This window comes from Lachnospira multipara LB2003 (assembly GCF_000702205.1).
In the GTDB taxonomy this organism is placed as follows: domain Bacteria; phylum Bacillota; class Clostridia; order Lachnospirales; family Lachnospiraceae; genus Lachnospira; species Lachnospira multipara_A.
In genome coordinates, this window is the sequence record NZ_JNKW01000001.1 from 1 (window position 1) to 115,343 (window position 115,343).

Consider the following 115,343-nt stretch of genomic DNA (forward strand, 5'->3'; position numbering starts at 1 on the left):
AAGATAAGGACAATCTACTGGAAACAATGGAAGAAGGCTAAAACAAAATTCAAGGAACTCAAAAAGTTAGGCGTGGAAGAAGGAAAAGCGTGGATATGCGCAAACATGCGAAATGGCAACTGGTATTGCGGTAGTTATTTTGTATTACAGACTGCGTTTAACAACAAGAAACTCCGTGAACTAGGATACCCAACATTCACAGAGTTTTATTTGAAAATATGTGAAAACTAGAGAAGCGCCGTATACGGAACCGTACGTACGGTGCTGTGGGAGGTCGGTAGATAAAATAATTATCTACCTCCTACCCGATTAACTTTTTGTCATTAATATTTATTGCTTATTAAGCTGCTAATTTGCTATCACCAAAGAAATCATTGTACCATACAAGGAAGATGTAAATAGTCCAAATTTTTCTTGAATTATCAGCTTTACCATTTTTGTGATCATCAAGATATTTTACAAGGATATCTGTGTTAAAGAATTCCTTAGCTGCATCACTTGTAAATGCGTTCTTAACGATATTATAGTATTTTTCGTCCTTTAACCAAATTCTAATAGGTACTGGGAAACCAAGTTTCTTCTTCTCAGCAACCATATCTGGAAGGTGCTTATTTGCAGCTTTTCTAAAGGCAACCTTTGTATTCTCATTATTAACCTTAAGGTTAGTAGGAAGTGTTCTTGCAACATTCCAAACTTCCTTATCAAGGAATGGTACTCTAACTTCAAGAGAGTTAGCCATACTCATCTTATCTGCCTTAAGTAAGATATCGCCAATTAACCAGAAATTAATGTCGATGTACTGCATCTTAGTAATATCATCTAAGTTAGAAACCTTGTCATAGAAAGGCTTTGTAAGCTTAGTATGGTTAGTATTATTTCCTGGATTTTTAAGTAATTTAGCTCTTTCTTCTTCGTTAAACATAAAGGCATTACCAATGAATCTTTCTTCAACAGTCTTGCTTGCACGCTGTAAGAAGTTCTTACCCTTAAACTTAAATGGAACAGCCTTAGCAAGCTTAGCAAGGCTCTTTCTTAATCCCTTAGGAAGTTTCTGGAATCCTGCTAAATCAAGAGGTTCCTTGTAAATGTTATATCCACCAAAGAATTCATCTGCACCTTCACCAGACATAGCAACTTTAACATGCTGTGCTGCAGTCTTACTTACAAAATAAAGTGCAATAGCAGCAGGGTCAGCTAAAGGCTCGTCCATATGGTACTGAATCTTAGGAATTTCTGACCAGTATTCTTCACTTGTAACAAGCTTAGAATAGTTATCAATCTGAATCTTATTAGAAAGAGACTTAGCGTAGTCAATTTCATTGTATTTATTGTAATCAAAACCAACTGTAAATGTCTTATCTCCATTAAATGTTGATGCAACATAGCTTGAATCAACACCACTTGAAAGGAATGAACCAACTTCTACATCTGAAATCTTATGATATTCAATTGAATTAGCAATAATATCATCGATTTCTTCAACTGCTTCATCCATTGTCTTAGAATTATCTGGTTCAAAGACTGGCTCCCAGTATCTTTCAATCTTTAACTCGCCATTTTTAAATTCGAAGCAATGACCAGGCATTAATTTAAAGATTCCCTTAAAGAATGTTTCAGGGAGTACTGAATACTGGAATGTAAGATAATTTTCAAGGGCTTCCGGATTAACTTCCTTCTTAACATCTGGATGCATTAAGATACTCTTGATTTCTGAACCATATACGAAGTTTCCATTAGCAACTGTATAATAAAAAGGCTTAATACCAAAATAATCTCTAGCACCAAATAATGTCTTATTTTTACAATCCCAAATTACAAAAGCGAACATACCACGTAATTTGTTAAGTAAATCCTTACCATATTCTTCATAGCCATGAATTAATACTTCTGTATCAGCTTTATTAGCAAAAGTATGACCTTTAGCAATAAGTTCTTCTCTTAATTCTTTAAAGTTATAAATCTCTCCATTAAATGTGATAACCATTGACTTATCTTCGTTGTACATTGGCTGATCACCATTATTTAAATCCTGAATTGAAAGTCTTCTAAAACCTAGATGAACAAGTCCTTCTTCGTTGTGTGCTCCAGCACTATCAGGTCCTCTATGAATGATAGAGTCCATCATTTTTTTAAGAACGACGTTCTCGTCTTTGCAAGCACCAGTAAAACCAGCAATTCCACACATATAAATATCCTCCTGTTGTAATAAATCTATTGTTTGGTTTGATGTCTATATTTAAAAATACAAGCCTTCTAACTATAACACTTAAGGCCAAAACTATCAATAATTCTTTTAATTAGTTCTAGTTGATTCTCTTATTTCTAGTGAGTAATCAAGCTCGTAAGTATCGCTTATTTCTTCATCCTTATTATTGATTTTTCTTAGAAGAAGAGTAGAGGCCTTTTGCCCAGCTTCTTCATAATAAAAATGTACAGTGGTTAGAGAAGGGTATGAAACTCTTGAAAAAGCACTATCTCCAAAGCCGCTTATTTGAACGTCTTCAGGGATTTTTTTGCCAATTTCTCTTAGATATTTAATGGCACCGCTTGCAATAGTATCAGTGGCACAAATTAGTGTATCTAAATCGGGATTGTCAGTAAAAAGCTTCTTACAAGCATCATAACCTGCTTCAAGGGTGAAGGCTGTTTCAATAATTTGCTTTTGATTAATGTTTTTATGGTTAGCCTTAAATGCATCAATAAAGCCCTTTCGTCTATTAAAACCTACAGCTTTATCTTTTTTTGTAACAAAAATCATTCCTGTATTATTAGAGGTCTTTGCAAGTTTTTCTCCAAGGGAATATGCTGCCATATAGTCATTGGAGTATATACAAGAAAAACCCTCAAGACTTTGACCTAAAATTACAATTGGAACTTGATAGGATGATAAGGTCTTTATGTGTTCCTTAGTAAAAACTGTGCCAAGTAGAATAATTCCATCTACTTGATTCTCCTTAAAGAGGTTAAGGTATTTAAGCTCTTCGCTTGCGTTATTATTAGTACAGGCAAGTAAAAGCTGGTAGTTATTATCTGATAAAACATTGGTGATACCTGCAACCATGCGACCTATTGAATCTGAATTTATTTTGGGAATTATAACTCCGATATAGTTGGTTTTTTTACTACGAAGTGTCTGTGCAAAAGTAGAAGGCTTGTAACCTGTTTCGTCTATGACTTTCTTAATACGTTCTTTCTTATCTGCACTTACATAACCGTTGTTTAGATATCTAGATACGGTAGCTCTTGAAACCCCTGCAAGTTGTGCGATTTCATTTATAGTCATATTACCCTCCCATTAATCTCGTTAAATATAATAGATAAAGTATATCATAAAATTGTAATATGATAAGTGGGATTCCTGTTTTAATTTGTTGGAATTTGTTTTGTGTAAACTATACAAAAAATATAAATACATATTGTTACAATTGTGCATTTACAACAAATGACCTTATAGATATAATATAACTACGATGTGAGAACGTTCTCACATGAGGAAGCATTAATTTAACGTAGTGTAATGGAGGTAAGCTATGGATTATGGTAAGGCAGCTAAGCAAGTGCTTGACGGTGTAGGTGGCGCAGGCAATGTTGTTAGTGCAGCACATTGTGCTACAAGACTTCGTCTTGTAATTGCAGACAATAGCAAAGTTAATAAGAAAGCTATTGAAGACGCTGAAGGCGTAAAGGGATGTTTTGAAGCTCAGGGACAGCTTCAGGTAATTTTTGGAACAGGTATTGTTAATGATGTATACGATGAATTCATTAAATTATCTGGTTCTAAGGCTAGTACTAAAGAGGAAGTAAAGGAAGCAGCTTCTAAGAAACAGAATATTTTCTTTAGAGCAATAAAGACATTAGGTGATATTTTTGTACCTATTATTCCTGCAATTGTAGCAAGTGGTTTATTAAACGGTTTACTTGGTGGTTTATCAAGTGCATACCCAGAAATTGCTAATACTAGTGTTTATGAAATTATTAATCTTTTTGCTGGTGCAGCTCTTAGCATGTTACCAATCCTTATTGCAATAAGTGCAGCTAAGAAGTTTGGTGGCAATGAATTCCTTGCAGCAGTTATAGGTTTTATTATGATTCACCCTTCTTTAACTAATGCTTGGTCAGTTGCAAGCATTGAATCAGCAGGTGGTGTAATTCCAAAGTGGTCAGTATGGTTTGGGGCTTATGATATTAACCAGGTTGGTTACCAAGGACATGTAATTCCAGTAATTATTGCAATCCTTATTATGTCATTTATTGAGAAGAAGTTACATAAGATTGTACCCGCAATGTTAGATCTTTTTGTAACTCCACTTGTAACAGTACTTGTTACTGGTTATTTAACACTTACAATTATTGGACCTATCTTCTCAACAGTTGAAGGTTGGGTATTAACAGGTGCTCAGACACTTATTGGTTTACCATTTGGTATTGGTGGTATCTTAATTGGCGGACTTTACGCAATCACAGTAGTTGCTGGTCTTCATCATATGTATAACATGATTGAAGCTGAGATGTGTTCTCTTGCAACTCCTATGAATAAGTGGATGCCAATTGCTACAGCAGCTAACGTAGGTCAGGGTGCAGCAGCTCTTGCTGTTGGTATTAAGTCTAAGAATAAGAAGATTAAGTCAATGGCTATGCCAGCTTCTCTTTCAGCTTTCTTAGGAATTACAGAACCAGCTATCTTTGGTGTTAACGTTAGATTTATGAAGCCATTTATTGCAGGTTGTATCGGTGGTGCAGCAGGTGGATTTGTAGCGGCTGTCTCAGGTATCTATGCAAGTGCTTATGGTATTACAGGTTTATTTGGTTTCTTAATTACAACAAAGTTTGTTGTTGGATATGCATTAACAATGCTTGTATCATTTGTTGTTGCATTTATTTGCTCATGGATTTTATATAAGGATCCTTCAGGGGAAGAGTAAAAAATACTTAATTGATTATAAAAGGGGCTAAATATATGTTTAGTCCCTTATTTTAACTCATTCGGCGCGCAAGACTCGCGAGCGAGTCTTGACATTATTTTGTGGAGGAAAAACTAATATGTATCAACATAAATTTCATATAATGCCACCACAGGGTTGGCTTAACGACCCTAATGGTAGTTGTTATTATAAGGGTTCATATCACATTTTCTTTCAATACAGTAAAGATGATGTAAATGGAGGTCTTAAGACATGGGGTCATTATACATCTAAGGATTTAGTAACTTTTAAATTTGAAGGCGAGGCAGTTTTTCCAGATTCTAAATGGGATAAGGACGGTGCTTATTCAGGTACAGCCTATACAGAAGACGGAAAGTTAGAACTATATTATACAGGCAATGTTAAACACAAAGGAAATTATGATTATATTAATGAGGGCAGGGGACATAATTGCCTTAGGGTGGTAAGTGATGAAGGTTTTGATTTTAAAGACAAGGAATGTCTTTTGGAAAATAAAGATTATCCTTCTAATATGAGTTGTCATGTAAGAGACCCTAAGATTTTTAAAAAGGATAATAAATACTATATGTTGCTTGGTGCAAGAACTAAAGATAGCAAGGCAGCATTTCTTTTGTATGAATCAGACAATAAGGATAGTTGGAATTTAACAAGAAGCTATATTCCAAAGTATGATTATGGATATATGTGGGAGTGTCCAGATTACTTTGAATTAAATGGACATAATATTTTTTCTTTTTGCCCACAGGGCTTAGAATCAATGCCAGATAGATTTGCTAATATCTATCAATCTGGATATATTGATTTGAATAAAATGGACATTATAAATACTGTTGATGAAGAATTAAATCAGATTATAATTAAGGAAAATTTAGTCGAGTGGGACTTAGGATTTGATTTTTATGCTCCACAGACTTTTAAATCTAATGATAATAGTACTTATTTAATTGGCTGGGCTGGCGTGCCTGATGCAGGATATGGAAATACACCGTCAATTAAGGAGGGCTGGCAGCACTCCATGACCCTTATAAGAAAGCTAGAATATAAAAATGGCAAGATATATCAAATGCCAGTAAAGGATATATATAAGCTAAGAAAGGATAAATTATTAGTTGTTGATAATAATATTCAAGCTGATCTTTACTGGAATTTAACAGCGGATATGTTTAACGGTGGATGCCTTTATTTTAATGATGATTTAGAATTAAGACATGAGGATGATAAACTTATTCTTGAATTTAAAAATAACACAGGAGATGGAAGAACTAAAAGGATTGTGCCTCTTAGTGAATTGAAAAAATTAGACATCTTCATGGATGGCTGTATAATGGAAATCTATGTAAATGATGGTGAATATTGTCTTACTACTAGATATTATCCAGTATCGGATTTAGTAAGCATTAAAGTAGAAAAAGGTGTTAATGTAAACGCCTGGTCAATGGATTAAGAAAGTGAGGAAGTAAGAAGTGAAGAAGTTATTAGCAATTGGTGAGGCTTTAATTGATTTTATTCCACAGGAAAATTCTAAGGCAATTAGTGAAGTAGAAGGCTTTAGCCCTAAAGTTGGTGGTGCTCCTGCTAATGTGTGTGGATGCTATAAAAAATTAGGTGGAGATGCTTCTATAATTACACAGTTAGGAGATGATGCCTTTGGAGATAAGATAGTTAATGAGCTTTCTGGATTTGGCATTGATACAAGTACAGTTAGAAGAACTAATGAAGCTAATACAAGTCTTGCTTTTGTAGCACTTAAAGAAGATGGCAATAGAGAATTTGCTTTTTTTAGACGTCCTGGTGCAGATATGCTTTATAGGGAAGAATATTTATCTGAAGTGAATTTTAAGGACATTTTTGGCTTACATTTTTGCTCTGTTTCTTTAGGAAACTTTCCTATGAAGGATGCACATGTAAAGGCTATTAATTTAACTAAAGAGAATGATGGCATTGTAAGTTTTGACCCTAATTTAAGATTTAATTTATGGGACTCAAAGGAAGAACTTTTTAAAGCTGTATGGAAATTTATTCCAAAGGCGGATATTTTAAAGGTTTCTGATGAAGAAATAGAATTTATTACAGGAACAAGTGATATAAATGAGGCGCTTCCTAAATTAATGGTAGGTGAAGTTAAATTAGTTATTTATACAATGGGTTCAAAGGGAGCATATGCTTTTACTAGGAATGCTAAAGCATTTAGCCAGTCTATGGAGGTTAATGCTGTTGATACAACAGGAGCTGGTGATGGTTTTATTGGTGCTATTCTTTGGCAGCTTAATAATTCTAATGTAACTAAGGCTGATTTAGAGAATCTAACTAGTGAACAACTTTCAAAATATCTTGATTATGCTAATGTTTGTTGTGGAATAAGTGTAACAAGAAAGGGAGCAATTTGTTCTTATCCTAATGACGAAGAAATTAGAAAAATGTTAGCTTTATTATATTAGTTCTTAATATAAAGCCCTAGTCTTTTATTTACAAAAAAGTCTGCATAAATTATAATTAACAAGAAATTTAATTAAGATGGGTCTGACAGTAATAGCTTAAACTATTACAAGGCTAATAGTTATTTGGCTTTAACCATTAGCCATTATTTTATGTAGGAGGAATGTGTAACATGGCAAAAATTAAGATGACAACTCCATTAGTTGAAATGGACGGAGATGAAATGACTAGAGTTTTATGGGGATTAATTAAAGAGGAATTACTTAATCCATTTGTAGAACTTAATACAGAATACTATGATTTAGGACTTGTTCATCGTAATGAAACTAATGATCAGGTTACTATAGATTCTGCTAATGCAACTAAGAGATTAGGTGTTGCTGTTAAGTGTGCAACAATTACACCTAATGCTGCTAGAATGACAGAATATGACCTTAAGGAAATGTATAAGAGTCCTAATGGTACAATTAGAGCTATGCTTGATGGTACTGTGTTTAGAGCACCAATTATTGTAAAGGGAATTGAGCCATATGTTAGAACATGGAAAAAACCTATTACAATTGCAAGACATGCATATGGTGATGTTTATAAGGCTTCTGAAATGAAGGTTAGTGGCAAGGGTAAGGCTGAAATTGTATTTACTGATGAGAATGGTAACGAACAAAGAGAGCTTATCCATAACTTTAATGGAGCTGGTATTTTACAGGGCATGCATAACTTAGAAGATTCAATTGAGAATTTTGCTAAGAGCTGTTTTAATTTTGCTCTTGATACAAAGCAGGATTTATGGTTTGCAACTAAGGATACTATTTCTAAGAAGTATGATCATACTTTTAAGGATATTTTCCAGGAAATCTTTGATAAGGAATATGCTGATAAATTTAAAGAAGCAGGAATCGAATATTTCTATACATTAATTGATGATGCAGTAGCTAGAGTAATCAGATCTGAAGGCGGATTTATCTGGGCATGTAAAAACTACGATGGTGATGTTATGTCAGATATGGTAGCTACAGCATTTGGTTCATTATCAATGATGACTAGTGTTCTTGTATCTCCTCATGGATATTATGAATATGAGGCTGCTCATGGTACAGTTCAAAGACATTATTATAAGCATCTTAAGGGCGAAGAAACATCAACTAACCCTATTGCAACAATTTTTGCTTGGACTGGTGCTTTAAGAAAGAGAGGCGAAATCGATAAATTAAATGATTTAGTTGATTTTGCTAACAAGCTTGAAAAAGCATGTATTAAGACTGTTGAAGATGGTAAGATGACTAAGGATTTAGCTCTTATTACAACAGATCCAAATCCAACAACATTAAATACACAGGATTTTATTAAGGCTGTTAGAGAAACACTTGAAGGCTTGATGGCTAATTAAGAAATGTTGCCAATAATGATTGTGTAATGTATTATACTTAGGGCATATTTAATATGCCCTATTTTATTGTTAAAACTTAGAAAATATAGTAGTATATTAGTGTACTAATGATATGGTGAGGAGAGAGTATGTATAACGTGTTATCTAATTTTGTATTTAAGGGTATGAATATTAATCAATTTGTTATTTGGTTTTTTATTTATAGCTTTCTTGGATGGTGCATGGAATGTGTAGTTATTAGGCATCAGCTTGGATATTGGGAAAATAGAGGTTTTGCTAAATTACCATTTTGTGTAATTTATGGATTTGGTGTATTTTTTGCATTTATCCTATTTAAGCCAATTGAGCATAATTTATTTGCCCTTTATATAGCAGGTGCAATTGGAGCTACAGCCTTTGAATTTTTAACTGCACAGGTTATGTTAAAGTTATTTGGTGAAGTTTGGTGGAATTATGACCACTTAAGATTTAATTACAAAGGTATTATTTGTCTCCAGTCAACAATTGGTTGGGGTTTTGTTGCAGTATTGGTTTTTGGTATTGCCAATGACTATATTCAAAAATTGGTTTGTATGATTAATCCTAAGGTTTGCGTTGCATTATCTATGGTGCTTGTGGTTTCATATATAAGCGATTTTGTATATCACTTTACTAATAGACTTCTTGCAACAGATAACGTTAGGGATTTCAATGCAAGAGCTAAAGATAGAATGAAGAGTATATTTAAGATAGGTTAGGGATTATGATTAGTAACATTAGGAATAGTTTAAAGCTCTTAAAATCGAGCGGAGGTAATATTTTACGATTTGAATTGGTGTTTAAATTAGGCGCAATTGCAGTAACGGTGCCGCTTTTGACATTTATTCTTTTGTTAGGAATGAAGTTTGCCAAAATTAGTTATTTGACCAATGGCTATATTATTAAAGCCCTCACTAATCCTTTTGTTATTATTTTAATTCTTTTGTCTATTGGATTATTAATTACATATTGTATTTTTGAAATGTCATATTTGTCTGTGGCATTTGAGACTGGAAGAAGAGGATATGAGGCTTCAATTAAGGATTGTTTATATAACGCATATAAGCGTGTAAAAATGAACTTTAAAATTAAGCATTTTCCTCTTTTTTTTGTGTATTTATTTGCTATTGCATTTATTAATGTGGTGGTATTTATAAATATGGTTTTTACAGAAACTAATAAGACGCTTTTTAGAGTACATATAATTGGAGGAAGTTGGTATATTAAGCTTTTCTTGATTCTTGGAATTGCAATTATTTATGTATTGGTTATAAGCGGAATTTTTACAGCTAACATTCATATTCTAGAGGAGAAAAAGTTTAGAGAAAGCTTTAAGCTTAGTTGTAAATTAGTTAAGAAGAATTTAGGCAAGGTTTTATTAAATATTATAGTCTACAATTTAATTGTGGCCTTGATTTTTGGCTTGGTTTACCTATTTATTACTATTGTATTGGTAGTTGGAGTTAGAATTCTTGATAGGGCATATATTGGAAGTACCCTTTATTTATCTGCACTTAGAACTATTAAAGCGATTTTTAATATTGTATGGACACTTATAGCTGTTCCTCTTTCATATTCGCTTATTTCAACAATGTATTATTCATTAGTTGATACAGATTATATAAGCTTTGATTATGTGGATATTGAAGAGGGGTCAGACAGAAAGAATGAGCTTATTTATAGAATTATTCTTTCTATTTCAACTATACTTTGCGTACTTTATGTGGCATTAAGTTTTAATGATAATCCATTTGAAAGAGTTGCTATTTTTCATAGTACTCAGGTTACAGCACATAGGGGTAATTCAGTGGATGCACCAGAGAATACACTGGCAGCTTTTAGGGCTGCTATTGATGATATGGCAGATTGCATAGAACTTGATATCCAAATGACAAGTGATGGAGTATTAGTTGTTATGCATGATCCGTCCCTTTATAGAACAACTGGATTAGATAAAAAGGTAACGGAAGTGACATATGATGAAATAAGCAAGTTAGATGCTGGTTCTTGGTATTCTGATGAATTTAAGGGAGAAAAAGTCCCTACACTTGAGGAAGTTCTTGAATTAGTTCAGGGAAAAATTGACCTAAACATTGAAATTAAGACTAACAATACACGATATGAAATAGCTAAGGAACTTGTTGATTTACTTGCTAAATATAATATGGAAAATCGTGTGGTAGTTACTTCTTTTGATTATAAGTCCTTAAAGGCAGTAAAGGGATTTAACAGTAACATTCAGGTTGGATATATTTTATCCATGGCATATGGCGATTTTTACAATATGCAGGATGTGGATTTCTTTAGTGTTAATGCATCCTTCCTTTCAAAAAGAACAGTAGATGCGATTCACAACTCAGGAAAAATGGTATATGCTTGGACAGTTAATAGTAGTGAATCTGCTATAAACCTTACAAATAAAGGAGTTGATTGTCTTATTACAGATAATCCGGTTATGATTAAGGAGGCTATTTATTCAAGGGATACATCTAACACGATTTTTAGTATGATTAAATACGTTTTTAATTCTTAGAAGAAAGATAGATTGAGGTATAATATGGGACTATATGATACAGATGAAGAGATTGAAAGAGTAATACTTGTTGGTGTTGAATTAAATCCTAAGGATGATGTGGAGATGTCTTTAAAGGAGCTTGAAGAACTAGTAAAGACAGCAGGTGCAATTACAGTTGGTAAAATGATTCAGCCAAGGGATAGCTTTCATCCAGCAACTTATATTGGTAAGGGTAAATTAGATGAGTTAAGAGCATATATTGCAGAAGCAGATGCTACAGGTATTGTGTGTGATGATGAATTATCACCTGCACAGTTGCGCAATTTAGAGGATGAATTACAGACTAAGGTTATGGATAGAACAATGGTAATTCTTGATATTTTTGCTAAGAGGGCAACTACAAGTGAAGGTAAGATTCAGGTTGAAATGGCACAGCTTAAATATCGTTCCACAAGATTATCAGGACTTGGTGTAAGCCTTTCAAGACTTGGTGGTGGTATTGGTACAAGAGGACCTGGTGAGAAAAAAATCGAAACAGATAGACGATTAATTAGAGACAGAATTACAAAATTATCTAGAGATTTAGATGAGATTAAGGCTCATAGAGAAGTGCAAAGAACAAAAAGAGATAAGGCAACTACCTTGGTTTGTGCAATTGTAGGTTATACAAATGCAGGTAAATCAACACTTCTTAATGATTTAACTAATGCTAATGTTCTATCTGAAGATAAGCTTTTTGCCACACTTGACCCTACAACTAGGGAATTGGAATTACCTAATAAGGAGAAAATCTTACTTACTGATACAGTAGGTTTTATTAGAAAGCTTCCTCATCATTTAATAGAAGCATTTAGAAGTACTCTAGAAGAAGCAAAATACGCAGATATTATCATTCATGTGGTTGATGCTTCTAATGAAGATTATGACAGACATATGCAGACGGTATACAAAACCCTTGAGGAATTAGGAGTTAAAGATAAGAAGATTATTACACTAATTAATAAGGTTGATAAGTTTGAGGAGCCTGTGGTAATAAAGGATACAAAAGCAGATTATTGCATAAATTATTCTAATAAAAGCCATATAGGTCAGGAAGAATTTTTAAATACCCTTCAGGAAATAATTATGGAATCGCGAGTATATATTGAGAGAGTATTTCCTTATAGCGAAGCAGGCAAGATACAGTTAATTAGAGAGTATGGTCAACTTCTAAAGGAAGAGTATGTCCAGGAGGGAGTTAAGGTTTGCGCTTACATTCCTAGAGAATTAGAAGGGAGATTGTAATAATGAATTTAATAGCAGCAGTAGATAAAAATTGGGCAATTGGAAAAAATGGAACATTACTTGTAAATATCCCAGAGGATATGAAGCTTTTTAGAGAAGAAACAACAGGTAAAGTTGTGGTAATGGGACGAAAGACCTTTGATAGCCTACCTAATAATTCAGCATTAATTAATAGAACTAATATAGTTCTTACAAGTGATAGAAGTTTTAATAATAAGGACTGTCTTGTAGCTCATGATATTCCAAGCCTTCTTGAAATGTTAAAGGAATATGATACTAAAGATGTATATATAATTGGTGGTGGTCAAGTTTATAAAGAGATGCTTCCATATTGCGATACTGCACATATTACAAAGATAGATTATAAATATGAAGCAGATACATTTTTTCCAAATTTAGATGAAGATCCAGAATGGAAGATAACAGCAAATAGCGATGAACACACATATTTTGATATTTGCTACGAATTTGTTAGATATTCAAGAATTAAATAAAGTTAGACATATGGTTAAGTAGATGACGATATGTTGATTGAAATAGGGTAAACGTGCAAAATAACATACGTTTACCCTATTTTTAATCAATAATATTAATATTGATAAATTGTTATTTTTTTGATAATATAACAATCGTGATTAAGAAATCGATTTCTGAGATATTTAAGAAACGATTAGTCAAAATATGTTCAAAAGGGAGAGATTTTATGTTTTGTACAAAATGCGGATTTAACGCAGGTGAATCAAAGTTCTGTCCTAAATGTGGCAGCCCTTTGAAGAAGGCACCTAACGCAGAAACTACATCTAATGAAGTAGTTAATAACACAACTGTTGATGCTAGTAGTACAGCTAACTTTGCTAACAATGATTTTAATAATCAGACAGCAACATCTACTAATACAACAAATCAGGAATTTAACAATGGATTTAATCAGGCTAATAACTTTAGCCAGCCTCAGGCTTTTGGCTCAATGGGTGGTTTTGATCAGGCACAGTTTGGTACTGTTAACAATACACCAAAGCCAAAGAAGAAGTGGCCTAAGATTGTTGCTATTGTAGCTGCAATCCTTGTAGTTATTGGTGTGGCTGGATATTTTACATATCCACTTATTGCTAATGCATTATCACCTAAGGCTAAGGCAGTTACAGCATTAAAGAATTTAGGTAAGAACGTAGATTCTTATGTAGATGATTTTACTAAAACAGATTTTTCTAGTGAAACAGAAGTAGATGTTACTTCACAATTAACTCTTAATAAGGCAGAAGTTAATGGTAAGGATTATGCTTCATATCTTGATGCTAAGACTATTAAGTATGATATTCAGTCTAATTTAGAAGACAGCGAATTTGCTGGTACATTATCACTTTGCGATAAAAGTGATAAAGATGTATTAACACTTAAGTTCTATACAGATACTGACAAGATTTATTTTAGTTGCCCAGAATTATTTAGCCAAACACTTTCAGTTGATTATGATGATGTAATTTCTACATATTCTAATTATTCAGCTGAACTTGGTAGCTTAGCATCTTCAGGTTCAATTGATTTAGATTCAATGGATCAGTATTCTGAAGAAATTAAGGCTGTTGTAAGCGATGTATTAAAAGGTTACTATACATTTGTTGATAACCTAAGTTATACAAAGAAGGGTAATGAAACATTCAAGTCAGAAAATGGCGATATTAAGGTTACTAAGTATGAAGTAAGTATTAATAGAGATGCTGTTGTTAAGGGCTTTAATTCAGCAGTAGATGCACTTTATAATGACAAGAAGATTTCTTCATATGTTTCACTTGTATCATCACTTTCAGGCTATTCAAAGGATAAGGTTAAGTCTTCATTTGAAAGTGAACTTGATGACTTTGAGCCAGTAACATTCGAAATGAGTGTTAATAAGAAGAACGAAATTGTTAGACTTGCAATAACAGAAGATGATGCTTCAATATTTGCTGAATTTATCGGTAAGAAAGATACACTAGATTATGTTCATACAGGTATTACATCTGGTTCAGAATCAATGGATTTAGTTGTAAAGAAAGAAGATAAGAAGTATTCAGCTAACTTTACAATGAATATTCCAAGTGAAGATATTAAGACATTAACTGTATTAGCTGAAGTAACAAAGAACAGTGACAAGGAAATTACATTAGATAAATTTAGCATTGTTGGTGAAATTGATTCAGATAAGATTAATTTCGAAGTTAGCGGTAGCGTGAAGGCTAATGATTTTACAGGTCTTGACTATACTAAGTCTGATTTCAAGAATCCAATAGATGTTTCAACAATGACATCAGCTCAGGAGAGTGCTCTTACAACTGAAGTTATTACTCATTTAGGCGTATTTGAAAAGGTACTTTCACCAGAACTTTATAAGCAGTTAATGGGTAGTATGACAGGCTTATCAGGCGTTTCAACACCTGCTATCACAGGAACTACAACAGATCCTTTAACAGGAACAACACTAGGGGCTCCTGCAGCAGCTGATACAAGCTACTTAGGAACATGGTCTTCATCAGAAGGCGTTTCAATTACAATTAATGCTGATGGTACAGGTACACTTACAGCAGCTGGAGATTCACTCTCAGTTTATGTAACAGTTAGCAATGGTTACATTACAGTAACAAACCCAGCTGATGCAACAGATACAATTATGTATGCTGTTTCAGTAAGCGGTAATACAATGACATGGTCTGATTCAGACGGTGTTATTACATTTACAAAAGTAGCATAATTAATGTTAAAAATAATATAAACATATAGAATAAAGAACCTTCTTATGGTATAATTATTACAAATTTTACGAGCGTGATAATTAAATAATAAATAAGGAGGTTCTTTTTTTATGACAGAAGAGCAATATATCAGGGCAAATAGAAGTGCCTTTAGGGTTAATCTTATAATTATTGTTATTGCTGTGGTTCTTATATTGATTAATGGAGTAAAGACAGATCTAAATGCGAAGGTTAATGCTGAAATTTTATTTGCAGCGTTAGGTATTGTAGGAGTTATTATTGGTAATACCAAATATAAGGCTGAGAAAAAGGGCTCAATTGCAATAATGGGCGGTAGTTCTTTGGTTTTTATTAGCGCTCTTTTATTAGAAAATAATTTTTCTTACATTGTATTGGGTCTTGGCGTACTTTTATCATCTATTATTTATTTAAATGTACGTTTAGTAATGGTAGGAGAAGCAGTAATTGTGATTTCAACAGCAGTTGTTTTCTTTAAAAATATAGGAGCTGCTATTGAATCAGAGGGCTTTGATGTAGAATTTGTTATTTTTCCATTAGGATTGCTTTGTGCCTGTATTGCTGCTGTAAGTTCAATTAGAATGTTAGTTACATTTAATAATGAGAATAATGAGACAATTCTAAAGAATGCTAAAAAGCAAGAAAAAGTGGCTAGGTCTATGACAGAAATTGCAGATAATATTACATCTCTTTTTGATAAGGCTAGCGGTTCAGCATCAGAAGTTAAAAATATAATTATTAGCAATTCACGAGGAATGGATGATATTTCATCATCTATAGAGCATACAGCAGAAGCTATTTCTGCACAGTCAGCAAAGTGTCAGGAAATTAAAGCTCAGACGGATATTATGTCTGATATGAGAATCGAATTAAATGAGACCTCTAAGAATACAAAGAATAATGTTAAGGAAGGCAGAAAGATTATTAATGATCTTGATAATAAGTCAAAGCTTGTTGAGAGTGAATCTGAGCAGACTCTTGAATCAACAAAGGCTGTAACTAATAAGGTAGGAGAAGTACAAAATATTGTAGGTACAATTCTTTCTATTTCAAGTCAGACAAACCTTCTTGCATTAAATGCTTCTATTGAAGCAGCACGAGCAGGTGAAGCAGGTAAGGGTTTTGCAGTTGTAGCTGAGGAAATTAGACAGTTATCAGAGCAAACTAGCCTAGCTTCTAACCAGATAACAGCTATAATTCAGGAATTAACAGCAGATGTAGGTGTTGCAATGCAGAGCTGTGAAAAAACTGCTGAATCAGTACATGCACAGACAGATTTAATTACTGAGACAGGAGAAAAATTTAAAATAATAAATGATCAAGTAAATATCCTTATTGATAAGTTTGAAAGTATTGGTGAAAGTATGACCACTATTGAGGTTTCGACAAATGAAATCACAGATAGTATTCAGAATCTATCTGCAATGAGTCAGCAGGTTACATCCCTTGCTAATGAGGGAGCAACTCAGAGTCAGGTAGCAGTAGATATGTTTGAAGACTTTGGTGAAACATTAAAAGGTATATCAAGTGAGGCAAGAAAGCTCTCTAATATTAATTAGTAATTAATACTAAAAAGGATATAAAAAGCTAAAATAAAATATTGTAAAAAATAAATAATCACCGAATTTGAGCGTTTAAATAAACAATCAAAATCGGTGATTGTTTTAGATATTAGAAAAATTTCAGAATCCTTTAGAAGTTTAGTATTTAAGGGCTTTTTCAAGAACTGTTTAAATTGTATCAATTTGATTGACATTATTTTGTAAAAAATGAACTAAAGTATTGACTTAAAGCAAAGAATAATGTACAATATAACCAAGATGTGAGACAGATTGTTACTTTTAGGAAGGCAAGACTGGATTATACGTCGGGGCTATTTAGTTGCTTTATAAAGTAACAGTTGTAGGTTCGTGTATGATGCTGGTCTTTTTTTAGTTATTATGGTTATTGAGAAGGTTATTAACAACAATGTAATAAGTTCTTTTGAGAACGGTGCTGAAGTAATCGTAACTGGTAAGGGCATTGGTTTTGGCAAGAAACACGGCGATGAAATTGATAAGGAAAAGATCGAGAAGATTTTCCACCTGCCGGAGGAAAACGTAAGCCAATACGAAAAATTAGTTAGTAAGATGCCTTATGAACATGTTAGATTAGCTAACCAGATAATCCATAATGCAAAGTTGCAATTGAACAGACATCTTAATCGTAACGTGTATATAACACTTACAGATCATCTCAATTTTGCGATTGAGAGAAGTAAGAAGGGTATCGTTTTTCATAACGAACTGCTGTGGGAAATATCGAAATTTTATAAAGCAGAGTTCGACATTGGGAAACAGGCTGTTAAGTTAGTAAAGGAGGCAACAGGAGTTGCACTGCCGGATGACGAGGCAGGCTTTATAGCACTACATATAGTTAACGCCGAAATGGACGGCGATATGAGGACAACATCAGATTTGCCCGCCATTATCAAAGACGTGGTTAATATCGTTACCTATACTCTGGGTATAAATATTGATGAAGAGTCAATTAGTTATGAACGTTTTATTACCCACCTCAAGTTCTTGACACAAAGAGCTATAGCGGGAACAGTCTATGGAGAAGATGATGAATTATTCCTTGAAGGAGTTCAGAATCATTATAAGAAAGAATATGCATGTGCTAATAAGATAACTGAATATTTAAGTAAGAAGTTAAACTTCACAGCTTCTGAAGAAGAGAGAGTGTACTTAACTGTACACATTGCAAGAATTGTGAAGGAGTCAAAAATTTAATATATTTCCATTGGTAAATTAGAGAACTAATGGATGCAAAAAAGTAATTAATCTTTAGGGATTGTTACGAGTAACGTCGGCAAAACCCGGAAGGCTTAATTTATATCACGGACTGTTTTTCGTGGTGAAATTATGTCCTTTCGGGTTTTTTTATTGGAGAAATCCAATTATATATATTTATATAGTCGAAAAATTTTTTAATGATTTAGGGAATGTTTAAAGGGGTTTTTACATTACCTAGAATGGAGGCAATATGGCAAGTAAGTATGATGGCCTAGCTCGAATTATTATTCAGAACGTAGGCGGAAAGAGTAATATCGCTAATATTACTCATTGTGTAACAAGACTTAGATTTACACTTAAGGATGTATCTAAGGCAAACACAGATATTTTAAAGGAGACAGATGGTATTGTTACTGTACTTAATAGTGGTGGACAGTATCAGGTTGTAATTGGTAACCATGTACCAGATGTTTATAAGACAGTAGTAGAAGTAGGACACTTAGAAAGTCTTGCCACAGCAGAATCGGCAGATTCTGATTCAGGTGAAAAAGTTAAGACAAACCCATTTAATGCCTTTATTGGTATTATTACAGGTTGTTTTACTCCTTTCCTTGGTGTTTTATGTGCAATGGGTATTATTAAGGGTGTATTAGCACTCCTTGTAGCTGTTGGTGTGTTAGCATCAGATGGAACAGATGCAACTTATAATATTCTTTATTCACTTGGTGATTCAGCATTCTATTTCTTACCACCAATCATTGGTTATACAGCAGCTAAGAAATTTAAGATGCCTGAAATCGAAGGTTTATTACTTGGTTGTGCAATTATTTATCCTTATCTTTCAACAACATCAGGATATGCAATTGACAAGTTATTTGGTATTCCAGTAGTAATGCCAAGTTCAGGTAACTACACAAGCTCAATTATTCCTATCATTTGTGGTGTTGCTTTTGCTGCTTGGATTAGAAAGTACATTGCTAAGATTATTCCAGATGTAATTAAGACATTCTTTGTTCCATTAATTACACTCTTTATCGCATTCGTTATGACAATCTATGTTATCGGACCTGTTTCTGCATTACTTGCTGATTGGATCGGTGCAGCATTTAACGCTATTGCAGGATTTAACAATATTGTTTATGGTTTATTTGTTGGTTTCTTCTGGCAGATACTCGTTATGTTTGGTTTACACTGGGCTTTAGTTCCAGTTGCTATGGTTGCTATTAACTCAGGTCAGCCTGATACAATCCTTGCAGCTATGTTTGCTACAACATTTGCTCAGACAGGTGCTTGTATCGGTATCTGGATTAAGACAAAGGATAAGAAGATTAAGGGACTTGCTCCTTCTGCAATCATCTCAGGTGTTTGTGGTGTTACAGAGCCAGCTATTTATGGTTTAACATTACCTAAGAAATCTCCTTTCTTTAGAACTTGTGCAATCGCTGGTGTTGGTGGTGCTGTATTAATCGCTTCAGGCGTTAGAGCATACACAATGGCTGGTATGGGTATCTTTGGATACACAGCATTTATTACACATGACAACTCTACAAAGGGTATGGTAATCGCAGCTATCGTTTCAGTTTGTGCAGTAGTTGCTGGTGTTATTTCAGAACTTCTCTTCTACAAGGATTCAGCTCCTAAGGCAGCTAAGAAGGTAGAAACAGTTGCTTCTTCAAAGGGTGAAATCGTTGTTTCTCCTTTAAAGGGTGAAGTTAAGGATTTAGCTACAGCTCCAGATGAAGCATTTGCTTCAGGCGCTCTTGGTAAGGGTGTAGTAGTAGTTCCTACAGAAGGAAAATTATATGCTCCAGCAGATGGAGAAATCACTGTATTCTTCCCAACAGGACATGCTATTGGAATGAAGACAGATAATGGTGCAGAAATACTTATCCATGTAGGTATGGATACAGTTAAATTAGATGGTAAGTGCTTTACAACAAAGGCAAAGCAGGGCGATAAGGTTAAGAAGGGTGACCTCTTACTTGAATTTGATATCGCAGGTATCAAGGAAGCTGGCTATAAGATTGATACACCAGTTATTATTTCTAACTCAGATGATTACGCAGATGTTATTCCAACAGATGCTAAAAATGCATCAGTAGGTGATGAACTTATCACTTTACTCTAATTGATAATTATATAATTTATTGATGAATTTAAGACCGGCAGGGTTTAAATAATCTTGCCGGTTTTACTTAACAAGAAAGGAGATTAAATTAGTAATGAAGAAATTTAGAGACGATTTTTTATGGGGCGGCGCAACAGCTGCTAACCAGTTTGAAGGTGCTTGGGATGTAGATGGAAAGGGACCATCAATTTCTGATATGTGTACTAATGGATCTCATACTAATCCTAAGAGACTTACAACAACAATTGAACCAAATACTTTATATCCTAGCCATGAGGCTATTGATTTTTATCATCACTACAAAGAAGATATTGCACTTTTTGCAGAGATGGGATTTAAGACATTTAGATTCTCAATTAACTGGACAAGAATCTATCCTACAGGTATGGAAGAAACACCTAATGAGAAGGGTCTAGAATTTTATGATAATGTAATTAATGAATGTGTAAAGTATGGAATTGAACCACTTATTACAATTTCTCATTATGAAATTCCATATGCTTTAGTTGAAAAATATAATGGTTGGTATTCAAGAGAAGTAATTGATTGCTATGTAAGATATGCAAAAACTCTTCTTGACCGTTATTCAGATAGAGTTAAGTATTTCTTAACATTTAACGAGATTAACTCAGGTACAATGCCAATGGGTGCTGTACTTTCACTTGGTTGTGTTAAGGGTTTAAATATTGCAATGAATGAAATTCCAGATGAACCTCAGATTCGTTATCAGGGTCTTCATCATCAATTTGTTGCAAGTGCACTTGCAGTTAAATATGCTCATGATAATTATCCAAATGTTAAGATGGGTGATATGAATATTTTTGCTACAATGTATCCACTTACATGTAATCCAGATGATGTTGTTGGAACACAGAGAGCTATGCAGATGATGAACTGGTTCTGCTCTGATGTTCAGGTACGTGGTGAATATCCTTACTACGCTGATAGATTCTTTGAAGAGAAGGGTATCACAATTAAGAAGGAAGCAGGAGATGATGAAATCCTTAAGGAAGGTACTGTGGACTTCTATACATTTAGTTATTATATGTCAAACTGCTACTCAGCAGATCCAGATAAGCAGGCTGGTAAGGGCAATATCATTATGGGTATTCCTAATCCATATCTTAAGGCTTCTGATTGGGGTTGGCAGATTGATCCTAAGGGACTTAGATATTCTCTTAATGAGATTTATAGCCGTTATCAGATTCCTCTTATGGTTGTTGAAAATGGCCTTGGTGCAAAGGATGTACTTGAAGAAGACGGCTCAGTACACGATAGCTATAGAATTGACTACTTAAGACAGCACATTGAGCAGATGAGAGAAGCAGTTGCTGATGGTGTTGACTTAATGGGTTACACACCTTGGGGTTGTATTGATTTAGTTTCAGCATCAACTGGTGAAATGGCTAAGAGATACGGTTTCATCTATGTTAAGAAATATGATGATGGAACAGGTGATTTATCTAGATCTAAGAAGGATTCTTTTGATTGGTATAAGAAGGTAATCGCAAGCAACGGCGAGGATTTAGACTAATCATTATCTAGAGACACAAATTTTTATACTTTTTTTCTTATATTTTATTGGGTCAGGTAACTGACCCAATTTTTAATTCAGTCGGAGTACGAGCTCCGACTGAGTTAAATGCTTCGCGAGGATGCGCACGGATTCGGACAGGAATTTTTTAATAATATGTTTATTTACCTTGATGTAAATATAAAGTAGAATAAATGTGTGGTCAAATTATACGTAAGAAAAATGAGATAAAAAGAAGAAAGGAAATGAATATGAAAAAGAAAGTAGTTTTTTTAGATATAGATGGAACACTTAGGGACTTTGATGGAACTATTCCTGAATCAACTAAGGAGGCTATAAAATTAGCTCGCGCTAATGGTCATGAAATGGTTGTGTGTTCAGGAAGAAGCCTATATCAGATTGATGAGCAAATTATGAATCTTGGAATAGATGGTGTAATTGGCGGTGCTGGTGCTGTTGTATGTTATAAGGGTAGAGAACTTTACCACAGATATATGACAAGAGCGCAAAAGGAGAAGCTTTTTACATATCTAGATAGTCATGATGTTATCTATACAGTTCAAACAGATAAGGAATCAGTTATTCCATCAGCTATTAAGGATAAGATGATGGCATATTATAAGGAGCTTGAAAGCATTGGAATTCCCCTATCTAAGGTGGCTGGCGAATTAAAGCTTGATGATAATTTAGTTGATAATCCTAAGGTGGAAAAATTGGTTTTTCATAGAGCTAGTATGTCTTTAGAAGAAATCGGACAATATTTAGGAGATGAATTTAGTTTAGTTGGCCTTTCTTTTACACCTGAGGGCGTAGATATTGGCGTAGCTGGTGAGATTGGAATTGGCGGAATCACTAAGGCTAGCGGAATTGAAAGCTATTTAAAGGCAGCAGGAGTTGATAGAGAGGACTCTATAGCTTTTGGTGATGGATATAATGATTTTGAAATGATAGAATATGTTAATTGCGGAGTAGCTATGGGTAATGGCGTTGAAAAATTAAAAGAAATAGCAGACTTTGTAACAGATGATATAGATAAAGATGGTATATATAATGGCTTTAAAAAGCTAGGTTTAATTTAGCTTATGAAAAATAAACTAGGCTTGATTTTATCTAGATAATCATTTAAATGCAGTTTGGGACATTTACAAGTAATGTTCTAGACTGCATTTTTTATGTTAATTATAAAAAAATAATAAATTAGCACTCGACACTTGACAGTGCTAACAACGAATGTTATAACACAATTGGTAGGAAGCAAGACACAATTTATAGTTTTACTGATTACGAAATTATGAAAAGGAGGAGCGCGTATGAATATAAATAAGTTTACTCAAAAGTCAATTGAAAGTATTAATAATTGCGAGAAGTTAGCTTACGAATATTCCAATCAGGAAATTGATCAGGAACATTTACTTTACTGCTTAATGACAGTAGAAGATAGCCTTATTAGTAACTTGATTGAGAAGATGGGAATAGATAAGGCTGGATTTTTATCGGCCATTGAAGATTTGCTTAAAGGAAAGACTAAGGTATCAGGAAATGTTCAGTTATACATGAGTGGTGACCTTAATAAAGCGCTTATAAATGCAGAGGATGAAGCCAAGAAGATGGGGGATTCTTATGTATCTGTAGAGCATATATTTTTATCATTAATTAAACATGCTAATAAGGGATTAAAGGCGCTTTTTAAGACATATGGAATTACTAGAGATTCTTTCCTTTCAGTTCTTGCAAGTGTGCGCGGAAATCAAAGCGTTACAACAGATAATCCAGAGGCAACTTACGATACACTTTCTAAGTATGCTAGGGATTTAGTTCAGGCAGCAGCTGATGGAAAGCTTGATCCAGTTATTGGTAGAGATAATGAAATTAGAAATGTAATTAGAATTCTTAGTAGAAAAACTAAGAATAATCCAGTTCTTATTGGTGAGCCTGGTGTAGGTAAGACAGCGGTTGTTGAAGGACTTGCTCAGCGAATTGTGGCAGGAGATGTGCCAGAGGCTCTAAAGAATAAGAAAATATTTGCTCTTGATATGGGAGCACTTGTTGCAGGTGCTAAGTATAGAGGTGAATTTGAAGAGAGATTAAAGGCTGTACTTGATGAGGTTAAGAACTCAGACGGTGAGATAGTTCTTTTCATTGATGAGATTCACACAATTGTTGGCGCTGGTAAGACGGAAGGGTCAATGGATGCAGGTAACATGTTAAAACCAATGCTTGCTAGAGGCGAGTTGCATTGCATTGGTGCGACAACACTTGATGAACACAGAGAATACATTGAAAAAGATCCTGCTCTAGAGCGTAGATTCCAACCTGTAATGGTAGATGAACCAACAGTAGAAGATACAATTTCAATACTACGTGGACTTAAGGACAGATATGAAGTATTCCACGGAGTTAAGATTACAGATGGTGCCCTAGTATCTGCTGCAGTGCTTTCTAATAGATATATTAGTGAAAGATTCCTACCAGATAAGGCTATTGACCTTGTGGATGAGGCCTGCGCTATGATAAAGACTGAGCTTGATTCAATGCCAGCAGAACTAGATGAACTTAAGCGTAAGGTTATGCAGCTTGAAATTGAGGAGGCTGCCCTTAAGAAGGAAACAGATAGACTTAGTATGGATAGGTTAGCTAGTCTTCAGGAGGAACTTGCAAGTCTTCGTGATGAATTTAATGCTAAGAAGGCTAAATGGGATGCTGAAAAAGTTTCTGTGGATTCTGTAAGCAAGATTAAGGAAGAGTTAGAAGAGGTTAATAAGGAATTACAGGCAGCACAGCGTGATTACGACTTAGAGAGAGCTGCTAAATTACAATATGGTAAATTACCAGAAGTAAAGGCAAGACTTGAAGAAGCCGAAAAGAAGCTATCTGAGAGAGACTTAAGCCTTGTACATGAGTCAGTAACTGAGGAAGAAATTGCTAAGATTATTTCTCGTTGGACAGGAATTCCAGTAGCTAAGTTATCTGAAACAGAAAGAAATAAGACTCTTAATCTTGATAGAGAACTTCATAAGAGAGTTATTGGTCAGGATGAAGGTGTAACTAAGGTAACAGAGGCTATTATTAGATCTAAGGCAGGAATTAAGGATCCATCAAAGCCTATTGGTTCTTTCCTTTTCCTAGGACCTACAGGTGTTGGTAAGACAGAACTTGCTAAAGCTCTAGCAGAAAGTCTTTTTGATGATGAAAGCAATATTGTAAGACTTGATATGTCCGAGTATATGGAGAAGTATTCAGTGTCTAGACTTATTGGTGCGCCTCCAGGATATGTTGGATACGAAGAAGGTGGCCAGCTAACAGAGGCAGTAAGAAGAAAGCCTTATTCAGTTGTATTATTTGATGAAGTTGAGAAGGCACATCCAGATGTATTTAACGTTCTTTTACAGGTACTTGATGATGGCCGTGTAACAGATTCTCTTGGTAGAACAGTAGATTTTAAGAACACAATTATTATTATGACAAGTAATATAGGTTCAGAATATCTACTTGAGGGAATTGATGAAAATGGACAGATAAAGGATGAGGCAAGACAGCTTGCAACAAATGATCTTCATGCACACTTTAGACCTGAGTTTATTAATAGACTTGATGAGATAATTATGTTTAAGCCTTTAACTAAGGATAATATTTCAGGTATTGTTAATCTCTTAATTGATGACCTTAATAAGCGACTTGCAGATAAGGAGCTAAAGATAGAATTAAGAGAGGATGCTAAGGACTTTATTGTAGATAATGGATATGATCCTGCGTTTGGTGCAAGACCATTAAAGAGATATGTTCAAAAGACAGTAGAGACTTTAGTTGCTAAGTTAATTCTTGCAGGAGACTTAAACACAGGAGATACTATTGTTATTGAATGTGATGGAAGTGGCCTTGTAGCTAAAAGAAAAATGTAGTGCTTATTTCCTAGATAAATAGCACTCAATGGGAAAGAGGATTAAGCCGATAGTATATTTAAAGGAAATGTTTTGTGTACGGAATCTTTTAATTTCTTGTACTTAAACCTGGTAGGGTTAGAGGTTGTATCGAAACATTTTAGGGCATAGCCTAGAAAAGCTGAGGTAGACCATGAGTTTGGTAAGTAATTACCTGTACAAAATGGTTAACCTCAGCTTTTTGTCTTAATAAGACTAATAGTCTTTAGATTAGATTTATACGAATTGGTTTGACTTAATGTCATATTCGTAGTCAATAAGCATAAGCTTATATTTTAAATCTGATTCTTTAATATCAAAGGCCTTGCAGAAATCATCAAGGCTTTTATAATTATCTCTTAATTGAGTATTTACATAGCTAAGTAACATTACTGGATCCTTTGGCATCTCTAACATATTCACCACCCTTTTTAATTCTTACTTACTTATATCAAAAATGTGGGACTTTGGCAAATTTTTACATAGGGAAAATAACTTATGAAAAAAAGTAGTCTTATTTTTTCTAAAAAAGATGTATATTATTGCTGAAAGATGTTGAATTTAAGCATATTTTTTGTTAAACTAATGAAAGATAAATTGATTGACAATTTAATAACTATATTTGAAATGAACCCAGAGGAGACTATAAAGATTGGGGAATAGTCGAATTTAGGGGATTTTTTTAATGACTTTTTACGATGGAGGTAAAAAATGAAGAAATGGGTTTATTTATTCACTGAAGGTAGAGCCGACATGAGAAACCTTCTTGGTGGTAAGGGCGCAAATCTTGCTGAAATGACTAATATTGGTCTCCCAGTACCACAGGGCTTTACAATTACTACTGAGGCTTGTACTCAGTACTATGAAGATGGAAGAGAGATTAATGATGAAATCAGAGGCCAGATTGAAGAGTATATCTTAAAGATGGAAGAGATAACTGGCAAGAAATTTGGAGATAAGGAAAATCCGCTTCTTGTTTCTGTTCGTTCTGGTGCTAGAGCTTCAATGCCAGGTATGATGGATACAATACTTAATCTTGGACTTAACGAGGAGGTAGTCGAGGTAATTGCTCGTAAGTCTAACAATCCAAGATGGGCTTGGGACTGTTATAGAAGATTTATTCAAATGTATTCAGATGTTGTAATGGAAGTTGGTAAGAAATATTTCGAAGAGCTTATTGACAAGATGAAGGAAAAGAGAGGGGTTAAGCAAGACGTTGATTTAACAGCCGATGACTTAAAGGAACTTGCTTGTCAATTTAAATCAGAATATAAATCAAAGATAGGTAAGGACTTCCCAGATGATCCAAAAGAACAGTTATTTGGCGCAATTAAGGCTGTGTTTAGATCTTGGGATAATCCTAGAGCAAATGTATATAGAAGGGATAATGATATTCCTTACTCATGGGGTACTGCTGTAAATGTACAGTCCATGGCATTTGGTAATATGGGCGATGACTGTGGTACAGGTGTTGCATTTACAAGGGATCCAGCAACAGGAGCTAAGGGTTTGTTTGGTGAGTTCTTAACTAATGCACAGGGCGAGGATGTAGTTGCTGGTGTTCGTACACCTATGCATATTAGTGAGATGGAAGAAAAATTCCCTGAAGCCTTTAAGCAATTTAAGGAAGTGTGTGAAATCCTTGAAAATCACTACAAGGACATGCAGGATATGGAATTTACAGTAGAGGCTGGAAAGCTCTACATGTTACAGACAAGAAATGGTAAGAGAACAGCACAGGCAGCTTTAAAGATTGCTTGTGATTTAGTAGATGAGGGCATGAGAACTGAGGAAGAGGCTGTTGCTATGATTGATCCTAGAAACCTAGATACGCTTCTTCATCCACAATTTGATAAGGATGCTCTTAAAAATGCAACGCCAATTGGCAAGGGACTTGGAGCTTCTCCAGGCGCTGCTTGTGGTAAGATTGTATTTAATGCTGAAACAGCAATTGAATGGGCAGAAAGAGGAGAAAAGGTTGTATTAGTTAGACTTGAGACAAGTCCAGAGGATATTACAGGAATGAAGGCAGCAGAAGGAATCCTTACAGTTCGTGGCGGTATGACAAGCCATGCAGCTGTTGTAGCTCGTGGAATGGGCGAGTGCTGCGTTTCAGGATGTGGCGATATAACAATGGATGAAGAAAATAAGCGTTTTACCCTTGCAGGTAAAGAATTTATTGAAGGAGATTATATCTCAATTGATGGTAGCACAGGTAATATCTATGATGGTGTTATAAAGACAGTTGATGCTAAGATTGCTGGAGAATTTGGCAGAATTATGAATTGGGCTGATAAATACAGAAGACTTAAGGTTCGTACAAATGCAGATACACCAGCAGATGCAAAGAAAGCTCGTGAACTTGGAGCTGAGGGTATTGGACTTTGTAGAACAGAGCATATGTTTTTTGAAGAAGATAGAATTGCAGCCTTTAGAGAGATGATTGTATCCGATTCTGTAGAGGAAAGAGAAGAGGCACTTGATAAGATTTTGCCATATCAGCAGAATGATTTTGAAGGCTTATTTGAGGCATTGGAGGGTAATCCGGTTACAATTAGATTCCTTGATCCACCTCTTCATGAATTTGTTCCAACAGAAGAAGCAGATATTGAAAAATTAGCTAAGGCTAAGGGAAAGACAGTTGCTGAAATCAAAGCTATGATTGACTCATTACACGAATTTAACCCAATGATGGGTCACAGAGGCTGTAGACTTTCAGTTACATATCCTGAAATCGCTAAGATGCAGACTAAGGCTGTAATTCGTGCAGCAATTAATGTTTCAAAGAAACATCCTGAGTGGAAAATTGTTCCTGAAATTATGATTCCACTTGTTAGTGATATTAAAGAATTTAAGTTCGTAAAGAAGATTGTAGTGAAGGTGGCAGATGAGGAGATTAAGGCAGCAGGCATTGACCTTAATTACGAGGTTGGTACTATGATCGAGATTCCTCGTGCAGCCCTAACAGCAGATGAAATCGCTAAGGAAGCTGACTTCTTCTGCTTTGGTACTAATGACTTAACTCAGATGACATATGGCTTTTCTAGAGATGACGCAGGTAAGTTCTTATCTGCTTATTATGACACTAAGATTTTGGAAAATGATCCGTTTGCTAGACTTGATAGAGATGGCGTTGGTAAGTTGATGGAAATGACACTTAAGCTTGGCCGCCCAGCAAATCCTAAACTTCATGTAGGAATTTGTGGCGAGCATGGTGGTGACCCATCATCAGTAGAGTTCTGTAATGAAATCGGCTTAGACTATGTCAGCTGTTCGCCATTTAGAGTACCAATTGCGAGACTGGCAGCAGCACAGGCAGCTATCAACGACAACAAAAAAATCTAAGTGAAATCAAATTTACAAAAGAAGCCATAGAAAAAGCTATACAATTAGCTGCATTTGATATATTTGTAAAGCTATATAAAAAAGAGTTAATCAATTTAGAAGAGTTAAGGTGTGTTGCAGATAAGCATAATATAGAATTTAATATGTCAATTTTAAATTATACTTGATTGCTATTTTGGGTTAGTAAAAATTAAAATATAAGAAAGCCCCGGTGCGTCATACAGATAAAAATCTGAAGATAGACGCATGGGGGCTTGTTTTGGTGTGTTGGTAAATATGGTAGTAGGACTCATTTGGGGGCTATTGCCTTTATGAAGAAAAATTTCGCTTGTAGGGCAACAAATCTCAAGATTTCTTCTGTGCTTTTCATCTTTTTCGCCAATATTTTACTTATATGGGCAATTCTAATTTTTTTAAACCTCGAAGAGGCAAGAATTTGTTGCCTTTTTGACAGCTTTTTGTGTAATTTGGATTAGTTGTAAAAATATTGAACTTTCCCAAATCAAGAAATCTAATCTTTTTCCAGACTTTTTCCTTGATTCGGGCAATCCGACCAGTAACCTAGAGGCTCAGGAAATGAACCTGGGCAATCAGGCCAGTAACTTAGAGGCTCAGGAAATGAACATGGGCAATCCGGCCAGTAACATAGAGGTTCAGAAAATGAACCTGAGCAACCCGGCCAGCAACCTCATCAGCGAAGCCGATTACAATCCGGTCAGTAGCTTAGAGACAAATTATATTTCAGTATAACGCTCCATCTTCTAGGAATTTAGAGCAGAAAATCGGAAGTTATGATATGTGTGCTTGACAAAAATACTCCTATATCGTAGTATAAAACTACGATATAGGAGTATTAAATTATGAAGACAAATGGTGGATTTCTTGTTACAAAAATAAAACAGCTAGGTGATCGTATATTTGAAAGGATACTGGCAGAAAAAAACATTGATGCATTTAACGGAGCTCAGGGAAGGATTCTTTATGTCTTATGGCAGGAAGATGGTGTTCCTATTAAAATTATTTCCGAGAAAAGCGGACTTGCAATTACTTCACTTACAACCATGCTTGAGCGGATGGAAAAAAACGGACTGATAAGCCGCAAAACTGATGAAGCTGATAAGAGAAAAACTCTTCTGTTCCTCACAGATAAAGCCAAAGAACTTAAAGAAGCTTATGACTCCGTATCCAATGAGATGGGGAATATTTATTATCGTGATTTTACGGATAAAGAGATTCTTCAGTTTGAAGAGTATCTTAACCGCATCAGGGTAAACCTTGAGGAATGGAGTGACAAATGAGTATCTGTATTAAAGATCAGATTCAGAACATGAATCTTGTTATAGGGTGCACTGTTGGATGTCCGTACTGCTATGCCAGAAACAATACGAGGCGTTATCACATCATAGATGATTTTGAAAAGCCACAGTTTTTTCAAGGCAAGCTTCGTATGATGGAAAAGAAAAAACCGCAGAATTTTCTGCTGACCGGCATGAGCGATCTCTCGGGCTGGCATGAGGAATGGAGAGAGGAAGTCTTTAAAAAGATAGCAGAGAATCCTCAGCACCAGTTTCTTTTTCTTACCAAACGACCGGATCTTCTGTCTTTTGAAACAGATCTTGATAATGCATGGTTTGGCGTTACAGTTACGAGAAAGTCTGAGTTATGGCGTATTGATGCACTGCGGAGCAATGTGAAGGCAAAAAAATATCATGTTACCTTTGAGCCTTTGTTCGATGATCCGGGTAAGGTTGATCTTACAGGCATTGACTGGATTGTGGTTGGAACCATGACAGGTGCAAAGAGCAGGACTGTTAAAACAGATCCCGGGTGGGTTTATTCATTGACAGAACAGGCTCATGAACTGAACATTCCTGTATTCTGGAAAGAAGATCTTGTTCCGATTATGGGAGAAAAAATGATACAGGAAATGCCGGATGCTTTTAACAAAGTGTTGGAGGAACAGAGAATATGGAACAAGCAGAAATCAAAGTAAATCATATAGAAACAAAAAGTGTAATGACAAAATCGAATACTCCTATTGGAGGATATTCGGTGAATCCCTATGTGGGGTGTCCCCATGCCTGTAAATACTGTTACGCATCTTTTATGAAACGCTTTACAGGGCATACGGAGGAATGGGGAACTTTCATGGATGTGAAAGACTGGCCTGAAATAAAGAATCCAAAGAAGTATGCCGGCCAGAAGGTGATCATTGGAACAGTTACGGATGGTTATAATCCGCTAGAGGAAACATATAAAAATACAAGAAGACTTCTGGAAGAATTAAAGGACAGTGGTGCGGACATACTTATCTGCACAAAGTCAGACCTTGTACTAAGAGATCTGGAACTGCTAAAAGAGATCAATGAAAATAGCAGACTTACAGTATCATGGTCAATCAATACTCTCGATGAAGAGTTTAAAGATGATATGGATGCGGCAGTAAGCATAGAAAGAAGGCTTGCTGCAATGAAAGAGGTATATGCGGCAGGCATTCGTACAATTTGCTTCATTTCACCCGTGTTCCCGGGGATTACGGATATAGAAGCAATCATAGACAGGACAAAAGATCAGTGTGACCTTGTATGGCTTGAGAATCTGAATCTTCGCGGAGGTTTTAAGGCAGATATCATGAAATACATTTCCGATAAACATCCAGATCTGGTGCCACTGTATGACGAAATCTATAACAAAAAGAATCGCAGCTATTTTGAAGCGCTGGAAAAGAAAGCAGAAGAGCTGGCTAAAAAGTATGATTGCAGGTTTGTTGATAATGAAACTCCGTATGAGAGAGTAGAGAAAGGACATCCAACAATCGTAGATTACTTTTATCACGAAGAAGTTAGAGGAACTGCCAATAGTGGAAAGAGAAATGTAATACATAATCCTTGATGGAAGAATAAACCGGAAGTTAATCGTACAAATTCCTGTTTGTCGACCTAATTGAATATTGTACGTAACATAGAGCAGTTATCTCAAATTGAGATAGCTGCTTTTTTGAATGAAATAAAATGTGATGAATAACCATGAAAGTGCCTCATAAAATGTGATGATACCTATTGAAGTGCCTATTTTTTTGTGATGACTCAGGGGGACGGGGTTAGCGAAATTATTGAGAAAACGGTTACCTTAACCGATAAAATAAATATAACTGATAAAGCCCCGGTGCGTCATACAGATAAAAAATCTGAAGATAGACGCATGGGGGCTTGTTTTGGTGTTAGTAAATATGCTAGTAGGACTCTTTTGGGGAAAGTTTGGGATTAATGTATTTTTATGGAAAGGAAAAATTACATATAGTAGGATATAAAATTTAAGGTGGCATATAAATTGGGGCTATTGCCTTTATGAAGAAAAATTTCCCATGTAGGGCAACAAATCTCAAAATTTCTTCTGTGCTTTTCATCTTTTTCGCTCTTATTTTACTTATATGGGCAATTCAAATTTTTCAAAACCCTGAAAAGGCAAGAATTTGTTGCCTTTTTGGGGCTTTTTTATTTGATTTGGATTAGTTGTAAAAATATTGAACTTTCCCAAATTAAGAAATCTAACCTTTTTCCAGACTTTTTCTTTGATTTGGGCAATCCGGTCAGTAATTTCATCAGCGAAGCTGATTACAATCTGGCCAGTAACCTAGAGGTTCAGGAAATGAATTATGTAATGTAACCTTTCGAAAGTTTCACGGACTTTTACTTTTTCGCTACAAAAATATAATTATATAGCGAGAAAGTATTGACTTTCTCGCTACTAGATTCTAAAATTGTAGCGAAAGGGGTTGATTGCATGGATGAAGAAAATATCCTTGATAAGCTACTTGAAGAACAGAACGGATATATTCGACTAATAGATGCGCAAAATGAAGGAGTATCAAAGTATACTGTTATGGAGTATATTCGTAAAAATGAAATGGAAAAACTAGCACCTGGTGTATATATTTCGTCTGATGCTTGGGAAGATAGAATGTATTTATTGCAGCTTCGTAACAGGAAAATTATTTTTTCACATGAGTCCGCTTTGTACATGCATAATCTTTCTGATAGAGAACCTTTTTCGCCGGTCATTACTGTCGGGAGAGGATATAATGCGAAACATCTAAAAGATAATGGCGTTGTAGTTCATACGGTAAGATCAGAGTGGTTAGAACTTGGATTAACGCATGCACAGACATTCACAGGAAATACAGTACGAATTTATGACAGAGAACGTTGTATTTGCGATATTATCAAGAATAAAAATAAGATGGATATTCAAGTATTTCAAATGGCTTTGACATCTTATTTTACTGATGGTGATAAAAATATTCATAACCTTATGAAATATTCGGAGATTATGGGGATTTCAGATAAGGTGAGACAATATGCAGAGGTATTATTATGATTAAAAGTGCTACAGCCGTAAAGGCAAAGATACTAAGAAAAATGATTGAGTAAAAAATGCTCACATTGGAAGGAATTGGTATGCTAAAAGAAGTATTGGCTAGAATATAATGACTTATCAATTATTGAATATTTGTTTTGCTTTAAATCCAGGTGTTTAACTGCACCTGGAAATTTTTTTGAAAAATTATAGATGTAACCATTGACATTACATCAAAACAATGTTATATTAACAATGTCAGATGAAACCACAACGGTTACATCGATGAACTTTTTAACATTCGAGGATAATTACCTCGCAGGGCAGAGCCCGGAAAGGAACATAATTATGACAAATAAGGAAAAAGCATTAGCACTCATCGGAATATTCGTATCAGGAGATACAGCAAAGGCAAAGGAACTTCTTGCGCCTGGCTATATTCACATAACCTTGTATTTGGTACAGGAGTAGATGCATTTGTGGCAGCAGTTGAAGGACTTGCACAGGCACCTGTAAAAACAACAGTTAATAACATTCGTGCATTTGAGGATGGAGATAAGGTTTTCCTTCAGACAGTATATAATTTTGCAGGAGCAGGAGAGCAGGTCGGATTCGATGTTTTTCGATTCGATGCAGACGGTAAGATTGCAGAACATTGGGATAATTTAGCAGACAAGGCAGCTCCTAATCCATCAGGACATACTCAGATTGATGGAACTCTTGAGAAGAAAGATGTAGATAAGGAAGAGACACGTAAGGTTGTAGCTGGATTTGTAGGCGATGTACTTCGTGGGGAGAATCCTGACAAGCTCACTTCTTACTACGATGAAGATAAATATATTCAGCATAATACTTCAATTGCAGATGGTCTTTCAGGTCTTGGAGCTGCACTTGAAGCTATGGCTAAGCAGGGAATCTCAATGGTTTATAACAAGACTCATATGATTCTTGCAGATGGAGATTATGCACTTGCCTGCTCAGAAGGAAGCTTTGGCGGTGTAGCTACAACTTACTATGATCTTTTCCGTGTTGAGAACGGATTTATCGCAGAGCACTGGGATGTAATGGAGACATTAGCTGATAAGTCTACATGGGCTAATGAGAACGGAAAGTTTTAACTCAGTCGGAGAAATCCCCCATATCTAGGCGTTGGGGAAGAGTCCGCCATGAGAATAGCCTGGCGGCTATGGGCGGCTCCTACATAGCAATCATTATATGATTGCTACAGTAATAGCGTAGGTGGGGGTTATGACAAACTATACTCGGTCGGGGTACAAGCCTCTTTTTGGGGAAGTTTGGGATTAATGTACTTTTTATGGAAAAGAAAAATTACATATAGTAGGATAAAAAATTTTAGGTGGCATATAAAATGGGGCTATTGCCTATATGAAGAAAGATTTCTCCTGTAGGGCAACAAATCTCAAGATTTCTTCTGTGCTTTTCATCTTTTTCACCCTTATTTTACTTATATGGGCAATTTTAATTTTTCAAAACCGTGAAAAGGCAAGAATTTGTTGCCTTTTTGACAGCTTTTTGTGTGATTTGGATTAGTTGTAAATTTATTGAAATTTTTCAAAATCGGAAATCTAATCTTTTTCCAGACTTTTTCTTTGATTCGGGCAATCTGGTCAGTAACCTAGAGACTCAGGAAATGAATTATGTAATGTAACTCTTTGATAGATGTGATTGTGCCAACACTGTCGGCACAAATTGATCCGTATTGAACAAAAATGCGGAATCTGCAAAAATGTCGATTAGAGATTGGAGTTCTACTGAAAACAATTTTTTGAAAAAAATAGATGTAACCGTTGCAATTACATTTGCCATGAAGTAAAATGATGACAGGAGGGCGTAAACCTTCGTTGTACGATGTTTCGCGCCTTCCGAAATGGAATGGAGAGATTTAAAATGCAGATATCAAGTAGATTTACGGTTGCACTTCACATTTTTACATGTGTGGATACATTTAAAGATGAACACAAGGTAACGAGCGATTTTCTTGCAGCCAGTATAAATACAAATCCTGTCATCATTAGAAAGATACTTACTCAGCTTAAGAACGCAGGGTTAATAAATGTTATCAGAGGAACAGGCGGAATAGAGCTTACAAGAGATCTTAAAGACATAACTTTTTATGATGTGTATCAGGCAATAGAACCTTTGGAGGATGGAAATCTATTCAGATTTCATGAAGCACCCAATCCAGAGTGCCCTGTTGGTAGGAATATCCATTCGCTATTGGATGATAAGTTGAAAAGCATCCAGGAAGCGATGGAATCAGAGATGAAAAAATACACACTTAACGATTTAAGATCCGGAATGCAGGAACTTTTGGCAAAAGAAGCTTAATAAGAAGCTTAATAATGAGACTCTGAGGTATATACTTCAGGGTCTTTTTTATGTCATAGAGCAGGAACATTGTCTGCACTGTGGTAATTGTTTGAATACCTGTCCTGCCGGGGCAGTAGTTAGGAGATGAAAGCTATGCAAAAGAATAGAACACAGGACGAACGTCTTGATTATCTTGTAGAAGAGTTCAAGGCAGATTCAGATGAATATAAGGATTTACAGACTCCAAATAGTAGGGAAGATAAGAGACGAATCTTAAGGTCGCTTATGAACATCCGTATGCCAAGAGAATTGTCCTCTGAGGTAATGAAAGTACAGGATGAATATCTGACAGAGAGAGCGGCTGAAAAAGGTGTGGTGAACCTATCAGACATCCCGGTTATTAGGGATGGACTTTCCATCTGGCAGGGAGATATCACAAGACTTTCGGTGGATGCTATTGTTAATGCCGCTAATTCGCAGATGCTCGGTTGTTTTGTTCCGATGCATACTTGCATAGATAACTGTATCCATACTTTTGCAGGAGTGCAGCTGAGAGCCGAGTGCAACAGGAAGATGAATGAACTTCGAATCAGATATGGAAGAGATTATGAGCAGCCCACTGCCGTTCCGATGCTCACTGAAGCGTATAATCTTCCGGCAAAGAAAGTTATTCATATAGTAGGACCAATTGTACAGTACCGCCTTACTCCTGAATTGGAAAAGGATTTGGAGAACTGCTATAGAAACACTTTGGATATGTGTGCTGAAAATGATTTGAAGAGCGTTGCTTTTTGCTGTATTTCAACGGGAGTTTTTCATTTTCCAAACAAAAAAGCTGCTGAGATTGCGGTTAAGACTGTATCAGAGTGGCTCCGTGAAAATCCTGGCAAGGTAGAAAGGGTGATATTTAATGTTTTCAAAGATGAAGATAAGGCCATTTACGAAAAACTTATATAACGATTTGCCCAACGGCTATCAGGAAACTATAAAGAAAGGGCGCTGCATGTCCGGTGGACATGCGTTTAGCGCGGACCGGAACGGAGTGGAGACATGAATGCTGTGAGATACTTTAGTGGAAGCATGTCCTATGGTAAGGGAAGCAAAGAAGAACAAGAAAGCCGCCTGAAAAAAGAAATCAAGGAAGCAGATGCCATTGTCATTGGTGCGGGTGCGGGACTATCAACATCAGCAGGGTTTACTTACAGTGGCGAGCGTTTTCAAAAATATTTTTTCGACTTTGAAGAGAAGTATGGATTTCATGATATGTATTCGGGCGGCTTTTATGTGATGAGGTTAGAACCTGAGATTTCATGGGCGTACTGGGCGAGAAATATTTATATCAACCGCTATATGAAAGCCCAAAAGCCTGTATATGAAATGTTGTTGGAGTTGGTTAAAGAAAAAGATTATTTCGTTATCACAACAAATGTAGATCACCAGTTTCAGAAGGCAGGATTTGATAAAAAAAGACTGTTCTATACTCAGGGTGATTTTGGATTGTTTCAGAGCGTGAATCCCGCTATTCAGAAAACCTTTGATAATGAAGAGTGGGTAATGAAAGCTATGGAAGCACAGGGTTTCATTCAGGATGAAGCCGGCGTATTTCAATTGCCAGAGGATGGAAAAATCAATATGGAAATTCCTTCTGAAATGATTCCAAAGTGCCCTGATGACGGCTCTGATATGACTACGAATTTGAGAGCGGATGACTCGTTTGTTGAAGATGAAGGGTGGCATAGGGCATCTGCGGCATATTCTGATTTTATTCGTAGACATGAGAATCTCCATGTTCTTTATCTTGAGCTGGGAGTAGGCGCTAATACGCCTGTAATAATAAAGTATCCCTTCTGGCAGATGACTTTGGCAAATGAAAATGCAGTATATGCCTGCGTGAATTTCGGCGAAAGCTACTGCCCAGAGGAAATTGCAGATAGAAGTATATGTATTGATGGTGATATTGCAAGCATTTTACAAGAGTTGTAAGCTTACCTATACATATTGCAAGAAATAAGAGTGGATTATACGATCTATGGATTTTTCAATATCACTTTTTCCATCTGATAAGCACCACTCAAAAATACAGCCTTTAACAATAGTGCAGATGTCTACACTCATAGTGTGGATGTCTGCATTTTTTTTAATGTATCCAGCTTTCTGTAAGATTTTTAATTCATCCTCACATCTTGCCATAACAGTGCCATCAAGGAACTTTCCATCGACTTCACTCATATAGGAACTGAGTGATGAGTTAGTGCTAGAATAAAAGCTCTTCATGAAATCTAAGCCTAAACCTAAGTATCTGTTTACAAGTTTCATATATAGTTCAATAATTCTGTTGGCTGGATGGGATAAGCTATTATTAAGTTCACATTCTTTAAATGGTATCTCCTGGATAAAATACATGAGAAGATCATCTTTATCTCTAAAGTAATGATAAAAAGTACCTATTGATGAATCAGCTTCTGCACAAACATTTCTTACAGTTACAGAGTCTGCACCGCTTTTTGTGATAAGACGTATGGTTGCATCTATGATTTTTTGTTTTGAATCCTGCTTATTTGTATCTTTTGCAGGTCTACCGCATTTTCTTGGCATATTAAAATCCTCGCTTATAAATTTTTTAGATTTGACCTATTGACATTATAGAACACGTTCTATATAATTGCAATCACAAACAAATAAAACACGTTCTATTTAAGGAGGCTATCATTATGAAGATTACATATTGGTCAGATTATGCATGTCCTTATTGCTATATTGGAGAGACAAGACTTAAGAATGTTATTAAAGACATGCCAGAGTTTAAGGATGAAGAAGTTGAATTTGAAATGAAGGCATTTCAGCTTGATCCATATGCTGGAGTACATGCGACAAGTGATACACAGACAAGATTTGCTAAGAAGTATGGCATCTCTATGGAAGAGGCAGGAGATACAATTGAACATATTTCCCAGCTTGGAAGGGATGAGGGCATTGACTTCAAATACGCAACAACTCTTTTTACCAATACTATGGATGCTCACAGACTTACTAAATTTGCCATGGAAAAGGGCGATAAAGAGCAGACAGAAAAGCTGACTGAGAGATTGTATGCAGCATATTTTACAGATAATAAGGAACTTGCCAACAGGGATTTATTGTTAAGTATTGCTGTGGATTGCGGCTTTGATGCAGCTGAAGTAAAGGCTGTTTTAGACTCAGATAAATATCAAGATGAGGTAGTTCTTGATGAAAGAGAAGCAGCCAGATACGGAATCCATGCAGTGCCATGCTTTATAATCGGCGCTTACGCTTTGCAAGGAGCACAGCCTGCTGAAATTATGAAGTCAGCTCTACTAAAAGCAATGGAAAAAGAAAGCAGTAAAGTAGACGAGTCACAGGGAATGGCATGCGGTCCAGATGGCTGCAGGATAGGATAAAGATATGATAGTAGAAGTTCCGGTAAAAGGCTATTTTAATGAAAATTGTTATTTCTATATTGATGATGAAACAAAGCACGGTTTTTTGATTGATCCAGGCGCAGAAGCTAAAAGGCTTTTAAAACTTATATCGGATAAGGGGTGGAATATTGAAAAAATATTGCTTACCCACGGTCATTTTGATCACACCGGGGCTGTAAATGAAATCAGAGCTGCTCTTGGAATCCCGGTTATTGCTCATAAAAGAGCAGATCAGTATCTGCTTGATGGCTATATGAATCTTTCTGCCGAGTGTGGCTCCTCTATAATCATAGGGGGCGTAAAGTATGCCGATGATGGTGATATTCTCTCACTTGAAGCAAATCCGAATTTTAAGCTAAAGGTTATATACACTCCGGGACACACGACGGATTCGATTATCTTTTATTCAGAAAGAGATCTGGTTGCCTTTGTAGGAGATACGATCTTTAAAGGATGCATCGGCAACTATAAATATCCAGGTGGCAATTTTAAGAATCTTCAGGATAGCATAATTGACAAGATATTTACCTTGCCTGATGAGACTATGCTGTTATCAGGGCATTCGGATAAAACGAGCGTTGGGATTGAAAAACAGAGATATGGTTTGTAAGGAAATGGATGCATTAGAAAACACAATATCACTCGGAAATTTATTTGGGGAATCTGTAGGTTTAAGACCTATGGGTTCCCCTCTTTTTTATTTCAGAAGAAAAGTCCAACAGCAAAATTAAGCAATTTGTAAGAATTGTGTAGTCAAGCGATTAGCTTGTTCAAGGGGGTTGGGGATGTGGCAGCAACGAGTAGATGATAGTGTTTTGAAAAAAAGCAGTGCTTGCGATTTTGCGTAGACGCGCCCTAACGTAGAGAAGGAAGATCTCTATTGACTGATTAAGCAAAGAGTAGAAGAAAAAACTGGTAATTTTATTAAATGTTTGAGAGGGACAAATGTGGCGACCTAGATCTCTTGAGTTAATAAAATCAAAAATCAGCTAGTTTTCATCCAGTTGAATTAAAATCGCAAGAACTTGAATAAAAACCACACATTTTTGGTGCGCAGTTTTTTGATTTGTGGTACAATTTATTATGTGTTGTATCATGTTTTGTCTGAAAAAGAGGTTTATAGATGAAAATTAGTTATAAGAAATTATGGATTTTATTAGCTGAAAAAGAGATGAGTAAGCAGGATTTTCGAGAGAAACTGCAGATAGCTTCTGGTACGATGACAAAACTTAATAAGGGACAAGAAGTCTCAATGTCTGTCATTCTCAGGATATGTGAATATTTTGATTGCAATATATGTGATATTTGCGATGCTGTGAAGTCAGATTAAAAATAGATTGGTGGTTATATGATTGAAAGAATATGCCCTAAGTGCAGGGTTCCTATGACGGGAGATAAATGTATAAAGCCTAATTGTGGCCATGCTACCGAGATGTCATCAACAATATATTGGTGCAATGAATGCAATATTCCTATTTTTGAAAATTCATGTCCCGTATGTGGCAATGAGGGGAAGTATATTGCAACAGATATTAGACCAGTGTTTCCGGAAGAAAACTGTTTGATATCAATTATTCTTAAGGATGATCCATTTGCTTTTCAAAAGGATTCTGTTTGGTATGGAAGCAATGCTTATATTATTAATGGTAAAAAGGTAAAACTTGCGGTTAGTAAAATTAATAAGCTTCATATTGATGAGATTAAGACATTCAAGCAGAAGTATGATGATGTTGCTGGTAGTATTTTGTATGAATACTTTGATGTGTTCAAGGAAAGATTTATTGAAGCAAATAAAGACAGATATAACTTTATAACTGAAGAAGCTGTTAGCTTTGTTCAGAGTTATAAGGAACGATATGAAATCGAAGATATGATGGTATCATTCAGCGGGGGTAAGGATTCAACAGTTACATCACATATCGTTAATAGAGCATTGGGAACAAATAAGGTACTTCATGTTTTTGGAGATACGACATTAGAGTTTCCTTATACATTAGAGTATAAAAAACGCTTTAATAGAAATGAAGAATCTAGTGGTGTAAGGATTCTTACAGCAAAGAATCGTGAAAAGAACTTTGAAGAATTATGTGAAGTCGTTGGACCGCCTAGCCGTGTTATGAGGTGGTGTTGTACCGTATTTAAAACCGGTGCGATTCAAAAAACAATTGCGTCTGCATTTAAAGATAAGAATAACATCTTGAGTTTTCAAGGTATTAGACATAATGAATCAGCAAGCAGAAGCAAGTATGAAAGAGAAAGTGAGAGCCCAAAGATTTCGAAGCAGACAGTTGCTTCTCCAATTATAGATTGGATTGATTTTGATGTATGGCTCTATATTTTGACTACAGGAATTGACTTTAATGAAGCATATCGACTTGGATGGACAAGAGTTGGATGCTGGTGTTGTCCAAATAATGGTGGATGGTCAGAGTTCTTATCAAAAGTTCATATGTATGATCAATATGTTCATTGGCATAATTTGCTTGTGGATTTTGCTAAACAAATTGGTAAGCCGGATCCAGAAGATTATGTTGATGAAGGTGGATGGAAAGCGAGACAAGGTGGTAATGGGTTAGCTGCAGCACAAACTTCTATCGTTTCATTTGAACCATGTGCTACAGATGAAAATGCTTTTAATTATGATTTACAGCGCCCTATTACAGAAGAGTTATACGAATTATTTAAGCCGTTTGGATACATAAACAAGGAACTTGGAAATAAGCGTTTAGGAGAAGTCTATATTTTAAATAAGGCTGGAAAGGTTGTGCTTGTTTTACAAGGAAGAGTCGGAAGTACAAGGCTTAAAGTTACTATAAAAGATATTCATATCGCAAAGGCAAAAACACTTACTGCGGCAGAAGGAAAGATTCAGTGTCAACTTACAAAGTACCAGATGTGTTTGGGCTGTAAAGCGTGTGAGAGTGTATGTAAATATGATGCCATTAGTGTTAAGGATGATGGCACAGGTAAAATCACTTATACAATTGATAGTGATAAGTGTAAGCGATGTACAGAATGTGTTGGACATTTTAATGCAGGATGTTACATGAGAAAAGTATTAGGAATAAAGAGGACATAAAAATGGCTAATGAAAATTCAATTAGGTTACAGGGTCATGAAAAGTTCGCTATTCGAGAAGGATGGCTTGCTAAAGGACTAAACGAAGTTGAAAATCCTAAATATGACAATGTATTTCTGGAGAAAAATGCAGCAGAAATTTTCGGATTAGGTAACAACATGGTTAAGTCTTTGCGTTATTGGATGAGAGTATTCGGATTAACTAATGATAATGGTACGGAATTATCTACATTTGGTAAACTGGTGGCTGAGTATGATAGATATATTGAAGATACATTTTCTTTATGGATAATGCATTCTAAAATATCTAAAGATATTCATAATGCAACATCTTGGTATATGTATTTTAATCGATGTGACGCTGATGATTTAGATAAATCACAGATTAAGAGCATTTTGTATAGAGAGATATCTAAATATGCTCCCCAAAAAAAGGTTTCAGAAAAGTCTTTGGAGAGTGATGTTGACGTATTGTTGAATATGTATAGCAAACGTAAGGAAAATGATGATCCAGAGGACAAGAGTATTTCTCCGTTTAGCCAACTTGCATTGGTAAAAAATTCTGGGGGCAAGTATTCAAAAGTACATCCTTCAGCCAAGCATTTTAGTGAATTGATAGTGTTATATGAAATAGCTTCTATGTTATGTGGTGAGGATAGTTTATCAATTGATGCATTGATAAATGGAGAAAAAGGACTTCGCAGAATTTATAATCTTTCAAGTGTTGCTGTAAATGATTATTTAGATAAATTAGATGCTGCAGGATATATAAAGGTGGATAGAACTGCTGGATTGGATGTTATTTATCCAATGAAAGAATTAGACTCTGATGCAATTTTGAAAGAGTATTATGAAAATAAATAAAAGGGTGATGGGATGAAAAAAATACAATCTCTTAAAGATATCATAGAATTTAATAGCAGTTTTAAGTCTGCTGTAAATTTATATTTGAGTTTAAATAAGCCTGAAAAGGTATTGGGCTATATTCCTACAAAATCATCTATATGTGTTATAGGTGATTATTTGGAGAGTATATTATGTAACAAAGAACAAGCAACTCTATTTGTTGGACCATATGGTAAAGGAAAGTCTCATCTTTTATTGGTTTTGACTGCTATTATTTCGCTGGATAGAACACCAGAGAATAAGAAGATAATCGATGAGTTAGTAAAAAAAATAAAAAAAGTAGATGAAGTTGGTAATGAAGTCGCTGATTTAATTATGACTATGTGGAACAAAGAAAAGTACTTGCCAGTTCTTATCTCAGGTTCTACAGGTGATTTGAATCAGGCGTTTTTATACGGTCTTAATGAAGCTATTAAAAGAGATAAGTCATTAGCGGGATTAGCACCAGAGACTTATTACACAATAGCAATTGAGCGTATTGAAGATTGGAAGAATAATTACAAGGATACATATGCTATTTTTGAAAAGGAAGTAACGAAGTCAGGAATGATGATTAATGACTTGCTTACTAATCTTAAGTTATGCTCAAATGAGGCACTTGATACATTCAAAGCTATTTATCCGAAGGTAACCGCTGGTAGCAAATTTAATCCAATGGCTGTTTCTGATGTTTTGCCTTTATATAAGGGGATTAGTGAAAAACTAGTAGAAGATCATAAATACAGTGGTATCTATATCATTTTTGATGAGTTTAGTAAATTCATTGAGAGCCAGGATGGTTCAGCTGCTGGCTCTAATATGAAGTTAATACAGGATGTATGTGAGCTGGCAACAGAGTCGAAGAATGCACCTTTATTCTTCACTATGGTGGCACATAAGAGTATCAAAGAATATGGAAAGTATTTATCAATCGATACTATTAACTCATTTACCGGAATTGAAGGACGTATTGTAGAAAAGTATTTTGTTACTTCATCTAAGAATAATTATGAGCTGATTAGAAATGCAATTATAAAAAAGGATGATGATTTACAGAACATTGAGCACGTTCATAATTTCGTAGATAATGAGGCTTTAGATAAGTACTATCAACTTCCAGCATTTAAAAGCAATTTTCCAAGAAAAGATTTTGAAAATATTGTTTTAAAGGGCTGTTATCCACTTAATCCGATTGCATCGTACTTATTGCTGAATATTAGTGAGAAAGTGGCTCAGAATGAAAGAACTTTGTTTACATTTATTTCTAATGATGAGCCAAATAGTTTATTACGTTTTGTAGAGAATCATGATGAAAGCGACGGATGGAGTGCTGGCGCAGATTTGATTTACGATTATTTTGCACCATTGTTCAAAAAAGATGTTACAAATGAGTTTATTCATAATATTTGGCTTAGCGCAGAATATGTACTAGAAAGATGCGAATCTGATAATCAGAAAAAGGTAGTAAAGGCACTTGCAATTATTCTTATAGCAAATAAGGAAGATGAATTGCCAGCTACACGTACCTATATTCCACTTTGTGTTGATGTCCCTGGTTGTGCTCAGATTATTGATGATTTAGCAGCTAGCAATTTCATTTATAGAAAGAACGCAAACAACACTTATGCTTTTAAAACTAAAGCTGGTTCAGAATTAAAATCAGAGCTTAATAAGCAAAGAGAATTAAAGGGAGATAATGTTAATTATGCAAAAGCGTTATTAACAATTACAGGTAATTATTATATTGCGCCTAGAAAATATAATGCCCTTCATTGCATGACAAGATATTTTGAAAATGAATATATGCTTGTAGAGGACTTTATGAATATCAATAGTGCCGATGCGCTATTGAGCGGAATGAAAGGTGATGGAAAGGTTATCACTCTTTTTAGCTTTGAGACTGTTAAGCAAGAGCAAATTAAAAAGCATTTGGTAGACTTGGCAGATGATAGATTAATTGTTGTGTGTCCTAAAGAAAAACTTAAGCTGCAGATAAAAAAGAGATTAAAGGACTATGAAATTGTTCAAGAGCTTAAGTCAAATCAGGTGTTCACAAATAATAATGCTGTCCTTAAGCGCGAATTACCATTGATGCTAGAAGATTTAACGGTAGAGATTGAAAATGTATTACAAGATATATATGATGATGAGTCAGGATCAAAGGTATTTAGATATAGTTTTGTGGGTGGAAAAACGGTTAAGGAAAGCTCTGTCGAAAGGGCAGTTAGTGATTGTTGTGATGAAGTTTATAGCGAAACACCAATTATCAATAATGAAATGGTTAATAGACAATTTATCACTACAGGACAGACTAAGAAGGCGAGAGTAAACATTATTGATACGATTCTTCAACATAAATGTAATGAAGAATATGGCGAAGGCTTTAATCAGGAAGCTACAATATATCGTTCTTTATTTGTGAAGAATGAGTTATTAGCAGGAAACAATGATAGACTTCAGAAAATCTTGGATAGGATGAATGCCTATATTGATACTTGCTGTGACAAGAAGGTTCCTTTTGGCAACTTAATAAATGAGTTAGTTGCTAAACCATATGGAATGAGACTTGGCGTAATTCCAATTTATTTTGCGCATGTTCTTGCTGAAAGACAGGAAGATATTATTATATATTTTGCTGATCAGGAAGTTCAGATTAGTGCAGATATTATTGTTAATATGTGCGAAAACGCAGAAGATTACGCTGTGTATGTTTCCAAGGAGGATATTGAGAAGGAGAAGTATTTAAACGAGTTAAATTCTGAGTTTAGGATTAGTGAAAACAGAAATCTTTCTTCAAATCGAATTAAAGATATTGTGATTTGTATGCAAAGATGGTTTAGAGCTTTACCTCAGGCAACAAGAAATCTGGTAGATATCGAAAAGTACGAAGATAAGGAAACAGTTGTTGCACAAATGAAGGTGATCAGAAAAGCTATGCAAACGGTTGAGTTTAATCCGTTTGAGATGTTATTTGTCACATTCCCTAACGAGTTTGGAACATCTTCACTGTTAGATACATTTGATATTATTGATAATCGAGTAGATGATTTTGAAGATTATTTTCATAAAATCGAGAATGCAATTGTAGCTGCTATCTTTAAGATATGGGGTACAAAGCCTGGAAAAGACAAACTCTATCATGATTTACGGGAGTGGTATGAGAAACAAAGTGTTTCTGCTAAGCAGGGATTATATGACGGAAGAATAACTAATTTTATGTCATGTATTGCAAACCTTGATTCATATAATAACGCACAGGTTGCGTTGAAAGTAGTAAAAGCTGTTACTAACGTATACGTTGAAAACTGGAACAGCGGTTCATTAGATGAATTTATAGAAGAATTATCTAGTCTAAAACAAGAGATTGAATCTATAAAAGATGGTGATGCATCTGGTGAGTACACACTTACTTTCTTTGACAAGAATGGTGAGCAGAGGAGTAAAAACTATTCTTATGCAAGCGAAGGAACTGGTAGTGTATTAAGGAATATTATTGAGGATACACTTGATGAATATGATGATTTGAGTGTGAATGATAGAGTTTCTATTTTACTAGAAATGATAGACAAGATTACTAGATAGAAAGGCGATGTAATGATTTATTTAGATAACGCAGCAACTACATTTCCAAAGCCTAATTCCGTGTATGACGCAATGGATAGGGCAAATAGGGAATATGCAGTAAATGCTGGAAGAGGATCTTATAAGGCTGCAAGAGAAGCAAATCGAATAATTACCGAGACAAAACAGCAATTGCGTAATTTAGTTAGGGCTGATATTTCCGCTGCAGTTGTCTTTGCTCCATCAATAACGATAGCACTTAACCAGATTATTAATGGATTAGATATGCGCAAGGGAGCAGTAGTTTATGTTTCACCGTATGAACATAATGCTGTAGCAAGAACAGTACACAAAATAGCTAACGAAAGAGACTTACTGGTAAAAGAATTACCTATAAATGAAGAAGATCTTTCAATTGACTTAGAGAAGATGAAATATGAGTTTACGAAAGATCGACCAGAGTTTGTGTTTGCTACACACGTTAGTAATGTTACTGGATATGTTTTACCAGTTGAAGAAATCTTTTCAGAGGCAAAGAAATATGATGCTATTACAGTGCTTGATTCGGCACAATCGCTAGGATTGATTGATATATCAGTATCTTTAATAAAAGTCGATATTATTGCTTTTGCAGGTCACAAAACTTTATATGGCCCTTTAGGTATTGGTGGATTTATTAATGTTTCAGGCGTACCACTTTCTACTTTTATTACAGGTGGAACAGGAAGCGATTCATTAAATTTGGATATGCCTACTGGAGCAGAATCTCATTATGAAGCGGCTAGCAGCAATATAGTTGCAATATATGGATTAAACGCTGCATTAACAGATTTAAACCAAAATAGTAATTATAAAAAAGAGATGAAGCTTACAGAGTATTTATTGGAACGTCTTGGTACGATAGAAGGTGTTCGTGTTATTGAATATCCTTCAAATAATTTACAAGTAGCGGTTGCCTCATTTATTGTTGATGGTTATAAATCAGAGGATGTAGGAATGATACTCGATGAGGACTTTGATATTGCAGTTAGAACGGGATATCATTGTGCTCCGTATATACATAAGTATCTGAAGGACGAACCAACATTAGGTACAATACGCGTTGGATTAGGACAGTATTCTACTAGAGATGATATAGATGAGCTAATAAAGGCTTTATGTGATATTATAGGGGGTAATTAATGGATCGATTAGAGTACTATATGTATAATTTCAATATAATCGAGCTTAAGCAGTATCTTGGAACGGACCTAGCAGATTTGCTGGTGGAATGGCTACCAGAAGGTGAGCAGATTTATTCAGAAGAAAACCTGATTAATATGATTCGTTCTGTTTATGGAAATAAGATTCTTGAAAATCCTTCTTTTAGAACTCGATTGTATAAGGCGTTTGAGCCAGAAAAGATTTTAGAATATAGAGTGCTTTTACCAGGACATGAAAATGATGATGTTGCTGTTGTTATTGAGGCAATGTCAAATTCAACATGGGGGAAGAATGCTCTATCGTATAAAGTGTTAGATGACCTAGGTATTGATCATGCATATTTTGAAAAAGCCGAAGATACTAGAGCATCTATTGAAAGTATTGCAGCATATGATAGGTTTTTTGAACTATTAGATTATCAATTTATCATAAAACAAAAGATTCTTACGTATGTGAATTCAGATAATGATTTACCTAAAATGCTCGTAAGAATGCCGACTGGTACAGGTAAAACAAAAACGGCAATGCATACGATAATTAATCAGTATGTATTTAAGCAAAATGGAGAAGGTTTGGTTGTATGGATTGCGCATACAAAGGAATTATTAGATCAAGCGTTTGATACATTTTGTAATGTCTGGCATCATATCGGTCAGGGAAATGTTAAAACATATAAGCTTTGGGATAGGTATGATGTTAATGAAGCAGAATTAGATAATGGATTTATGTTTATTGGTATTCAAAAACTGACTTCATTAATGAATAATAATCCAGATTTGTTTTCAACTATTACAAATAAAGCACATATCGTTATTGTAGATGAAGCGCATCGTGCAAGTGCAAAGGAGACAAAGAAAGCTATAGATAGGTTGATGGCTTATGTAGGATTTTCAAAAGCATTGATTGGGTTAACTGCCACTCCAGGACGAACAGGAGATACAGAAACTGCATTATTTCAAGCAATGTTTGATAACAAAATTATAGATATTGATACCAGTATCCTTAATCAGTTAAATCTTTCGAAGGTTGAGGCTGATAATACCACACCAGAGAAGGATATAATTAAATATTTTCAGAAAAGAGGTATTCTGTCGAAGTTAAAGCGAACACCTTTACAATATGGAGATTTAACTAAAGACGAAATCTCTAAGCTTAAAGTGCATATGACTAGCAATGGATACAGAGATGTTACAGAAGCTTTTCTTAGGATTATTGCAATGAATAAAAAGAGAAATGCAGTTATTGTAAACAAATTAATTGATTTGAACAATATGCATAAACCTACCATTGTTTTTGCTTGTTCAGTAGAGCATGGAAAGATGCTATCGGCTGCTCTTACAATGCAGGGAATAAAAAATGGTCATGTATTTGGTGATATGGATCCTGTGGAACGTAGAAATTTTATTTCGAGATTTAAAGATAAAGATGATGATTTGAATATCCTTATAAACTACGAAGTCCTTACGACCGGATTTGATGCAACAAATATTCAGTGTGTATTTATCACGAGGCCAACTAACTCAGTTGTCTTATATAGTCAGATGTTAGGTAGGGGGTTAAGAGGCCCTCAGATGGGTGGTAATGAATACTGCGAACTTATCGATATTGAAGATAATTTGGAGCGTTTTACAAACGAATCTCAAGCATTTAATTATTTTAGTGAGTATTGGAATTAGGAGGAATGAAAATGGATACTGTAACTGCTTTTACATCTGCCGCTGAGGAGATGGATATTATTAATATTAGCGATTACGGCGATGCACTTAGAAATTCTGGCTATAAAGATATAGAAAGTGCGATGGCTGAGATTGTCGATAATTCTATTCAGGCTGAAGCGAAAAATGTTCTTGTTATTATTAAAGATCGTGTTCCATCATATGGAAAACGAAGTCAGGTATATGAAGTAGCATTTTTAGATGATGGTACGGGTATGTCTCCTGAATGGGTTCAGGGATGTCTTAGATTTGGAAATGGTACGAGAAGAAGTGCAAAAGGAATGGGTAAATTTGGTGTAGGTTTACCACAATCATCAATGTATGCATGTCCTAGAGTAGAAGTTTATTCATGGCAGGGCGGAATAGATAATTGTTATAGTGCTTTTCTTGATATTGATATGGTCTCTAAGGGAGAGCAATTAAAAATTAAACCTGCAGAAAAGAAAGAACTTCCAGAAGAGTACAAGAAATATTTAAGAGAAGGATTGCAGTTATGCGAGTCCACGTTTGATTTTTCTGAGCATGGGACTTTAGTGCTATGGAAGAATTGCGATAATGTTGTTCCTAGTACGGTTAATGCGCTTTTTAAGCGATTAGAATTTTCTTTTGGAAAGAAATATAGGCATTTGATTTGTGATGGAAAATCAAATATTTATTTAATCCATGACACAAAGGATCAGTACAATGAGAAAGTAATACCTAATGATCCTTTATTTTTAATGCCTAATAATATTGTGCTTGGTAATCCTAATAATCCGGAACAATTACAAAAGAAGAAATTTGTAGAAGGTTCTGAGCCTATTTTTGAACCATATGCGACGGAGTTCTGCCCTGATGGAGTAGTTCATCAGACTATTAAATACTGGGATAGAGAATCTAAAACAGCAAAAGAAGGAGAAGTAAAATTAACTTTTTCTATTGTAAAAAAGAAGTTTTATGATATGGATCATATGACAAATCCAAATCCTGGTAATACTAAAATGGGAGAATATGTAGGAAAGCTAGAGGGTATTTCTGTTGTCAGAGAAGGACGAGAAATTGATTTTGGTCAATTTGATTTTTATAGTGACAAAAATAGTCCATACCATAGATGGTGGGGATGTGAAATAGCGTTTGATAGAGATCTTGATCAGGTGTTTAAAGTTGCAAATAACAAGCAACACGTTGAATTAATAAAGCTAGATGGTGCTGACTACGAAGAGGAAGAGTATAAGCCTGTTTGGCTTCAACTTGAAAAGATTATTACAGATAAGATTGCTGAAATGGCTAAGAGAAATAAAGCCTTACGTAAAGGCTCTAGAAGTAATACGTCAACAACAAGTCCGGCAGAGGAAACTGCAACAAAAGCAGAAGAAGGTTCACAAGTTCCAACTGAAAGTGGTGATATAAGAAATACAAAAACTGACGAGGAATTAAAAAAAGCCGCTGAAGATATTCTGCATGAGAGAGGTAATGAAGCTCCAGCAGAAGAAGAAAAAGAACAAATATTATTTCAGAAAGTCGTAATTAGAGAAGAAGATGTATCGCAGTATACAAATAACCTTTTCACAATGAGTGTCGATACAGGAATATGTATATGTACGATTAATACTGGAAGTTTATATTATGATAATTATGTGACAAATATGTCAGATGAAGCAAAATTAGCATTTGATCTTTTGTTAGCTTCATTTGTAAGAACTATAGATGAAGCAGCTCCAGAGAAGAGACCGACATATAAAAAACTTATGGACGAATGGAATTTTAAGTTAAACAAGTACTTATCAGAGTTTCTTGGCATTGATAATTGAGGTGGCATATGGCGATTCTATTTTCAAACGAGATTATAAATGCTGTAATTGATGAACTTAAGAATGCGGAAAACTCCGTACAGATTATAACTGCATATTGCAAAAAGAATACTTTTGAAAAGTTGGACTCAGTTATTTCTAGTAGTGTAAATAACAGAAGACTTCTCGTTCGTTTTCGGCTTGATGATGTTCTAAAGGGAAGTACTGATTTTGAAATCTTAGAGTACGGAGTACAGCATGGATGGAATGTGTTCTTACGTTTTGATTTACATGCAAAAACCTATATTGTTGATAATAAGCGTGGATTAGTTGGTAGTGCAAATGCTACCAACTCTGGTTTAAATATTGGTAAAGCAGGCAATATGGAAATGGCAACATTCATTGATGTTGAACTTGAGGATATAGAAAAGATTAATGGCTTGTTTGATGATGCAATTCCTGTAGATGGTGAATTGATTACTAAGATGAAACAGCAATTTGATTCAATTGAACCAGCAGAGAAACAGAAGAGCCATAGCTGGAATACAGAAATAACAAATCGCTTTAATCCAAGTGTTAACACACTATTTTCTTATGAGCTTCCGGAAGAGTTTAACTTTGTTGAAGGCGAGTATTTTTCATTCTTGGATTATACCTTTTCGGGAGATTTGAATGCCTTTAAAGAAGTATTCAGATGGAGTAATGCATATCTTTGGCTACTGAAGATTGTGAAAGAAAATGATGGTGAGATGTACTTTGGGGCAGTAACTGAAAAGCTACATAATGCGTTGGTTACAGATCCAAAACCATATAGAAGAGATGTTAAGCAGATGCTGGCTAATCTTCTTGATTTAATAGAAAAGCTTGGAATGGAAGAGGTAGTAATTGATAGACCGAATCATTCGCAGAGAATAGCATTAAAAGAAAAATAAAAGGAGAAGTTGTTAAAAACAATTACTAGATTATTATGGCAGATAAAAACAAAGTATATTATGGGGAGTACACATTACAGCATTGGATTGATTTGATATTAACGGGAAATATAGTTCTTCCTCCTTATCAGCGATATTTTGTGTGGGATAAGGAACAATCGCAATCATTAGTTAATGCACTTGTAGAAAATCAATTTGTTCCACCAGTTACTATTGGTAGCTATGTCGAAAACAAAGAAAAACAGAATTTGATTCTTGATGGTCAACAAAGATTAACAAGTCTTTTGCTTCATTATCTAAGGGTTTTTCCGAATAGAGATGCATATAAAGTAAGTGCAAAAGATGTAGATTTAGCTAATGAAAATGATGATGAAAATGAAGAGGATATTGATTTTATAAATTGGAATTTTAATAAGCTGCTAGATTTGATAAGAAAAAGTAAGTTACGTGATAGATCAGAGATACACGATGCAGCAATTGCTGAAGGCTATGAAGAGTTAAACACAACAGTAAGCTTATCGTCCTTTAATAAGAGTTATTTAGGTTTTTCATTTATTGTTCCTGGAACAGAAGATGATAGGGAGCAGCAGAAGTTTTACTCTAAAGTTTTTAGAAGCATAAATATTGAAGGTAAGAAGCTTCTTCCTATCGAAAGTAGGGAAGCTTTATATTACCTAAACAAGGATTTGGTGGGGCTTTTTTCGCCGGAGTTTTCAAAAAAAATTACAGTTAATGATGGTAAAATGGATTTTGTGAGATATTTATCTATGCTTTCACAATATGCTAAAAATAATGGTCCAGATAAAGTGGCACGTGGATTTACAAAAATAATGGAGAGTTACTATGAGAATTTTATTTACGCAGCGGTAGACGGTGAGGAGACAAAAGAATTCAAGAAACTTGCTGATATTATTCCAAATCTACAGTTTGAATCTAGAATGGAAAAGCTAAAGACAATAATTGAGGGGATGAATCTGCTAAAACCATATGATTCAATTATTACTTTGGATTTATATATGTTTGGACTTGTTTATATTACGATTTTTGAAGATAAAAATATTGAATCCGAAAAATATGAAGATATGCGCAAAAAAATAGAAGATAAAAGTAATTTATTTAAGGGAGAACGATTACATCATAAAAATCCAAGTGCTTTGAAGCATTTAAAACTTCGCATCCAAGAATCAATAGATATTTGTGAGGAGTTTGCATCATGAGTAAGCATGAATCTTTTATTTTAACGCCTATCACGAGTGTTCTTGAGGAAATGATAGCAGCAACCTCTGGATTAGATTCAGGAATTGAGACATATCCGTTGTGGGATTATATTCTTCAGTCAACATTTACTAAGATGACAGGATTTCAAGAACAAAAAATGAAGTGCATAGATTGGGAATTAGCTACTAATGGATATGATTATCGAAGAAGCTTCCTTGAAGATGTAAAGAATAGAGGTACATATTCTACATATGAATCGAAGCAGACGGTTTATAATGCTTTATTAGGCGAAATAGCTCGCTATTCTCGAAAGAGTAAAAAAGATATTGTTGAGAAGAAGACAAAAAATGGCATTGATCCCCGAGGTAAAGTACAAAGTATTTTAGATGATACAAATGTTAAATACTGTAAACAGCGTGAATATGCCTCCTTTACTAGGTGTAATAATCAGTTTCGTGATCAGTACTGGATTGTCCCTAAAGATTCAGATAAAACTGTAAAACTATTTGAATCCCGTTTATGTTCATATTACAAAGATGATTTATATCGTCATAGGAACAGAATTGCACATAATACTTTATCATATCAGCAGAATTTACCTGAGCTTGAGAGCTTAAAAAATGAAACAGAGTATTCTAGGAATTATTTCTTTTGGTTTGCAATATTAGTTTTAATTGATGAAATATTCATGGACCTATATCGAGAATACCTGCACTATATAAAAATGAATAGTTATTTTGAAGAGTAAGAGAGTTTGATGTAATGCGCAGAGTCTTAGGTGGCTCTGCGTTTTCTGTTGTAAGGAAAATAAGTAAATAGTATAATAATAACGTAGATGTTGTAAGGCATAATAGTTTAAATTGAAGACAATGTATCTGTTTATTTATTAGTGTTTATGCAAGTGGGCATTAGTAAATAGTTTGAAGCAAAGAATTTAATTTAATCTTATTAGGTCTGGCAAGTCTTTTGGTGATATCAAAATGCCAGGCTATTATTATGCCTTCTTATAGAAAAAGGAGGTGTCTATTATGGATAGAAACGATATTTCTGCTATCCAAAAAATCATTGGTTATGAATTCCATAACAGTGACTTGCTACAGCAAGCATTTATTAGAAGGTCTTATTCTAAGGAAAAGGGCGGAGAAAATAACGAGGTCCTTGAGTTTATAGGAGACAAGGTTTTAGATTTGATTGTTGTAAAAATTCTCTCAGAAGAATTTGGCTCTATAACGAGCGGAGACTTTCATGAGTTTGCATCTGAATATCAAGAGAATAAGCTCACTGAGATTAAGAAGCGTCTTGTTGAAAAGGATACACTTGCAAATTGTATTGATGACCTTGGATTAGCTGATTACCTAATTATGGGTGAGGGCGATCGAAAGAATCACGTTGAGAATTCTCCTTCTGTAATGGAGGACTTATTCGAGGCAATTCTTGGTGCTGTAGCTATTGATTCAAATTATGATTTAAAAGTATTACAGGATGTGATAGAACTAATGCTTAATCCTGAGGCTTTAATCTTTGACAATGAGATTAACTATATCCAAGAAGTACAAGATTGGAGTCTTCGAAGAACAGGAGAATTACCTGAAAGAGAATTCAAAGAAAATTACGGATTTTATACCATGAGTCCTGGTTTGTTAAATCCACATGCTCCAATGATGAATGAAAAATTTACTTGTTATGTTCAGGTGGATGGAGTAAAAAAGGCTGTTGGACATGGAACATCTAAAGTAAAAGCTCATGAAGAAGCTGCGAAAGCAATCTATGATTATTTAGATGAAAATAATATGCTTTGTACGATTCAGGATGAAATTGATGAGCCATCACTGAATATGGCAATTAATCAACTTGAAACACTTGCACGTAGAGGTTATTTTTCTTTGCCAGAATATGTTGCTGAAGAACACCATGATGAGAATGGTAATCCCGTTTGGCATGTGGAGTGTTATATTGAAGAGGTTGAATATTACTTTGATGCAGAGTCTTCCTCAAAGAAGCAGGCAAAGAAGGAATCTGCATTGGATATGTTGAATTATGTATTAGAGAATTATGAGAAGTAGTTATGTCAAAGTTGGCTTTTATCTAAAGGCAAGACTTTTGTTTTTTATTACTATGCAACCAAGGGTGAATAAGTGTATTCACATCATGAAGATATAGGAAAAGCAAAGTATATTCGCTTTTAACAGAATGATATTAATGCTACAGGTACTTATGAAATAGAGTAAGGAATTATAAAATCAATGGAATTGGTTTCAAAAAAACAGCTTGATGACTTGCTGACAGAGAGTTGTTATAATGATGGTAAAGAAAGATTTGCAGATTTTTATTATGTTCTTAAGGTGGAGATAGTAAGCTGCACTGAACCAAAGATTAGCTGTAATAATAGTGATTTGAATGGTGTGAATGGAAATGATACATTCAGTCCGCATTCACCTAAGGTAGTAACTGAAAAATGGTTGTCTGATCAAATTTAGTTTTTAGGCTAATAATATAGTTTCAAAATATTGCTAGTATAATCAAGTATTGGGAGGAAACATGGGAGATATAAAAAAACAAATAATAGATTTGCTAAATGAAACACCAACACTGCCTGTTTTATTTGTTGGATCAGGTTTATCAAGGAGATATCTTAATCTTCCGGATTGGGAAGGATTGTTAAAGCATTTTGCTGAGTATTTGAGTAAGCCGTATTCTTATTATTACAATGAGGCAAAAAATGATGATTCATTGAAGGACGAAAGTTTATTGCTTCCAAGAGTAGCTGATTTTATAGAGAAAGAATTCAATAAAGTTTGGTTTGAAAATGAAGAGTTTGAGAGTCAAAGAGAAAAATATAAAGATGAAATTGATGCCAAGATTTCACCTTTTAAAATTGCAATGGCTGACTATTTTAACACGAAGAGTGGCAAGACAACCTCATCATATTCAAAAGAAATAGAATCATTAAAAGAAATTACTGAGAAAAACATAAGTTGTATTATTACAACAAACTACGACTTGTTTTTTGAAAAAATACTTGGGGACTCTTTTCAAAAATATGTTGGTCAAAGTGAATTAATGTTTTCTAAAACAATTGAGTTGGCAGAGTTATACAAAATTCATGGTTGTTGTACTAAACCGGAGTCTTTGGTAATTAATAAAAATGATTATCAAGAGTTTATGGATAAGCAAAAATACCTTAGTGCTAAACTCCTGACTATTTTTTTGGAGCATCCGATTATTTTTATTGGATATAGTCTTACGGATACAAATATTCGGAAAATACTAGAATCAATTACAGATTGTCTTGAAGATGAGCAATTGCAGCAATTAAAAAATAGGCTGATTTTTATTGAGTGGAATAATACGGATGGTGACGACGAAATAAAAGAGCGTATATTTAGCTTTGATAATCAGAAAAGTATAACAATGCAGAGCTTTTGCATTAAAGATTACGCTATATTGTATAATGCAATTCATTCAATTCATGCAAAATATGAAGTTCGTAACTTAAGACGAATTAAGCAGCAGTTGTATGAATTAGTTGCGACAAATAAACCTACTGAAAAACTATTCGTGGCAACAGAATTGGATAATGATAATCCGGATATTGAGTTTGTTGTAGGAATTGGAGTGTATGGAAAATTTGGTGATACAGGGTATAGTGGATTAAATCTTAATCAGCTATATAGATATGTTTTAGGTCTTGGAAATACTAATTTAAAATCTGATCTGATTTTGAAGAAAACGATTCCAGATTTGTATAATGGAAGTTCAAAATTACCTGTTTGTAGAATGGTGTCACAGTGCAACGATAAGGATAATATTAGCGATAGAGCAAAGAAATCGTTAGTAAAATCAATTGATGATTTCAGGACTGAAGAAAACAGAAAAAAGATTAAGAGAGACGGATATCGTCATTTAGATGTATCACTAATGTATTACTATGAGAACCATAAATTAAGTCAAGTACTTAGTTTAGTTCCGTTATTAGATCCAGATGAGATTGATGTTGATGATTTATATCGAGTTTTGGTTCGAGCAATAGATGATGATAGTACTCTGCTTGATGAAGAAAAAAAGGTAGATAATCCCAATAATTCTGCTTTAAGAAAATGTATTAGCATATGGGATTGGTTAAAATATCATAAAGCAGCAGAAAAAAGGTTAAAAGAACTAGGAATATAGTTTTTTTAAAATAATATGCCTGCTCTCTGAAAAGTTTTTGAAGGGGTGATGCTTTTATGGTAGATGAAATTAAGAATATCCGTATCGTGTCCAACAATATCTGTTATGGACATGAGCCTGGTGCTGATGATGAAGTCGAACAATATATTACTATTTCTTCAACGGGAAGAGTATGGTTTTCTGCACGAAATTATCAGCAGTATTGTAATAGTAAGGACTATTGCCGTAAGAAGCAGACAAGCATTGATAAATGGAAGACAGAGTTTCTCTTACGCTTAATAGATAATATTTCAGAGAATATGTCTTTTGTAACAGACGTTGGATCTTATGATTTGGAAATCAGGTATTCAAATGATACAAAGAGGAGAATATCAGGGTCTCTTATCGGAGGTGTATATTCACATGCCTATGGAGATGAAAATAATGTTGATGTTACCAGATTAATCAGAAGATATATTCCTGTATATGGATTATGAGCTTTCGATGGTTCTACAGCTCCTGATTATGAAGGGAAAAAAGCGGTTTTTCTTTTTGCTGAAGCGTGGGAGAGATTTTTCAAGAATCCTGATTCAAGTAAAGACTTTGAAGATGGATTTGGACGTGAGTGTGAGTCTTTAGGCTTTCAGATGGATTGCGGAGAAAAGTTTGTTTTTGAATGCAAGAAGAGAGGATGTAAGACTCCTTATGGCGAAGGTTTAAAAGAAGCTGTAGCTGATATAGATGATATTGAAGTTATCGGTTCAGGTGCATTTTCATATTGGAGAGGTTTAACACATTGGGATTATATGTATCATTTAGGACCGAAAGAATGTGGAATTTTTCTATGCTTATTGCGTAGGCTTAAGGAATTAACCAGTAAGAAATAGGTGCAATGTATCATGGAAACAATGCGTCATTGGATAGCGCGCGAGCATTTACATATGTTTTTTGGTGGTGAAATTGATAAGGATAAGATTATAGATTTATGTGGTTTAGTTAATCCATGGTCGCATAATCCTGGAGATGAGCAATTCGATGTTCTTAAGCTTATAGATAACTATATTAGTATTCTTAAGCAGCGAGAGCAGTTTTATCTATAACAATTATTATTTTGGGAGGGAGAAAAATAATGGAATCATATGAGTTAAGAGATACAAATGAGAATATTAAAGAAACTTTATTACATGATTCACTTTTTAGAAATATATATTTATACAGATTTTTAGATTTATTAAATACTATCGATGACAGTGTGTCACTTGCAGTAAATGGTAGATGGGGAACAGGAAAAACTTTTTTTGTTAAACAAGCTAAGTTATTGCTCGAAGCAGAGAATCCATTTTTTGAAAATAGACAATACTATAATGAGGTAAAAAATATTTTATCTTGGAAAAATCATAAGGCTGAAATTGACCAGGAATTTGTTCCAGTGTTACCAGTTTATTACGATGCTTGGATGAATGATAATGCAAAAGATCCGGTATTATCACTTGTTTATGAGATTATTAATCAACTTGATTTAAAGGATGAGATAAAAGGTAAGCCTGAGTTTAAGGATATTATAAAAGGGGTTGTAAATCCTTTTATCGAGAAAACGACCGGTGTTAATATTGAAAAGTTTTTAGACTCTCTTGATAGTAAAGATTATTTAGAAGAAATTTCTACACAGCAGCTTGTTCATGAACGGGTTGCTGAATTTATATCAGACGTTATAAAGGAACGTGGAAATCGTTTGGTTATTTTTATTGATGAATTAGATCGTTGTCGCCCAGATTATGCAGTTAACCTTTTGGAGCGTATAAAACACTATTTTAGTAACGAAAATGTTACTTATGTTTTTTCTGTAAATATTGATGAGCTCCAGCATACAATAAAACGTTTTTATGGTGATGGATTCAGTTCGACTGAGTACTTGGATCGTTTTTTTGACTTAACGATAGATATTCCGATGATAGATGTAGATAAGTATTTTAACTCTATTTGTTTTGCATCCAATGATTTAGTGTCATCTGTTTGTAAAGTTGTGGTATCAAAGCTTGATTTTAGTATGAGGCAGACTGAGAGATTTGCAAAAATCATAAAAATTGCAATTTATAATAATAGGTTTTATAAAAATAGATCGAATTCGGAAGAAGATAGGGCAAAGTTTTTTATGATGGCTAATGTTGCGCCTTTGATTATTGGATTAAGAATGGCAGACATTAAGAAATATAGAAAGTTCATTGATGGTAACGAAGCATCATTTATGCTTGAAGTATACGAAGGTGATAATAAAGATTTAGTAGATCATTTTATGCTTAAACAAAATGAAGTCTTTAAAACTGGTAATAATGCCGCAAATGAAGTGGATTTTAACCAGCGATTAACAGAGATATATGAAGCGATTTTTAATTATGATAAATCCAATTCATATCAAAAAGAAATTGGAATTATGACGTTTGACAAGAACAGTAAAGCATGGTTATTGAATGTGATTAATTTGTTTTCATTACAGATTGAGTTTTAATGTATTTGGATGAATAAATAGAAATGGTGGATGAATAATGACTGAATATTTGTGGGATGGAGAAATGGATTGTGGCTGGGAGTCGCTAGAAGAAAAGGTTAAGGATACAGCTGTGAGATTTCAAGATGAGCTGCTTGAAATTTTGCAATATTCTCCTTATGAAAAATCTAGGGAGCTAATAAATAAAGAGTCTATGGCTCAATTTGTAGATATTGCAAGGGTGATGTCTGAACAATTAGAAAATAAAAACACATTTGTAGAAGATTAAGAGGGGTGGCATCAAATGGGAGAAAAATACTATAAACCAATATTAAAGGATGGAGATCATTTAGTGCGTTCTTCAAAGAATCCAGAAAGAGTTAGAGGGCAATCCCGTGATGCAGATAATAAGAATCCGGATATTGTTGAATGGGAAGAGATTGAAATAGAAGATAACTCATATAATTATGAGCCTATTCCATATGAAGAGAGGCAGGTTCAATTATCTCCGGAAGAAGAACGTATAGCACAAGCAATAGGTGAAGCTTTAGGAGCTGCAATTGTAGCTGGAGCGGTATGGCTTATAGATAAGAAGGTGACTCCATGGTGGAAAAGAACTGCTTGGCCATGGATAAAAGAAAAAGGTAATGATGCGATTGCTTTTTTTAAGGGAGAAGAAAAAACTAAGACGAAACAGAATAAAAAGGTGGAGATTTCAACTGAACTAATAAGTGTTTCTTCTCAGATAGATGAAGCTTTTGAACGCTTTTATATCGAAATGGATGAGAAGGAAGCGAAGCAACATATCCTGAAAATCTTATTTCATATGCTTGAAATTGCAAATGAAATAAGAATTATGAGTAATGCGCAGATAAAGCATAATGATGAAAGCGAAGAAGAATATTCACGTAGGATAGATGTTTCAGAACAGTATTTGACAGATAAGGTGGCATCAAATCTAGATAGAATTCTTTCCAACAAAGAATTACAGCTAGATGCAATGACCTCAAAAGAACTATTTGGATTATTTGGTGGTGGAGTAACAATGAATGGTGAGTATATTCCAGTTGAGTCACGGAAGGTTTATGAAGCAATATTGGCACAAAATGTTTAAAATCAGAATTGTAGGTTGGCTGTCCTAATATAGGGACAGCCGTTTTGTTACCATTAGAATCATAAAAGATGGAGTGTACGATTTTAGCGGCTGTCAGATGTTTTTGATACTTTATAGATTATTATTGCAAACATTCGTTCGAGATGTTATAATTTCAATTAGGAAGTAACAAAAGTATGTGGGTTACTATATCCGCAAATGAAAGTGTTGGATATGGGTTTTTGGCAGATAGATTTTGATAAGGATTAAATAAAGGTTTAAGCAAGGCTCATTAATAATTAGGGGGTATTATCTATGCCATTTCAAATAGTTAGAAACGACATTACAAAAATGCAAGTTGATGCCATAGTAAATACAGCAAACCCTATGCCAGGATATGGTGCAGGGATTGATAGTGCTGTCTATGAAGCGGCTGGTAAAGATAAACTTTTAGCAAAACGTCATGAGATAGGTGCTATTTATAAAGGTACATCTGTCATTACTGATGGTTATAATCTATCAGCAAAATTCATCATTCATACAGTGGGAACCGCTTGGCAAGGCGGTAAAGCTGGTGAGGAAGATATTATTAGAAAATGCTATAGAAGCGTGTTTGATGTTGCGGTTAATAACAATATCTCAAGTCTTGCAATACCGCTTTTAGCTTCAGGTAGCTACGGATTTCCTAAAGGTATTGCTCTAAGGATAGCGCTGTCAGAGATTGAAGCATTCATGTCGGAGAGTGATATGGATATTTACCTTGTTGTTTTTGATGAAAAATCAGTTTCCTTGTCTTCTGAATTGTATGGGGATATAGATGAGTATATCAATGACAATTATGTAGAAGAAAAGAATCAAGAAGAATATCCTGATTCAAATGGAAGAAATGAAAGGGTTGTACAGAGGTCTGAATCTTTTGCAGGCGGATTAGCTTCTAATGGCGCTGCTCCAACATTTTCAAAAGCAAATAAGGCTGCACGTAAAGATGAAGAGGAAATGCTTTCTGATGTGTGCCTATCAGCACCGATATTAGAGGAAGAAAGAAGCCTAGACGATGTTGTAAATAATCTGGACAAAACCTTTATGGAACTTGTTTTTTCATTTGCTGATGCAAAAGGACTTACTGATGTTGAGGTTCAAAAGAAGGCGAATCTTGATAGAAAGGCATTTTCTAAGCTTAAATGTGGAACTACAAAGAATCCTAGTAAATCCACAGCTCTTGCTTTAGCAGTAGCCCTAGAATTGAATTTAGATGATACAAAGGATCTTCTTTCAAGAGCAGGACTAGCATTGTCTCCATGCAGTAAGCAGGATGTTATAGTGCAGTACTTTATCGAGAAGAAAGCTTATGACATATATGAAATCAATCTAGCTCTTTTTGAACATGGAGAACAACTGCTTGGTACGCAAGTCTAGTAAATGTCGCCTGGCAAGTGACCGGTAAAAATTAATATCAAGATATAATTACCTCAGAAACAAGCAAATAAGCTAATTACGGAGGTAATCGTTATGAGAGAAAACTTAACAGAAATCGTATTTATTCTTGACAGAAGTGGCTCTATGAGCGGACTTGAATCTGATACTATTGGTGGATTTAATTCTATGATTGCTAAGCAGCAGAAAGAAGAAGGGGAGGCTATTGTTTCCACCGTTCTTTTTGATGATGAAACAGATGTAATTCATGACAGAGTAGCTATTGGTGAAGTAAAGAAGCTTACAGAAGAAGATTATTATGTTCGCGGCTGCACTGCACTTTTGGATGCGGTAGGTGGAGCAATTCATCATATCGGTAATGTTCATAAGTATGCAAGAGAAGAGGATAGACCGGCTAAGACCTTGTTTGTTATTACAACAGATGGTTTGGAAAATGCAAGCAGACATTATTCCTTCAAGGATGTTAAGCGACAAATCAAGCGTCAGCAAGAAAAGTATCACTGGGAATTCATTTTCCTAGGAGCCAATATTGATGCTATAGAAGTTGCAGAAAATATGGGCATTAGTAAAGACAGAGCAGCAAATTATAATTGTGATGAACTAGGAACAGCCCTTAATTATCAGGTTCTTGAAGCTGCCGTAACACGAGTAAGAAAATGCAAAGCCGCGGATATGGCTATGACATTTGCAGGTGGAGCATGGAAAGCAGACATTGACCGTGATTACGAGAAGCGCGGGAAGAAGAACGGGAAGAAGAACGGAAGGAGGGTAAGATAATGATTGGTGCAATTATTGGAGATATTGTCGGCAGTCCTTATGAATTTGATCGCGGTGAGAAAATAAAGGATTTTGGCCCATTATTCATAGATGAGTCTGAATATACAGATGATTCTGTTATGACAATTGCCGTAGCAGATGGCCTCATGAAGGCAGGTCTTATGAAAGCTGGTCCTATGAAAGCTGGCCTGAATTGTGATAATGAAACAATTAGGCGTGAAGTAATAAAGGCAATGAAGACTTGGGGGCGTAAGTATCCAAAAGCTGGATATGGAGGCATATTTATTTGCTGGTTACAGCATGAGGATGAAGGCCCATATGGAAGCTGGGGCAATGGTTCTGCTATGCGTGTATCTTCTGTTGGATGGCTTTATGACACCATAGATCGTACAAGAGAAGTAGCACGGATTACAGCAGAGGTTACTCATAATCATCCTGAAGGAATAAAAGGCGCAGAAGCTACAGCTTCAGCAATTTTCCTGGCTCGTACAGGAAAATTAAAGGATGAGATTAGAAAATATATTGTAGATGAGTTTGGATATGATTTATCAAGAACACTAGATGAAATCCGCCCTACTTACCGACATGTAGAGAGCTGCCAAGAAACAGTTCCTGAAGCAATCACAGCCTTCTTGGAAGGAACTGATTTTGAAGACGTAGTTCGATGCGCAGTATCTCTAGGTGGAGATTGTGATACGTTAACTTGTATCGCAGCTGGAATTGCAGAAGCGTTTTATGGCGTTCCGGATAATTATAAAGAGGAGGCGTTATCTAGGATTGAACCGGATATGCGCGGGGTGTATGAGCGATTCGTAAAGATAAGTAAGTAAAATAGCGTACTTTACATTGGTGTATATATAGTGTAAAATATATACACCAATGTAAAGTTTGCTGAGGTGACATATATGACTAAGTTTGAAGAAATTGATGAATTGTTAGAACAAAATAATGGATACTTATTTTCGAAAGATGTAGAGAAAGCCGGAATCTCCAGAACGTATTTGGCTAGTTATGTTAAGGAAAGAGGACTGGAGAAAGTATCAAAAGGAATTTATATTTCGCCGGACACATGGGAGGATGAACTGTACATTCTCCAACTTCGTTATCCAAAAGTTATTTTCTTCGGAGAAACTGCGCTGTATCTTCATGGATTGATTGATAGAGAATACTCACAGATTACTGTGACGGTTCCACCAAGATTTAATCGGACCAGATTATTGTCTGAAGGGGTTGTGATTCGGCAAGAACAAGAGGCTAATTATAATCTTGGAATCACAGAATTACAAACAAATTTTGGAAACACAGTTAGGGTCTATGATGTGGAAAAGACGATTTGTGATCTTGTAAAACTGAGAGGCAAAATAGAAGTTCAACATTATCAGACTGCAATTAAGTCATATATGAGAAGAAAAGATAAGGACTTAATGCGTTTGCTTAAGTATGCAGAAGCTTTAAGAATTCGAGATGAAATCATGAAATACATTGAGGTGATGGTATGATAAAAACTGCTATACAGCTAAAAGCAAAGATAAGAAATATATCCGGTGGTGATAGCAAAGTTGCTATGTCTATGATACGAGTATACTTTATGGAAAGATTTTTGGAACGTGTCTCAATATCAGCGTATAAGAATCAGTTTGTGTTAAAAGGTGGGATGCTTGTTTCTTCATTGGTTGGGTTAAATAGTCGCGCAACAATGGACATTGATGCTACCGTGCAGGCGCTTCCATTGACACAGGAAGAGATTGAAAAGATTGTAAATGAAATTGGTGGGATTCCGTTAGAAGATAACGTGTCTTTTGAAATCAAATTCATAGAAACAATTATGGATGAATTTGATTATCCGGGTGTACGTGTACATATGGAAGGAAAACTTGATAATCTTAAGCAGCCGATTAAAATTGATATATCGACTGATGATGTAATAACCCCGCGAGCAGTAGAGTATGGGTATCAATTGATGTTTGAAGATAGAGATATTGAATTGCAGTCATACAATATCGAAACTCTATTAGCTGAAAAATTACAGACTATTCTTAGTCGTGGATTTGCGAATACGAGAGCGCGAGACTTTTATGATGTTTACGAGATTACTCATAAGAAGTCTTTTGATGGAGAAACATTAAAGACGGCATTTTTAGCTACGTGTGAGAAAAGAGGTACAGTGTTCACATCTGAACAGATGCAAACAATTCTTGAGGATATAGGTTCTGATAAGCAGATGAGAGAACGTTGGAACCAATTTAAGAAAAATAATTATTATGTTGAGGATTTAAGCTTTGATGAAGTAATGGATTCTGTTCAAAATCTAGTGGTATCTTTCTTATAATAGAATTACGAAGGGCACTTAGGCTTAAGAAGCTGGGGCAACGGTTCTGCTATGCGTGTATCTTCTGTTGGATGGCTTTATGACACCATAGATCGTACAAGAGAAGTGGCAAGGATTACGGCAGAGGTTACTCATAATCATCATGAAGGTACTGATTTTGAAGACGTAGTTCGATGTGCAGTATCTCTCGGTGGAGATTGTGATACGTTAACTTGTATCGCAGCTGGAATTGCAGAAGCGTTCTATGGCGTTCCGGATAATTATAAAGAGGAAGCGCTATCTAGGATTGAGCCGGATATGCGGCAGGTGTATGAGCGATTTTTAATGGTACGTATTTCATAATCAATAGAATGATAATAAAAAAATATAGAAATGAGGGATTAGATAATGTCAGAGATTACATTAACAAATAGTAATGAATTGTCATTTGAAAAAAATGATATTTCTACACTGACTGAAAAATTATTACTGGATGTTAGGACGAAAGAGATTCCAAAGAATAGAAGTATTGCTATGCCTATAGCGAAACTTTCTACTTTGGGTGCTGGAGTATCATCTCTTATTCCAGCGCTGAATACTGTTACTCAAACAACTACAATGAATGTTAGTGGTTTGTATCAGCTTGCTAATGCAAGTGTTGGAGATACTCTTAAGATTGCAAAAAATGGTAATTTTTGGGGTGCATTTAAAACCGCAGAAGGAGGTTCTAAGTTTGCACAGCTTGCTCCAGCAAAGTCAGTTTCAGTAACTAGCATTAAAACTATGAATGTAAATCCTGCTATGATTATGATGTCAGTAGCCCTTTTTTCTATAGAAAAAGAACTTGGTAATATTGCAGACATGGAAAAACAAATCTTATCATTTCTGCAAATAGAGAAGGAATCTGAAATTGAAGCAGATGTAGTAACGCTAAATGAGATTATCCAAAAGTATAAGCATAATTGGGATAATGAACATTATATAGCAAGCAATCATAAGATGGTTCTAGACATAAAAAGAACATCAAGGAAAAATATGATTTCTTTTCAAAAAAGTGTTTCAGATGCTTTGAAGTCTAATAAAATAGTGGTTGCCCAAGGACAGGTAAATAATACATTGAACGAATTACAAAAAAAGTTTAAGTATTATAGGCTTTCCTTATATTCATTCTCATTAGCATCGTTGGTAGAGATTATGCTGAGTGGAAATTTTAAGGAGGAGAATATTCAGGCAGCAATCAATGAGATAAGGAAAAATTCTGATGAGTATCGCAATTGCTTTAGTGAATGTTCATTGTTCTTGGAAAAGCTTTCAAATGGTTCTATTGAATCAAATGTGCTAAAAGGACTTGGAACGGCAAGTAATGCTATGGGTAAGCTCATTGGAAGCATTCCTAAGATAAAAAAAGGAGTAGTTGATGAATTTCTTCAAGATGCAGGTGGAAAGCTTAAATCAAATGCATCACGCATAAGCAAGGAAGTAATTGAATCATTTGCAGAGGTAAGTAATCCTAATACGGGGGTGTTTATGCAAAAGATGGAGGATATGATTCTAATTTATGATAAGACTACAGAAATATGTTTTGATAAAGATAACGTATATTTGATAGCTGGATAGATATATTGGAATCTGCGGATTACATTATCTATACGCGTGTCACATCTTATTGATTATCTTGAACAGACAATAAGTAAAGAATTAATTGATAATTCAGAATTAGAGCATTTTATCGAAGCATATATCGATAGCTCCGATGAATTAAAAGCAATTATCAGTCTCATCAAAATGAGATTTTGAATTAATTGAAAAATGTTGAAATCGTGGGACTTACATAGGAAAGTCTCATTGCAGTCTCACTAAAGTCTCATGCGTAAATGAGACTTTATGAGATTTAGTTATAAAATCTATATATGTGACCTAAAACAAAACAGCAAAAATATAAGTGCCTGTCCATATTAGACATGTGCTGCAGCTTTTTTTATTGGGATGACTCCCATGACAGTTTTTGCTTATACATGGAAGGAAGCAGATTGTACTTGTGAAGTTAAATGCAGTGATAATTCAATCAATGAAGACTGTCCTGTATGTAAACAGGATCACAGTTTGTGCCAAGGTTCTGATACATTTGGAGATATAGACTTGGATGATAAAAAAGCAAAATAAAAAAATATAATAAATAATTCATTTACAGACTTGACAAATTTAAAAAAAATATGATGCCGCTCTAATCCCTTTATGGTATAATAAAACAGAGTATAACCAAAGGGAGGAAAGAAATGAATAACAGAGCTGCAATGGATGAGATGACATTTCTTAATTTCTATAGAGAGAGTGTATCAGGTTATTCAAAAAAGGCGAAGCGTAAAATATGTAAGACGTTAGAGAAAGATGGCAAAATAACATTTGAATCTCAAATGAGTATCCAAATTGATGGCAATAACCCTATTTATTTTGATAAGGAAGATGTTGACGCTATTATTTCGAAGACAACCATGACAGCAGAACTTATGGGCTTTTTTGAAGAGTGGGAATACACTAAATTATATAAGTATTCAGTGCCTGTTTTTTTTGAAGCAGAAAAAGATATTGAGGAAAGTTTAAAAAATATTGGAATTAAGAAATTCGAAAAAAATAGTTTTTCTACGGATTATGTTTTAAAAACATCACTTTTAGATGCTAATCCAATGTGGTACAAATGTGATGGAAAATATTTTGTTAAGTTTGTATTGCAAAAATCATGTTTTCAGGGTGATGATTACGAGCAAATAGATTACAGATATCCAATAGTCATTTATATCGATAAGAATGTTGGAGTGTTAGAAGTAAGATATGATGCTGTTAAATATAGTAATCAGCAAACTGAAAATAATATCTATGCGAATTTAGTAAGTACATGTTTGAAATGGCTTGTAGAGAAACTGAAATTGAAGTTATTTTTGTGTGAACATGCCAATACCATAGACGTTATTAATGATAAATCTGATTCTTCTGTAAGAATATACAGACAGATGATGGCTTTAAAATCAGGAGGTTCAGCAGAGTTAAAAGCTGCCGAGAGTAGAGATGCTGTTTTACCTTTTGTGGGTGAATTACGAGAACTTATAGAAGAAAATGAGGATTTATTTAATGGTGAAGCAAAAGTAGTAATAGAAAAATATTTGAATGATATAGAAGTGACTGCAAGTTACCCATACATTTATATCAAATGGGAAAATGCAGTAGAATCTCAGAGCTATATTGTTAAAATAACTTTTGATTATTTGAGTCAAAAATATACATTGCTACAGCATTTAACAGGAACATGTAGTGATATAGGAATGGAGCGAATGAACAATGCAATCAAATATCTTTGTGAAAGTGGCTCCTTTACTAAAGGAGCAGAAATTAAATATTGATGTCGATACTTTTATTGATTTCTTAGCTCATTATAGTTCTAAGGATTGGATTTATCCTACTGCTATACATAGAAAATTAAAATATGATATTAAAGATATCTATGATGTGTTAGAAACACTTAGAGAGGCTGGTTATATTGAGCAGTATTTGGAAATATATTGCCCAATTTGCCAGCGGTACACTGGACAATATTATAAAACCATAGGTGAAGTTCCGGAAGAAGTGTATTGTGAAAATTGCGATGAAGAGATAATAAATCCATTGGAACATGCATCTGTGATTTACAGGGTATTGTAATATGACAGATGCTCAATATAGAAACAACTTTAAAGAAGCAGAGGAAATCTTAAATGAACATGGTATTGATATTCCTAGCTTTATAGAATATCAGTGTTCTAAAAATCCAAGTTTTTTACAAATGAGCGATGATAATCATAAATTGTTTTGCTCTTTGTATGATGAAGTTTTTACACCATCATCTACAACAAAAAGCAAGGGGAATAAGTTGGAGGACCTTACAACGGTGTTGTTTGAAAAGGCATTTCCGAATATTTTTGATGTGAGAAAAAATTGTAGAACGAGTTCAAATGAAATAGATTTGTTAATCCGTTGGAAAGATGCTGCGAGTAGAATAGGATTGATTAATGATTTTTATGGACTTGGAAACACTTTTTTATGTGAGTGTAAAAACTATGAAGGCAAAGTTAGTGTTACATATATTGGAAAGTTTTTTTCACTAATGAGTTATACGAATACAAGGCTTGGAGTGTTAGTAGCGTGGGATGGAGTTACTGGAAAAGGATGGGCTGATGGTTTAGGGTTAATAAAAAAAATAGCACTTGCAGATAAAAGGTACATCATCGTTATAACGAAAGACGATCTTTTTGAAGTATATCAAAAGAAGAAGACGGTATTTGAACTATTAAGAGATAAGTATCACTCATTGAAAAATGATATTATGTACGACAAGTATATATCTAAACATGAAGCAGAGAAAAAATTATAATTTGCAAAAGCATAATTAGAAGCATTTACATTTGTGAGTGCTTTTTTGTGCAAAAAATCAGGTAAATATTTTCGGGACAGTCCATATGGGCTGTCCTTTTTCATTATGGAGGAAAAATATATGGCAAGAAAATCAAGATATATTGGCTACGTGGAAGGCTTAGTGCAACTTAAGGCAAAGCATGAGAAGCGTAGAAGATTCGAAAAGGAAAAGTCACTTACTAGGAAGCTTAATCAATATAAAAATGAGGTGAGGGAGAATAGGTAAAATCTCATAATATGCTTTTTACTGTCAGAGATGAGATTGATGAGCCAACAGTTGAGATGGCAATTAATCAGCTGGAGATTCTTGCAAGACGTGATTATATAGCTATGTCTGAATATGAATATCGCGAAGAACATGATGCTGATGGAAATCCTATCTGGTTTGTTTCATGTAAAGTAGAAGGTTTTGATTTTATCGCGTCGATTAACTCATCTTCAAAGAAGAAAGCGAAGAAGCAAGCAGCGCTTGAAATGCTTAATTACGTACTAGAGAACTATGAGGAGGGTTAATTATGTCAAAGTGGATTTATCTATTGATTGCCGGAGCGTTGGAAATCACCTGGGCTGTGGCAATGAAAATGTCAAACGGATTTACGGTTCTGATTCCTTCGATTGTTACTATAGTGGGTTACATCGCCAGTGCAGTATTTTTGGCAATTGCACTGAGACAGTTGCCTTTGGGTACTGCCTATGCCATGTGGACTGGAATGGGAATCCTTGGAACGACGCTGCTTGGCGTATTTCTTTTTCATGAAAAAATGTCGGTTCCACAGGTCATTTGTGTTATTCTTATTGTAGTTGGAATTGCAGGACTTAAGATTCTTGCAAAAGAATGAGAATAAAAGGGAGCAATATGGCAGAAGAGATTTTTGATATTGTAGATGAAAAGGGGCAGCCTACAGGCGAGACAGTGACCAGAACACAGGCCCATGCTGAAGGCATTAGACATAGAACAGCTCACATATGGGTGGTTCGTGAAAATGGAGATAAGACAGAGGTTCTGTTGCAGAAGAGAGCTATGAATAAGGATTCTTTTCCGGGCAGATATGACACTTCATCAGCTGGGCATATTCAGGCTGGGGATGAGCCATTGGAATCTGCTGTTAGAGAATTGTCGGAGGAGCTTGGTATTCAGGCGGATCCGGATGATTTGCATTTTGCAGGAACATTTCCAATTCAGTATGAAAAGGAATTCCATGGAAAAATATTCAAGGACAATGAAATTGCATTCGTTTATGTCTATGACAATGAAGTTGGCATCGATAATCTTACCATCCAAAAGGAAGAGCTGGACAGTGTAGAGTGGTTCGACATGGAGGAAGTGTATCAGGCATGCCAGCCACCAAGGGATGAGAAGTTCTGCGTTCCTATGGGCGGACTGGAGATAGTTCGTAAATACGTTAAGGGGGAATGCTAATTGCAGATATTATACAGATTATTGCGATGTACCTTATGATAGAACAAGAAATGATTATATTTCAAATGGTGTGATGTTAATTATATTGTACGTTTCGGTAGACAAAAGGGGTTGATTTCCTTTGAAAATTGGGTATTATAATAGTAACCAAAGAGGTATGCGATGTGTCGGATTCGTGTGCTGAGGTTCTAATGTGAGTTTGGTTCACTTACTCCGAATAGGTGAATGCCGAAAAACAAAGAACTATACTTGAATTCAAAAAGCTTCTGGCGTCTGTCAGAAGCTTTTTTTTATGGGAGAAATAATGAACCTTCTTTAAGACATTCACACAATAATTATCTTTAAAATAATGTGCGAATGTTCTGATATTCAAATTGTTCTTGACGCAATGAAGAGATATGCAAAATATGAAAATAGAAATATCAATCTTTTAATGGATTACGCAGAGCAATTACATGTTAAGAAAAAGATTTTGCGATATATGGAGGTACTACTATGAAAACCAAAAATGCAATGCAGCTAAAGGCTTTTATAAATTACAAATCAAAATATCAAAAGACGTTCGCCTATGCAAAGGATATTGAGTTTGCTGATACTTGTGATGCAGTACTACATATATTAACTATGTCTTAATTGTGGTTTGCGCATCTGATTCATGTTTGCCTATATGAAGGAAAAATTCCCCTGTAGGGCAACAAATCTCAAGATTTCTTCTGTGTTTTTCATCTTTTTCACCCTTATTTTACGCATATAGGCAAATTAAATTTTTCAAAACCCCGAAAAGGCAAGAATTTGTTGCCTTTATGACAGCTTTTTGTGTGATTTGGATTAGCTGTAAATTTATTGAACTTTTCCAAAACCGGAAATCTAATCTTTTTCTAGACTTTTCTCTTGATTAGGGCAATCCAGCCAGCAACCTAGAGGCTCAGAAAATGAACCTGGGTAATTCGACCAGTAACTTAGCAGTTCAGAAAATGAACCTGTGTAATCCGACCAGTAACCTAGAGGTTCAAGAAATGAATTGCAATGTTTATAAATATAATATAGAATTATTGTAGTTTTTTAACCTTAAAAACTATGGAGATATGTATGCGGCTTTTTGATAAAGTAAAGCGGACATTCGGAATCCGCTTCGCTACTTCCTCATGAACGCAGTGGCACTTTGTGCCACCTGTCAGAAGGGGCTTTAACCCCTTCTGACATTAGTAAGCTTTATATCCCCGCTTAAAGCTTACGCTTTTGAAGCGGGGGATTGCTTACACTGCGTTCAAGAAAAAGCAAAATTAAAAAGGAGAGTTTGTGACGTGAAAAATATTAGATTCTATGAGGCAGAAAAGTATAATTCAGATGATTATGAAAAAGTAGAAGATATGATATATAAAACTACAGATAAAAAAACTTATGGTGAATCTTTAGCACTTAAGGGGTGTTCAGACGCCCAGTTGGTTTCAAAATTGCTTAAATCAGAAGACTGGGCTCAGGGAACCAGTAATCTTCTCAAAAAATATTTGATACTTACATATGATGGAAAAAGATACTATCGCAAAATAGAAAATGTCGGAACAGATAATGATATTGTCTGGGAAGATCAACATGATCCTGAGGAACAAAGTATTATTTATGTAACATCAATTATTTTTGAACCAGAACCTGAGCTAGAAGAAAATGAACCTAGTGATCCTTACGTTTCGCAGTATCCTTTAGATGATATATTGGATAAGTTTTTTGTGTATTGTAATGACATGTATGAAAAAGAGAATGAATCTGATAAGAATCATTCATATGTTGAATTTGCAAGCGAAAAAATCGAAGAAATCAGAGACTTACTTTCTATTATTGGCAAGCATGTTTATAACAAATTGGAAGGCGAATATGTATATCTAAAAATAGAATAAAATTCGCATCCTCTGTGGGTCAATTTAATTGACAATCAACAGGATTCTGTACTATTGATAATAGTAAAATTAACAAATCGAGATTTATAGAGGAGAATATAGATGGAATTGAAGAGAATAGATTGCAAACTAACAGTCTGCAAGGTAACTGAGGTATCAAGTATTAATTTAGAGTCGGATTTTTATTTTATTGGTAAGACAGATGAAGAGGTATCGTTAGTCTGTAAAACAGAAGATACTCCTATAAATACGGTGGAACGAGATGATGGATGGCGAGGTTTTCGCATTCAAGGAGTTCTTGATTTTTCATTAATTGGCATTTTGTCAAAACTTTCAGGTATTCTTGCAGAGCACAAAATTGGAATATTTGCAGTATCGACATATAACACAGATTATATTCTTGTAAAAGAAGAAAATTTTGAGCGTGCATTGAACGTATTGGCTGCTGAAGGATATACAGTGGTATAACTTCAAATTTTTAGAGGCAAATTATATTTCAGCATAACTGACTAATAATAATTACAACATGAGGAAGATATAATGACAGATAAAGAGTTATGGGCAGAATTCTGTTCACAAAAAAATATTGATATAAATACACCTTATGAAGCATGGGCATTTGGAGGTGCCACAGAGGCTGATACGGATAGACTTGCACAACTTGTTTTGAAGGGAAAGAAATTTGGAACCGCGAGCTCTTATGACGAATATGTAATGGAGAATGCTTTGGATGAGATTCCCAAGTCAGGGGATTATAGCGTGATTTTGAACAGTAAAGATGAGGCTGTTTGCGTAATTAGAGACTATGATGTGTATGTGAGAGCATTTGGGGACGTACCACCATTTCATGCTTATGCAGAAGGTGAAGGCGACAGATCACTAAAATATTGGCGTGATGTTCACACAAGTTTTTTCAAGGATTGCCTTAATGAAACGGATAAGCCGTTTACACAGGAATCACGTGTAGTATGTGAGAAGTTCAGCGTAGAATACATTCCGGGAAAAGATATTCCGGAAGATGAACTGCTTTTTGTTGAGCCTACTATGGCATTTGCAAAAGAAATAGCGGCTTATAGGCAGGAAATGCTGGATTCAGAGTCTTTTTTTGATGGCTGTTTTTCCATGAAGAGGATGCCAGATATACAAGAATATGTTGATTATTGCATAGGCTGGGCAAATCCAAGACGAGAAGCGGGTGAGTATAGCGCATGGGGCAATGTGCTTCTTGTCATCAGAAAGTCAGATATGAAAATGGTTGGATGCATGCAGATCCATAATGTTTTAACTGAAAAAATGAAGAAATATACAGGACATGTTGGCTACTCAGTGCGCCCATCAGAAAGAAGGAAGGGATATGCAAAAAAGATGCTGGCTAAGGCTTTAGATTTCCTTTCAAGTTTCGGATTTGAAGAAGTTAACGTAAGTTGTCTTCCGGAAAATGAAGCAAGCAAAAAAACATCTTGGCAAATTGGTAATAGTTGTTATAGTTTTAAAAATACCTTATAATATAATAAAATATAGACTTAGTATAGGAGGAGCCAAAATGATATGTCCAAAATGTGGTAGTGAAAATTGCCATGTTATTAATGAAACATATATTTCTGGAACTGATTTCAGTGCAGGCAAGGGATGTCTTGGTGCATTATTATTTGGACCTATAGGAATTCTTTGTGGAGCTTGTGGAGAAGGAAAGCAGACCCATAATGTAAATTATTGGGTATGTAATTCATGTGGTTATAAGTGGCGAAGATAATGAATAAGAAGGATGAAGTATGGATTAAGTTAATGCATATAGGTCATGTGCTAGGTTGCCATCAAATGGAATGCAGGAGTTTTTCAATTGCTGGATATCAATTTCCTTTATGTGCTCGATGCACCGGAGTTTTAATAGGTGAGTTACTTGGAATAGCATGTATTATAGGTGGATTTCGTATATCCTGGGTTACAATTCTGATATTTATTGCTATTATGGGAATTGATTGGTTCATTCAGTATATTAGGTTACTTATGTCAAATAATTATCGTCGTGTTGTGACAGGTATACTTTGCGGATTTGCTGTGACTTACGTATATTTTTATTTGATAAGTGAAGTTATTAGATTAGTACAGGTAATATTTTGACTTTTATAAAGCTGGTACTTCTAGTGAAAATTAGTTGTACTAGCTTAATTTTTATGTAAAAAGGGAGAATATTATGTACCATTTTGTAAAAGACAAAGATTTCCTTGAAATTTATAAATCGGGATTTGTCTTGATTTTAGGCACTAAAGGTGCTATTTTTAAATTGTAACATAAAATACGTTACAATTTAAAAAGAGGTTTACATATGAAAGAATTTATAGAGAAGAGCATTGGGATGGAAGTAGATATTAAAGACATAGACTATAATGGAAGACTTCCAATGATCTATTCTTCATTATATGATTTCAAGATTGCGAGTATGCATAATATAGAGTGGCTAATAGCAATTCCAAAAGAAAAAATCAATTTGGCTCAATTACGAAAGAACCATAGGCAAATTGAGAAGCTTTTGGATATGCGTTGTGCTTTGTATATAAAGAATACTAGCACTTACTCTAAGAATGCAATGATAGCAGATGGAATTCCTTTTATTGTAGAAGATAAGGAAATATATCTTCCATTTTTAGGTATCCTTCTTAATTCTGCTCGTGAAAGAACTATAAAGCCAGTTCAAAGAATATCATTTTTAACTCAAAAAATGATTCTTACAGCAATCTATGAAAAATGGAATGGAATTACAGTTACAAAAGCAGCAGAACAGCTAGACATTACAAAAATGTCAGCCTCTAGGTGTTTTGACGAGATAGATTTTTTCGATATGCCAGTTCTTGGAACCAAGGGCAAGTCACGTGTCATCAATGTATCGGATGATATAAAGGAACTGTGGAATAGTATTGAAGTTTATATGAGAAATCCTGTGATTAATATCTTTTATATTAATGATAATCTGAATCTTCCTGTCTTTGGTGGAATGTCAGCGCTTGCTGAATATTCAATGATATCTGATAATAAATATCCGACTTATGTTGTGGCAAAGAAAGATATAAAAGATTTGGCACTGAAGGATAGGTTAGTTGATATAAAAAAAGATGAACCTGGCTGCATTATACAGGAGGTAGGTTACGTGGTTTCTTTTGACAAAGGTGATGCTATTGATCCATTATCACTTTTATTATCATTGTCAGATGATGAAAAAAAAGATGAAAGAATCGAGATTTCTATAAGAGAAATGTTGGAGGAATATGTATGGTAGCGGATTTGCCAGAATCTGTCAAGGAGGATATTCATCATTTCATTAATAATCTTCAAGAAGATGAATTCGACCAGAATAGTTTGAAGACCTATAGAGTTACAAATGATCAGGTGGTAAGTCGCTTGGCAAGTGTCTTCGAAGCTTAAGGTTCAATAAGTATGTATTTTTGGGATAATGAAATTTATAAATCGGCAGTTTGTGGAGGTAATGGGATTCCAATAAAACAGCATTGTATGAATTGAATTGTCGCTTGCTTGAAGTATGTCAAAGCGAGGATTGGAGGGGTAAATCATGTTAGAAATATTAAAAGCGAGGTTTCAGGATAATAAGAATCTTCATATGGAATTGAGTTGGCTTGACGTGGAGAAACGTTTGCTTGAGCATCCGGAATCCATGGACGTTTTGAGAAGGATGGAGGAGAGCGGCGGAGAACCGGATACCATCGGTTATGACGAAAAGACGGGAAAGCTAATTTTCTGCGACTGCGCAAAGGAGTCCCCTTCTGGCCGCAGAAGCCTGTGCTATGACGAAAAGGCATTACAGGGGCGTGCTAAAAATCCACCGTCAGGCAGCGCCGAATGGAAAGCAAAAGAAATCGGCGTTTTGATTATGACGGAGGAACTCTATCGCCGACTGCAAAGTCTCGGGGAATTTGATTTGAAAACGTCGAGTTGGATTACTACGCCGGATGATATTCGCGACAAGGGCGGTGCATTGTTCTGCGAACGACGTTACGGAACGGTTTTCACATTTCATAACGGGGCGAATTCGTACTATTCCGTGCGCGGGTTCAGAGGTTATACGCTTATATGATGACTCAGGGGACGGAGTTTGTGATTCATTTTGAGGTAATATAGGAATGTTATAGGAAAAAGAGATGGGCTTTGTCCGTGAAAAGAAAATTGCTATGAAAAACTAATAAATCGGAGTTTGTAAGGCTCTTTTGTTAGAGAAAGAGCTCGATAACTTCAGATTTGTCGAGCGGTGACTGCATTCGCATTCCGCTACGCTTCATGCTCATGTCGCGCTGTCGCACTATAAGTCTGCACACGAATATGTCTGTTCGTGAGCAAGCTCCCGACAGCCAATTCGGTGCATCCTTGCACCGCTCGTAGAAACGCGCAACTTCAAATTTGTCTATAATGACTTCAAGCTCAAAACAAAGAGTAAGAAAACAAATTGAAAATAAGAGAGGAAAAGATAAATGATTATGTAAAAGAGATTATAGAGATTCATGGTTGCCCATATAAAGGAAAAATTTCCATGTAGGGCAACGAATCTCAAGATTTCTTCTGCGTTTTTCATCTTTTTTATCCTTATTTTATGTATATAGGCAATTTTAGTTTTATAAAACCCCGAAAAGGCAAGAATTTGTTGCCTTTTTGGGGCTTTTTTGTGTGATTTGGATTAGTTGTAAATTTATTGAACTTTTCCAAGAACAGAAATCTAATCTTTTTGCAGACTTTTTCCTTGATTTGGGTAATCCGGCCAGTAACTCAGAGGCTCAGGAAATGAATTGTAAAATTTATAAATATAATATATAATTATTGTTGTTTTTTTAACATTAATAGATAATAGTGAAATTAACAAATTGGAATTTAAAGGAGTATCACTATGTGGTTTTTATTAGCGCTTAGTTCGGCAATCTTTGCCGCACTGACATCAATATTGGCAAAGATAGGAATTGAAGGTGTCGGATCGAATCTGGCTACTGCAATCCGTACGATGGTAGTTGTTATCATGGCATGGGGAATGGTATTTATTACGCATCAGCAAGGCGGTATCAGAGCAATCAGTCAGAAGAGCTGGATTTTCCTGATCCTGTCCGGGCTGGCAACGGGAGCTTCATGGCTATGCTATTACAAGGCATTGCAGATGGGAGATGCTTCCAAAGTAGTGCCGATAGATAAACTGTCCGTAGTTATCACTCTGGTGATGGCATTTGTTTTCCTTCATGAAGAGTTTACTGCAAAGTCGATGATTGGATGCATATTGATCGGGGCAGGAACATTGTTGATGGTTTTATAAATAAACAACTTCAAGTTTTTGTGGCTAAAGCCAATATAAATAATACTAGACAGATTTGTCCAATAGCGTAAATACGGCATTTTCTCGCTTTGTGTCGTGTTATGTTTAGTAGAATAATATTACTCTGTCAATGAAAGGAGGAAACAGTATGGATCAGAAAAAGATTGGACGTTTTTTAAAAGAACTTAGGAAAGAAAAGAATATTACACAGGAACAGCTTGCCGAAAAGATAAAAGTTTCAGGACGAACGGTTTCTAGATGGGAAACAGGTTCTAATATGCCTGATATTAGTTTGTTGGCTGAATTGGCTGATTTTTATGATGTTAGTATACCTGAAATCATTGATGGAGAAAGGAAAAGCGAGAATATGAATGAAGAAGTAAAAGAAACAGTATTGAAATTATCTGATTATACAGAGACAATTAATCAGAAAAACAAAGGAAGGTTATTTGTACTTACGGTTATTGCAATAATAGGAATGATTGCGTTCGTGATTATTGAATTTACAGGACTAGATACACCTGGAAGTGTCTATGAAAGAGTAGCTGGTGCAGGTCTTGGGTTAGATTGTGGTATATTAATAGTCCTTGCAGTGTATCTTTCTGGACTTTTAGGAAAGATTAAGGCAAGACGAGAAATGAAACGAAAGTACAACTGTAAATAAAAAGTCTAATAGACCATAAAATTCAAATTTGTCTATAATGACTTCAAGCTCAAAACAAAGAGTAAGAAAACAAATTGAAAATAAGAGAGGAAAAGATAAATGATCATGTAAAAGAGATTGTGGAGATTCATGGTTGCCCATATGAAGGAAAATTTCTCCTATAGGGCAATTAATTTTGTAATTTCCTCTGTGCTTTTCATCTTTTTCAATCTTATTTTACTTATATGGGCAAATCAAATTTTTTAAAACCCCGAAAAGGCAAGAATTTGTTGCCTTTTTGTGACTTTTTTGTATGATTTGGATTAGCTGTAAAAATATTGAACTTTTCCAAAACTGGAAATCTAATCTTTTTTTAGACTTTTTTCTTGATTTGGGCAATCCGGCCAGTAACTTAGAGGCTCAGGAAATGAACCTAGTGAGTTTTTTATTTTGCGTCCTCTGTGGACAAATTTAATTGACATTTAACAGGATTCTGTATAATTGATAATAGTGAAATAAAAAAATCGGGATTTATGAAGGGGTGTGAGCAGTAATGATAAAATTACGATATGGAAATACGAACACATTTTATATCGCTGGAGCAAAAGGCGGTCTGCTTATCGATACTGATTATGCAGGAACCTTACCTCAGTTTTTCAAAGCGATAAAAACAGCTTGCATTGATATAAGCGATATTTCTTATATGTTAGCCACTCACTACCACCCTGATCACATCGGAATCGTCAGTGAGTTACAGAAGCTTGGGGTTACGCTTTTGATTGTAGATGTTCAGCACAGTTCAGTTCATTTCGCCGATGACATATTTTTCAGAGACAAGCGATTGAATTACAAGCCGATAGATGAAAACGTGGCAAAGGTGATTAGTTGTGCAGAGAGCAGAAGCTTCTTGTGCAGTATTGGAATTAGCGGAGAGATCATTTACACACCAAGTCACAGTGAAGACAGTGTATCCATTATTCTTGACGATGGAAATTGTATTGTTGGCGATCTGGAGCCTGTTGAATATCTGGCTGCTTATAACCATAATCCCAGGTTAAAAAGTGACTGGGAGCAAATTATGAGCTATCATCCAAAACGAATCCTTTCTGCCCATGCAAATGAAAAAGAATTCTAAATGACAAATTCAAATTTGTCGAGCGGTGACTGCATTCGCATTCCGCTACGCTTCATGCTCATGTCGCGCTGTCGCACTATAAGTCTGCACACGAATATGTCTGTCCGTGAGCAAGCTCCCGACAGCCAATTCGGTGCATCCTTGCACCGCTCGTAGAAACGCGCAACTTCAAGTTTGTAGTTTGCAAAATGGTCCCATGGGGACGGGATTAGGAGGTTCAGAAAAGAAATATGTTGTATATAAAAAGTATATCAATCCCGAATGTAAATCCCTATAAGGATTTAGGGTTTCAAGGGTTTAACAATCGATTTTATTATATGGATACTGCTTGGGGCAGACATAGTTGCCCTATCGAAGAAGTAGAGTATGAAGCATTTTTTGGACAACGCTATAAAAAGGACACGGAGATAGGCTATCTCGTGGATGAAACCTTGGCGAACATTCTACATAGATTAGGGCAAAGAGACTTCGATTTTATGCAAAAGTTATATTCGGATGCCAAGATGCACTTCGAAGACGGACAAGTTAAGTTCACCTATCTTCAGAAGTTTTCGAATCCGGATATACAAGGTTTTGACTACGTCTCTAAGACAGATTCTTTCCCTATCTCGGAAACCTATCACGCGTATATCAAGGGGTTACGGGAGGCGTATGAGAAGAGTCGTCAGCAGTAGTTGAAAGATGGACGAGTATAGTGAGGCGTATTATTGAAAGGAGCTATTATGGAATATGTTTATGTAACAAAAGATAACCTCGAAGAGGAACATATTTGCTGCGCAATATCAAATAATAAGGATGTTCAGGTCTCTTCAAAGAAGGCATGGCTTTCGGAGAGGTTTGATGAAGGACTTGTTTTCTTAAAGAGCGTAGAGCGCGGAAAGTGCTTTATCGAATATATCCCGGCGGAAAACGCATGGATTCCGATAGAGGCAGATGGATATATGTACATTGACTGTCTCTGGGTGTCCGGGGCTTTCAAGGGACATGGATATTCTACTGATCTACTTACTGCCTGCATCGAGGATAGTAAGGAAAAGGGGAAAAAAGGGCTTTGTATTCTTTGCGCTTCAAAGAAGAAACCGTTTCTGGCTGATCCGAAGTTTCTGAAGTACAAAGGATTTGTCGTGAGCGATGAAGCTGATAATGGTATTCAGCTTTGGTATATGCCGTTTGATAAACATGCAAAAGCTCCGGTGTTTAAGGAATGTGCAAAACATCCGCATATAGAAGAGCAGGGATATGTTTTGTACTATACGAATCAGTGCCCATTCAATGCAAAATATGTCCCGGTTTTGGTGCATACGGCAAAAGAAAATGGAATTGCATTCAAGGCAATACATCTTGAAAGCAAAGAAGAAGCACAGAATGCACCGACACCAATCACGAATTATGCGTTATTCAATGATGGGGAGTATGTTACAAACGAGCAAATGAACGAGAAGAAATTCTTAAAACTTGCAGGAAAGTGATAGTCGTTTACATTGGAAGTTAATTACAAACTTCCTGTTTACGAGAGGAGAATTGCGTGCAGAAAGTATATCTTAAAACAATGGGTTTTATTTGGTTCGTACATATGCTTTTGACAGGTTCAATTAGTTTCGGAATAATAGAACAAAATAGAGATTTAGTTAATACCTTTATCATTGTATCAGTTGTAGCAACTGTTGCAATGTTAATCTTAACAATTAAATACTTAAAAAAAGGATCCGAAGATAAAAAGGAATATTCAGAGTATATGATGGATATGTTCGGTGTATCAGCGTTATGTGCGGAAATATGTATTTATAGATTTGGAGGATATTTATCAAAAAATATTCCTATGTTATCAGCTATAGTTTTCTTTTTGGTATTTGTCATTACGGGCATACTATATTGTAATCAAAAGAAAATAAAAAATATTAAATTGATAATATATGCGTTAATAGTTGCTTTTTTTATTTACATATTACCTATAGTAGCTATGCGAAGAATTATCCATTACGGAATAATTACAAAAAGTATAGGAGATAGCCAAGTCGATTGGATAATATTCTATGCAGTAATTCCGATAATTATTTTATTTGAGATATTAGGAACTTGTAGCTTGGTCAGGAGATTTATTAAAGATGAAAAAATTGGCTTTTAAGGAAATGAAGATGTATTGAGAACTAACCTCAAAAATACTAAAGAGGTTTATATAGAATTATATAAATTAGATGATACAGTGCATAGAAAAACTATTATCGAAGAATTTGTATATCAAAACCAGAGATTCATGGTTGCCCATATGAAGGAAAATTTCTCCTGTAGGGCAACAAATTTCAAGATTTCTTCTGTGCTTTTTATCTTTTTGACCATTATTTTACTCATATGGGCAATTTTATTTTTTCAAAACCCCGAAAAGGCAAGAATTTGTTGCCTTTTAGACAGCTTTTTGTGTGATTTGGATTAGTTGTAAAAATATTGAACTTTTCCAAAACTGGAAATCTAATCTTTTTCCAGACTTTTTTCTTGATTTGGGCAATCCGGCCAGCAAATGAATCAGGGCAATTCGGCCAGCAACCTAGAAGCTCAAGAAATGAACCTAGTGAGTCTTATATTTTGCACTCATTGCGGGTTAATTTTATTTGACATTCAACATGATTATGTACTATTAATAAAAGTGAAATTAACAAATCGAGATTTACAGAGGAGAGGGACTACATGAATGAAGTGAATAAAACACTGTATATTCCGCTGTATGGAAAATCAAAGGTGAGTCAACAGGGGATTATCATAAACGACCCATCAGCTGAGAGAATATGGAAAGAAGAAGCCTTCCCGATTCGCGGTAAGTCCAGGTCAAAATGGCTTGCTTACAATATGGCAATGAGAGCTCGTGTATTCGACGACTGGACAGACAGTATGCTTAAGCGGAGTCGCGATGCGTTGGTGATTCATATTGGCTGCGGACTTGACAGCAGGCATAAGAGGATAAAAACTTCCTGTTCTGAATGGGTGGACTGTGATCTTCCGGATGTCATAGAGATTCGCAAGAAGTATTTTCAAGAAAATGAAACCTACCATATGGTAGCTTTGGATGCGTCCAGACCTGAACAGATTGGATTGCTCCCGGATTGTAATACAGCTATCGTTGTCCTTGAGGGACTGAGCATGTATCTGACCAATAGCCAGGTGCGAGGATTATTTCAAGCGCTGGATAAAAAGTATCGGGAACTTCATATTCTGATGGATGTTTATACCGAATTCGGCGTTAAAGCATCGAAATATAAGAATCCCGTCAACGATGTTGGCGTTACTAAGCTGTATGGGATAGATGATATTGGGAGCATCATTGATGGCCTTCGGATTAGATTTGTAAAAGAGCACAGCTTTACTCCCGCTGCGCTGGTCAAAGAGCTTACACCAATCGAAAGGATTTTTTTCAAGCTGTTGTTTACAGGCAAGCTGTATCGAAAGATATATCGCTTGTACGAACTTAAGACATGAATTCAAATTTGTTAAACAGGTTGGATAACTCCGTTCCGGGGTTTATTATTATAAGACAAAATAGGAGATTGGAATGAAGTGGATTTTAAATAAGGGAAAGAAAGCTACAGATATTTTTGAAGTACTTAGAAAAATGCCGGAAATAAAGATAAAACACGCATTTTGCTCGCCGATAATATTTGTATGTGGTTTATGTCCTGTAATGCTTATGGAAAATCAAAATAATATAGTATATTGGAAATTTGTGTTATGGTCTTTTTTGATAGTCACCATAATGAGTTTTATTCTTTTGCTTATTGCCTCTCTTGAGAAGGATGCTGAATATCGACACATTAAAATGTTATTTGTTTTTAAAGAAGAATTGTTATTTTCTTTTATATTTCCTACTGTTATAAGCGTATATTGTGCTCTTAATAGTATTGTTGCGTGTGTGGATATTGTGGTGTTGTGCGTTATTTTAAGAGTAATTAAAATCTGGTCACTTGAAAGGAAAATTAAAAAAGGTACATACGGATATCATATGGACGCTAAAGTTAACACTGCACTTGTAGGAGTTGCTTCAATGGCTGGAGTTTTGGGATTTTATTTATTCGTTAACTTAAAGACATTTGAATCTTTTAGTTTAGCATATAACCTTGTTATCGTTTGGCTTGTAGTTATTGTTTTATTGATAGTATTTATGATTGAACCTATAGTTGCAATTAGAATAATTCATAGGGACAAGCGTGGAATAAATTCTCATTTTTCTATAAAGACTTCAAGGTCAAAACAGAGAGCAAGAAAACATATTGAAAATAAGAGAGGAAAAGATAAATGATCAAGTAAAAGAGATTGTAGAGATTCAGGGTTGCCCATATGAAGATTCATGGTTGCCTATATGAAAATTCAGGAGTTGCCTATATGAAGGAAAAATTCCCCTGTAGGGCAACGAATCTCAAGATTTCTTCTGTGTTTTTCATCTTTTTCATCCTTATTTTACACATATGGGCAAATTTAATTTTTCAAAACCCTGAAAAGGCAAGAATTTGTTGCCTTTTTGGGGCTTTTTTGTTTGATTTGGATTAGTTGTAAAAATATTGAACTTTTTCAAAACCGGAAATCTAATCTTTTTCTAGACTTTTTTTGAAACGGATAAGTATTCGGAATGTTTAGAGTGTGTTAGTAGGTATGATAAATTATATACTGGAATATATCGAAAAGATGCCAATTATGTTCAAATTTTACCTAAAGCTATTGTAGCTGCACAAAGTGTATATAGTGGAGATGAGTATATAGACCATGTTGGTAGATTTGCAGATTCCATAATTGCTAATACAGAAACAAAAGATTGGTCAACTCGCTATTTTGCTGCTCAAGTTTATTTAGATTTATATACTAAGAGTAATCAAAATTCTGACTATTTAGATAAGGCTTATAAAATAATATATGAAAATGTAAGTGTTTTATTATCTGAGCAAAGAAGTATAAATGATAAGTATGTAAATGCCGTTCAAGAAGAGAAGATTGATGAACCTGATTACAGTAAAATGTCAGCCGATGAAAAAAAGAAAAAGAAACAAGAATATAAAGATGAGAAAGAACGAATTAAAAAGTATAATAAAGAACTAAAAAATGCTAGAAAAACAGAATTACCTGAATTATATGAACCATTAGTTTTAAATTCTGAGTTGCTCTTTGCTCTTGCTGAGAAAAAGGGTATAAGTCAAACGGAAAAAGATGATATAGATGCTTTATTACAGTCATCTACAAATGGTATATTTTGCGTATCTCCTATTAATAATGCTTATTCTTTTTCTGATAATAGTGTTAATGTTGGTGCAACACTTAAGAGCGATGAAATTGATATACCAGCAATTTTGCTTACAAAAGAATCTGAGATTAATATTGCAATAACAGATGGTGATAAAACAACTGTTATTGATGATTATAAGATTTCAGAAGTAAAGAGAAAAGGCAGCAGTTCAATTAACGATTTTACTGTGAAAATAACAAGTAAAAAATGGAATAAGTACAAATGGACTAAGGATTCCAATATTAATATAACCATAACTTATAAGGATGCATATGATAAAACTTATAGCATGGATTATAAGGTAAAGTCTATTAAAAATAATTGGAATGGTAAAAAAGTGGAGTTTGAATAAGAATGAAGAAACTTGTTATTGTATGTATTTGTTGCATTATTGCAATAATTGGTTTAAATGCATGTTCTAGAAATAGCGGAGGTTCAACATTTAGTATCCAGTTTATTGATGTTGGACAAGGAGATGCAGCATTAATTGAATGTGATGGCAAATATATGTTGATAGATGCTGGTGATAAACAGGGCGGTGAAAAGGTATATCAGGTATTAGAAGAGAATGGCATTCAAAAACTTGATATATTAGTTATGTCTCATTTACATCAGGATCATATTGGAGGATTGGTAAAAACTCTTACATATGCATCTTCTATTGGAATTGCTTTAAGTAATGATGACGATGGTACTTCAGAAGTGTTTCGAAATGTTGAAAAACAGTTATTGATTAATAATTCTAAAATAACAGTACCAAAAGTTGGTGATACTTATTCATTAGGAAGTGCTAAAGTAGAGGTCGTTGATAATTCATCAAGTCAGGAAAACGATTCGTTAGTTCTATTAGTAACCTATGGGGAAACACGTTTTCTTTTTACAGGAGATATTGAGTATGAAGCTCAGAAGAGAATTGCTGAAAAGTATAATGATGATTTTAAAATTGATTTGATTAAAATGCCACATCATGGTTCATGGCAAAATATGGATTTGTATAGATTTATTAGAGCATTAAAACCGGATTATGCTGTTATTTCGTGTGGCAAAGGAAATATATATGGTCATCCACATCGAGAAACTCTAGACTTATTAGATCAAGCTAAAGTTAAAGTATATCGCACAGATGAAGATGGCGATATTATTGTTAAATCAAATGGAAAAACACTTTCATTTACAAAATCAAAGTGATTTATTCATCTTATAACGATTGATATATTCAAATCAAGTTAATAATGGACTAAGTCCTATGATTTTTTTGAAAAAAATCATAGGACTTTTTTGCTTTAAAGATGTAAAACAAAAACTCTATAACATGCTTTTATGAAATTGAAGCAAAAAAATCAAAAAAAATAATAATTTGGATTGAATTTATGCAATATAAGAAATATAATTAAGGTGGAGGTTGAAAATATGTTAGTTGAGTTTAGATTTAAAAATTATAGATCTTTTAGAGATGAGGCTACTCTTTCTATGGAAGCAGTTGGTCTTTCATCTCTTAAGAATAGTTTGATTGAATATAATGATATGAATTTGTTACCTGGAGTTGCTATTTTCGGTAAGAATGGTGGTGGTAAAAGTAACGTTATTAGAGCGTTTTGGTTAGGAGTAGAATTTATAAAAAATGCTCAAAGATTACAGCATGAGAAGGCGTTAGTGCCAGTTGTACCATTTTCATTAAATGATTATTCATCTAATGAACCGACAGAATTTGAGTTCGATTATATTTCTAATGGAATTAAATATTGGTATTCTTTTGCTGCAACAAGAGAAAAAATTGTTAGAGAGTCTTTATTTCATGCGCCTAAGGGTCAAAGAGCTCTAGTTTTTGAAAGAAAAGGGCAGGAATTTAAATTTACAGAGGACAAGGCAAAAAGAAAACTAATAAGTCAGACAGTTGCTGAGAATCAATTATTTTTTTCAAATGCTTGTACATTAAATGATGAGGCTTGTATTAATGCAATGCGATGGTTTAGAGAAGATATTATATTTTCAAGAGCTTATGATGATATTCCACGACAATTATTAGAATATTATGATGACAGTAATATGCTTAAAGCAATTTCTGATTATGCCAAAAATGCAGATTTTGGTATTGAAGAGATGAGTTTTGAAATTGAAAATAAAGAAGTTGGTGATGACCTTGAATTACCGAGTGATATTTCAGAGGATATGAAAAATGCAATTACGTCTTTTATTCAGCTATTATCTGAAACTTCTAATAACTCAGAAGGAAAACTAAAAATGAGTAGAGTTAAAGCTAACGCAAAGCATAGAGGTATCAATTCAGATGGTCAGACAAGTTTGTATAATTTAGAACTAGAGGATGAGTCAGATGGTACAAGAAAACTTATGTCGATTGCGCCAGCAATAGAGTCAGTGCTTCGAAAAGGTGGAATTTTACTTGTGGATGAAATTGAAAGAGAATTGCACCCTATGTTGGTGAATTTTATTATTGCGAAATTTATGAGTAAAAAGAGTAATCCAAAGGGTGCACAAATTATTTTCACAACACATAATATAGACCTTATGAAGTTAGAGTATATGAGAAAAGATCAGATATACTTTGCAGATAAGAACATGGAAGATGGAGCTTCAGAGCTTTATAGTGTAACTGATTTTACAACAAAAACCTCTGATAATATCTTGAAAGGATATTTGGTTGGAAAATATGGTGCTACTCCAAATCTTGAAATTGAGGAGGTTGAGTAGTGGCTAGAAGAAATGTAGGAAGTCGTGGAGACGGTAAAAGAATAATAAGGGTATTTTGTGAAGGTGAGAGCGAACAGGCATATACTGAGTTTTTAAAGAAAGAATTTAGAAATGTTGCAGTGATTAATTATCCTAAAGAAACGGGTTTATTTGAAAGAGCTGAAGACAGATTTAATAAGGATCCGCAGTATCGTGATTATAAAGATGTTATAGATGAGGTTTGGTTTTTTTATGATGTTGAAACAAAAGATATTGATAAATTAAATGAGAGATATAGGATAATCAAAAAGTTACGTAAACTACGATCAGATAAGGATATATGTGTTAGATTATTGATGACCTCAGGATGCATTGAGTATTGGCTTATGTTACATTTTAAAAAATGCACACCATCATTAAAGACGGTAGAAGAAAAGAATAAGATGATACAAGATTTAAAAAAGGAAGAGCATTTGTATGTTAAAGGTAATAAAGAAATAACAGCAAATATTGCAAAGAATTATCCAAGAGCTATAAAAAATGCTAAGAGTATTATGAAGAACTTATTATATGATGGTATGCCTTGTTTGGATGATAATGATTTAAGAAATGAGTGGTTACAAAGAAAATGTGTTACTTTTTCTAATGTATATGAGGCAATTGAAATTTTAGAAAAATTGTAAAAGAGACTTCTGGGTACATATCATATCAATAGAGCCAGAAGTCTTTTTATCTTTCTTGTTAACTAAGAAATGACATATGAAGGATGATTATTGTGAATTAGAGTTATCAAAAGGCAAATGGACATTCGATAATATATTTTATATAATATTAATATATACATGGAACCAAAACATTCAGATGTAAAGTTAAGCTTAAGAACTCGTAAAAGATGACGTTTATTACATGAAGATGTTTTATCTTAAATGATGGAGCTTTTTTATTGACGATTATTATTAATTTTCAAAATATTATTATAAGTATTTGATTAATAAACAAATAAATAATAACAAAGGAGGTTGTTAATGTATGAGGTCAGTAAAAAAAACTTTTGATATTAATGCTCATGTTATTAATATTACTAATCAAATCTATTTGGATAACGGACAATCGTTAGTGTCTATAGGTTTTGAAAATCTTGGATATGGAACAATTACTGCTATTAAATTTGATGCTAAGGCATACAACATATTTGGTGATTTAGTAAAAATTAACGGTAAGGAAAGCTTTTATTTAATCATTCAGGATATTTGTGTTGAAAGGAATACAGTTGTAACTAATTTAAAAGCAACTTTACCTAGTACCGAAGTAAGAAAATTAGAGCTTACTGAATCTCAAGTATGTTTTTCTGATGGTAGAGTCTTAACATATGAGGGTGAAAATTATAAAGAATATGAACTAGAACAATATGATGTATTAAGTGATGAGCGAGAAATATCTATAGCCTTAAAGGATAGATTTGGTGGTGAATTTAAGTATAAAGCAATTGAATGTGAAGAAGGATGGATATGTGGATGTGGTAGATTTAATAAATCAGAAGCGATTTGTTCTAATTGTTGTTGTACAAAGAAAGATGCTTTTTATTATACAGACGATGATAATAAGTCTTACTTAATAAATACTTATAATAAAGCTGTGGAAAAACGTAAAGAAATTGAAAGAGTAGCAGCTCAAAATAATGCTGAAAAGAAAAAAGTAGAAACAAGAAAGAAATTATTAATAACTATTATAGGTGTAGCTATGCTTGTTTTATTAGTTGGCAGTATTATCTATGCTAATATTATGTCAAGTAGAATTATGTTTGCGTCAGCGGAAAAGATGAAAAATGAAGTTACTGGTATCTATACAGTGTATACAAATTACAATCCGCAATATATTATGAGTATACATGAGGATACGGTAACAGTACGACAGTTTGATAGTTCAGGAAAAAGTTATGATAAAAGATATACTATCGATGCTTGGAATCCAAATAAAGGTACAATTATTATAGACGATGATACCATAATTGTAACGAATACAGGAGATATACAATATGGTGGTTATTTATATAAAAAAGGTGGTTCATGGATAACTTCACTTAAAGATTCATCTAATGGTTCTAGCGATTCATCAAGATCTGGTAGTAGTACATCTGAATCATCAGGTTTAAAAATAGAAAATGTTAAAGTTACTTCTAATAGTCTTTATACTAAATGCACGGGTACAATAAAAAATACCGGTAAAAAAACATATAAATTCATAGAAATTAAAGGAGCATTTAAAGATTCTAAGGGAAATGTTATTGACACAGATTGGACATATGCTGTAGGGGCTGAAGGATTAGCACCAAATGAAGCATCAACTTTCACTATGTCAGTAGACCAAAATTTTAATATAGTTGATTGTAAAGTAACAGTGTATGATTTTGATTATTAAGGAGTGAATAGTTATGAAATTTTGTTCTAAATGTGGAGAGGTTATTCCAGATGATAGTGTTACATGTCCTAAATGTGGAATAGTCATAAAAGAACAAGAAGAACACGCTGTGATATATGCTTCTCAAGAAAAAAATAGTGCAGAAACAGTAATAACCAATAATAAGAAAAAAATTAATAAGAAAACTAAGATTGCAATATTTGTTATAATTGGGATTGCTTTATTATCTGTTATTACATTCTTTTCAATAAATGAAATTGGGAAAGCAAGCTTAAAAAAACAATTGTTAAGAGATTGGATGGATATAGATGATAGTTTGGTTAAGAAAGTATTAGATTTTTCAGATGATAAAGTAGAATATCGTTTGGAAACAGTTTATTCAATATATAATAGTTCATTAGGAACATTTGAATATAAAGTTATAAGTAAGGATAAAATTAAAATAAAATTAACTGATGATAAATATATAACTTATACTATAAAATTTAATGATGATAAAAGTATGATGAAAGTTACACCAGCTATTACAAGCACTGATCCAGAGGAGCAATGGTTCAATTTAGATGATTATAAATAGATCAACGTACTAATCATTTTACAGATACATGTACAACAATGGTATTCGCCATAATTTTTTGGATGAATATTAAAGGAAAGACGACACAAAAATTTATTTTGTGTCGTTTTTTTTAGAAAAATATAAATTATATTTGACTTAGAGTTAACTCTAGGTGTTATTATGATTTTATCAGCTGATAAATATAAGGAGAAAAGAGAAAATGTACGAATTATTAAAGAAAATAGATGGTCCTGATGACGTTAAGAAACTTTCACAGGATGAATTAAAATTATTAGCCAATGAAATGCGTGAAGCACTTTTTAATAGACTTACTAAGATAGGAGGTCACTTTGGCCCAAACTTTGGTATGGTAGAAGCAACAATTGCAATGCATTATGTTTTTAATTCCCCAAAGGATAAGTTTGTATTTGATGTTTCCCATCAGAGTTATCCTCATAAGATGCTAACAGGACGTAGAAATGGATATATTGATGATGAATATTTTCTTGAAGATTCAGGCTATACTAATCCAGAAGAAAGTGAACATGACTTCTTTAATGTAGGTCATACATCAACTTCAATAGCTCTTGCCCTAGGTTTAGCAAAAGCTCGTGATTTAAAGCATGATAATGAAAATGTAATCGCAATTATTGGTGATGGTTCTCTTTCAGGTGGAGAGGCTATGGAAGCTCTTAATGTTGCTGGAGAGATGGATTCTAATTTTATTATTGTTGTTAATGATAATGAGATGGCTATTGCAGAAAATCATGGTGGAATGTATGAAAATCTTAAAGAACTCCGTATTTCAAATGGAAAGTCTAGCAATAACATTTTTAAAGCTTATGGACTTGACTACATTTATGAAGAAGATGGAAATGACATCTCAAAGATGATTGAAGTCTTTAAAAAGGTTAAGGATTGCAAGCATCCTATTGTAGTACATATTCATACTCAAAAAGGTAAGGGATATGAACTTGCTGAAAAAAATAAGGAAAATTGGCATTGGACTATGCCATTTGATAGAGAGACAGGAAAGCCTACAATTGACTTTGGAAATGTTGAGTCTTATACAGAAATGACAGTTGATTTCATTATGGATAAAGCTAAGAAAGATAAGGACTTCTTTGTTATAACACCTGCCATGCCTGGAGCAATTGGTTTATCTAGAGAGCAAAGATTAGAACTTAAAGATCAATACCTAGATGTTGGAATTGCTGAAGAAGCAGCTGTTGCAATTGCATCTGGCGCTGCAAAAAATGGAGCAAAGCCATTATTAGTTACAAATATGACATTCATTCAAAGATCATATGATCAGATTTCACAGGATTTATGTATTAATAATAACCCTGTAACAATGGTAATGAATTATTCTTCATTTGACGGACTAACAGATGTGACTCATTTAGGAATTTTTGGACTTTCTGTATTTACTAACATTCCAAATCTTGTGGTACTTGCACCAACATCGGCAGAAGAATATTTGAATATGCTAGAATGGTCAACAAACCAGAGACAACATCCTGTAATGATTCTTATTCCAGGTAATGAAGTTAGTCATCGAAGTGCAGATGTAGATTTTTCAGATATTAATAAGTTTAAGATGGAACAAAAGGGTGAAAAGACTGCTATTATTGCCCTTGGAGATTTCTATCAACGTGGTGAAGAATTAGCAAAGGAAATTAATGCAAAGTTTGGTTATACACCAACACTTATAAATCCTCGCTTTGCTTCTGGACTTGATGAGGAGATGTTAGAAGAACTTAAAAAGGAACATTCACTCGTTATTACATTAGAAGATGGTATTATAGAAGGCGGCTTTGGCCAAAAGATAGCATCATATTATGGAACTAGTGATATGAAGGTTAAGAATTATGGATTAAAAAAGGAATTCTATGATCGTTATAATCCAGAGGAACTTCTAAAAGAATTAGAGATGACAACTAGTCAGATTATAGATAGCTTAAGATAGTTAGTGATAAGCAAAAGCTATAATAAACAATAAATTTTATATAATTGTCCTAACAACACAGGTATGTTAACATTTTCATCAATAGAAGATAGCTAACTACAGTGCTGACTGGAAAACCAGAGGTAAGTTAATTTTAGCTTACCTCTATTTTTTTAGTCGAAAGGAGAAGAGGAAATACCAAAGGTGATTTAGAAAAAAATTTTTCAAGAAAACAGTTGACATGATGTCAATTAAGTTGTATATTCAAATTGTGATTGACATAGTGTCAACAAAAAAACATTTGCCGTATATTTAAGAAAGGAGCTAATATGAAAGAGACAAAATTAGCTAAGATTGCACTTGGTGCATGGGCTTGGGGTAATGATGGTACTTTTGGAGATGAATTAAGTATTAACAGCCTTAAGCCGATTTTTGACAGAGCTATGGAGAACGGACTTAATCTTTGGGATACAGCATATGTATATGGAATGGGAACTTCTGAGAAGACCTTGGGACATTTTTTAAAAGGTCTTGATAAGAATTCTTATGTGATTTCAGATAAATTCACACCACAGGCTGCTAATTATTCTTCAAAGACTCCAGTTAAGGATATGTTAGAGATTGAATATAACAATCTTGGCATTGATAAGATGGACATTTTCTGGTTACATAATACTGTAGATAGAATTAAGTGGATTACAGAGATTGCCCAGTATTTTGAGGGCGATTTAGATGCTCCAATTATTGGCGTTTCTAATCACAATTTATCTGAGATAAAAGAAGCTGATAAGATTTTAAAGGAGCATGGCCTAAGACTTGGTGCGGTTCAGAACCATTACAGTTTAATTAACAGATCATCTGAGGATTCGGGAATTCTTGATTTTTGTAGGGAAAATGATATTTATTTCTTCTCATACATGGTTTTAGAGCAGGGAGCACTTTCTGGAAAATATAATAAGAGCCATCCAATGCCTGCTAATTCTGATAGAGCTAGAATTTATAATCCGGTTCTTGATAAGCTTGAAATTATGAATGAGAAATTAAGAGTGTTATCTGATAAATATGATGTATCTCCTGCACAGATTCCAGTTGCTTGGGCAATTGCAAAGGGTACATTACCTATTATTGGAGTAACTAAAGTTGAACATGTAGATGATGCCTTAAAGGCTATGAACATTTCCCTATCAGAGGATGACATTAGGGATTTAGAGGATCTAGCAGATAGCTTAAATTTTGACCTTGTAAGAATGTGGGAAAAGAAGATGGAATAATTAAGTAACAAATTTTTTTGATCATGGATTGACACATTGTCAACAATTCATTATTATTAGAATAAGGAGTAAAATTATGAAGAAAAATATAGGAGCACAGTTAGCATTATATCCAGCACCAGTTATTGTAGTAGGTTCAATGGTAGAGGGAAATCCAAATTGGACATTAGTTGCCCACGCTGGCACAGTGGCACATAGCCATTTAATGGTTTCTATGGTTAGCGCTCATTATACTAACAAAGGTATTCGTGATAATAAGAAGTTTTCTGTAAATGTAGTAGATGAGTCGTGGCTAAAAGAAGCTGATAGAATGGGCGTTGTTAGTGGAAACAAGGAAGATAAGTCTGAGGCTTTTGATTTTACAATTGGTGAAAATGGAGCTCCGCTAATCAATGCAGCTAAGATTTCTATTGAATGTGAAATGGATCACAATTACGAGCTTGAGGGCTTTGATAACTTCATTGGAAAAATTCTTGCAACTTATGCAGATGAGTCAATTCTTAATGAAGCAGGAAAAATTAATTATCACCTATTTAAGCCAGTACTTTTTGAATTTCCAACTTATGAATATTTTGTAACTGGTGACAAGGTTGGAGATTGCGCAAAGATGAATAAGTAGTATATTACAACAAATATTTTGTAAATTAATGTTAGGAGTGTCCATATGCAAACCAACACTCACCTTGCAGTTGGTGCTTGTCTAGGGCTTACATTAACTTTGGCGGCACCGACGGAAATCACGGTTCTTGGGCTTTGTGCTACTAGCATAGGCGCTATAATTCCGGATATAGATATTGATGGAACAGGTAAGAAAGAAACCAAATATATCATTATGGGAATCTCGGCTACACTGGCTATAGTGCCAGTGCTTGCCGGGCTTGTTTGCATGCCGGAAATTTTTGTTTGTTTAAAACGAACATCTTTTATGAGTCTGACATTTAGCACAGCAGCCAAGAGTACAATAAGTTGGAGCTACATAGCCTTTCTAATTAGCACTATTATGGGGTTTGCACTGTTTATCGGTCTTTGCGCATTTTCAAATAAAACGGATCACAGAACTTTCAGTCATTCATTTATGGGAATGGCTTTGTTTACATTTTCAATAGTACTAATAAATCCGCTAGAAGCAGGCTTCTTTTTGGTTGGATATCTTTCCCACATAGGGCTAGACTTGCTAAATTACAGGCCTGTAAAGCTCTTGTACCCGAAGAAAAGGGGCTTTAGCTTTAGGCTTTGTTATTCGAAGAGTAGATTTAGTTTGAATTTGTTAATTTTTAGCGTGATTATTCTAATTGTTGAGAGTATAATAAAGGCGTGCTTATAAACATTATAAATTGAACGCAGTGTAAGCAATCCCCCGCTTCAAAAGCGTAAGCTTTAAGCGGGGGTATAAAGCTTACTAGTGTCAGAAGGGGTTAAAGACCCTTCTGACAAGTGGCACAAAGTGCCATTGCGTTCATGAGGAAGTAGCGAAGCGGATTCCGAATGTCCGCTTTACAAAAAGAGACATGCACAAAGGAAAGAGGAAAAATATGGAGAATATTTTTAATGACAGCAACGTAAATATTGATGAATACAGGCCTGACAGCCCTGGAGTCATTATGGCTAAAAGGATAACAAAGTTAAAAAAATATAAGTTGATATTAATGCTTTTTATAGTTTTTATAATTCTTATACATTTACTTGTGAAGACTGATAATTTAATGCTAGTTATAATCGCTGTTACGGCTTTTATTATAGCAAGCTCATGTATAATTATTTACGAAACAAAATTACAAAAAGAGCTAGAAAAATTGCCGGAAGAAGAGAAGTTTAACCTCAATTATTATAGTTTATATAAAAATGTAAAAAAGCCAGGTTGGGTCAAAAATAATGTTTTGATGGCCCTTGCTATTAATGGTGCCTTGCTTAAAAACAGGGAGATTACAAGACAGGCTCTTGAGCTTATGAGTGCTAATTATCAGCCGGAGATTTTATATAAGTTAAAAAATTGGCTTTCATCGGATTCTTGCGAGATTTCTGAGGCGGAGTTGCGTCGCAATAAGTCGCTTTATCCAATTGCTAGGATTGCTTGTTTAATTTATGCTTTGTCAGGATTATTATATCTATATGCATTTATAGAAGATTACATTCCAATTGGAGCTTATAAAGCATTAGCCCTTTATGAAAGCATTTTCTATAGCATTACGAGAGCTGCTTGTTGTGTTATTGTTATCAATGCTATATATAATATAATTAATAGAAATAAGATTTATGTAAATAGTCCTATAAAAAATAAGACTAAAAGAATTATTCTCTTGATTTTAGGAGCTTTGATTTTCACTCTTATTTTTATGACAAATAGTTTTTCACAGTATTTCTTTGGAATGTAAAGGCAGTGAGAGCAGCAGTAGGTGCTGAATTCAGGAAAAGCGGTGATTTTATGCATATAGATAATTTCATTGTGGTAAAGCTTCTTATTTGTTTGCATTATTTGGGCTTTATCCGTTGCGGAGCATTTCGGAGTATTTCGGAGTTGTTTCGAAGTGTTTCGGAGCACACATTTGCCCATATGAACTATTATTTTTGCTCTAGGGTAACAAATCTTGAAATTTCTTCTGTGTTTTTCATCTTTTTCACCCTTCTTTTACGCATATAGGCAATTTTAATTTTTTAAAACCTCGAAAAGGCAAGAATTTGTTGCCTTTTTTGGGCTTTTTTATTTGATTTGGATTAGTTGTAAAAATATTGAACTTTTCCAAATCAAGAAATCTAATTTTTTTCCAGACTTTTTTCATGATAAGGGCAATCCAAGAAACATTTACTTGCGTGATTTAGGCAAATTAAGAAATATTCAGTTGCTAGATTTTGGGCAATTAAATGTTTAGTTGCGTGGTGCTTTTTATTATGAAACTTTTGTTATCAACATCTATTATTCCTTCAGCCTTCATCTTTGAAAGTTCCCTTATCATGGCACTTCGATTAACGGATAGGTAGTCTGCAAGGGCAACTCTTGTAAGGGGAGAGATAAGCCTTGTCTGGTGCTGTTCTTTGGCTAGTTGTGAGATGTAGGCAAGAAGCTTTTCTCTAATGCTATTTTTAGATAGAATCTCGATTTTGTTGATGAACTTTTCATTTTTTTCACCAAGAAGCCTAAAAAGGTTGGTGGCTATTTGGGCATGAAAATAACAAAAGTTTGGGCAGGTGTGAATAATATTGGATGCAGCTAGAAACAAAATCTTGGTATCTTTAGAGGCCTTAAAAAGCACAGATGAAGACATGTCTTTTTGTACTGCGAAGCTCTCTCCAAATAATTCCCCGGCTTTATAAAAGGTAAATAGGGAGCTGTTGCCCCAAATGTCCTCTTTAATCATGTGAACGCAACCATAAAGCACAATTCCTACGTATGGAATGTTGTCGCTTTCCATGTAAATAATCTCATCTTTTTTAAATTCCTTTTTGAAGGAGCGGATGCAATAAAGGAGTTTATCTAGGTTCTCTTTATTGATATTCTCAAAAAGCTTTATTTTGCTATAATCGATTTCTTTATTCATAATTTTTTTCCTCCTTTAATAGCTTATTTAATAATATAAAAAATAGAGTTGCATTTGCAACTGTTTGCTAAATTTTTTTGCCTTATAATTCATGCATAAATTAAATGCAAAGGAGTTAGATTATGGAAAATACAATGTTTTGTTATCAATGTCAGGAAACAGCAGGATGTTTAGGCTGTACTAAGGTAGGTGTCTGTGGTAAGAAGCCGGAAGTGGCTAATTTACAGGATTTGCTCGTATATGTTACAAAGGGAATTTCTGAGGTAACTACAGCTCTTCGAAATGAAGGTAAGGAAGTAAGTGAGGATGTAAATCACTTAGTTTCTGTGAATTTATTTACTACAATTACAAACGCAAATTTCGATTATGATGCTATTATGAAGAGAGTTATAAAGACACTTATGGTTAAGGAAGAGCTTTTAGATCAATTAAGTTTAGATGCTAGGGCTAAATTATCAGAAGCTGCCCATTGGAATGGTGAAAAATCAGAATTTGATGCTAAGGCTAAGATGGTGGGAGTTCTTTCAACTAAAAATGAGGATATTCGTTCTTTAAGAGAACTTATAACATATGGTCTTAAGGGGCTTGCAGCATATTCAAAGCATGCTAATGCACTTTTAAAGGATAATGCAGAGATTGACGCATTTTTACAAAAAGCTCTTGCAGCAACACTTGATGATAGCCTTACAGTTGATGATTTAGTTGCTCTTACTTTAGAGACTGGAAAATACGGTGTTTATGGAATGGCGCTTCTTGATGAGGCCAATACTAAAACTTACGGAAATCCAGAGATTACAAAGGTTAATATTGGTGTTAGAAAAAATCCAGCTATCCTAATTTCAGGTCACGATCTTAAGGATTTGGAGATGCTTTTAGAGCAAACTAAGGGAACAGGCGTAGATGTGTATACTCACTCTGAGATGCTTCCAGCCCACTATTATCCTTTCTTTAAAAAATACGACAATTTTGCTGGAAATTACGGTAATGCATGGTGGAAACAAAGAGAAGAATTTGAGAGCTTTAACGGCCCTATTCTTATGACAACTAACTGTATTGTTCCACCTGCCCCTTCATATAAGGATAGATTGTTTACAACTGGTGCTGCAGGTTATCCTGGCTGTAAGCATATTGATGGAAAATACACAGAAACAAAGGATTTTAAAGAGATAATTGAAATGGCTAAAAACTGTCCTGCTCCAACTGAAATTGAGACAGGTACAATTACTGGTGGTTTTGCACATGAGCAGGTATTTGCATTGGCAGATAAAGTAGTTGATGCAGTAAAATCAGGTGCTATAAAGAAGTTTGTTGTAATGGCAGGTTGCGATGGTAGAGCTAAGTCTAGAAGCTATTATACAGATTTTGCAAAGGCTCTTCCAAAGGATGCAGTGATTCTTACAGCAGGTTGTGCAAAATACAAGTACAATAAGCTTGATTTAGGCGATATTGCTGGAATTCCAAGAGTCCTAGATGCAGGTCAGTGTAACGACTCATACTCATTAGTACTTATTGCGCTTAAGTTAAAGGAAATATTTGGCCTTGATGATGTTAACGACCTACCAATCGTCTATAATATCTCGTGGTATGAGCAAAAGGCTGTAATTGTCCTCCTTGCCTTACTTTACCTTGGAGTAAAAAATATCCACTTAGGTCCAACACTTCCAGCTTTCCTCTCACCAAACGTGGCAAAAGTCCTAGTGGACAATTTTGGAATCGCAGGAATTACAAATGTCGAAGATGATATTAAGACTTTAATTGGTTAGTAAAGAATAGAATAATTTGGATTTTTCACCATTTTTTTATATAATTAGATCGATAATGAAAGTAATGAGAAATTACAAGGGTAAGCTCTAAAGAATATTGATCTAAGAATATAAAAAAGGTGTTAGGAAATGAATAATCAAGGAAAGAATAATAAATCTATTTTTATACAAGCACTTGCTAGATTTTCTAGAGAAGTGGCATCTGATGGGGCTATTAGGCACCTTGCAGATAGGGGTTATAATGCCAAACAGATTAAAGAAAAACTTGATTATCCCACAAGTTTAGACCATATCGGAAAGGTTATGTGGGAACATTTTTTACAAAAAGGAATTTTAACTTATGAAAAGCCTGATGGAAATACTATTGTTGAAGAGGTTCAATATATAAAGGAACAGGATTCCTATGGACGTACAAGCTTTAGGCAGGTAACTAAAAAAATAGAGCGCCCCAAAAGAGAATATATTCTAATTGATTTTGGCAAAAGAATATATAAGGACAGGGAAGGCTTTTTAAGAATAATGGAGCGCCTAAGTACTAGCGATAGGGACTATATAATGGGGCTTCCATGGGAATTAAAACCAGTTTACCATGTCCTAGATAAACGCATGATGCGTATTAAAGAAATATTGGGTAAGGAGTTTTTACAAAAAGATGAGGACAGTTAAAAAAATACTAAAAATAGTTGCAATTCTTATTGCTGCGTTTATAATACTTGGAATTTTATTTATTGTGGTGATGAGGGCCTGCAACTATTTGCATCACAAAATCATGTATAAGCATGGGGTAAACGAATCATCTTATATTGAATTAAATGGACAAAAGCAATTTGTAACAATTAAGGGAGAAAATAGAAATAATCCAGTAATTATCTATCTTCATGGTGGTCCAGGAGGCGCTGATAGCTATATGAATTACTGCTTTTCAGATTATCTAACTGATGAATATACTGTTGTATCTTGGGATCAGAGAGGTTGTGGCAGAACTTATTATAAAAATGCCAAGGCTGACCCATTAAATAAGACTGTAACTTTTAGTCAGTCCTTAGAAGATTTAGATGCATTAGTAAAATATGTATGTGATAAATTAAATCAGGATAATGTAATAATTATGGGACATTCTTATGGCACAGTTCTTGGCAGTGTTTATGCTAATAGCCATGGAGATTTAGTAAAGGCATACATTGGCGTTGGCCAGTTTGTTTCTATAGAAGATGGAGATCTTTACAGTTATGAAGATGCATTAAAAAAGGCTAAAGAATCTAATATGGATACAAAAGATCTTGAAAAAGCTTATGGAAACTATTGTAAGGAACCGGGAATTATGTCATTAATTGCCCTAAGACAGGAAACTGATAAATATCATCCTGTAACTAAAAAAGCAGACCAGTTTGGACGAGCACTTTTTTCACCTTCTGCAGGAATATTAGATTTAAAATGGTTTATGAAGCAGATGACTGATACAGAAAAATATGTCTTATTAAATCATGAACTTTTTGAATATACCTTGGCTTTTAATGCCTATGATAGACCGGATTATTCAATGCCTGTGTGCTTTATTTCTGGAGAGCAGGACTTTGTTTGTCCGCTAGATAGTGTTTCTAAATATTATGAAGCAGTTAATTCACCATTGAAAAAAATGTATGTTATAAAGGATTGTGGTCATGATGTTCACTATGCTGAACCAAGAGAATTTTGCAAAGATATTAAGGAATTCTTAAATAGTATATAGTAAAATATTATTGCCACTGTGCCAAAGTAAACTTATAATGTAAGAGAGGAAAGGAAACTTTTACAAAAGTAGAGAATAGATAATAGACATCTTTGGGTTAAAACAAATTGCTTTTGAAAAATAAAAATTGGTGGAGAGAATGTTTAAAAAACACAGATTTATAATATATGGAGCTTTAATAATTATAGTGGTGTTTGCTATATTTGCAGGAATACAAGTTAACGAAAGCTCTTATTTTAAAAAATTAGCAATTGAGCAGGCTACTAACGATGTGAATTTAACTGCAATTGATTTAAATTCGCAGATTACAAATATATCTACAGAACAACGAGTAGTATCTCAAATGATGGCAAATGACATTTTTCTTCTTAGATGGTGCGAGGAAGAAACTGAAGATACAGAAAGTGCCCATGCCAAAGAACTTTATGAATATCTAAAGACATATCAATTAAAGTACAACTATGATGTGGTATTTTTCGTATCTAATAAGACCTATAATTATTATTATAATGATGGCCTTAATAAGGTGGTTTCAAGGGATAGCGAATTTGATTCCTGGTATTTTAATTTTCTAAATCTAAATCAAGAATATGATATTCAGATAGATCATGATGAGGTAAATGATTATGGCGTATCTCTTTTTGTAAACTGTTTAGTTGTTGATAAAGATGGCAATACCATTGGGGTTGTTGGTGTAGGAAATAAAATCGATGATTTTGAAGCATCAGTAAGTAGTCTTACAGATAGCCTTAGTATTAATGCAGGAATTGTTAATAAAGGGAATGCACATAATTCCTTTACTGGTAGTTCTGGTTTTTATATGACAGCTAGTGATGCTGCCGCAAACTTTAATATATCAGAAGAAGACGTGCTAAAAAATGTAGGAACTCAAGGCTCAACTTGGACTGATGGCTATTTATGTACAACGGTTTATCATAATAAAGATCTTAACTGGAATATTATTGTTCAAAAAAATACAAAAGAGCTTGTTGCATCTATGCTAGAGCAGACCTATGGTCGTTTTGTTTTTATGATAAGTACAACCCTTGCGGTTTCAATTGTCTGTGTAATTCTTCTATCAAGACTTAATAGGGCAACTCGTTTTAATGAAAACATTGATGAATTAACAGGTCTTATTAATGCAAAATTATTTAGAGAGATTTTTCAAGAAAAAAGAAAGAAAAGGTTTCATCAAAAAAAATCTTGTTTATTTGTATTAGATATTGATAACTTTAAGCACTTTAATGATACTTATGGTCACATGTATGGTAATACAATTATTCGTATGATGGCCTCTAATTTAAAGGATCTTATAGCTAGTGACGGTGTTGTTTGCAGATGGGGTGGCGATGAATTTATTGGAATAATTTATCACAATGTTGCAGAGTCTAAGATTATGATGGATGAGCTTCAATGCATGGTAAATAAATTAGAAACAAGGTCGCCCCTAAGCTTTAGTTGTGGAATTACTAAGATTAATAATCACAAGAGTCTAGAGGAGAATTTTAAACTTGCAGACAGTGCCCTTTATATTTCAAAAGAAAATGGCAAGGGTCAAGTTACAGTAGCAAAAGCGCGATAAGGAAAACTTATAATTCATGATAAAAATTAAATAATTGTTAGTATTAAAAGGCTATGATAGTATTCTCTAAACAGAAGATATTAGCTAAGTAAATGCTGACTGGAAAACCAGAGGTAAGTATATAAGCTTATCTCTGGTTTATTTTTAATTTAGGCAGCTTTTTATAAAAGCTTGCTTTAAAGGAAGGGAGTAAAAAAATGAAAAGAGAAACTATTAAAAGAAAAATCATGATTAGGAAAAGTTTTAAAAAAGCGCTGGCTCTTGCACTAACTGCAACTACATTGGCAGTATCTTTAATTGGATGTTCTAATAGTAAAGAGGCAGGAAATGTTAAGAAAATAGTAATTGGTTCAGGTAATTCTTATAACCCATATTGTTATATCGATGAAAATGGAAAGGCAGTAGGTTATGAATATGATGTGCTTGCTGCAATTGATGAATTGCTTCCACAGTATGAATTTGAATATAAGAGCTTAAGTTTTGATCAGATTTTATTATCTCTTGAATCTGGAAAAATCGATGTTGCAGCTTCTGCAACAACTCAAATTCTTAAAAATTATAACGAGGCTCATAAGGGAAGCGAAGTTGTAATTGTAAATACAGAAAGTAGTACAGATGAAGAAGCTGTAGCTGCATTAAAAAATGGAGCTGATAGAGCTATTGTTTTGAAAAAAAGCGACCTAAAAAAATATAATACTAATTTTAGTGATGGAAATGGCGACTGGTTAAAGGCAGTTGGTGAGCCAGTTAATAATTCTCTTACTTACTATCTCTATAAGCAGGGAAATGATCAGCTAAAAAATGACATTGATGGTGCACTTAAGACTTTAAAGGAAAATGGAACATTATCTGAACTTGCTATTAAGTGGGTTGGCTATGATGTCACAGAAAGTGAGTAAAATATGGGATCTTATTTTGATGGCACTAGATTCGTAACTAGAATAGGTCAGATATTACCATATGTTCTTATAAATTTTAAAATGGTTTTTTGGGCAATGCTTTTAGGAACTATTTTAGCTGTATTTGTAGCAATTCTTAGAATTAAGAAAATTCCTATTGTAAATCAGTTTTTATTGGTATTTATTTCCTTTATGAGAGGAACACCTTTATTGGTTCAGATGTGTTTGGCTTTTTATGGAATTCCTATTATATTTGGCAAATTATTTCTAAATGTTTTTGGAATAAATCTTAATAGATTAGATGCATATAGTTTTGTAATTATTGCTTTTATATTAAATGAGGCAGCTTTCTTAGGGGAAATCTTTAGATCTGCTATACTTGCAATTCCTGTCCTACAAACAGAAGCTTGTTATTCAATTGGAATGACCAAATCACAGACACTTTTTAGAGTTGTATTACCGCAAGCTGTTCATGTGGCAATTCCACAGTATGGTGCTGATTTAATTGGGGTATTTCATAATACCTCAATTGCCTTTACCTTAGGGGTGCTGGATATGATGGCTAGGGCAAAAACTTTAGGTGTGTCAACTGGACATACCATTGAAGGATTTGATGGTTCCAGGTTTGCTTAATAATATAATCGGTATTTTGAAGGCTACTAATCTGGTGTCAGCTATTGGTGTTACTGAAATTATGGTGGCAGCCTTAGTCCCTTGTCAGGATACATATAGTTATTTAGAGGGATATTTAGCTGCGGCTCTTATGTATTGGATTATTGGAATTGTGATTGAAAATATTGGACATGTTATTGAGAAAAAAACAACAAGTTACATAAAAAGGTTGGTTTAAAGAGGCAGAATATGATTGAATTAAAGAATGTAAGAAAAAAATTTGGTAATAATGAAGTATTAAAGGATGTTTCATTACATGTAGATGACGGTGAGGTTGTGGTGCTTTTAGGACCTAGTGGCTCAGGAAAAACCACATTTCTTAGATGTATTAATTTTTTAGAAAGGGCGGATGCGGGAAGATTAACATTTGATGATAATGAAATTGATTTAAAAAAGGGCCAAGAAAAGTGAAATTTTGAAAATAAGAAGAAACAGTGCCTTTGTTTTTCAAAATTATGGTCTATTTAATAATAAGACAGCAATTCAAAATGTAATGGAAGGTCTTATTGTGGTTCAAAAAAATAGTAAGGAAGAGGCCTATAAGAAAGCGCTAGATGTACTAACATGGGTTGGTTTAAGTGATAAAGCAGATTTTTATCCGTCACAATTATCAGGAGGACAGCAGCAAAGAGTTGGTATTGCAAGAGCTGTTGCCCTAAACCCTAAAGTTATACTTTTTGATGAACCAACATCGGCGTTAGATCCAGAGCTTGTGGGAGAAACCCTAGAAGTTATAAAAAAAGTTGCTAAAAAGGGTATAACTATGATTATAGTTACTCATGAAATGTCATTTGCTCAAGATGTGGCAGATAGAGTTGTATTTATGGATGGAGGTGTAGTTGTTGAAGAGGGCACTCCCGATCAGGTCTTTTATAAGCCAAAGGAGGAGCGCACTAAGAAATTTTTATCAAGAATTCTTCAAAAAGATATGTATTATATTTAATGGTGATTTTGGATTGAGGAAAAGCATATAGACTAAATCTATGTGCTTTTCCTTTTTTAGTTTATAAGATATAATAAAGTTAGCTAATAACGATTATTATAATAGCTTCACTTCGTCACAACTATCTATTAATTATTAACATAACTTATAGTGAGGAGATTTATGCATATCGAGAAATTAAAATACTATATAGACTTGTATGAATGCAGGAATTTTACTGAAACAGCCAAGAAAAACTTCATATCTCAGGCGGCGCTTAGTCAGTTTATAAGTTCCCTTGAAAAGGAGTTTTCTCTATTGCTTTTTGATAGGAATACAACGCCTATTAAGCCAACAAAGGCGGGGACTTCCTTTTATGAGGAAAGCTTAGTTTTGTATAAGCAGTATAAGTACTTGCTCGAGAGGATGAATAAGGTAAAGACTAATGAAATGCCGGCTCTTAGAATCGCATATTCTTCTGCTGTGGATATTCAGGCCCTTCTGCCGATTGTTTCAAAATTCAAGGAGAAGTATCCGGAAGCAGAGCTTAAGTTAAATCGCATAACCTTAAAGGAAGCTGATGAGTATATCTCTAAAGATTTGTGCGATTTGGTTGTATCATTTTCAACAGAATTCATTGATAATCCGACTACTAAATTCAAGCTCTTAAAAGAAGGGCAGTACATGGCGGTTGTAGGAAAGGGACATAAGTTTTTTGATAAAAATGTCATCACCAAAGAGGAGCTATATAGTCAGCCTATAATTATGCTAAGTAGGAAGGTTATCGGAAATATCTATGACAAGGTTTTAGAAAGAGCCAAGGCGGAAGGGTATGACCTATTTATAGAAAAGACTGTAGATGATATTGAAACAGAGATGTTCTCAATTATAACGGAAGGCTATATTGGTTTTGCGCCAGATAGCCAGAATCTATCTGATTATGGTGAGGGTATTAGGAAGATTTCTATTAAGGATACTAGCCATAGATATAGTGTTGAGGCTTGTTATCATAAGAATAATAATAACGAAACACTAAAAGCATTTTTACAATTAATTTGATCATGGTTTAGAATCTAAACAGGAGTTACACTATATTAGTATCCCATAAGTTTTTGTTATGACCTATAAACTTTTCTAATTGGACATTTGACAAAAAAATAACTAAGATAATGTTAAGAAATTAACAAAGCAAATACTAAAAAAGAAATTTAGTAACGTAAGTCTTTGTTAACAATATAAGCTTTATTTTAAGGAGGTTTTTATGGCAAAATTATTATTAACAGGTGTTGATGGAAATTTAGGAGCTGAGGCTGCTAGAGTGTTACTTACTCTTGCTAAGAAGGAAGATTTGATTTTTGTAGGCTATAGCAAAGAAGCTCTTGATAAGTTTGCAGCAGAAGGTGTTGAAACTCGTCAGGCTAACTTTAATAATTACGAAGGACTTGAGGAAGCATTTAAGGGTGCTGATAGACTTGCACTTATCTCTATGCCATTCGTTGGTGCTAAGAGACAGAATGCTCATAAGAATGTTGTTGATGCAGCTAAGGCAGCAGGTGTTAAGCAGATTGTCTATACTTCACTTGTAAATGCTGGTGATGAAACTAATCCTTCAGTAGAAAAGAAGGATCATATTTATACAGAAAACTACGTAAAGGAAGTTGGTCTTGACTACATATTCCTTCGTAATTCACAGTATGCAGAGGCTATGATTACTAACTATTTCACATATGTTAAGGGTGATGGCGTCCTTAAGAACAGTCAGGGTGATGGCAAGATGGCTTACATCTCAAGAAAGGACTGTGCTAAGGCAGTTGCTTATGCATTATTTAGAGGCGATGAATATACCCGAGCAACACTTGATATTAATGGTCCAGAACTTATGACAATTACAGAGTTTATCGAGATTGGAAACAAGGCTACTGGAAACCATATTACATATAAAGAGCTTACTGATGAGGAAAATTACCAGGTATTTGATGCTATGGGCGTTCCAAGAACAACTGATGGTGTATTTAAGAAGGGTTCTGAGGCTCCATTCTCATCTGATGGTATGGTTACATTTGCTCAGGCTATTCGTGAAGGTAAGATGGATACATTTACAGACGATTTTAAGAAGCTTACAGGTTCTGATGCAATGACAGTTCAGTATATGTTTGAACATGCCGATGATTTCCAGATTGGTGAAAGACATTCAAAGGATGCATAAGATAAATTTATAATAACTTATAAGCCTTGGCGCCAGATTTATATATGGATAAACACTAACTGGCGCCAGCTTTATTTTTCCCTGGTGATACATTTCTTGTAGTTATTTGCGTAGCAAATCACTACTCGTGTGCGAGCCGCGGCAAAGCCGCATCTAATGCGAGCACTTTCTTAAGGAGCGTTTAACTCAGTCGGAGCTTGTACTCCGACTGAGTTAAATCAATATATACAAATATCAATGGAAATGCTAGTATAAATATAGGTATGCGAATTAAATAAATTTCCTATATATGCATTTAAAATGTATAATTTTGGACTTCTTATAGGTTTGAAAAAATTTTACTAGGGGGAGTTTTTTATGGATGAGATGGTCAGATACCATTTTTTCTTTACAGGAAGAGTGCAAAGCGTGGGCTTTAGGTATAAAGCTAGCTATTTAGCTAAGGAGTATGGCCTTACTGGATTTGTAAAAAATGAGTACGACGGTTCTGTTAGCTTGGAGATTCAAGGCTTAGATGAGAAGATTACAGAGCTTGTAGAATGCTTAAAGCGAGACAGAGTTATTAGAATTTATTCCATGTCTAAGGAAAAGATTGACTTAGTTGAAGGAGAAAAGGACTTTAAGATAAAGTTCTAATTTGTTAACTGTGATTTCGCACAGCAATCTTGACGCATTTAGTAAAGAAGAGTTATTTTAAAAAAATTCTTGACTTTGTATGTTAAAGGTAGCTAAAATAGATACAGAATGCGTTGAGCAGAAATAGTAGTTAAGTGGATATTTCCTAGAGAATAGCCGGTTGGTGCAAGGCTTAAACAATTGCTTAATGAACCAGTCTGTGAGCAGCAGAAGGTAAAACTAATCTTAGGTTTTTATTAAACTGTAGTCTTAGAAACTTCTGACGGTAGTCGCCGTTAATGACAAGTGAGTAATAGCTCACAATGAGAGCAGGCAAGGCCTGAATTTAGGTGGTAACGCGGAATTTATTTCGTCCTAAGTATACAATAGTGTACTTAGGGCGTTTTTTATTTGCTTATTAATATATAAATGAATAAGGAATGCCCTAAGTATTAGAAAATGGAGGATTATATGAAGGTTAGTAAATTAGTAGGCGTAAGATTTAAAGAAAGACCAGCTGATTGCGTAATTGATAGTCACGCATTTTCAGTAAGAGGTGGTTATGTAAAGCAGGTATCTAACGGTATTTTTTCACTTTATACACCAATGAAGAAGGTTACACAAAATATTGAAAAAATCATTCGTCAGGAAATGGATGCTGTTGATTCACAGGAAGTTATGTTCCCTGTTGTATTACCAGGTTCTTTATGGGAAGAATCAGGAAGATATCAGTCAGTAGGTGACGAACTTCTTAGATTTAATGATAGAAATGGTACACCAATGGTACTTGGTATGACTCATGAAGAGGCTGCTGTACATCTTGCAAGAGAATATGGTCGTACATATAAGAATTATCCATTCTCTATTTATCAGATTCAGACAAAGTATCGTGATGAGGCTAGACCACGTGCAGGTCTTATCCGTGTTAGAGAATTTACAATGAAGGATGCATATTCATTCCATACATCTCAAGAAGACCTTGAAAAATACTATGATAAGATGACTAATGCTTACTTTAGAATTTTCCAGAGAATGGGTATTCCTGAAGTTATTGCTGTTAAGTCTGATTCAGGTATGATTGGTGGTAGCGTATCACATGAATATATGCTTCTTGCTGATTGTGGTGAAGATTCAATCGTACTTTGTGATGAGTGTGGTTTCTCAGCTAATATGGAAGCTGCTGATACAATTGTTGATAACAGTGGATGCTCAGCTATGGCTGAACTTAAAAAGGTTCATACACCTGACTGCAAGACAATTGAAGATGTATGCAAATTCCTTAATGCTAAGGTTGAAGAATCTTGTAAGGCTGTTATGTATCAGATTAATGCTACAGATGAATATGTTGTAGTATTTACTCGTGGTGATTACGAAGTTAATGAAACTAAGCTTACAAATCTTCTTAATGAGAAGGTTCATCCAGCTGATGTTACAGTTGATAGTGGTCTTGTTGCTGGATTCTGTGGCCCTTATAAGATTACAGATAAGTGCAGAGTTATTTATGATAAGTCACTTGAAGGTATTGAGAATTTAGTTTGTGGTGCTAATGAAGTTGATTATCACTACACAGGCCTTAATATTAAGAGAGATATTGGCGATGTTGAATATGTTGATGTTTCTAAGATTCAGGATGGCGGTATTTGCCCAGTTTGTGGTAAGAAGAAGATTAGAATTAGTCGTGGTATTGAAGCTGGTAACATCTTCCAGCTTGGTACAAAGTATACAGAAAGCATGAATATGACTTACACTGCTGAGGATGGTAGTGAGAAGACTCCTATTATGGGTTGTTATGGTATTGGTGTTGGTCGTGCTGCAGCTTGTATTATGGAAGCTCATCATGATGATTATGGTCCAATTTGGCCAATTTCTGTAGCTCCTTGGAAGGTTCATATCTGCTGTATGAGAGTTGATGATGCTGATTGTAAGGCTACAACAGATGCAATCTATGAGAAGTTAGAATCAATGGGAATTGATGTACTTTATGATGATAGAGATGTTCGCGCTGGTGCTATGTTTGCTGATGCTGACTTACTTGGTGCTCCAATCCGTGTAACAGTTGGTCCTAAGGCACTTAAAAATGGCGAAATCGAACTTTCAACAAGAGATAAGAGCGTTTCTCTTAAGGTTCCTAAGGATGATATCATTGATGAAATTAAGAAGCTTTATGACAAGTTATATGAAGATATTAATTCTAAGGTTAGTGATAGAATCTAATTAACTTTGACATGAGGAATTAAAAGTAAACTCCTTATGTTAGCTTTATGGTTCACAATTAAAAGCAGCCGTAAATTTGCGGCTGCTTTTTTATAAAGGAGGAATGGCATTTGAATTTACAAGATTTAGAGTTAGGTAAAATGGCCACAATTAAAAGTGTTGGTGGAAGTGGAGCTCTTCGTCAACATTTCCTTGATATGGGACTTATTCCAGGTACTGATATTACATTGCTTAAATATGCACCTTTGGGCGACCCTATGGTTTTATTAGTTACAGACTATGAATTATCAATTCGATTAGCTGATGCAAGTAATATTGAAATTGAGAATGTTAGGGATAAGGATGAGGATTATAAAAGAACAGTTAATAGTAAATACAAAGAAATTTCCCATCCAGCTATAGGTGAGAAATCTCAGGTTAATGAAGATAATAAGGATCATAATAAAGAAAAAACAAGCGTTAAGGCTAAAAATGAGAAACTTACCTTTGCCTTAGTTGGTAATCAAAATTCGGGTAAGACAACGCTTTTTAATAGATTAACAGGTTCAAATCAACATGTTGGTAATTTCCCGGGAGTAACTGTAGATAGAAAAAGTGGCCAGATTAAGGGCTATCCTAATACAGAGGTTGTAGATTTACCTGGTATTTATTCTCTATCTCCTTATACAAGCGAGGAAATTGTATCTAGAGAATTTGTTATAAAAGAAAAGCCATCTGCAATTATTAATATTGTGGATGCTACTAATATAGAGCGAAATCTCTATTTAACTATGCAGCTTTTAGAACTTGATGTTCCTGTTGTTATTGCCCTTAATATGATGGATGAAATGAATGGTAATGGTGGCTCTGTAAATATAAATCTCCTAGAGGAACTTATTCAGGTTCCGGTTGTACCTATTTCTGCTGCCAAAAATCAAGGTATTGAGGAATTAATAAAGCATGCTATTCACATTGCAAAATACAACGAAAAACCAGGACGTAAGGATTTTTGTAGTGAAGATGACTTTGGTGGTGCAGTTCATAGAGCAATTCATTCAATTATGAGTTTAATTGAAGATCATTCTAAAAAAAGTGGAATTCCTGCTCGATTTGCAGCTAGTAAATTAATTGAAGGAGATAAACTTGTTATCGAGGCTCTAAACTTACATAGTTCTGATAAATTAGCAATTGGTTCAATTGTTTCGCAGATGGAAAGTGAGAGAAATCTTGATAGGGCAGCAGCTATTGCTGATATGCGATTTAGGTTTATTAGAAGAGTCTGTCATGAAACTGTAATTAAGCCAAAGGAAAGCAAAGAACATGAAAGAAGTAAGAAATTAGATAAGATTTTTACTGGTAAGTGGACTGCTATTCCTGTGTTTGTGGGAATTATGGCTTTGATTTTTTATTTAACCTTTAATGTAATTGGAGCAGGCCTTCAGGAATTACTAGCAAAGTTAATTGAAATAATAACTGATAAAGTTGATGTAATCCTTACAAATTCAGGGGTTGCAGCACCTATTCATTCCCTTATTATTGATGCTATATTTGAAGGTGTTGGTACTGTGCTTAGTTTTGTGCCTATTATTGTGGTATTATACTTCTTCTTATCAATTCTAGAAGACAGTGGCTATATGGCAAGAGTTGCCTTCTTTATGGATAAGATATTAAGAAAACTTGGTCTTTCAGGTAGAAGTATTGTGCCTTTACTTATTGGCTTTGGTTGTAGTGTTCCTGCGGTTATGTCTACAAGAACACTTCCATCAGAAAGAGATAGAAAAATGACACAGCTTCTTATACCTTTTATGAGTTGTAGTGCTAAGATGCCTATTTATGCCTTCTTTGCATCGGCATTTTTCCCAGGCAAGGCAGCCCTTGTAATGGTTATGCTTTATTTTATAGGAATTATTATGGCTATAGTTGTGGCTGTAATTGGTAAATATACTGTATTTAAGGGTGAGGCAGTACCTTTTGTTATGGAGCTTCCAAATTACCGCATGCCAGGTATTAAAAATGTTGTCATGCTTTTATGGGATAAGGCTAAGGACTTTATTATGCGTGCCTTTACTGTAATTTTTATTGGTACTATTGTAGTTTGGTTTTTACAAAACTTTAACCCATATTTCCATTTAGTTACTAATCAGGAAGATAGTATATTAGCCCTTGTAGCTGGTTTTATTGCACCTATTTTTATTCCATTAGGATTTGGTACTTGGAAGATGGTTACTTCCCTTATTTCAGGTTTCCTAGCTAAGGAAAGTGTTGTTTCTATGCTTTCTGTGCTATTTGGAGGAATTGAAGGGGTTAGAAGTCAAATGTCTAACTTAACTGCATTTACCTTCCTTGTATTCTGTCTTTTATATACTCCATGTGTTGCAGCTGTTGCATCAATTAAGAGAGAATCAGGTGGAAAAGCTGCCATATTTATGGTTTTATTTCAATGCGTAGTTGCTTATTTAATAGCACTTATAATTCATACAGTTGGTTTAGTTATTGGCTTACATTAATATAAATAAAACATTCGATATGCATATTATAAAGACTAAATTTTGCATATCGAATGTTTTTTAATTTAATAAGATTAAAATAAAGAATAATGCATTTAATTGTGTTATAATAATACTATAATTTTGGAATTATAATTTGGGAGGTTTTATGGAGTTTTTAAGGGCAAATCAGCTTAATTTAATGTTGCTTTTAAGTGGTTCTTGTTGTGCATTGTCTTTATTAGTTATTTTTTCTAAGGCTATTCCATTTAACAGGAGAATGGCATTGCTTCTATTAGAATTAAGCTGTGTGGTTTTGCTTTTATCAGATAGATTTGCATATATTTATAGAGGTGATGTGTCCAATAAAGGATACATAATGGCTAGAGTATGTAATTTTTTGGTGTTTGCCTTTAGCTTACTAATTCAATTTTCTTTTACTTGGGTTTTAAAAAACTTATATAGAACCGTTAATTATCCCAATAAAATGAATAGAATTACCTTAAGAATATGTGATTTTCTTTTTATATTAGGTGAGGCATTAGTTTTGATTTCGCAATTTACGGGTCTTTATTATGTTTTTGATGCATATAACAGATATGAAAGATCTAACGATATTGCAGTTAGTTATGTTATTTCTACACTAATTATGCTTTTACAGCTATTTTTCATTATAAGAAATAAGCGCAATTTAAGCATAAAGATGTTTGTAACATTAATTGCATTTACAGTAGTGCCTTTAATTGCAACAATAGCCCAAATATTCTTGTATGGATTATCATTAACTAATATTTCTGTTGTGGGAATGGCAGTGCTACTATATGTATTTACCTTGCTTGATATTAATGAACAGATAGAAGATGCTAAGATTAAAGAAATCAATATTCTAAAGAGCGAGCAAGAAAAAATGCAAATGATGTTTGAGCAGACATCGAAAGCTCTAGCAAGTGCTATTGATGCCAAGGATGAATATACACATGGACATTCAAGGAGAGTTGCTAAATATTCTGAACTTATTGCTAAAAATGCTGGTAAAACTATTGAGGAGTGTCAAAGGGTATATTATGCTGCACTTTTACATGATGTGGGCAAAATTGGTATACCTGATCATATTATTAATAAGACTGGAAAACTAACTAAAGAAGAATATGAAATTATAAAGCAGCATACATCTATTGGTAGTCAGATTCTTTCAAGTATAAGTAGCACACCTTATTTAAGCCTTGGTGCGAGATATCATCATGAAAGATATGATGGAAATGGATATCCAGAAGGTTTATCTGGTAAGAATATACCTGAAATAGCAAGAATAATAGCTGTTGCTGATGCATATGATACCATGACTTCTAAGAGAAGCTATAGAGCACCTCTAGCTAAGCAGCTTGTAAGAGAAGAGATTATAAAGGGCTCGGGAACACAGTTTGATCCTGAATTTGCAAGGATTATGATTTTTTTAATGGATTTGGATAAGGATTTTAAGATGCATGAACCGGATGCTCTTTATTTAGTTGGTAATAAGGAAGCGTAAGTTAGCATAAAAGTATACATATATTTATAAAATGTGGGGAATACAATGGATAATAAGATTGAAGACTTAAGCTTTAAAGTGAAAGATTTACAAAGTGATAGTATTACGTATGGAAAAACATCCTTAGGGTTAATGTCTTTTCATATTGCCTTTTTGATATTCGACCTTATTTACGGATATACATTTATGGCTTTTATTAATTGCTTAAGTATTAGTTTTTATTTGGTTTTATATAAGCTATTTAAAGAATGCAAGACTAGAGTAAAACTTATACGCCTAGCTAAGAGTATTGTTTATGAGATTATGATTTATATGATATTCTCTACTATGTTTTTTGGTTGGGATTGTGGCTATCAGTATTGGCTCTTTTCTATGTTTTGTTCTTATTTGTTTGCATATGTTGCACCTGATAGAACAGATGCCATAAGAAGGGCTTCTACAGTATTTTTTATGTGTATATGTTTAGTT

The 115,343-nt window shown here is 34.4% G+C and carries 110 protein-coding genes, 3 pseudogenes and 1 other annotated feature (1 of these 114 running past the window's edge); of the genes and pseudogenes, 108 read left to right on the forward strand and 5 right to left on the reverse strand.

All coding sequences use genetic code 11. The annotated features are described in order from the left end of the window. Window positions 1-231: pseudogene (locus T537_RS12995) on the forward strand (group II intron reverse transcriptase/maturase); the annotation flags it as partial. Between the two features lie 109 nt (window positions 232-340). On the opposite strand, the gene asnB reads toward T537_RS12995, so the two are convergent. Then, window positions 341-2,185, reverse strand: a complete 1,845-nt coding sequence (asnB, locus tag T537_RS0100010; RefSeq protein ID WP_027437433.1) for an asparagine synthase (glutamine-hydrolyzing) — start codon at window positions 2,183-2,185, stop codon at window positions 341-343. A 108-nt stretch (window positions 2,186-2,293) separates the two neighbouring features. Continuing rightward, window positions 2,294-3,283: a LacI family DNA-binding transcriptional regulator gene (locus T537_RS0100015; RefSeq protein WP_031555316.1), complete on the reverse strand. Its 990-nt coding sequence runs from the start codon at window positions 3,281-3,283 to the stop codon at window positions 2,294-2,296. Window positions 3,284-3,530: 247 nt separating this feature from the next. On the opposite strand from T537_RS0100015, the gene T537_RS0100020 reads away from it, so the two are divergent. The 15 genes from T537_RS0100020 to clpB all read left to right on the forward strand — a co-directional run bounded on the left by T537_RS0100020 (window position 3,531) and on the right by clpB (window position 25,668). After that, window positions 3,531-4,922, forward strand: coding sequence for a PTS transporter subunit EIIC (locus tag T537_RS0100020; RefSeq protein WP_034244034.1), 1,392 nt, complete (start codon window positions 3,531-3,533; stop codon window positions 4,920-4,922). Between the two features lie 118 nt (window positions 4,923-5,040). Further along, complete coding sequence (locus tag T537_RS0100025; protein ID WP_051637112.1) at window positions 5,041-6,387, forward strand: glycoside hydrolase family 32 protein; 1,347 nt, start codon at window positions 5,041-5,043, stop codon at window positions 6,385-6,387. 19 nt (window positions 6,388-6,406) lie between these two features. Next, the gene (locus tag T537_RS0100030) at window positions 6,407-7,381 is read left to right on the forward strand and encodes a carbohydrate kinase family protein (RefSeq protein WP_031555323.1); all 975 of its coding nucleotides are present in this window, start codon (window positions 6,407-6,409) and stop codon (window positions 7,379-7,381) included. 170 nt (window positions 7,382-7,551) lie between these two features. Then, a complete protein-coding gene (locus tag T537_RS0100035; RefSeq protein WP_031555324.1) occupies window positions 7,552-8,766 on the forward strand; it encodes an NADP-dependent isocitrate dehydrogenase in 1,215 nt (404 codons plus the stop codon). A gap of 128 nt (window positions 8,767-8,894) precedes the next feature. Further along, window positions 8,895-9,503 (forward strand): putative ABC transporter permease, encoded by a 609-nt coding sequence (locus T537_RS0100040; RefSeq protein WP_031555326.1) that lies wholly within the window; start codon window positions 8,895-8,897, stop codon window positions 9,501-9,503. Window positions 9,504-9,508: 5 nt separating this feature from the next. Further along, on the forward strand, window positions 9,509-11,317 hold the full coding sequence (locus T537_RS0100045) for a glycerophosphodiester phosphodiesterase family protein (protein ID WP_081823222.1): 1,809 nt from the start codon (window positions 9,509-9,511) through the stop codon (window positions 11,315-11,317). A 24-nt stretch (window positions 11,318-11,341) separates the two neighbouring features. Further along, window positions 11,342-12,583 carry a GTPase HflX gene (gene hflX / locus T537_RS0100050; RefSeq protein WP_027437439.1) on the forward strand — a complete coding sequence of 414 codons (1,242 nt, stop codon included), beginning with the start codon at window positions 11,342-11,344 and terminating at the stop codon, window positions 12,581-12,583. A gap of 2 nt (window positions 12,584-12,585) precedes the next feature. Continuing rightward, entirely contained in the window at window positions 12,586-13,077 is a 492-nt protein-coding gene (locus T537_RS0100055; protein ID WP_031555330.1) for a dihydrofolate reductase, read from the forward strand. 209 nt (window positions 13,078-13,286) lie between these two features. Then, window positions 13,287-15,311: a zinc ribbon domain-containing protein gene (locus T537_RS11840; protein ID WP_034210176.1), complete on the forward strand. Its 2,025-nt coding sequence runs from the start codon at window positions 13,287-13,289 to the stop codon at window positions 15,309-15,311. 111 nt (window positions 15,312-15,422) lie between these two features. After that, window positions 15,423-16,889, forward strand: a complete 1,467-nt coding sequence (locus T537_RS0100065) for a methyl-accepting chemotaxis protein (RefSeq protein WP_027437441.1) — start codon at window positions 15,423-15,425, stop codon at window positions 16,887-16,889. Between the two features lie 351 nt (window positions 16,890-17,240). After that, entirely contained in the window at window positions 17,241-18,104 is an 864-nt protein-coding gene (licT, locus tag T537_RS0100070; protein WP_051554919.1) for a BglG family transcription antiterminator LicT, read from the forward strand. Window positions 18,105-18,357: 253 nt separating this feature from the next. Next, window positions 18,358-20,235, forward strand: a complete 1,878-nt coding sequence (locus tag T537_RS0100075; protein WP_031555332.1) for a beta-glucoside-specific PTS transporter subunit IIABC — start codon at window positions 18,358-18,360, stop codon at window positions 20,233-20,235. A 94-nt stretch (window positions 20,236-20,329) separates the two neighbouring features. Beyond that, window positions 20,330-21,769, forward strand: a complete 1,440-nt coding sequence (locus T537_RS0100080; RefSeq protein ID WP_027437444.1) for a glycoside hydrolase family 1 protein — start codon at window positions 20,330-20,332, stop codon at window positions 21,767-21,769. A gap of 251 nt (window positions 21,770-22,020) precedes the next feature. After that, window positions 22,021-22,848: a Cof-type HAD-IIB family hydrolase gene (locus T537_RS0100085; protein ID WP_031555335.1), complete on the forward strand. Its 828-nt coding sequence runs from the start codon at window positions 22,021-22,023 to the stop codon at window positions 22,846-22,848. A gap of 231 nt (window positions 22,849-23,079) precedes the next feature. Further along, entirely contained in the window at window positions 23,080-25,668 is a 2,589-nt protein-coding gene (clpB, locus tag T537_RS0100090; RefSeq protein WP_031555338.1) for an ATP-dependent chaperone ClpB, read from the forward strand. A 255-nt stretch (window positions 25,669-25,923) separates the two neighbouring features. Here clpB and T537_RS0100095 read toward each other — a convergent pair whose 3' ends face one another. Next, a complete protein-coding gene (locus T537_RS0100095; RefSeq protein WP_031555340.1) occupies window positions 25,924-26,103 on the reverse strand; it encodes a DUF4250 domain-containing protein in 180 nt (59 codons plus the stop codon). A gap of 294 nt (window positions 26,104-26,397) precedes the next feature. Here T537_RS0100095 and ppdK point away from each other — a divergent pair, with 294 nt between their 5' ends. From ppdK to T537_RS0100150, 12 genes are all read left to right on the forward strand, one after another. Next, window positions 26,398-29,031, forward strand: coding sequence for a pyruvate, phosphate dikinase (gene ppdK / locus T537_RS0100100; RefSeq protein ID WP_031555343.1), 2,634 nt, complete (start codon window positions 26,398-26,400; stop codon window positions 29,029-29,031). 576 nt (window positions 29,032-29,607) lie between these two features. Continuing rightward, window positions 29,608-29,781, forward strand: a complete 174-nt coding sequence (locus T537_RS12765; RefSeq protein ID WP_155895213.1) for a hypothetical protein — start codon at window positions 29,608-29,610, stop codon at window positions 29,779-29,781. 110 nt (window positions 29,782-29,891) lie between these two features. After that, on the forward strand, window positions 29,892-30,329 hold the full coding sequence (locus T537_RS0100110; protein WP_013282512.1) for a radical SAM mobile pair system MarR family transcriptional regulator: 438 nt from the start codon (window positions 29,892-29,894) through the stop codon (window positions 30,327-30,329). Continuing rightward, window positions 30,326-31,024 carry a radical SAM mobile pair protein A gene (locus T537_RS0100115; RefSeq protein ID WP_031555349.1) on the forward strand — a complete coding sequence of 233 codons (699 nt, stop codon included), beginning with the start codon at window positions 30,326-30,328 and terminating at the stop codon, window positions 31,022-31,024. Before T537_RS0100110 ends, T537_RS0100115 begins: the two co-directional genes overlap by 4 nt. Further along, a complete protein-coding gene (locus T537_RS0100120; protein ID WP_031555351.1) occupies window positions 31,000-31,923 on the forward strand; it encodes a radical SAM mobile pair protein B in 924 nt (307 codons plus the stop codon). The genes T537_RS0100115 and T537_RS0100120 overlap by 25 nt, the downstream gene beginning before the upstream one ends. 840 nt (window positions 31,924-32,763) lie before the next feature. Beyond that, a complete protein-coding gene (locus tag T537_RS0100130) occupies window positions 32,764-33,408 on the forward strand; it encodes a type IV toxin-antitoxin system AbiEi family antitoxin domain-containing protein (protein ID WP_242839138.1) in 645 nt (214 codons plus the stop codon). Window positions 33,409-33,642: 234 nt separating this feature from the next. Further along, a complete protein-coding gene (locus T537_RS13015; protein ID WP_242839139.1) occupies window positions 33,643-33,858 on the forward strand; it encodes a hypothetical protein in 216 nt (71 codons plus the stop codon). Window positions 33,859-33,866: 8 nt separating this feature from the next. Next, window positions 33,867-34,505 carry a nuclear transport factor 2 family protein gene (locus T537_RS11845; RefSeq protein ID WP_242839140.1) on the forward strand — a complete coding sequence of 213 codons (639 nt, stop codon included), beginning with the start codon at window positions 33,867-33,869 and terminating at the stop codon, window positions 34,503-34,505. A gap of 790 nt (window positions 34,506-35,295) precedes the next feature. Further along, on the forward strand, window positions 35,296-35,736 hold the full coding sequence (locus T537_RS0100140; RefSeq protein ID WP_027430470.1) for an Rrf2 family transcriptional regulator: 441 nt from the start codon (window positions 35,296-35,298) through the stop codon (window positions 35,734-35,736). A 31-nt stretch (window positions 35,737-35,767) separates the two neighbouring features. Further along, window positions 35,768-35,866, forward strand: coding sequence for a 4Fe-4S binding protein (locus tag T537_RS13205; RefSeq protein WP_278244456.1), 99 nt, complete (start codon window positions 35,768-35,770; stop codon window positions 35,864-35,866). A gap of 5 nt (window positions 35,867-35,871) precedes the next feature. Then, window positions 35,872-36,675: a protein-ADP-ribose hydrolase gene (locus T537_RS0100145; RefSeq protein WP_031555363.1), complete on the forward strand. Its 804-nt coding sequence runs from the start codon at window positions 35,872-35,874 to the stop codon at window positions 36,673-36,675. Window positions 36,676-36,768: 93 nt separating this feature from the next. After that, window positions 36,769-37,701, forward strand: coding sequence for an SIR2 family NAD-dependent protein deacylase (locus T537_RS0100150; protein WP_031555365.1), 933 nt, complete (start codon window positions 36,769-36,771; stop codon window positions 37,699-37,701). Between the two features lie 6 nt (window positions 37,702-37,707). On the opposite strand, the gene T537_RS0100155 is transcribed toward T537_RS0100150, so the two are convergent. Further along, window positions 37,708-38,313, reverse strand: a complete 606-nt coding sequence (locus T537_RS0100155) for a TetR/AcrR family transcriptional regulator (RefSeq protein WP_031555368.1) — start codon at window positions 38,311-38,313, stop codon at window positions 37,708-37,710. Window positions 38,314-38,429: 116 nt separating this feature from the next. Between T537_RS0100155 and T537_RS0100160 the strand changes: the two genes are divergently transcribed. From T537_RS0100160 to T537_RS0100495, 65 genes and pseudogenes are all read left to right on the forward strand, one after another. After that, window positions 38,430-39,137, forward strand: coding sequence for a DsbA family oxidoreductase (locus T537_RS0100160; protein WP_031555369.1), 708 nt, complete (start codon window positions 38,430-38,432; stop codon window positions 39,135-39,137). Between the two features lie 4 nt (window positions 39,138-39,141). Next, complete coding sequence (locus T537_RS0100165; protein WP_031555372.1) at window positions 39,142-39,768, forward strand: MBL fold metallo-hydrolase; 627 nt, start codon at window positions 39,142-39,144, stop codon at window positions 39,766-39,768. Window positions 39,769-40,281: 513 nt separating this feature from the next. Continuing rightward, on the forward strand, window positions 40,282-40,488 hold the full coding sequence (locus T537_RS0100170; RefSeq protein WP_031555374.1) for a helix-turn-helix domain-containing protein: 207 nt from the start codon (window positions 40,282-40,284) through the stop codon (window positions 40,486-40,488). Between the two features lie 18 nt (window positions 40,489-40,506). Continuing rightward, window positions 40,507-42,237 (forward strand): phosphoadenosine phosphosulfate reductase domain-containing protein, encoded by a 1,731-nt coding sequence (locus tag T537_RS0100175; RefSeq protein ID WP_031555377.1) that lies wholly within the window; start codon window positions 40,507-40,509, stop codon window positions 42,235-42,237. Window positions 42,238-42,239: 2 nt separating this feature from the next. Then, a complete protein-coding gene (locus tag T537_RS0100180; protein WP_031555378.1) occupies window positions 42,240-43,100 on the forward strand; it encodes a DUF4007 family protein in 861 nt (286 codons plus the stop codon). A gap of 12 nt (window positions 43,101-43,112) precedes the next feature. Beyond that, complete coding sequence (locus tag T537_RS0100185; protein ID WP_031555380.1) at window positions 43,113-46,703, forward strand: hypothetical protein; 3,591 nt, start codon at window positions 43,113-43,115, stop codon at window positions 46,701-46,703. Window positions 46,704-46,715: 12 nt separating this feature from the next. Beyond that, window positions 46,716-47,864 carry an aminotransferase class V-fold PLP-dependent enzyme gene (locus tag T537_RS0100190; RefSeq protein WP_031555382.1) on the forward strand — a complete coding sequence of 383 codons (1,149 nt, stop codon included), beginning with the start codon at window positions 46,716-46,718 and terminating at the stop codon, window positions 47,862-47,864. Further along, the gene (locus T537_RS0100195) at window positions 47,864-49,561 is read left to right on the forward strand and encodes a DEAD/DEAH box helicase (RefSeq protein ID WP_031555384.1); all 1,698 of its coding nucleotides are present in this window, start codon (window positions 47,864-47,866) and stop codon (window positions 49,559-49,561) included. The genes T537_RS0100190 and T537_RS0100195 overlap by 1 nt, the downstream gene beginning before the upstream one ends. A gap of 11 nt (window positions 49,562-49,572) precedes the next feature. After that, window positions 49,573-51,390, forward strand: coding sequence for an ATP-binding protein (locus T537_RS0100200; RefSeq protein WP_051637114.1), 1,818 nt, complete (start codon window positions 49,573-49,575; stop codon window positions 51,388-51,390). 8 nt (window positions 51,391-51,398) lie between these two features. Next, on the forward strand, window positions 51,399-52,301 hold the full coding sequence (locus tag T537_RS0100205) for a phospholipase D family protein (protein ID WP_031555386.1): 903 nt from the start codon (window positions 51,399-51,401) through the stop codon (window positions 52,299-52,301). Between the two features lie 35 nt (window positions 52,302-52,336). Further along, window positions 52,337-53,518 (forward strand): DUF262 domain-containing protein, encoded by a 1,182-nt coding sequence (locus T537_RS0100210; RefSeq protein WP_031555387.1) that lies wholly within the window; start codon window positions 52,337-52,339, stop codon window positions 53,516-53,518. Next, complete coding sequence (locus T537_RS0100215; RefSeq protein WP_031555389.1) at window positions 53,515-54,267, forward strand: hypothetical protein; 753 nt, start codon at window positions 53,515-53,517, stop codon at window positions 54,265-54,267. Before T537_RS0100210 ends, T537_RS0100215 begins: the two co-directional genes overlap by 4 nt. 280 nt (window positions 54,268-54,547) lie before the next feature. Next, window positions 54,548-55,582 carry a ribonuclease III domain-containing protein gene (locus T537_RS12240; protein ID WP_051637115.1) on the forward strand — a complete coding sequence of 345 codons (1,035 nt, stop codon included), beginning with the start codon at window positions 54,548-54,550 and terminating at the stop codon, window positions 55,580-55,582. 180 nt (window positions 55,583-55,762) lie between these two features. Beyond that, on the forward strand, window positions 55,763-55,996 hold the full coding sequence (locus tag T537_RS0100225; protein WP_031555396.1) for a hypothetical protein: 234 nt from the start codon (window positions 55,763-55,765) through the stop codon (window positions 55,994-55,996). 61 nt (window positions 55,997-56,057) lie between these two features. Beyond that, on the forward strand, window positions 56,058-57,689 hold the full coding sequence (locus tag T537_RS0100230; RefSeq protein ID WP_051637116.1) for an SIR2 family protein: 1,632 nt from the start codon (window positions 56,058-56,060) through the stop codon (window positions 57,687-57,689). 56 nt (window positions 57,690-57,745) lie between these two features. After that, on the forward strand, window positions 57,746-58,165 hold the full coding sequence (locus tag T537_RS0100235; RefSeq protein ID WP_031555402.1) for a hypothetical protein: 420 nt from the start codon (window positions 57,746-57,748) through the stop codon (window positions 58,163-58,165). A 150-nt stretch (window positions 58,166-58,315) separates the two neighbouring features. Continuing rightward, a complete protein-coding gene (locus T537_RS0100240; protein ID WP_031555405.1) occupies window positions 58,316-58,555 on the forward strand; it encodes a hypothetical protein in 240 nt (79 codons plus the stop codon). A 12-nt stretch (window positions 58,556-58,567) separates the two neighbouring features. Continuing rightward, on the forward strand, window positions 58,568-58,768 hold the full coding sequence (locus tag T537_RS12770; protein WP_031555407.1) for a hypothetical protein: 201 nt from the start codon (window positions 58,568-58,570) through the stop codon (window positions 58,766-58,768). Window positions 58,769-58,797: 29 nt separating this feature from the next. Then, window positions 58,798-60,174: a KAP family P-loop NTPase fold protein gene (locus T537_RS12245; RefSeq protein WP_051637117.1), complete on the forward strand. Its 1,377-nt coding sequence runs from the start codon at window positions 58,798-58,800 to the stop codon at window positions 60,172-60,174. 37 nt (window positions 60,175-60,211) lie between these two features. Then, window positions 60,212-60,442, forward strand: coding sequence for a hypothetical protein (locus T537_RS0100255; protein WP_031555411.1), 231 nt, complete (start codon window positions 60,212-60,214; stop codon window positions 60,440-60,442). Between the two features lie 15 nt (window positions 60,443-60,457). Next, a complete protein-coding gene (locus T537_RS0100260; RefSeq protein ID WP_031555414.1) occupies window positions 60,458-61,267 on the forward strand; it encodes a hypothetical protein in 810 nt (269 codons plus the stop codon). A 294-nt stretch (window positions 61,268-61,561) separates the two neighbouring features. Beyond that, window positions 61,562-62,662, forward strand: coding sequence for a macro domain-containing protein (locus tag T537_RS0100265; RefSeq protein WP_031555417.1), 1,101 nt, complete (start codon window positions 61,562-61,564; stop codon window positions 62,660-62,662). Between the two features lie 93 nt (window positions 62,663-62,755). Continuing rightward, entirely contained in the window at window positions 62,756-63,457 is a 702-nt protein-coding gene (locus T537_RS0100270) for a vWA domain-containing protein (protein WP_031555419.1), read from the forward strand. Beyond that, window positions 63,457-64,287, forward strand: a complete 831-nt coding sequence (locus tag T537_RS0100275; protein ID WP_031555421.1) for an ADP-ribosylglycohydrolase family protein — start codon at window positions 63,457-63,459, stop codon at window positions 64,285-64,287. The genes T537_RS0100270 and T537_RS0100275 overlap by 1 nt, the downstream gene beginning before the upstream one ends. A 75-nt stretch (window positions 64,288-64,362) precedes the next feature. After that, window positions 64,363-64,956, forward strand: a complete 594-nt coding sequence (locus T537_RS0100280) for a type IV toxin-antitoxin system AbiEi family antitoxin domain-containing protein (protein WP_031555424.1) — start codon at window positions 64,363-64,365, stop codon at window positions 64,954-64,956. Beyond that, window positions 64,953-65,786, forward strand: coding sequence for a nucleotidyl transferase AbiEii/AbiGii toxin family protein (locus tag T537_RS0100285; RefSeq protein ID WP_031555426.1), 834 nt, complete (start codon window positions 64,953-64,955; stop codon window positions 65,784-65,786). The genes T537_RS0100280 and T537_RS0100285 overlap by 4 nt, the downstream gene beginning before the upstream one ends. Before the next feature lie 39 nt (window positions 65,787-65,825). After that, window positions 65,826-65,921, forward strand: a pseudogene (locus T537_RS13155) (hypothetical protein); the annotation flags it as partial. After that, window positions 65,901-66,128, forward strand: coding sequence for an ADP-ribosylglycohydrolase family protein (locus T537_RS0100290; RefSeq protein WP_330372588.1), 228 nt, complete (start codon window positions 65,901-65,903; stop codon window positions 66,126-66,128). The pseudogene T537_RS13155 and the gene T537_RS0100290, both read left to right, overlap by 21 nt. A 45-nt stretch (window positions 66,129-66,173) precedes the next feature. Continuing rightward, window positions 66,174-67,382: a hypothetical protein gene (locus tag T537_RS0100295; RefSeq protein ID WP_031555433.1), complete on the forward strand. Its 1,209-nt coding sequence runs from the start codon at window positions 66,174-66,176 to the stop codon at window positions 67,380-67,382. Window positions 67,383-67,760: 378 nt separating this feature from the next. Then, a complete protein-coding gene (locus T537_RS12775) occupies window positions 67,761-67,928 on the forward strand; it encodes a CD1107 family mobile element protein (protein ID WP_155895214.1) in 168 nt (55 codons plus the stop codon). A gap of 113 nt (window positions 67,929-68,041) precedes the next feature. Further along, window positions 68,042-69,160 carry a hypothetical protein gene (locus T537_RS0100305; protein ID WP_031555436.1) on the forward strand — a complete coding sequence of 373 codons (1,119 nt, stop codon included), beginning with the start codon at window positions 68,042-68,044 and terminating at the stop codon, window positions 69,158-69,160. After that, on the forward strand, window positions 69,099-69,458 hold the full coding sequence (locus T537_RS0100310) for a hypothetical protein (protein WP_031555439.1): 360 nt from the start codon (window positions 69,099-69,101) through the stop codon (window positions 69,456-69,458). The genes T537_RS0100305 and T537_RS0100310 overlap by 62 nt, the downstream gene beginning before the upstream one ends. Before the next feature lies 1 nt (window position 69,459). Then, complete coding sequence (locus T537_RS0100315; protein WP_051637118.1) at window positions 69,460-70,167, forward strand: restriction endonuclease; 708 nt, start codon at window positions 69,460-69,462, stop codon at window positions 70,165-70,167. Window positions 70,168-70,287: 120 nt separating this feature from the next. Beyond that, window positions 70,288-70,434, forward strand: a complete 147-nt coding sequence (locus T537_RS12780) for a hypothetical protein (RefSeq protein ID WP_155895215.1) — start codon at window positions 70,288-70,290, stop codon at window positions 70,432-70,434. Window positions 70,435-70,445: 11 nt separating this feature from the next. Further along, on the forward strand, window positions 70,446-70,721 hold the full coding sequence (locus tag T537_RS0100325) for a putative dsRNA-binding protein (protein ID WP_031555445.1): 276 nt from the start codon (window positions 70,446-70,448) through the stop codon (window positions 70,719-70,721). Window positions 70,722-70,723: 2 nt separating this feature from the next. After that, window positions 70,724-71,047: a DMT family transporter gene (locus T537_RS0100330; RefSeq protein ID WP_031555447.1), complete on the forward strand. Its 324-nt coding sequence runs from the start codon at window positions 70,724-70,726 to the stop codon at window positions 71,045-71,047. A gap of 17 nt (window positions 71,048-71,064) precedes the next feature. Continuing rightward, complete coding sequence (locus T537_RS0100335) at window positions 71,065-71,628, forward strand: NUDIX hydrolase (RefSeq protein ID WP_031555450.1); 564 nt, start codon at window positions 71,065-71,067, stop codon at window positions 71,626-71,628. A gap of 495 nt (window positions 71,629-72,123) precedes the next feature. Further along, window positions 72,124-72,261 carry a hypothetical protein gene (locus tag T537_RS12785; RefSeq protein ID WP_155895216.1) on the forward strand — a complete coding sequence of 46 codons (138 nt, stop codon included), beginning with the start codon at window positions 72,124-72,126 and terminating at the stop codon, window positions 72,259-72,261. A gap of 671 nt (window positions 72,262-72,932) precedes the next feature. After that, window positions 72,933-73,523, forward strand: coding sequence for a hypothetical protein (locus T537_RS12250; protein WP_051637119.1), 591 nt, complete (start codon window positions 72,933-72,935; stop codon window positions 73,521-73,523). Window positions 73,524-73,625: 102 nt separating this feature from the next. Next, window positions 73,626-73,991 carry an ACT domain-containing protein gene (locus tag T537_RS0100360; RefSeq protein ID WP_027438426.1) on the forward strand — a complete coding sequence of 122 codons (366 nt, stop codon included), beginning with the start codon at window positions 73,626-73,628 and terminating at the stop codon, window positions 73,989-73,991. A gap of 72 nt (window positions 73,992-74,063) precedes the next feature. Further along, entirely contained in the window at window positions 74,064-75,029 is a 966-nt protein-coding gene (locus tag T537_RS12615; protein WP_081823224.1) for a GNAT family N-acetyltransferase, read from the forward strand. A gap of 37 nt (window positions 75,030-75,066) precedes the next feature. After that, a complete protein-coding gene (locus T537_RS0100370) occupies window positions 75,067-75,276 on the forward strand; it encodes a hypothetical protein (RefSeq protein ID WP_031555459.1) in 210 nt (69 codons plus the stop codon). Beyond that, window positions 75,276-75,644 carry a DUF2085 domain-containing protein gene (locus T537_RS0100375; RefSeq protein WP_034244056.1) on the forward strand — a complete coding sequence of 123 codons (369 nt, stop codon included), beginning with the start codon at window positions 75,276-75,278 and terminating at the stop codon, window positions 75,642-75,644. Before T537_RS0100370 ends, T537_RS0100375 begins: the two co-directional genes overlap by 1 nt. A gap of 205 nt (window positions 75,645-75,849) precedes the next feature. Further along, a complete protein-coding gene (locus tag T537_RS0100385) occupies window positions 75,850-76,797 on the forward strand; it encodes a hypothetical protein (protein ID WP_031555464.1) in 948 nt (315 codons plus the stop codon). Continuing rightward, entirely contained in the window at window positions 76,791-76,943 is a 153-nt protein-coding gene (locus T537_RS12790) for a hypothetical protein (protein ID WP_155895217.1), read from the forward strand. The genes T537_RS0100385 and T537_RS12790 overlap by 7 nt, the downstream gene beginning before the upstream one ends. A 145-nt stretch (window positions 76,944-77,088) precedes the next feature. Beyond that, window positions 77,089-77,610, forward strand: a complete 522-nt coding sequence (locus T537_RS0100395; protein ID WP_027438424.1) for a DUF4256 domain-containing protein — start codon at window positions 77,089-77,091, stop codon at window positions 77,608-77,610. Between the two features lie 801 nt (window positions 77,611-78,411). Further along, window positions 78,412-78,825 (forward strand): EamA family transporter, encoded by a 414-nt coding sequence (locus T537_RS0100400; protein ID WP_031555467.1) that lies wholly within the window; start codon window positions 78,412-78,414, stop codon window positions 78,823-78,825. Between the two features lie 148 nt (window positions 78,826-78,973). After that, a complete protein-coding gene (locus T537_RS0100405) occupies window positions 78,974-79,489 on the forward strand; it encodes a helix-turn-helix domain-containing protein (protein WP_026505259.1) in 516 nt (171 codons plus the stop codon). Window positions 79,490-80,021: 532 nt separating this feature from the next. Continuing rightward, window positions 80,022-80,603: an MBL fold metallo-hydrolase gene (locus tag T537_RS0100410; protein ID WP_027438423.1), complete on the forward strand. Its 582-nt coding sequence runs from the start codon at window positions 80,022-80,024 to the stop codon at window positions 80,601-80,603. 230 nt (window positions 80,604-80,833) lie between these two features. After that, complete coding sequence (locus tag T537_RS0100415; RefSeq protein ID WP_031555473.1) at window positions 80,834-81,277, forward strand: hypothetical protein; 444 nt, start codon at window positions 80,834-80,836, stop codon at window positions 81,275-81,277. 48 nt (window positions 81,278-81,325) lie between these two features. Next, window positions 81,326-82,072 (forward strand): N-acetyltransferase, encoded by a 747-nt coding sequence (locus tag T537_RS0100420; RefSeq protein ID WP_027438096.1) that lies wholly within the window; start codon window positions 81,326-81,328, stop codon window positions 82,070-82,072. Between the two features lie 56 nt (window positions 82,073-82,128). Further along, window positions 82,129-82,728, forward strand: a complete 600-nt coding sequence (locus T537_RS0100425; RefSeq protein ID WP_027438095.1) for a hypothetical protein — start codon at window positions 82,129-82,131, stop codon at window positions 82,726-82,728. Between the two features lie 557 nt (window positions 82,729-83,285). After that, window positions 83,286-84,071 (forward strand): class I SAM-dependent methyltransferase, encoded by a 786-nt coding sequence (locus T537_RS0100430; protein ID WP_031555477.1) that lies wholly within the window; start codon window positions 83,286-83,288, stop codon window positions 84,069-84,071. 73 nt (window positions 84,072-84,144) lie between these two features. Further along, on the forward strand, window positions 84,145-84,888 hold the full coding sequence (locus T537_RS0100435; RefSeq protein WP_031555480.1) for a hypothetical protein: 744 nt from the start codon (window positions 84,145-84,147) through the stop codon (window positions 84,886-84,888). Between the two features lie 709 nt (window positions 84,889-85,597). After that, the gene (locus T537_RS0100445) at window positions 85,598-86,215 is read left to right on the forward strand and encodes a hypothetical protein (protein WP_027438092.1); all 618 of its coding nucleotides are present in this window, start codon (window positions 85,598-85,600) and stop codon (window positions 86,213-86,215) included. A gap of 2 nt (window positions 86,216-86,217) precedes the next feature. Beyond that, window positions 86,218-87,051 (forward strand): ComEC/Rec2 family competence protein, encoded by an 834-nt coding sequence (locus tag T537_RS0100450; protein WP_031555483.1) that lies wholly within the window; start codon window positions 86,218-86,220, stop codon window positions 87,049-87,051. 222 nt (window positions 87,052-87,273) lie between these two features. Continuing rightward, window positions 87,274-88,572, forward strand: a complete 1,299-nt coding sequence (locus T537_RS0100455; protein ID WP_027438090.1) for an AAA family ATPase — start codon at window positions 87,274-87,276, stop codon at window positions 88,570-88,572. Further along, window positions 88,572-89,234, forward strand: a complete 663-nt coding sequence (locus T537_RS0100460; protein ID WP_242839141.1) for an RloB domain-containing protein — start codon at window positions 88,572-88,574, stop codon at window positions 89,232-89,234. Before T537_RS0100455 ends, T537_RS0100460 begins: the two co-directional genes overlap by 1 nt. 346 nt (window positions 89,235-89,580) lie before the next feature. Continuing rightward, on the forward strand, window positions 89,581-90,969 hold the full coding sequence (locus T537_RS0100465; RefSeq protein WP_031555491.1) for an FxLYD domain-containing protein: 1,389 nt from the start codon (window positions 89,581-89,583) through the stop codon (window positions 90,967-90,969). A gap of 13 nt (window positions 90,970-90,982) precedes the next feature. Beyond that, entirely contained in the window at window positions 90,983-91,546 is a 564-nt protein-coding gene (locus T537_RS0100470; RefSeq protein ID WP_031555494.1) for a zinc ribbon domain-containing protein, read from the forward strand. 202 nt (window positions 91,547-91,748) lie between these two features. Then, on the forward strand, window positions 91,749-93,497 hold the full coding sequence (locus tag T537_RS0100475) for a 1-deoxy-D-xylulose-5-phosphate synthase (protein ID WP_031555495.1): 1,749 nt from the start codon (window positions 91,749-91,751) through the stop codon (window positions 93,495-93,497). A 308-nt stretch (window positions 93,498-93,805) separates the two neighbouring features. Then, a complete protein-coding gene (locus T537_RS0100480) occupies window positions 93,806-94,747 on the forward strand; it encodes an aldo/keto reductase (RefSeq protein WP_027438085.1) in 942 nt (313 codons plus the stop codon). Window positions 94,748-94,823: 76 nt separating this feature from the next. After that, window positions 94,824-95,366, forward strand: a complete 543-nt coding sequence (locus tag T537_RS0100485; RefSeq protein WP_031555498.1) for a flavin reductase family protein — start codon at window positions 94,824-94,826, stop codon at window positions 95,364-95,366. Between the two features lie 45 nt (window positions 95,367-95,411). Next, window positions 95,412-96,071: a metal-dependent hydrolase gene (locus T537_RS12255; RefSeq protein WP_027438083.1), complete on the forward strand. Its 660-nt coding sequence runs from the start codon at window positions 95,412-95,414 to the stop codon at window positions 96,069-96,071. A gap of 208 nt (window positions 96,072-96,279) precedes the next feature. After that, window positions 96,280-97,119 (forward strand): hypothetical protein, encoded by an 840-nt coding sequence (locus T537_RS0100495; RefSeq protein ID WP_031555500.1) that lies wholly within the window; start codon window positions 96,280-96,282, stop codon window positions 97,117-97,119. Window positions 97,120-97,602: 483 nt separating this feature from the next. On the opposite strand, the gene T537_RS0100505 is transcribed toward T537_RS0100495, so the two are convergent. Continuing rightward, complete coding sequence (locus tag T537_RS0100505) at window positions 97,603-98,280, reverse strand: Crp/Fnr family transcriptional regulator (RefSeq protein WP_034244060.1); 678 nt, start codon at window positions 98,278-98,280, stop codon at window positions 97,603-97,605. Between the two features lie 122 nt (window positions 98,281-98,402). Between T537_RS0100505 and hcp the strand changes: the two genes are divergently transcribed. From hcp to T537_RS0100580, 15 genes and pseudogenes are all read left to right on the forward strand, one after another. Then, entirely contained in the window at window positions 98,403-100,043 is a 1,641-nt protein-coding gene (gene hcp / locus T537_RS0100510) for a hydroxylamine reductase (protein WP_031555504.1), read from the forward strand. A gap of 129 nt (window positions 100,044-100,172) precedes the next feature. Next, on the forward strand, window positions 100,173-100,709 hold the full coding sequence (locus T537_RS0100515; protein WP_031555512.1) for a hypothetical protein: 537 nt from the start codon (window positions 100,173-100,175) through the stop codon (window positions 100,707-100,709). Beyond that, a complete protein-coding gene (locus tag T537_RS0100520) occupies window positions 100,696-101,772 on the forward strand; it encodes an alpha/beta fold hydrolase (protein WP_031555514.1) in 1,077 nt (358 codons plus the stop codon). The genes T537_RS0100515 and T537_RS0100520 overlap by 14 nt, the downstream gene beginning before the upstream one ends. Before the next feature lie 139 nt (window positions 101,773-101,911). Next, window positions 101,912-103,354 (forward strand): sensor domain-containing diguanylate cyclase, encoded by a 1,443-nt coding sequence (locus tag T537_RS0100525; protein WP_031555517.1) that lies wholly within the window; start codon window positions 101,912-101,914, stop codon window positions 103,352-103,354. Between the two features lie 197 nt (window positions 103,355-103,551). After that, window positions 103,552-104,253: a transporter substrate-binding domain-containing protein gene (locus T537_RS0100530; protein ID WP_031555519.1), complete on the forward strand. Its 702-nt coding sequence runs from the start codon at window positions 103,552-103,554 to the stop codon at window positions 104,251-104,253. A 3-nt stretch (window positions 104,254-104,256) separates the two neighbouring features. After that, entirely contained in the window at window positions 104,257-104,886 is a 630-nt protein-coding gene (locus T537_RS0100535; RefSeq protein WP_051637120.1) for an amino acid ABC transporter permease, read from the forward strand. Continuing rightward, entirely contained in the window at window positions 104,867-105,103 is a 237-nt protein-coding gene (locus T537_RS0100540; RefSeq protein ID WP_031555522.1) for a hypothetical protein, read from the forward strand. Before T537_RS0100535 ends, T537_RS0100540 begins: the two co-directional genes overlap by 20 nt. An 11-nt stretch (window positions 105,104-105,114) precedes the next feature. Further along, a pseudogene (locus T537_RS11860) lies at window positions 105,115-105,868 on the forward strand (amino acid ABC transporter ATP-binding protein). Between the two features lie 162 nt (window positions 105,869-106,030). Then, window positions 106,031-106,906 carry a LysR family transcriptional regulator gene (locus T537_RS0100550; RefSeq protein ID WP_031555524.1) on the forward strand — a complete coding sequence of 292 codons (876 nt, stop codon included), beginning with the start codon at window positions 106,031-106,033 and terminating at the stop codon, window positions 106,904-106,906. A 202-nt stretch (window positions 106,907-107,108) separates the two neighbouring features. Continuing rightward, window positions 107,109-108,053 carry an NmrA family NAD(P)-binding protein gene (locus T537_RS0100555; RefSeq protein ID WP_031555534.1) on the forward strand — a complete coding sequence of 315 codons (945 nt, stop codon included), beginning with the start codon at window positions 107,109-107,111 and terminating at the stop codon, window positions 108,051-108,053. A 357-nt stretch (window positions 108,054-108,410) separates the two neighbouring features. After that, window positions 108,411-108,689: an acylphosphatase gene (locus T537_RS0100560; RefSeq protein ID WP_197017991.1), complete on the forward strand. Its 279-nt coding sequence runs from the start codon at window positions 108,411-108,413 to the stop codon at window positions 108,687-108,689. Window positions 108,690-108,793: 104 nt separating this feature from the next. Continuing rightward, window positions 108,794-109,049: a binding site (T-box leader), on the forward strand. Window positions 109,050-109,139: 90 nt separating this feature from the next. After that, window positions 109,140-110,882: a proline--tRNA ligase gene (locus T537_RS0100565; protein WP_031555543.1), complete on the forward strand. Its 1,743-nt coding sequence runs from the start codon at window positions 109,140-109,142 to the stop codon at window positions 110,880-110,882. Between the two features lie 110 nt (window positions 110,883-110,992). Beyond that, complete coding sequence (gene feoB, locus T537_RS0100570; RefSeq protein WP_031555545.1) at window positions 110,993-113,368, forward strand: ferrous iron transport protein B; 2,376 nt, start codon at window positions 110,993-110,995, stop codon at window positions 113,366-113,368. Window positions 113,369-113,516: 148 nt separating this feature from the next. Beyond that, on the forward strand, window positions 113,517-114,875 hold the full coding sequence (locus T537_RS0100575) for an HD-GYP domain-containing protein (protein ID WP_051637121.1): 1,359 nt from the start codon (window positions 113,517-113,519) through the stop codon (window positions 114,873-114,875). A gap of 45 nt (window positions 114,876-114,920) precedes the next feature. After that, window positions 114,921-115,343: the 5' end (the start) of a GGDEF domain-containing protein gene (locus tag T537_RS0100580; protein ID WP_031555549.1), read on the forward strand. Its footprint extends 675 nt past the window's final position; only the first 423 of its 1,098 coding nucleotides appear in the window; its start codon is at window positions 114,921-114,923; the stop codon falls past the right edge of the window.

Coding starts and splice junctions, on each gene's coding strand:
- T537_RS0100450 (WP_031555483.1), top strand. CDS start 86,218: ATGAAGAAACTTGTTATTGTATGTATTTGTTGCATTATTGCAATAATT.
- T537_RS0100225 (WP_031555396.1), top strand. CDS start 55,763: ATGGAATTGGTTTCAAAAAAACAGCTTGATGACTTGCTGACAGAGAGT.
- T537_RS0100410 (WP_027438423.1), top strand. CDS start 80,022: ATGATAAAATTACGATATGGAAATACGAACACATTTTATATCGCTGGA.
- T537_RS12775 (WP_155895214.1), top strand. CDS start 67,761: ATGACAGTTTTTGCTTATACATGGAAGGAAGCAGATTGTACTTGTGAA.
- T537_RS0100475 (WP_031555495.1), top strand. CDS start 91,749: ATGTACGAATTATTAAAGAAAATAGATGGTCCTGATGACGTTAAGAAA.
- T537_RS0100565 (WP_031555543.1), top strand. CDS start 109,140: ATGAAGGTTAGTAAATTAGTAGGCGTAAGATTTAAAGAAAGACCAGCT.
- T537_RS0100140 (WP_027430470.1), top strand. CDS start 35,296: ATGCAGATATCAAGTAGATTTACGGTTGCACTTCACATTTTTACATGT.
- T537_RS12255 (WP_027438083.1), top strand. CDS start 95,412: ATGCAAACCAACACTCACCTTGCAGTTGGTGCTTGTCTAGGGCTTACA.
- T537_RS0100470 (WP_031555494.1), top strand. CDS start 90,983: ATGAAATTTTGTTCTAAATGTGGAGAGGTTATTCCAGATGATAGTGTT.
- T537_RS0100210 (WP_031555387.1), top strand. CDS start 52,337: ATGGCAGATAAAAACAAAGTATATTATGGGGAGTACACATTACAGCAT.
- T537_RS0100515 (WP_031555512.1), top strand. CDS start 100,173: ATGAATAATCAAGGAAAGAATAATAAATCTATTTTTATACAAGCACTT.
- T537_RS0100230 (WP_051637116.1), top strand. CDS start 56,058: ATGGGAGATATAAAAAAACAAATAATAGATTTGCTAAATGAAACACCA.
- hcp (WP_031555504.1), top strand. CDS start 98,403: ATGGAAAATACAATGTTTTGTTATCAATGTCAGGAAACAGCAGGATGT.
- T537_RS0100110 (WP_013282512.1), top strand. CDS start 29,892: ATGAAGACAAATGGTGGATTTCTTGTTACAAAAATAAAACAGCTAGGT.
- T537_RS0100145 (WP_031555363.1), top strand. CDS start 35,872: ATGCAAAAGAATAGAACACAGGACGAACGTCTTGATTATCTTGTAGAA.
- T537_RS0100265 (WP_031555417.1), top strand. CDS start 61,562: ATGCCATTTCAAATAGTTAGAAACGACATTACAAAAATGCAAGTTGAT.
- T537_RS0100525 (WP_031555517.1), top strand. CDS start 101,912: ATGTTTAAAAAACACAGATTTATAATATATGGAGCTTTAATAATTATA.
- T537_RS12790 (WP_155895217.1), top strand. CDS start 76,791: ATGGTAGCGGATTTGCCAGAATCTGTCAAGGAGGATATTCATCATTTC.
- T537_RS0100085 (WP_031555335.1), top strand. CDS start 22,021: ATGAAAAAGAAAGTAGTTTTTTTAGATATAGATGGAACACTTAGGGAC.
- T537_RS0100520 (WP_031555514.1), top strand. CDS start 100,696: ATGAGGACAGTTAAAAAAATACTAAAAATAGTTGCAATTCTTATTGCT.
- T537_RS12240 (WP_051637115.1), top strand. CDS start 54,548: ATGGATAGAAACGATATTTCTGCTATCCAAAAAATCATTGGTTATGAA.
- T537_RS11840 (WP_034210176.1), top strand. CDS start 13,287: ATGTTTTGTACAAAATGCGGATTTAACGCAGGTGAATCAAAGTTCTGT.
- T537_RS12770 (WP_031555407.1), top strand. CDS start 58,568: ATGGAAACAATGCGTCATTGGATAGCGCGCGAGCATTTACATATGTTT.
- T537_RS0100235 (WP_031555402.1), top strand. CDS start 57,746: ATGGTAGATGAAATTAAGAATATCCGTATCGTGTCCAACAATATCTGT.
- T537_RS0100430 (WP_031555477.1), top strand. CDS start 83,286: ATGAATGAAGTGAATAAAACACTGTATATTCCGCTGTATGGAAAATCA.
- T537_RS0100405 (WP_026505259.1), top strand. CDS start 78,974: ATGGATCAGAAAAAGATTGGACGTTTTTTAAAAGAACTTAGGAAAGAA.
- T537_RS0100165 (WP_031555372.1), top strand. CDS start 39,142: ATGATAGTAGAAGTTCCGGTAAAAGGCTATTTTAATGAAAATTGTTAT.
- ppdK (WP_031555343.1), top strand. CDS start 26,398: ATGAAGAAATGGGTTTATTTATTCACTGAAGGTAGAGCCGACATGAGA.
- T537_RS0100190 (WP_031555382.1), top strand. CDS start 46,716: ATGATTTATTTAGATAACGCAGCAACTACATTTCCAAAGCCTAATTCC.
- T537_RS0100270 (WP_031555419.1), top strand. CDS start 62,756: ATGAGAGAAAACTTAACAGAAATCGTATTTATTCTTGACAGAAGTGGC.
- T537_RS0100055 (WP_031555330.1), top strand. CDS start 12,586: ATGAATTTAATAGCAGCAGTAGATAAAAATTGGGCAATTGGAAAAAAT.
- T537_RS0100575 (WP_051637121.1), top strand. CDS start 113,517: ATGGAGTTTTTAAGGGCAAATCAGCTTAATTTAATGTTGCTTTTAAGT.
- T537_RS0100420 (WP_027438096.1), top strand. CDS start 81,326: ATGGAATATGTTTATGTAACAAAAGATAACCTCGAAGAGGAACATATT.
- T537_RS0100020 (WP_034244034.1), top strand. CDS start 3,531: ATGGATTATGGTAAGGCAGCTAAGCAAGTGCTTGACGGTGTAGGTGGC.
- T537_RS0100295 (WP_031555433.1), top strand. CDS start 66,174: ATGTCAGAGATTACATTAACAAATAGTAATGAATTGTCATTTGAAAAA.
- T537_RS12765 (WP_155895213.1), top strand. CDS start 29,608: ATGAACCTGGGCAATCAGGCCAGTAACTTAGAGGCTCAGGAAATGAAC.
- T537_RS0100205 (WP_031555386.1), top strand. CDS start 51,399: ATGGCGATTCTATTTTCAAACGAGATTATAAATGCTGTAATTGATGAA.
- T537_RS0100240 (WP_031555405.1), top strand. CDS start 58,316: ATGGATTGCGGAGAAAAGTTTGTTTTTGAATGCAAGAAGAGAGGATGT.
- T537_RS0100180 (WP_031555378.1), top strand. CDS start 42,240: ATGGCTAATGAAAATTCAATTAGGTTACAGGGTCATGAAAAGTTCGCT.
- T537_RS0100360 (WP_027438426.1), top strand. CDS start 73,626: ATGGAATTGAAGAGAATAGATTGCAAACTAACAGTCTGCAAGGTAACT.
- T537_RS0100015 (WP_031555316.1), bottom strand. CDS start 3,283: ATGACTATAAATGAAATCGCACAACTTGCAGGGGTTTCAAGAGCTACC.
- T537_RS0100555 (WP_031555534.1), top strand. CDS start 107,109: ATGGCAAAATTATTATTAACAGGTGTTGATGGAAATTTAGGAGCTGAG.
- T537_RS0100275 (WP_031555421.1), top strand. CDS start 63,457: ATGATTGGTGCAATTATTGGAGATATTGTCGGCAGTCCTTATGAATTT.
- T537_RS12615 (WP_081823224.1), top strand. CDS start 74,064: ATGACAGATAAAGAGTTATGGGCAGAATTCTGTTCACAAAAAAATATT.
- T537_RS0100040 (WP_031555326.1), top strand. CDS start 8,895: ATGTATAACGTGTTATCTAATTTTGTATTTAAGGGTATGAATATTAAT.
- T537_RS0100495 (WP_031555500.1), top strand. CDS start 96,280: ATGGAGAATATTTTTAATGACAGCAACGTAAATATTGATGAATACAGG.
- T537_RS0100465 (WP_031555491.1), top strand. CDS start 89,581: ATGAGGTCAGTAAAAAAAACTTTTGATATTAATGCTCATGTTATTAAT.
- T537_RS0100260 (WP_031555414.1), top strand. CDS start 60,458: ATGGGAGAAAAATACTATAAACCAATATTAAAGGATGGAGATCATTTA.
- T537_RS0100195 (WP_031555384.1), top strand. CDS start 47,864: ATGGATCGATTAGAGTACTATATGTATAATTTCAATATAATCGAGCTT.
- T537_RS0100445 (WP_027438092.1), top strand. CDS start 85,598: ATGTCAGCCGATGAAAAAAAGAAAAAGAAACAAGAATATAAAGATGAG.
- T537_RS0100200 (WP_051637114.1), top strand. CDS start 49,573: ATGGATACTGTAACTGCTTTTACATCTGCCGCTGAGGAGATGGATATT.
- T537_RS0100155 (WP_031555368.1), bottom strand. CDS start 38,313: ATGCCAAGAAAATGCGGTAGACCTGCAAAAGATACAAATAAGCAGGAT.
- T537_RS0100505 (WP_034244060.1), bottom strand. CDS start 98,280: ATGAATAAAGAAATCGATTATAGCAAAATAAAGCTTTTTGAGAATATC.
- T537_RS0100480 (WP_027438085.1), top strand. CDS start 93,806: ATGAAAGAGACAAAATTAGCTAAGATTGCACTTGGTGCATGGGCTTGG.
- T537_RS0100385 (WP_031555464.1), top strand. CDS start 75,850: ATGAAAGAATTTATAGAGAAGAGCATTGGGATGGAAGTAGATATTAAA.
- T537_RS0100120 (WP_031555351.1), top strand. CDS start 31,000: ATGGAACAAGCAGAAATCAAAGTAAATCATATAGAAACAAAAAGTGTA.
- T537_RS13015 (WP_242839139.1), top strand. CDS start 33,643: ATGTCAGATGAAACCACAACGGTTACATCGATGAACTTTTTAACATTC.
- T537_RS0100550 (WP_031555524.1), top strand. CDS start 106,031: ATGCATATCGAGAAATTAAAATACTATATAGACTTGTATGAATGCAGG.
- T537_RS0100530 (WP_031555519.1), top strand. CDS start 103,552: ATGAAAAGAGAAACTATTAAAAGAAAAATCATGATTAGGAAAAGTTTT.
- T537_RS0100255 (WP_031555411.1), top strand. CDS start 60,212: ATGACTGAATATTTGTGGGATGGAGAAATGGATTGTGGCTGGGAGTCG.
- T537_RS0100535 (WP_051637120.1), top strand. CDS start 104,257: ATGGGATCTTATTTTGATGGCACTAGATTCGTAACTAGAATAGGTCAG.
- T537_RS0100115 (WP_031555349.1), top strand. CDS start 30,326: ATGAGTATCTGTATTAAAGATCAGATTCAGAACATGAATCTTGTTATA.
- T537_RS0100325 (WP_031555445.1), top strand. CDS start 70,446: ATGCTTTTTACTGTCAGAGATGAGATTGATGAGCCAACAGTTGAGATG.
- T537_RS0100080 (WP_027437444.1), top strand. CDS start 20,330: ATGAAGAAATTTAGAGACGATTTTTTATGGGGCGGCGCAACAGCTGCT.
- T537_RS0100485 (WP_031555498.1), top strand. CDS start 94,824: ATGAAGAAAAATATAGGAGCACAGTTAGCATTATATCCAGCACCAGTT.
- T537_RS0100335 (WP_031555450.1), top strand. CDS start 71,065: ATGGCAGAAGAGATTTTTGATATTGTAGATGAAAAGGGGCAGCCTACA.
- T537_RS12785 (WP_155895216.1), top strand. CDS start 72,124: ATGAAAACCAAAAATGCAATGCAGCTAAAGGCTTTTATAAATTACAAA.
- T537_RS0100045 (WP_081823222.1), top strand. CDS start 9,509: ATGATTAGTAACATTAGGAATAGTTTAAAGCTCTTAAAATCGAGCGGA.
- T537_RS0100540 (WP_031555522.1), top strand. CDS start 104,867: ATGGTTCCAGGTTTGCTTAATAATATAATCGGTATTTTGAAGGCTACT.
- T537_RS0100330 (WP_031555447.1), top strand. CDS start 70,724: ATGTCAAAGTGGATTTATCTATTGATTGCCGGAGCGTTGGAAATCACC.
- T537_RS0100095 (WP_031555340.1), bottom strand. CDS start 26,103: ATGTTAGAGATGCCAAAGGATCCAGTAATGTTACTTAGCTATGTAAAT.
- T537_RS0100455 (WP_027438090.1), top strand. CDS start 87,274: ATGTTAGTTGAGTTTAGATTTAAAAATTATAGATCTTTTAGAGATGAG.
- T537_RS0100215 (WP_031555389.1), top strand. CDS start 53,515: ATGAGTAAGCATGAATCTTTTATTTTAACGCCTATCACGAGTGTTCTT.
- hflX (WP_027437439.1), top strand. CDS start 11,342: ATGGGACTATATGATACAGATGAAGAGATTGAAAGAGTAATACTTGTT.
- T537_RS0100185 (WP_031555380.1), top strand. CDS start 43,113: ATGAAAAAAATACAATCTCTTAAAGATATCATAGAATTTAATAGCAGT.
- T537_RS0100310 (WP_031555439.1), top strand. CDS start 69,099: ATGCAATCAAATATCTTTGTGAAAGTGGCTCCTTTACTAAAGGAGCAG.
- T537_RS0100315 (WP_051637118.1), top strand. CDS start 69,460: ATGACAGATGCTCAATATAGAAACAACTTTAAAGAAGCAGAGGAAATC.
- T537_RS0100435 (WP_031555480.1), top strand. CDS start 84,145: ATGAAGTGGATTTTAAATAAGGGAAAGAAAGCTACAGATATTTTTGAA.
- T537_RS0100035 (WP_031555324.1), top strand. CDS start 7,552: ATGGCAAAAATTAAGATGACAACTCCATTAGTTGAAATGGACGGAGAT.
- T537_RS0100285 (WP_031555426.1), top strand. CDS start 64,953: ATGATAAAAACTGCTATACAGCTAAAAGCAAAGATAAGAAATATATCC.
- T537_RS0100160 (WP_031555369.1), top strand. CDS start 38,430: ATGAAGATTACATATTGGTCAGATTATGCATGTCCTTATTGCTATATT.
- T537_RS0100400 (WP_031555467.1), top strand. CDS start 78,412: ATGTGGTTTTTATTAGCGCTTAGTTCGGCAATCTTTGCCGCACTGACA.
- asnB (WP_027437433.1), bottom strand. CDS start 2,185: ATGTGTGGAATTGCTGGTTTTACTGGTGCTTGCAAAGACGAGAACGTC.
- T537_RS0100065 (WP_027437441.1), top strand. CDS start 15,423: ATGACAGAAGAGCAATATATCAGGGCAAATAGAAGTGCCTTTAGGGTT.
- T537_RS12780 (WP_155895215.1), top strand. CDS start 70,288: ATGGCAAGAAAATCAAGATATATTGGCTACGTGGAAGGCTTAGTGCAA.
- T537_RS12245 (WP_051637117.1), top strand. CDS start 58,798: ATGGAATCATATGAGTTAAGAGATACAAATGAGAATATTAAAGAAACT.
- T537_RS0100075 (WP_031555332.1), top strand. CDS start 18,358: ATGGCAAGTAAGTATGATGGCCTAGCTCGAATTATTATTCAGAACGTA.
- T537_RS0100395 (WP_027438424.1), top strand. CDS start 77,089: ATGTTAGAAATATTAAAAGCGAGGTTTCAGGATAATAAGAATCTTCAT.
- clpB (WP_031555338.1), top strand. CDS start 23,080: ATGAATATAAATAAGTTTACTCAAAAGTCAATTGAAAGTATTAATAAT.
- T537_RS0100415 (WP_031555473.1), top strand. CDS start 80,834: ATGTTGTATATAAAAAGTATATCAATCCCGAATGTAAATCCCTATAAG.
- T537_RS0100305 (WP_031555436.1), top strand. CDS start 68,042: ATGAATAACAGAGCTGCAATGGATGAGATGACATTTCTTAATTTCTAT.
- T537_RS0100175 (WP_031555377.1), top strand. CDS start 40,507: ATGATTGAAAGAATATGCCCTAAGTGCAGGGTTCCTATGACGGGAGAT.
- T537_RS0100150 (WP_031555365.1), top strand. CDS start 36,769: ATGAATGCTGTGAGATACTTTAGTGGAAGCATGTCCTATGGTAAGGGA.
- T537_RS0100375 (WP_034244056.1), top strand. CDS start 75,276: ATGAATAAGAAGGATGAAGTATGGATTAAGTTAATGCATATAGGTCAT.
- T537_RS0100370 (WP_031555459.1), top strand. CDS start 75,067: ATGATATGTCCAAAATGTGGTAGTGAAAATTGCCATGTTATTAATGAA.
- T537_RS0100025 (WP_051637112.1), top strand. CDS start 5,041: ATGTATCAACATAAATTTCATATAATGCCACCACAGGGTTGGCTTAAC.
- T537_RS0100280 (WP_031555424.1), top strand. CDS start 64,363: ATGACTAAGTTTGAAGAAATTGATGAATTGTTAGAACAAAATAATGGA.
- T537_RS0100170 (WP_031555374.1), top strand. CDS start 40,282: ATGAAAATTAGTTATAAGAAATTATGGATTTTATTAGCTGAAAAAGAG.
- T537_RS0100560 (WP_197017991.1), top strand. CDS start 108,411: ATGGATGAGATGGTCAGATACCATTTTTTCTTTACAGGAAGAGTGCAA.